The organism is Cupriavidus sp. BIS7 (assembly GCF_000292345.1).
Classification (GTDB): domain Bacteria; phylum Pseudomonadota; class Gammaproteobacteria; order Burkholderiales; family Burkholderiaceae; genus Cupriavidus.
This window is the reverse complement of sequence record NZ_ALOU01000091.1, coordinates 1-89,559: the sequence shown is the minus strand read 5'-3', so window position 1 is coordinate 89,559 and position 89,559 is coordinate 1. Positions and strand designations below refer to the sequence as shown.

Annotated in this window: 63 protein-coding genes and 4 tRNA genes; 41 read left to right on the top strand and 26 right to left on the bottom strand. The window is 64.1% G+C overall.

From position 1 onward, the window contains the following. Positions 1 to 35 precede the first annotated feature (35 nt). The gene (gene purU, locus B552_RS0125345; RefSeq protein WP_019451864.1) at positions 36 to 902 is read right to left on the bottom strand and encodes a formyltetrahydrofolate deformylase; all 867 of its coding nucleotides are present in this window, start codon (positions 900 to 902) and stop codon (positions 36 to 38) included. 47 nt (positions 903 to 949) lie between these two features. Then, the gene (locus tag B552_RS0125340) at positions 950 to 1,792 is read right to left on the bottom strand and encodes an NUDIX hydrolase family protein (protein WP_019451863.1); all 843 of its coding nucleotides are present in this window, start codon (positions 1,790 to 1,792) and stop codon (positions 950 to 952) included. Positions 1,793 to 1,825: 33 nt separating this feature from the next. Between B552_RS0125340 and glpK the strand changes: the two genes are divergently transcribed. From glpK to B552_RS0125325, 3 genes are all read left to right on the top strand, one after another. Next, positions 1,826 to 3,358 (top strand): glycerol kinase GlpK, encoded by a 1,533-nt coding sequence (gene glpK / locus B552_RS0125335; RefSeq protein ID WP_157160345.1) that lies wholly within the window; start codon positions 1,826 to 1,828, stop codon positions 3,356 to 3,358. 17 nt (positions 3,359 to 3,375) lie between these two features. After that, positions 3,376 to 4,980, top strand: a complete 1,605-nt coding sequence (locus tag B552_RS0125330) for a glycerol-3-phosphate dehydrogenase/oxidase (protein WP_019451861.1) — start codon at positions 3,376 to 3,378, stop codon at positions 4,978 to 4,980. A gap of 69 nt (positions 4,981 to 5,049) precedes the next feature. After that, positions 5,050 to 5,442 (top strand): hypothetical protein, encoded by a 393-nt coding sequence (locus tag B552_RS0125325; protein WP_019451860.1) that lies wholly within the window; start codon positions 5,050 to 5,052, stop codon positions 5,440 to 5,442. 105 nt (positions 5,443 to 5,547) lie between these two features. On the opposite strand, the gene B552_RS0125320 is transcribed toward B552_RS0125325, so the two are convergent. The 3 genes from B552_RS0125320 to B552_RS0125310 all read right to left on the bottom strand — a co-directional run bounded on the left by B552_RS0125320 (position 5,548) and on the right by B552_RS0125310 (position 6,602). Beyond that, a complete protein-coding gene (locus tag B552_RS0125320; RefSeq protein ID WP_019451859.1) occupies positions 5,548 to 5,772 on the bottom strand; it encodes a hypothetical protein in 225 nt (74 codons plus the stop codon). A gap of 93 nt (positions 5,773 to 5,865) precedes the next feature. Continuing rightward, the gene (locus B552_RS0125315; protein ID WP_019451858.1) at positions 5,866 to 6,294 is read right to left on the bottom strand and encodes a YXWGXW repeat-containing protein; all 429 of its coding nucleotides are present in this window, start codon (positions 6,292 to 6,294) and stop codon (positions 5,866 to 5,868) included. Positions 6,295 to 6,398: 104 nt separating this feature from the next. Next, positions 6,399 to 6,602: a hypothetical protein gene (locus B552_RS0125310; protein WP_019451857.1), complete on the bottom strand. Its 204-nt coding sequence runs from the start codon at positions 6,600 to 6,602 to the stop codon at positions 6,399 to 6,401. 259 nt (positions 6,603 to 6,861) lie between these two features. Between B552_RS0125310 and B552_RS0125305 the strand changes: the two genes are divergently transcribed. The 4 genes from B552_RS0125305 (at position 6,862) to B552_RS27925 (ending at position 12,085) form a co-directional block, all read left to right on the top strand. Next, on the top strand, positions 6,862 to 7,425 hold the full coding sequence (locus tag B552_RS0125305; RefSeq protein WP_019451856.1) for a YfiR family protein: 564 nt from the start codon (positions 6,862 to 6,864) through the stop codon (positions 7,423 to 7,425). Beyond that, entirely contained in the window at positions 7,422 to 8,705 is a 1,284-nt protein-coding gene (locus tag B552_RS0125300; RefSeq protein ID WP_019451855.1) for a diguanylate cyclase, read from the top strand. Before B552_RS0125305 ends, B552_RS0125300 begins: the two co-directional genes overlap by 4 nt. A 12-nt stretch (positions 8,706 to 8,717) precedes the next feature. Beyond that, positions 8,718 to 9,227: an OmpA family protein gene (locus B552_RS0125295; RefSeq protein ID WP_035880331.1), complete on the top strand. Its 510-nt coding sequence runs from the start codon at positions 8,718 to 8,720 to the stop codon at positions 9,225 to 9,227. Between the two features lie 296 nt (positions 9,228 to 9,523). Next, complete coding sequence (locus tag B552_RS27925; protein ID WP_019451853.1) at positions 9,524 to 12,085, top strand: EAL domain-containing protein; 2,562 nt, start codon at positions 9,524 to 9,526, stop codon at positions 12,083 to 12,085. Positions 12,086 to 12,092: 7 nt separating this feature from the next. Here the strand turns inward: B552_RS27925 and B552_RS0125285 are convergent, their stop codons facing one another. Together B552_RS0125285 and B552_RS0125280 are read right to left on the bottom strand one after the other, a co-directional pair. Then, entirely contained in the window at positions 12,093 to 12,368 is a 276-nt protein-coding gene (locus B552_RS0125285; protein ID WP_019451852.1) for a hypothetical protein, read from the bottom strand. 69 nt (positions 12,369 to 12,437) lie between these two features. Beyond that, a complete protein-coding gene (locus tag B552_RS0125280; RefSeq protein ID WP_019451851.1) occupies positions 12,438 to 13,286 on the bottom strand; it encodes a D-amino acid aminotransferase in 849 nt (282 codons plus the stop codon). A gap of 329 nt (positions 13,287 to 13,615) precedes the next feature. Between B552_RS0125280 and bcsB the strand changes: the two genes are divergently transcribed. From bcsB to B552_RS0125215, 13 genes are all read left to right on the top strand, one after another. Further along, a complete protein-coding gene (bcsB, locus tag B552_RS0125275; RefSeq protein ID WP_237718366.1) occupies positions 13,616 to 15,937 on the top strand; it encodes a cellulose biosynthesis cyclic di-GMP-binding regulatory protein BcsB in 2,322 nt (773 codons plus the stop codon). A gap of 1 nt (position 15,938) precedes the next feature. Then, on the top strand, positions 15,939 to 17,102 hold the full coding sequence (gene bcsZ, locus B552_RS0125270; protein ID WP_019451849.1) for a cellulose synthase complex periplasmic endoglucanase BcsZ: 1,164 nt from the start codon (positions 15,939 to 15,941) through the stop codon (positions 17,100 to 17,102). Then, entirely contained in the window at positions 17,084 to 20,887 is a 3,804-nt protein-coding gene (locus B552_RS0125265; RefSeq protein ID WP_019451848.1) for a cellulose synthase subunit BcsC-related outer membrane protein, read from the top strand. The genes bcsZ and B552_RS0125265 overlap by 19 nt, the downstream gene beginning before the upstream one ends. Positions 20,888 to 20,908: 21 nt before the next feature. Beyond that, a complete protein-coding gene (gene bcsE, locus B552_RS0125260) occupies positions 20,909 to 22,684 on the top strand; it encodes a cellulose biosynthesis protein BcsE (RefSeq protein ID WP_019451847.1) in 1,776 nt (591 codons plus the stop codon). Positions 22,685 to 22,687: 3 nt separating this feature from the next. Next, a complete protein-coding gene (locus B552_RS0125255; RefSeq protein ID WP_019451846.1) occupies positions 22,688 to 22,888 on the top strand; it encodes a hypothetical protein in 201 nt (66 codons plus the stop codon). After that, on the top strand, positions 22,885 to 23,685 hold the full coding sequence (gene bcsQ / locus B552_RS0125250) for a cellulose biosynthesis protein BcsQ (RefSeq protein WP_019451845.1): 801 nt from the start codon (positions 22,885 to 22,887) through the stop codon (positions 23,683 to 23,685). The genes B552_RS0125255 and bcsQ overlap by 4 nt, the downstream gene beginning before the upstream one ends. A 38-nt stretch (positions 23,686 to 23,723) precedes the next feature. Next, positions 23,724 to 26,255 carry a UDP-forming cellulose synthase catalytic subunit gene (bcsA, locus tag B552_RS0125245; RefSeq protein ID WP_237718368.1) on the top strand — a complete coding sequence of 844 codons (2,532 nt, stop codon included), beginning with the start codon at positions 23,724 to 23,726 and terminating at the stop codon, positions 26,253 to 26,255. 26 nt (positions 26,256 to 26,281) lie between these two features. After that, positions 26,282 to 27,844, top strand: coding sequence for a cellulose biosynthesis protein BcsG (gene bcsG, locus B552_RS0125240; protein WP_019451843.1), 1,563 nt, complete (start codon positions 26,282 to 26,284; stop codon positions 27,842 to 27,844). Next, entirely contained in the window at positions 27,841 to 28,044 is a 204-nt protein-coding gene (gene bcsR, locus B552_RS0125235) for a BcsR/BcsP family cellulose biosynthesis protein (RefSeq protein ID WP_019451842.1), read from the top strand. The genes bcsG and bcsR overlap by 4 nt, the downstream gene beginning before the upstream one ends. 197 nt (positions 28,045 to 28,241) lie before the next feature. After that, entirely contained in the window at positions 28,242 to 29,429 is a 1,188-nt protein-coding gene (locus tag B552_RS0125230) for a SpoIIE family protein phosphatase (protein ID WP_019451841.1), read from the top strand. Positions 29,430 to 29,463: 34 nt separating this feature from the next. Then, the gene (locus tag B552_RS0125225) at positions 29,464 to 30,063 is read left to right on the top strand and encodes a SiaB family protein kinase (RefSeq protein ID WP_019451840.1); all 600 of its coding nucleotides are present in this window, start codon (positions 29,464 to 29,466) and stop codon (positions 30,061 to 30,063) included. A 22-nt stretch (positions 30,064 to 30,085) separates the two neighbouring features. Then, on the top strand, positions 30,086 to 30,475 hold the full coding sequence (locus tag B552_RS0125220) for a DUF1987 domain-containing protein (RefSeq protein WP_019451839.1): 390 nt from the start codon (positions 30,086 to 30,088) through the stop codon (positions 30,473 to 30,475). Positions 30,476 to 30,510: 35 nt separating this feature from the next. Beyond that, positions 30,511 to 31,227 (top strand): GGDEF domain-containing protein, encoded by a 717-nt coding sequence (locus tag B552_RS0125215; RefSeq protein ID WP_026036037.1) that lies wholly within the window; start codon positions 30,511 to 30,513, stop codon positions 31,225 to 31,227. Positions 31,228 to 31,455: 228 nt separating this feature from the next. On the opposite strand, the gene B552_RS27920 is transcribed toward B552_RS0125215, so the two are convergent. The 8 genes from B552_RS27920 to acs all read right to left on the bottom strand — a co-directional run bounded on the left by B552_RS27920 (position 31,456) and on the right by acs (position 46,193). Continuing rightward, positions 31,456 to 32,193, bottom strand: coding sequence for a dienelactone hydrolase family protein (locus B552_RS27920; RefSeq protein ID WP_083860358.1), 738 nt, complete (start codon positions 32,191 to 32,193; stop codon positions 31,456 to 31,458). A gap of 171 nt (positions 32,194 to 32,364) precedes the next feature. Continuing rightward, positions 32,365 to 32,508, bottom strand: a complete 144-nt coding sequence (locus B552_RS29000; protein WP_157160343.1) for a hypothetical protein — start codon at positions 32,506 to 32,508, stop codon at positions 32,365 to 32,367. A gap of 214 nt (positions 32,509 to 32,722) precedes the next feature. Then, positions 32,723 to 33,985 (bottom strand): GGDEF domain-containing protein, encoded by a 1,263-nt coding sequence (locus B552_RS28150; RefSeq protein ID WP_157160342.1) that lies wholly within the window; start codon positions 33,983 to 33,985, stop codon positions 32,723 to 32,725. A gap of 349 nt (positions 33,986 to 34,334) precedes the next feature. Next, entirely contained in the window at positions 34,335 to 35,030 is a 696-nt protein-coding gene (gene avs3b / locus B552_RS27910; protein ID WP_157160341.1) for an AVAST type 3 anti-phage proein Avs3b, read from the bottom strand. Next, entirely contained in the window at positions 34,993 to 41,256 is a 6,264-nt protein-coding gene (avs3a, locus tag B552_RS0125190; protein ID WP_026036035.1) for an AVAST type 3 anti-phage nuclease/ATPase Avs3a, read from the bottom strand. Before avs3a ends, avs3b begins: the two co-directional genes overlap by 38 nt. Before the next feature lie 613 nt (positions 41,257 to 41,869). Next, a tRNA-Ser gene (locus tag B552_RS0125185) sits at positions 41,870 to 41,960 on the bottom strand. 113 nt (positions 41,961 to 42,073) lie between these two features. After that, positions 42,074 to 44,125 carry a VC_2705 family sodium/solute symporter gene (locus B552_RS0125180; RefSeq protein WP_026036034.1) on the bottom strand — a complete coding sequence of 684 codons (2,052 nt, stop codon included), beginning with the start codon at positions 44,123 to 44,125 and terminating at the stop codon, positions 42,074 to 42,076. A gap of 85 nt (positions 44,126 to 44,210) precedes the next feature. Continuing rightward, positions 44,211 to 46,193, bottom strand: a complete 1,983-nt coding sequence (gene acs, locus B552_RS0125175; RefSeq protein ID WP_019451831.1) for an acetate--CoA ligase — start codon at positions 46,191 to 46,193, stop codon at positions 44,211 to 44,213. Between the two features lie 264 nt (positions 46,194 to 46,457). Here acs and B552_RS0125170 point away from each other — a divergent pair, with 264 nt between their 5' ends. From B552_RS0125170 to murI, 3 genes are all read left to right on the top strand, one after another. Beyond that, positions 46,458 to 47,378 carry a DMT family transporter gene (locus B552_RS0125170; protein ID WP_019451830.1) on the top strand — a complete coding sequence of 307 codons (921 nt, stop codon included), beginning with the start codon at positions 46,458 to 46,460 and terminating at the stop codon, positions 47,376 to 47,378. Between the two features lie 187 nt (positions 47,379 to 47,565). Then, a complete protein-coding gene (locus B552_RS0125165) occupies positions 47,566 to 49,089 on the top strand; it encodes a fumarate hydratase (RefSeq protein WP_019451829.1) in 1,524 nt (507 codons plus the stop codon). A gap of 163 nt (positions 49,090 to 49,252) precedes the next feature. Continuing rightward, positions 49,253 to 50,065: a glutamate racemase gene (gene murI, locus B552_RS0125160; RefSeq protein ID WP_019451828.1), complete on the top strand. Its 813-nt coding sequence runs from the start codon at positions 49,253 to 49,255 to the stop codon at positions 50,063 to 50,065. Here murI and B552_RS0125155 read toward each other — a convergent pair. Further along, a complete protein-coding gene (locus B552_RS0125155) occupies positions 50,055 to 52,370 on the bottom strand; it encodes an ATP-binding protein (protein WP_019451827.1) in 2,316 nt (771 codons plus the stop codon). The two genes, murI and B552_RS0125155, sit on opposite strands and share 11 nt — an antisense overlap. Before the next feature lie 466 nt (positions 52,371 to 52,836). Between B552_RS0125155 and B552_RS0125150 the strand changes: the two genes are divergently transcribed. The 4 genes from B552_RS0125150 (at position 52,837) to B552_RS0125135 (ending at position 55,243) form a co-directional block, all read left to right on the top strand. Next, on the top strand, positions 52,837 to 53,502 hold the full coding sequence (locus B552_RS0125150) for an energy transducer TonB (protein WP_019451826.1): 666 nt from the start codon (positions 52,837 to 52,839) through the stop codon (positions 53,500 to 53,502). 47 nt (positions 53,503 to 53,549) lie between these two features. Then, positions 53,550 to 54,281, top strand: a complete 732-nt coding sequence (locus B552_RS0125145; protein ID WP_019451825.1) for a MotA/TolQ/ExbB proton channel family protein — start codon at positions 53,550 to 53,552, stop codon at positions 54,279 to 54,281. Positions 54,282 to 54,313: 32 nt separating this feature from the next. Continuing rightward, the gene (locus tag B552_RS0125140) at positions 54,314 to 54,727 is read left to right on the top strand and encodes a biopolymer transporter ExbD (RefSeq protein WP_019451824.1); all 414 of its coding nucleotides are present in this window, start codon (positions 54,314 to 54,316) and stop codon (positions 54,725 to 54,727) included. A 189-nt stretch (positions 54,728 to 54,916) separates the two neighbouring features. Then, positions 54,917 to 55,243: a hemin uptake protein HemP gene (locus tag B552_RS0125135; RefSeq protein ID WP_019451823.1), complete on the top strand. Its 327-nt coding sequence runs from the start codon at positions 54,917 to 54,919 to the stop codon at positions 55,241 to 55,243. 211 nt (positions 55,244 to 55,454) lie between these two features. On the opposite strand, the gene B552_RS0125130 is transcribed toward B552_RS0125135, so the two are convergent. Together B552_RS0125130 and B552_RS0125125 are read right to left on the bottom strand one after the other, a co-directional pair. Next, the gene (locus tag B552_RS0125130) at positions 55,455 to 55,862 is read right to left on the bottom strand and encodes a heme-binding protein (RefSeq protein WP_019451822.1); all 408 of its coding nucleotides are present in this window, start codon (positions 55,860 to 55,862) and stop codon (positions 55,455 to 55,457) included. 275 nt (positions 55,863 to 56,137) lie between these two features. After that, positions 56,138 to 56,464, bottom strand: coding sequence for a hypothetical protein (locus tag B552_RS0125125; protein ID WP_026036033.1), 327 nt, complete (start codon positions 56,462 to 56,464; stop codon positions 56,138 to 56,140). Positions 56,465 to 57,579: 1,115 nt separating this feature from the next. On the opposite strand from B552_RS0125125, the gene B552_RS0125120 reads away from it, so the two are divergent. The 11 genes from B552_RS0125120 (at position 57,580) to B552_RS0125070 (ending at position 78,958) form a co-directional block, all read left to right on the top strand. Further along, positions 57,580 to 60,891, top strand: coding sequence for an alpha-1,4-glucan--maltose-1-phosphate maltosyltransferase (locus B552_RS0125120; protein WP_035880328.1), 3,312 nt, complete (start codon positions 57,580 to 57,582; stop codon positions 60,889 to 60,891). After that, complete coding sequence (gene treS, locus B552_RS0125115) at positions 60,888 to 64,274, top strand: maltose alpha-D-glucosyltransferase (RefSeq protein WP_019451819.1); 3,387 nt, start codon at positions 60,888 to 60,890, stop codon at positions 64,272 to 64,274. The genes B552_RS0125120 and treS overlap by 4 nt, the downstream gene beginning before the upstream one ends. A gap of 1 nt (position 64,275) precedes the next feature. Continuing rightward, complete coding sequence (gene glgB, locus B552_RS0125110) at positions 64,276 to 66,531, top strand: 1,4-alpha-glucan branching protein GlgB (RefSeq protein WP_019451818.1); 2,256 nt, start codon at positions 64,276 to 64,278, stop codon at positions 66,529 to 66,531. Positions 66,532 to 66,552: 21 nt separating this feature from the next. Beyond that, positions 66,553 to 68,700 carry a glycogen debranching protein GlgX gene (glgX, locus tag B552_RS0125105; RefSeq protein ID WP_019451817.1) on the top strand — a complete coding sequence of 716 codons (2,148 nt, stop codon included), beginning with the start codon at positions 66,553 to 66,555 and terminating at the stop codon, positions 68,698 to 68,700. Then, complete coding sequence (gene malQ, locus B552_RS0125100; RefSeq protein WP_019451816.1) at positions 68,697 to 70,874, top strand: 4-alpha-glucanotransferase; 2,178 nt, start codon at positions 68,697 to 68,699, stop codon at positions 70,872 to 70,874. The genes glgX and malQ overlap by 4 nt, the downstream gene beginning before the upstream one ends. A gap of 1 nt (position 70,875) precedes the next feature. After that, positions 70,876 to 73,464 carry a glycogen/starch/alpha-glucan phosphorylase gene (locus tag B552_RS0125095; protein ID WP_019451815.1) on the top strand — a complete coding sequence of 863 codons (2,589 nt, stop codon included), beginning with the start codon at positions 70,876 to 70,878 and terminating at the stop codon, positions 73,462 to 73,464. A gap of 111 nt (positions 73,465 to 73,575) precedes the next feature. Further along, complete coding sequence (gene treZ / locus B552_RS27905; protein ID WP_237718361.1) at positions 73,576 to 75,405, top strand: malto-oligosyltrehalose trehalohydrolase; 1,830 nt, start codon at positions 73,576 to 73,578, stop codon at positions 75,403 to 75,405. A gap of 12 nt (positions 75,406 to 75,417) precedes the next feature. After that, positions 75,418 to 77,979: a malto-oligosyltrehalose synthase gene (gene treY, locus B552_RS0125085; RefSeq protein ID WP_019451813.1), complete on the top strand. Its 2,562-nt coding sequence runs from the start codon at positions 75,418 to 75,420 to the stop codon at positions 77,977 to 77,979. Positions 77,980 to 78,117: 138 nt separating this feature from the next. Further along, on the top strand, positions 78,118 to 78,366 hold the full coding sequence (locus B552_RS0125080; protein ID WP_019451812.1) for a hypothetical protein: 249 nt from the start codon (positions 78,118 to 78,120) through the stop codon (positions 78,364 to 78,366). A 134-nt stretch (positions 78,367 to 78,500) separates the two neighbouring features. Continuing rightward, positions 78,501 to 78,719: a hypothetical protein gene (locus B552_RS0125075; protein ID WP_019451811.1), complete on the top strand. Its 219-nt coding sequence runs from the start codon at positions 78,501 to 78,503 to the stop codon at positions 78,717 to 78,719. 32 nt (positions 78,720 to 78,751) lie between these two features. Beyond that, on the top strand, positions 78,752 to 78,958 hold the full coding sequence (locus B552_RS0125070) for a DUF2188 domain-containing protein (RefSeq protein ID WP_019451810.1): 207 nt from the start codon (positions 78,752 to 78,754) through the stop codon (positions 78,956 to 78,958). Positions 78,959 to 79,128: 170 nt separating this feature from the next. Here B552_RS0125070 and B552_RS0125065 read toward each other — a convergent pair whose 3' ends face one another. Next, positions 79,129 to 80,151, bottom strand: a complete 1,023-nt coding sequence (locus tag B552_RS0125065; RefSeq protein WP_019451809.1) for a YeiH family protein — start codon at positions 80,149 to 80,151, stop codon at positions 79,129 to 79,131. A 168-nt stretch (positions 80,152 to 80,319) separates the two neighbouring features. Here B552_RS0125065 and B552_RS0125060 point away from each other — a divergent pair, with 168 nt between their 5' ends. Beyond that, the gene (locus B552_RS0125060; protein WP_019451808.1) at positions 80,320 to 81,237 is read left to right on the top strand and encodes a LysR family transcriptional regulator; all 918 of its coding nucleotides are present in this window, start codon (positions 80,320 to 80,322) and stop codon (positions 81,235 to 81,237) included. Between the two features lie 6 nt (positions 81,238 to 81,243). Here B552_RS0125060 and ybaL read toward each other — a convergent pair whose 3' ends face one another. The 6 genes from ybaL to uvrC all read right to left on the bottom strand — a co-directional run bounded on the left by ybaL (position 81,244) and on the right by uvrC (position 86,292). Beyond that, complete coding sequence (ybaL, locus tag B552_RS27900; RefSeq protein WP_019451807.1) at positions 81,244 to 82,473, bottom strand: YbaL family putative K(+) efflux transporter; 1,230 nt, start codon at positions 82,471 to 82,473, stop codon at positions 81,244 to 81,246. Between the two features lie 438 nt (positions 82,474 to 82,911). Continuing rightward, positions 82,912 to 82,985 (bottom strand) — tRNA-Cys (locus tag B552_RS0125050). A gap of 112 nt (positions 82,986 to 83,097) precedes the next feature. Continuing rightward, a tRNA-Gly gene (locus B552_RS0125045) sits at positions 83,098 to 83,173 on the bottom strand. Between the two features lie 89 nt (positions 83,174 to 83,262). Continuing rightward, a tRNA-Gly gene (locus B552_RS0125040) sits at positions 83,263 to 83,338 on the bottom strand. Between the two features lie 180 nt (positions 83,339 to 83,518). Beyond that, a complete protein-coding gene (gene pgsA / locus B552_RS0125035) occupies positions 83,519 to 84,118 on the bottom strand; it encodes a CDP-diacylglycerol--glycerol-3-phosphate 3-phosphatidyltransferase (RefSeq protein WP_019451806.1) in 600 nt (199 codons plus the stop codon). A gap of 161 nt (positions 84,119 to 84,279) precedes the next feature. Then, the gene (gene uvrC, locus B552_RS0125030; RefSeq protein ID WP_019451805.1) at positions 84,280 to 86,292 is read right to left on the bottom strand and encodes an excinuclease ABC subunit UvrC; all 2,013 of its coding nucleotides are present in this window, start codon (positions 86,290 to 86,292) and stop codon (positions 84,280 to 84,282) included. Positions 86,293 to 86,404: 112 nt separating this feature from the next. Here uvrC and earP point away from each other — a divergent pair, with 112 nt between their 5' ends. Both earP and efp read left to right on the top strand, forming a co-directional pair. After that, on the top strand, positions 86,405 to 87,556 hold the full coding sequence (gene earP / locus B552_RS0125025; protein ID WP_019451804.1) for an elongation factor P maturation arginine rhamnosyltransferase EarP: 1,152 nt from the start codon (positions 86,405 to 86,407) through the stop codon (positions 87,554 to 87,556). Positions 87,557 to 87,685: 129 nt separating this feature from the next. Next, positions 87,686 to 88,246: an elongation factor P gene (efp, locus tag B552_RS0125020; RefSeq protein ID WP_019451803.1), complete on the top strand. Its 561-nt coding sequence runs from the start codon at positions 87,686 to 87,688 to the stop codon at positions 88,244 to 88,246. A 50-nt stretch (positions 88,247 to 88,296) separates the two neighbouring features. Here efp and B552_RS0125015 read toward each other — a convergent pair. Further along, positions 88,297 to 89,559: IS4 family transposase (locus tag B552_RS0125015; RefSeq protein WP_019451802.1), on the bottom strand; the 1,263-nt coding region annotated here is incomplete at its 5' end.

The following is an 89,559-nucleotide window of genomic DNA, read 5'->3' as shown; positions in this document are numbered from 1 at the left end:
GGGAGAGGGGAGAAAACCATTGCGGTTTTCAGTGCTTACTTGAAGACCACCGTCTTGTGGCCGTTCAGCAGAATCCGGTGTTCCGCATGCCACTTGACGGCGCGAGCCAGCGCCATGCATTCGACGTCGCGGCCGACGGCGGTCAGTTGCTCCGGGTCCATGCTGTGGTCCACGCGCTCGATCTCCTGCTCGATGATCGGGCCTTCGTCGAGGTCGGCGGTCACGTAGTGGGCCGTCGCGCCGATCAGCTTCACGCCGCGATCATGGGCCTGGTAGTACGGCTTCGCACCCTTGAAGCTCGGCAGGAACGAGTGGTGGATGTTGATCGCGCGGCCTTCAAGCTTCCGGCACAGGTCGTCGGACAGCACCTGCATGTAGCGAGCCAGCACGACGAGGTCGATGTTCTGGTCGCGCACCACTTCGAAAACACGCGCTTCCTGCGCGGCCTTCTGCTCGGCCGTGGCGGCCATCAGCGGCAGGTGGAAGAACGGCACATCGTACGACGCGGCGAGCTGGTAGAAGTCGCGATGGTTCGACACGATTGCCGCGATCTCCACCGGCAGGCCGCCCACCTTGGCACGGAACAGCAGATCGTTCAGGCAGTGGCCGATCTTGGACACCATGATCATCACGCGCGGCTTCACGGTGGCGTCGAACACATCCCACTGCATGCCGAACTGATCGCCCACCGGCGCAAACGCGGCACGCAGTTCGGCCAGGCCCAGACCATTCGGGGCGGCGCTGAAGTGCACGCGCATGAAGAAGCGGCCGGTGAACGCGTCACCGTACTGGTCGGAATCGACGATATTGCAGCCGTTCTGGAACAGCAGGCCGGAAACGGCATGCACGATGCCCGGCTGGTCCGGGCAGGAAAGCGTGAGGATAAATCCGGTGGAACTCATCGTAAGCAAATCGGGATTGAGCGAGCCGGGACCGTGATGCGCGGATTTCAGGGCTGGACACTGGCCCAGCCGCGCCGGCGGAGGGCATCCAGCGTCACCAGCGTGGCATCCACGGTCATGGCGCAATCCGCCATGATAGCAAGCAATGCCTCCGGGCCGATATGTCGATGCTCAGCCACTTCACCGTCGCGGTTATGCGGGACGAAGTCGGGCGGCAGCATCAGGTCATACACGTACACACGCTCCCACTGCACGCCTTCGGGAATTTCACGTAGCACATCGATCACTCCGTGGGCCTCGGCCTGGCTGGCCAGTTCAGGCGGAATGCCCGATTCCTCATCGCATTCGCGTACCAGCGTTTCCAGCGGATCACTGCCGGCAGGCATGCCGCCGGCGACAAGGTTGTCCCACATACCGGGGTCGACTGCCTTGTGCGGGCTGCGCCGCGAGATCCACAACGCCTGCTGGCCTGCCACGATGCCGTTCATGTGCGAGGCAAACGTCAGCAGCCCCAGGAAGCGCGCCGCCGCACGTTCGATCACCGCAAATGGCTCGGCCTCCAGGGCCGGGGTGACCGCGAACAGCTCGTTGCGCCAGCCACGCACGTGTCCGGCATCGGCCAGTTGCCGCGCCAGCGCAGCCAGCGCCACGTTGCGCGCCGCGGCAGACGCGCAACCGGGCAGCAGCGTGATGCCGCCCTGCCCATCCAACGGGCCCAGCACGTCGTCGAAGCCGGCAAGGATGGCCGCGTGCCTGCGTGGCAGCCAGCCTACCTGCATGCCGTCGACCAGCAGCCGCACATGCGCGGCGGGATCGAACGGGCTGCGCGCGGCAACGCCGGCAGTGACTACGCTAACAGTATCGGCAGGAAGGGAATTTGTTTCGGCCATGACTATTCAAATCAACAAATCCGGATGGATCGCATGACATCCACGACGTCTCACCACCCGCAGTACGTGCTGGCCCTGGACCAGGGCACCAGCAGTTCGCGCGCCATCCTGTTCGATCATGCCGGCAATGTCGTGCGGATCGCCCAGCGCGAGTTCCGGCAATATTATCCGCATCCCGGCCACGTCGAGCACGATCCCTACGAGATCTGGCAGTCCCAACTGGCCGTTGCCCACGAAGTACTCGGCGATGCAGGCGTGAGCGGCACGCAGCTTGCCGCGATCGGCATCACAAACCAGCGTGAAACCACGGTGCTGTGGGATCGCAAGACCGGCGAACCCGTGGGCCGCGCGCTGGTCTGGCAGGACCGCCGCACCGCGCCGATGTGCGAAGCGCTGCAGGCCGCGGGCCACAGCGCCCTGTTCCAGCGCAAGACCGGGCTGATCATCGACGCCTATTTCTCCGGCACCAAGCTGCGCTGGATGCTGGACAACTACGAAGGCGCGCGCGAACGCGCCGAACGCGGCGAACTGGCCTTCGGCACCGTCGATAGCTGGCTGATCTGGCAACTGACCGACGGCGCACGGCACGTCACCGATGTGTCCAACGCTTCGCGCACGATGCTGTTCAATATCCACGATTTCCGCTGGGACGACGAACTGCTGGGCCTGCTCGATATTCCGCGCAGCCTTCTGCCGGAGGTGGCGCCGTCCAGTGGCGAGGTCGCGCGTACCTCGCCACGGCTGTTCGGCGTGGAGATCCCGATTGCGGGCATCGCCGGCGACCAGCAGGCCGCAACCTTCGGGCAAGCCTGCCTGCAGCCGGGCATGGCCAAGAATACCTATGGCACCGGCTGCTTCATCCTGATGAACACAGGCGACAAACCCGTGACGTCGCAAAACCGGCTGATTACGACAATCGGCTGGCAGATCGGCCACAGCACCCAGTACTGCCTGGAAGGCGGCGTGTTCATGGGCGGCGCAACGATCCAGTGGCTGCGAGACGGCCTCAAGCTGATCCACAGCGCCCCCGAAGTGGAACCGCTCGCGCGACAATGCAACGACACCGGCGGCGTGGTGCTGGTGCCAGCGTTCGCCGGGCTCGGCGCCCCGCACTGGGACCCGTTCGCGCGCGGCACGCTGGTTGGCATCACACGCGGTACCGGCGGCCCCCACATTGCGCGGGCGGCGCTCGAATCAATCGCACTGCAGAGCGTGGACGTGCTAGACGCCATGCAAAAGGACGCCGGCATCTCGCTGGCGGAACTCCGCGTCGATGGCGGGGCCTCGCGCAGCGATCTGCTGATGCAGATGCAGGCCGATCTGCTCGGCACCGCCGTGGTACGTCCACGCGTGACCGAAACCACCGCGCTTGGCGCGGCGTACCTGGCCGGGCTGGCCACCGGTTACTGGACTGATCCCGAGGAGATCACGCACCAGTGGCAGGTGGAACAGCGCTTCGAGCCGAAGCTCTCCGCCGACGAACGCAATCACCGAATCGCACGCTGGCACCGCGCCGTCGATCGTGCACGCGACTGGGCGCGCGAAGACGACGGCACTGCGCACTGAACCGGATTCAGACCCCTATGCAAACCTCAGTAACACCAGTCGACCCGCCCTCCCGCGCTGCCCTGCTTCAGACGCTGTCGCGCGAGTCCCGCTGGGACGTGATCGTCATCGGCGGTGGCGCCACCGGCCTGGGCACCGCCGTTGACGCCGCTTCGCGCGGCTATCGCACGCTGCTGCTCGAAGCGGCCGACTTCGCCAAGGGCACGTCGAGCAAGGCCACCAAGCTCGTGCACGGCGGCGTCCGCTATCTCGCGCAGGGCAACATCAGCCTCGTGCGCGAGGCGCTGCACGAACGCGGCCTGCTGGCCCGAAATGCGCCGCACGTGGTCTGGCCACTTGGCTTCGTCGTGCCGGCCTACCAGATGTTCGACCAGCCGTTCTACGGCATCGGCCTCAAGGTCTATGACATGCTGGCGGGCGGCCTGAACCTGTCCGGCAGCCGCTGGCTCAGCCACCGCGAAACGCTGGAGGCTGCCCCTACCCTGGCCGAACACGTGGGCGGCCGCCCGCTGCGCGGCGGCAACCTGTATTTCGACGGCCAGTTCGATGATGCGCGCCTGGCCATGGCGCTGATGCGCACGCTGTTCGATGTGGGCGGCACCGCGATCAACTACATGCGCGTGACCGGCCTTGCGCAGTCCAACGGCGTCATCACTGGCGTGACTGCGCAGGATGTATTTGGCGAAGGCACCTTCCACCTGCGCGCGGATTGCGTGATCAACGCCACAGGTGTATGGGTGGATGCCGTGCGGCAGATGGAAGACGGCCAGGCGCGCAGGATGGTGGCCCCGAGCCAGGGCGTTCACCTGACGATTCCGCGCAGCTTCCTGCCCGGCGATCGCGCGATCCTGATCCCGAAGACCGACGATGGCCGGGTGCTGTTCCTGGTGCCCTGGAACGGGCATACGATCGTCGGCACCACGGACACCCCGCGCCAGGACCTGCCGCTGGAGCCGCGCGCCGCGAACGACGATGTCGATTTCATCCTGGAAACGGCCGCGCGCTACCTGGCGCGCGATCCGTCGCGCGCCGACGTCACCAGCGTCTGGGCCGGCCTGCGGCCGCTGGTAAAGGCCACCGGGGAGGCGTCCACCGCCTCGCTGTCACGCGAGCACACGATCCTGGTGTCGAAGGCAGGCCTGATCACGGTTACCGGCGGCAAATGGACCACGTATCGAAAGATGGCCGAGGACGTGATCGAAACCGCGATCGAGCGGCAGTTGCTGCGCGCCGCGCCGTGCCAGACCGCCGATTTGCCACTGCACGGCGCGGCCGGCATACCCGCAGGCATGCCGCCGGCCAATGCCGGATCGCCTGACCGCTATTACGGCTCGGACCTGCCGCTGGTGCAGACGCTGCCCGGGGCCGACAACCTGATCGTCCCGGCCTCCGGACTGACCGAGGCGCACGTGCGCTTCGCCGCGCGCTATGAACTGGCACGGCGCGTGGAGGACGTACTGGCCCGCCGCAACCGTGCGCTGTTCCTGGACGCCCGGGCCGCGCTGGACGGCGCCCCACGCGTGGCGGCCATCCTGGCCGAGGAACTCGCCCTCGATTCCGCGTGGCAGGCCCGCGAACTTGAGGACTTCGGCACACTGGCCAGCGGCTATATGCTCCAGTGATTGGCAATACGTGCGGCCATGGTGTAGGACTTGGTGGATAATGCGGGCTATTGCATCAGGGAGAACACCATGGACGAGCTTGACGAGCTTGACGATCTGTCCGATCTGCCGATGCCCCGGTTCATCTGGGGCTTCGCCGTTGTCGCCAGCAAGGGCGGCGACGTCACGCACGACGAATTCGAGTATCTGACCCACACGCGCAGCCCGCGCTTCACGTGCCGCGTGGTCGAACTCGAAGACATGCCAGCCGACAGCGAGGAATCGGGTATCGACGGCCGCGTCGTCCACTATGACGAGCCAGACCGCCTGTTCTACATCACCGATGCAGGGATGGCGCTGGTGAACTTCCAGCTTTTCGACAAGCTTCCCGACAAGGCCAAGCTCAAGAAGGTCTGCGATGAAGCCATCGCCAACTGGATGCTGCGCCGCGAGTTCCTCGACGACGAGGAAGACGGAGAGTAAGCCGGAACGACAAACAGGCACCCCAAGGGGTGCCTGTTTGCATTTGTGCTCCAGCCTGTTCCGGCCTGCTCCGGGCTGTTCCGGGCTGTTCCGGGCTATTCCAGCCTACTCAGGCGTGACGGAGATCAGCCCAGAGGCCACGCGTTCGATCTCGCAGTAAATCGGCATCGCCTCCATCGGGCCGGTGCAGCCCACGCCCGATGCCTGGCTGGCGCTCGCGCCCGGCGGCAGGAATACAAACGCCATGCCCGGTTGGTATCCGGGATGGCGGCGCAGGCTGTCGTTGAGGATGTCGAGATACTGCGCACGCGAGAAAACCTGCTTGGCCATGTCTGAGTCTCCGGGAAATTTCCGAGCCCGGGAATCCTAGCATGGCCTCACGCGTGCCTGTCACCGTGCCGCGCGATGCTGCCGGTCAAAGCTTCAGCATTCGCCCTTCTTGGCGTGTCCCGGCGGGCAGTGATACTCGCCATGGCCATGTCCATGGTCATGATCGCCGTCGTAATCCCCACGGTCGGGCCCACGGCCCCAGCGCTCGGGCTGCAGCACCCAGCCATTGCTGGCGCGGACCCAGCGCGGTGCCTCATAGACGTAGCCAGGGCGCTCGGCGACCCAGTGACCGCCCTTCCATGCATGCTTGTGATAGTGGTCGTCCCAGTCCCAGTAGCCGGGCGCCCAGACATAGCCGGGGCGCGGCGCGGGCACGGCTTCATAGACGGGAGCCGGGGGCGGCGTGCCGATACCGATATTGATGCTGACCTGTGCCTGAGCCATGGCGGCCGGCGCCAGGACGGCGGCCGAGCCCAGCAGGATCGCGCCGGCAATGGCGCGCGCTGCGAATTGACGTTTCATTGGAGACCCTCTCTTTTAGTTCACTGCAATGAGTGGAAGTCTATCGACCCCACCCGCGATGTGATGTAAGAAAGGGTATCGGAAAATTACCGGGCGCCCCAGTGTCAGTGGTCGGCAGCCATCGCCTTGAGTTCGGCATCGCCGGCTACGCGCGCGGCGTCGGAGGTGGTGAATGTATCGTCAGACACAATGGTGCGCCGGATCTGCTGCGCACTGAAGTCCACCAGTGAAATCACCCAGACATAGCGTCCGGACTGTGGCGCGGTCTGCACGAAGGCCTTCAGTTGCGGTCTGGATTCGGTTGCCATGGCGCTCCTCCGGTCGAACAAAGGTGTCCGGGAACTCTAGCACATCAGTTTGACAGCCGGCGCCCCCGTCACCCGCGTCCTCGTGCCGATTTACGGCCTTTGGCCCGATGCGGACGCAACGCCGACTGGCTACAGTTTTAGCAAAGGATGCCGAAACTCCATCGACAGCGATTCCCGCCGGACAATTCCGCCACCCACCCAATTGCCGAGTACCGCGTACCCCCTCCTTCCGCGACTGTGCCGCGCGCTGGCGCTGCCGATGGCCGTATTGCTGGCAGTGGCCGGCGGGCTGCCGCTGGCACTGGCCGCACCGACCCCTGCTGCTTCGGGCGCAGCCGCCGCATCAGCCGCATCCGCGCCGGGCGCCCAGGTTTCCCGCCCCGAAGCCGTGGCCCGCGTGGTCATGAGCCTGCTGAGCTATGCCCGCTGGCCGGCCGAGCGCGAGACGCTGCGCCTGTGCGTGGACACCAGCGCGCACTATGCGGGCAAGCTGATGGAGGGCGGCCCGCTGTCCACCGGCAGGCTGGTCGAAGCACGGCCCGTCGACGCGCTGGCCGACGCGCTCGCGCCCGAATGCGATGCGCTCTATATCGGTGCAATGACCGATGCGCTCCGCAAGAAGCTGACGACCGAACTGGTGGGGAAGCCGGTGCTGGTCATCACCGAGCAGGATTTCGAGTGTGAGGTAGGCAGCATGTTCTGCCTGAACATCCGCGAGAACCAGGTGTCCTTCCGCATCAATCTTGACGCCATTGCCCGCAGCGGCATTCACGTCCACCCGGGTGTTCTCCAACTCGGCCGCCGCAGGACGCCCGCATTATGAACCTGCCCGGCCGCCGCCTTCATCCTCCAACTCCCGCCGCGCCGCGCCGCCCGACGCTGTTCCGCGCGCTGCAGCGCATCCACCTGAGCGTGGCGCTGATCGCCGTGTTCACGGTCGGCATCTCGCTGACCGCGCTGGGACTGACCGCGCTGCGTGCCTATGCCGACCACAACCTGCGGCTGGTGGCACGCTCGATCGCCTATACGGTGGAAGCCCCGGTGGTGTTCCGCGACGAAGCCGCCGCAGCCGATGCGCTGGCGGTGATCGCCGCAACGGAGGACGTGACACGGGTCGCCGTGTTCGACCGCGACCACCAGCCCCTGACCACGTGGCAGCACCCTGGCCAAACCCGGTTCCCAACGCTGCGCCGGCTGGCCGGTGAACTGTTGACCTCCGGCCCGGTGGAGCAGCCGATCTATCACGAAGCCCAGCAGGTAGGCAGCGTGCGTGTGACCGGCGACCCCATCGCCCTGCTGCATTTCCTGCTGCAGGGCACGCTTGGCCTGGCCGCCTGCCTGCTTCTGACCGCCGTGGGCGCGCACTACATGTCCAGCCGGATGCTCAAGGACATCATCGATCCGCTGCGCAACCTGATGCGCGTGGCACATGCCGTGCGTTCCGAACGCGCGTTTGGACAGCGCATGCCGCCAGCCCGGATCAATGAACTGAACGCGCTGTCGGAGGACTTCAACGTGCTGCTCGACGAACTGGAGGCGTGGCAGAAGCAGCTTCAGCACGAGAACCGTTCGCTGGCGCACCGCGCGAGCCATGACGGCCTGACAGGCTTGCTCAACCGCGCCGCCTTCACTGAAACGCTGGAACTTGCCTTGCGTACGGCGGCGGCGCGCAACCAGTATGCAGCCGTCCTCTATCTCGACAGCGACGACTTCAAGGGGATCAACGACCGATACGGCCATGCCGCGGGCGATTCCGTGCTCGTCTGCATCGCCCAGCGCCTGCGCGACTGCCTGCGCGAAGGCGACAGCGTGGCGCGCCTTGGCGGCGACGAGTTCGCCGTGCTGGTCAGCGCGCTGCGCCAGCCCGAAGACGCGATCCGCATTGCCGAGCACATCCTCGATGCGATGGCCGAGCCGGTCCGCCTGCCCGATGGCACCGACATCCTCGCGCCGCTCAGCATCGGGCTGGCCGTGTATCCGCTGCACGCCCGCAACGGGACGGCATTGCTTCACGCGGCCGACGCGGCCATGTATGGCGCCAAGCGCCATTCCGGTGCCACCTGGCGCAGCGCGGAGTCCGCGCCGCCGGAGCCGCACGTGTGAGAGGCCGTCATGATGGCGCGCTTTTGCACCGCCCGCCGCTCTTTCCTGCTGACTACGCTGGCCGGCATGACCGCGCTGTCACTGGCATTGGCCGGATGCGCAAGTCCCGCCCACAAGCTGACGCCGGCCCAGATCGCCGTGCTCAAGGACCAGGGCTTCACGCTGACGGAGAGCGGCTGGGAGCTTGTGGTGCCGGACAAGGTGCTGTTCGGCTTCGACGAGGACATGGTCTCCGCGGAGCAGCAACTCGCGCTGACGCGCATGGCCCGCACGCTGCGGTCGGCCGGCATCGACGCCCTGCGCGTGGACGGCCACACTGACGCCGTCGGCACACTGGAATACAACCAGCAGCTATCGTTGCGCCGTGCCCAGGCCGTGGCCCGCGTGCTGCTGGCCTGCGGATTCGACCGCAACCACCTCGACGTGCGCGGTTTTGGCAAGACCCGCCCGGTTGCCGACAACCGCACTGCCGCGGGACGCGCGGAGAACCGCCGGGTCTCCATCATCGTCACCGTCGACTAGACACCGCACCGCGCCCGGCCGCCTTGGGGAATACACCAATGCCGCCGTCACGCGCCATGCGTCGGCCGCCGGGGAGCGGCCTTGCCGCCCCTTTCGTTCGCCGGGGCCCCTAAAGTGGGGTTGACGCAGTTGCCGCCGATACAGGAAAGACGGGCAAACCCTGCCCGCCACGGCAGCGGAACGGCCGTACACTCGCGGGGTGCGCCGATCGAGCGGGTCGATCGCATCGATGGGGAGAATCCGGGCGACAGCCCGGACGCGCACGAAGCACCCACAAAAACGAGAAATCAGACAGCATGCGTACCCAGGCGCTGGAACAGGCGATCGATGCCGTAGTCGCCGTCAATGCGCAAAACCAGGTCACCCTGTTCAACGCCGCAGCGGAGGCGTTGTGGGGTCTGCAGCGAGCCAGCGTGCTGGGCCAATGTGCCTCGCTGCTGGCGCTTGGCGACCTGCGCGCGGACGCCGGAGGCGACGAGCGCAGCGTGGCAATCGCACGCGCCGATGGCACCGTGCGGCAGGCCAGGCTGCATACGACCGCGTTCGTGCGGGACAGCCTGGTGGCCAGGGATGGCCCCGGGCAGCAGTTTGCCGCCTTTCTCCATGACGACAGCGATGACGGGGGCTCCACGCTGAGCCCCGCTGGCCTGCGCATGCTCTCGCTGTGCCTTGACCATGCCGAGAACCCGGTCATGATCACCGACGCCCACGGCGTCATCTGCCATCTCAATGGCGGGTTCACGCGTCTGCTCGGCTACGCGCGGCACCAGGCCGTGGGGCGCCGCTGGCAGGACCTGCTGATGCCGATCAACGTGCGGCCGGAACTGATACCGTCCCTGCTGGCCCCGCTGGCCTCGGGCCGGCCCCTATATAACGAAGCGCTGGTGCCGGACAAGGGCGGCCAGCCGCGCTGGCTTTCCGTCGCCGTGAGCCCGATCATGGCGCCTGCGGGCATGGGCGAGCTGGTCAACACGGTCTGGGTACTGACCGACATCACCGCGACCAAGGTGCGCGAATCGATCCAGCACCGCACGCTCGACGCGCTGGCGCGAGACCTGCCAACCGCGAAGATCATGGCTGACCTGTGCCGCCGCGTGGAGCGGATGGCGCCGGGCACGATGGCCGCCGTGATGCGCGTGGTGGATGGCCGCCTGCGCCTCGTGGCGATGCCATCGGCCACGCCCGACCTGCTCGCATCGTTCGACACCTTGCAGATCGGCCTGCAGTCGGGCTCCTGCGGCGCCGCGGCCTTCCTGGGCCACCCGGTGGCGATTGGCGATATCGCCAGAGATGCGCGCAGCGAGCATCTCCGCGACCACGCGCTTGCCGCAGGCGTTGCCGCAAGCTGGTCCACGCCGGTGCGCGCCGCCGACGGGCGCGTGCTCGGCACGTTTGCGCTTTGCTTCACCGATGCACGCCTGCCCGACGCGTTCCACGAGAACCTGGTAGGCGTTGCGGCGGACCTCTGCGCGCTGGCGCTGGCACGGGACCAGGCGCAGGAACGCATCCACCGCCTGGCGTACTACGACGCGCTGACCGGCCTGCCAAACCGCCAGTTGCTGCTGTCACTTGCCGACGACGCGGTGGCCCGCGCCAACGCGGATGGCAGCTCGCTGGCAATGCTGTTTATCAATCTCAACGATTTCAAGCGTGTGAACGACGCGCAGGGGCACGGCGCCGGCGACCGCTTCCTGATCGAAGTGGCGTCGCGGTTGCACCATGCCTCGGCCGATCTCGCACAGCACGCCACCGTAGGCAGGCTGTCGGGCGATGAATTCGCGGTGCTGCTGCCCGGCCATGGCCGGGACGATGCAACGGCCGCGGCCCAGCAACTGCTGCTCGCGCTCGGTTCTCCGGTAGCCATCGGGCGCGGCCTGAGCCTTTCGCCGTCGGCCAGCATCGGCATCAGCATACTGACCGAGCACGCGCGCGACCGCGAAACGTTGCTGCACCATGCCGACCTGGCCGCCTATCAGGCCAAGAAGCGCGGCAGGGCCGAGCACGGCAACCAGGTGTGCGTCTACGACACCGCGCTGGCGCGCCGTCTGGGCGACCGGCGCACGCTGGAATGTGAGTTGCGCGAAGCGATCTGCGGCAACCAGTTGCATATGTCCTACCAGCCGCAGATCCATCTGCCCACGGGCAGCCTGTGGTCGGTGGAGGCCCTGGCGCGCTGGCGGCATCCGCGCCGCGGCGACATTGCACCTACCGTGTTCGTGCCGATGGCAGAGGAATCGGGGCTGGTCGTGGCGCTCGGCTACTGGGCCGTGCGCGAAGCCTGTGCGCAGCAGGCGCGCTGGCGGCAGATCGGCGCCAACGTGCCGGCCGTGTCGGTGAACCTGTCGCCGCTGTCGATACGCGACCCCGGCTTGGCGGACGTCGTTGCCCGAGCCCTGAGCACGCACGGGCTGTCGGCTGCGGAGTTGACCATCGAGATCACGGAAAGCGTATTCCTGGAACAGACACCCGAAGCCGAAGCCGAAGCGACGATTGCGGCATTGCGCGAACTTGGTGTGCGCCTGTCGATCGACGATTTTGGAACGGGATTTTCGAGCCTGAGCCGGCTCATGCGGCTACCGGTCGACGAGATCAAGCTGGACCGGAGCTTTCTGGTGGATCTGGAGACCAGCGAAGCCACGCGCACCCTGGTGGAAGCGGTGATCCGCATCGGCCGCGCGCGCAACCTTAACGTGGTTGCCGAGGGCGTGACCAGCGCCTTCCAGCGCCAGTTCCTGCTGGACCAGGGATGTCACGTTGGCCAGGGTTTCCTGTTTGCCCAGCCGCTGCCGGCCAGTTCGCTGGAGGGATGGCAGCCCCAGCCGTCGGGGCTGGGGCTGGGGCTGGGGCTGGTTCACTGATCGGGGCTCAGTCGCCGAACGGGTTCGGCGTCCTGCTTGCGGGGTCGTCGACGAGATCGAACTCGTCACGTACCTCGTCGACCACCATGCGGATCGATTGCTCGTATCCGCGCGCATTGCCGAACCGCTCCATATCCCAGTTGCGGCCCCAGGTATCGCGATGGTGCGGTTCGGGGTCGGGCACCTGGATATGCGCGCCATCATCGGCGATCTCATCAATCTGATGAATGCGCCGGCTCACCTCTTCCTTGATGACATGCCGGCTGCGCTCGCGCTTGGCCATGAGCAGCCTCCTTTCGGTGGTTCGTCCGCGCCATCCTAGCACGCAGCCCCCGCAAGGGCACCAAGCATGTCACAGCGCAGCCTTTGCTGCCTGATACGCCGCATAAAGCCGCTGGAACACCGCCCCGGGCCGGCCCGTGCCGATGGTCTTGCCGTCGATCGTCACCACCGGCAGGAACTCCTTGCTGGCCGACGAGATGATGACTTCGTCCGCCGCGAACACTTCGTTGCGGGTAATCGGGCGCGCCTGGAACGAGATGTCCATGGCCGAGCACAGTTCCTCGACCAGCCCGTAGCGGATGCCTTCCAGGATCAGGTTGTCCTTCGGCGGCGCGTAGATGCGTCCCTGCTTCACCACCCAGACATTGGACGACGAGGCCTCGGTGAGGAAGCCGTCACGGAACTGGATCGCCTCGGTCACGCCAGCCTCGGCGGCCACCTGGGCGGCAAGTACGTTGCCGAGCAGCGAGGTCGACTTGATCTGGCAGTTGAGCCAGCGGCGGTCATCCATCGTCACGCAGGCCACGCCCTGCTCCACCGATGCGGCCGGCGGCAGCGCCATCGGGTTGGTCATGATCAGTACCGTGGGCGTGACGTCCTTCGGGAACGCGTGTGCCCGCTTGGCCACACCGCGCGTGACCTGCATGTAGACCATCTGGTCGCCAAGGCCGTTGGCCTTGACCACGCGATCGATCAACGCAAGCCATTCGGCTTCCGTATAGGGGTTGGGGATGCCGATCGAGGCCAGGCTGCGCTGCAGGCGCGCCAGATGCTGCGCGCCTCGGAAAGGCTTGCCGTTGTAAAGCGGAATCACCTCGTAGATGCCGTCACCAAAGATAAAGCCACGATCGAGCACCGGAACGCGGGCTTCGGACAGGGGGAGCAGTTCCCCGTTCAGGAAAACGACAGTTTCAGACATGGCAAATATCTCAAATCGAGTGGGACGTGTGAACTGAATTCTTTCACATGGCCTGCCCTGCCTTTATGCAAATTCGGCATGCCGCCAGGATGGAAAACCAGTTGAAAAGTGACCCCGAAACTACGCTGCGCATAAAACTATTTCGGCGCGGATCAGGGTCTGTATTGAATCTTTCTTAAAACGCTGTCTGCTGGCGCACACACTGCGCGGCAAGTGAAATGTGGCGTGATATATTCGCCACGCAGTAGGTTAGCGCGCGGCATCGGCATCGCATCCGCGATGGCTTGACTGCGCCACTTGCACAGGGCGCTCCCGATATGGCGATTCTCATGTCAGGCCTTCGATGCGGCGGCATTCGAAGGGTCTTTCCGCTGACGGCCTTACTGGTCTCTTCCATCATGGCCGGCCCGGCAGCCGCGCAATCCACTGCGACCACCCCGGCAGCAGTGCCGGCACAGGGCGCTGCAACGCCTCCCGCCCCCACGGCTCCTGCAATCCCGGCAGTCACGGCAGTCCCGACCCGCACGCAGGTTCTCACGCTTGCCCAGATGGGCGCCAACTACGCGATCCCGCTGCGCGGCGTTGACCCCGATCACACGCTGAACGTTGGCATCCGGCTTGACGAGGTAGTGACGGCGGCCCGGCTCAAGCTGGTATTCACGTATTCGCCATCGCTCGTCTACCCGCTCTCGCACCTGAAGATCCGGCTCAATGACGAGGTCGTGGCCACGATCCCGCTGGACCAGGAACACGCAGGGCAGCAGATCACGCGCGTGGTGGACCTGGACCCGCGCTTCTTCACGGACTTCAACCGCATCAACGTGCAGATGATCGCGCACTACACGCTCGATCATTGCGAAGACCCGGATCACTCAAGCCTGTGGGCGGACATCAGCCCCACCACCACGCTGACGCTGAGCAAGGCCGCCGTGACGCTGCCGGACAACCTGTCGCTGCTGCCCGCCCCATTCTTCGACAGGCGCGACAACAGCCGCGTCACCGTGCCTTTCGTGCTGCCCGCCAATGCCGACCCTGCCGTGCTGCGCGCGGCAGGTGTCGTGGCATCGTGGCTTGGCGCGCTGGCCAGCTATCGCGAAATCCGCTTCCCGGTGTCGCGCACGGCGCCCGGCGATGCCAACGCGATCATGCTGGCGATGCCGGGCGCGATGCCTGAAGGAATTCGCATCGACAAGATCGATGGCGCCTCGGTGCGCGTCATGCCCAACCCCGCCAACCCCGCGCGCAAGCTGCTGGTGCTGGCAGGGCGCAATCCGCAGGAACTGCAACTGGCGGCCGATGCGCTCGTGCTCGGCAAGGCCGCCATGGCCGGCGCCAGTACCGGCGTGCAGTCGGTGGACCTTGGCAAGCCGCGCCGGCCCTATGACGCGCCCGCCTGGGCGCCGGTGGATCGGCCAGTCCTGTTCAAGGAACTCGTGAGCGATCCGCAGCAGCTCCAGGTCTCTGGCGGCAACCCCGATGCCATCCGCGTCAACCTGCGCGTGCCGGCCGACCTGTTCGGCTGGAATGGCCGCTCGGTGCCGCTCAGCGTCAAGTACCGCTACACCGCGCCCTCGACGTACAACGATTCGGCGCTCAGCGTCGACATCAACGACCAGCTCGTGCGCTCGTACCGGCTCAAGCCGCTGACGACGCAAGGCGACGAGAACCTCGTCAGCGTGCCGCTGCTGTCCGGCGGCAGCGCCGCGGTCAGCAACGAGATCATGATTCCGGCGTTCCGCGTCGGCAGCAACAACCAGATGCAGTTCCGCTTCAATATCGATTCCCAGAAGACCGGCCTCTGCGCGTCCACGTCGGGCAACCCGGCGCGCGCGGCGATCGATCCGGACTCCTCGATCGACTTCAGCGGCTTCTCGCACTACGCGGCACTGCCCAACCTCGCGTTCTTCGCCAATAGCGGCTATCCGTTCACGCGGCTGGCCGACCTGGCCGAAACCGCCGTGGTGATACCCGATTCGCCGTCCACGCTTGACGAGGAAACGATGCTGACTGTGCTCGGCCACATGGGCAAGTGGACCGGGCTGCCGTCGCTGCGCGTGGCCGTGGCACCCGCCAAGGCCATCGACACCGTCAAGGACCGCGACCTCGTCATCATCGGCACCGGCAGCGCAGCCAATGTGCTGACCGGCTGGGGCAAGTCGCTGCCGCTGCTGATCGAACGCGGCAAGACGGAGATCGCGCTGCGCGACCAGCGCTCGCACGCATGGTCGAACTGGCTCAGCGGGTTCGATGAAACGGATGTCTCGCCGGCCGGCCGCGCAATCCTGACCGCCGACGGCCCGCTTGCCGCGCTGATTGGCTTCGAATCCCCGTACAGGGAACGGCGCAGCGTCGTTGCCATCACGGCCACATCCGACGATCGCGTACGCGATGTGCTCGACGTGCTGGAAAACCCCGGCAAGGTCGCGCAGATCCGCGGCGACATCACCGTGATCCACCAGCGCGACCTGGAAGGGCTGCGTCTCGGTGACCGGTATTACGTCGGCACACTGCCCTGGTACGGCCGCCTGTGGATGCGCATGTCCGGGCATCCCGCCATCCTGGCGATCGCCGGCATCCTGGCCGGGCTGATCGTGGCGCTGACGCTGTTCTGGGCGCTGGGCCGGCTTGCGGCACGCCGCAACGGGAGCTGACATGCGGCGGGCAAGCGCCTGGCTGCTGCGCGCCGTGGCCGTCTGCACGCTCGCGGGTACCGCGTTGAGCTGTGCCGCGGCCACCTGCTCGTGGCCCGACTGGGATGCGTTCCACCGCACGACCATCAGCGGCGATGGCCGCGTGATCGACGACAGCACGGACCAGCAGGTAACCGTCTCCGAGGGTCAGGCATACGCGCTGTTCTTCGCGCTGGTGGCCAATGACCGCGCCGCCTTTGACAAGCTGCTGGCCTGGACCGAGAACAACCTTGCGCAGGGCGACCTGACCGCCCACCTGCCCGCATGGATCTGGGGCAAGCGCACCGACGGCGAGCACGCTGGCACGTGGGGCGTCATCGATGCCAATCCGGCCTCGGACGCCGACCTGTGGATCGCCTATGCGCTGCTCGAAGCCGGCCGCCTCTGGAAGGAGCGCCGCTACACCGCACTCGGCACGCTCGTGGCACGGCGTGCGCTGCGCGAGGAATCGGCGGTGCTGCCGGGGCTTGGCCGCACGCTGCTGCCGGGGCCGGTCGGCTTCCATCAGTCGCCCGATGTCTGGCGGCTCAATCCAAGCTACGTGCCCTTGCAGGTGATGCGACGGCTGGCGGCGATGCCTGGCGAGGACAGCGCGTGGAAAACGCTGGTCGACACCTCGGCGCGGTTGATCCTGGATACCGCGCCGCACGGCTTCTCGCCCGACTGGGTCGAGTATCACAAGGGACGCGGATTCCGGCCCGATGCGCAAACGAAGGCCGGCGGCTCGTACAACGCGATCCGCGTCTATCTGTGGGCCGGCATGATGGCCCCGCGCGATCCGCTGCGTACCACCGTTCTGCAGGCGTTCCGCCCGATGGCCAGCTACGTGCAGCAGCACGGCTATCCGCCCGAGCGCGTGGATACGCAGTCGGGCACCTTCGGCCCCAATTCCGGCAATGGCGGCTTTTCCGCCGCCGTGGCGCCCTACCTTGCCGCCATGGGGCAGGCCGATGCCGCGCGCGCTCAGGCACAGCGCACGCGCACACTGGCCGCGCAGCAGCCGCCGGGCTACTACAGTCAGGTGCTGACGCTGTTCGGACTTGGCTATCTCGACGGACACTTCCGCTTCGAAGCGGACGGCACGCTGGTGCCGGCCTGGGAATCCACATGTCCCGCCACGCGCTAGCCCCCACGCTGGCGTTGTTGCTGGCCACTTCCGCCATGCCTGCCTATGCAGCCGACCCCGCAGCGGCACCCAGCGTTTCACCGCCCGCCACGTCGGCGCAGATGGCACAGCTTCTGGCTGCCGCGAAGATGTGGGAGGCAAAGAACCGCGCCGACATGGCGCGCGGCGTCCTCGAAAAAGCGCTGCTGATCGATCCGAACCAGCCAGAAGCCCTGAAGCTGATGGGCCTGATCGAGATCCGCTCGAACCGCCCGACCGAAGCGGAAAAGCTGCTGCGCAAGCTGCGCCAGGTGGCACCAGGCAGCCCCGCCACACTCGAACTCGACGACGCGTATCGCATCGCCACGCGCGACAAGCGTGAAATGGCCAACGTCCGCCTGTTATCCCGTTCGGGCAAGGACGAGGAAGCCGTGAAGCGGTTGCAGGCACTTTTCCCGCGCGGCGCGCCAGACGGCGCACTGGCGCGCGACTACTACCGGATTCTCTCCGGCACCCCCGACGGCCGCACACGCGCCATCAGCGAACTGCGCCGCCGCACGCGCGAAAATCCCGACGACATGTCGCTGCAGCTTGCACTGGGCGACCTGCTGACCGATCGCGCGGCAACCCGCCAGGAAGGCATCGGCATTCTCTACGGCATCACGCAGCGCCCCGATGGCGACCGCAAGACCGCGCTCGACATCTGGCGCCGTACGCTCTACCGCGTGACGGACGACCCGGCCTACTACGTCTGGTTCGAACGCTATCTGAAGGAAGTGCCCGATGACGATGCCGCGCGCAAGACGCTGGCAGATCTTGGCAAGAAGGTCGACGCACAGAAGCGCCTGCTGGCCGATCCGGCCTATCAGGCCCGTCAGCGTGGACTGGCCCAGCTTGAGCGCGGCCAGATCAAGGAAGCCGATATCGCGCTGCAACAGGCTTACCAGAAGCGCCGCGATGACGCCGAAGTGGTGGGTGGGCTCGGGCTGGTCCGCCTGCGCGAGGCGCGGTACGACGAAGCGCGCGAGTTGTTTGCGCGTGCCCAGCAGATCGACCCCAGCAACAAATGGCGCAGCCTGTTGGCAACCGCCACGTTCTGGGGCCTGGTCGCCAAGGCGCGGGATGCCAACAAGCAAGGCAAGCCGGCCGAGGCCGAGGCGCTTGCACGTCAAGCCCTGGCGCAGCAACCCGGCAACGAGAATGCACAATCGATCCTTGCCGACGCGCTGATTGCACAGAACAAGGACGCAGAAGCCGAAAAGCTGCTGCGCCAGATGCTGGCCCGCCCCAAGCCCGACATGGCCGCATTGCGCTCGCTGGTGGAACTGCTGCAGAAGCAGCATCGCGACGCCGAGATCGGCCCGCTGATTGCCAGCATGGAACCGCGCATGCATGGCTCCGAAAGCGAAATGCGCGCGATGCGTGCCGATCTGCTGTCGGTGCAGGCCGAGCGGTTGCTTGCGCAGCAAAAGCGCAGCCCCGCCATCGCCAACCTGGAAGCGTCGATCCGCCTGCAGCCTGACGCTGCCTGGACGCGCTTCACGCTGGCGCGCGTGTATCGCGACCTGCGCCTGCCCGCGCTGGGCCGCAGCGTCATGGACGACGGCCTCAAGGCCGCGCCAACCAGCGAGATGCGCTATGCAACCGCGCTCTACCTGAACAGCGTGGACGATATCGACGCTGCCAGCACGGTGCTGGCCGCAGTGCCGGACGCCGAGCGCACGGAGGGCATGCGGAACCTCTCGCACAACCTGGCTGCACAGCGCATGCTGCGCGATGCACGAGTGCTGGTTGCCCAGGGGCGCGACGACGAAGCGCGCGCGCTGCTGCGCCGTGCGGCGGAGGAAGCGCGCAACGACCCCCACATGCTGGCCTCGATCGGGCGCGAGTGGATCGCCCTTGGCGACACGGAAACCGGGCTGCATCTGGTCAGCGACTGGCTGGCCGCACACCCCGAAGACCCGCATATCGACATCCGCCTGCGCTACGGCGAGTTGCTGGCCGCCGCCGACCGCGACGATGCGCTGCGCGCGTGGATTGCAGAATCCACCGCCCTGCCCGGCATCACGGCCGAGCAGCGCGCCGATCTCGCAGATCAATCGCTGCGCCTGGCGATCCGCGAGACCGACCGGCAGATTGCCGCGGGTGACCTCAAGCGCGCACAGCAGGTCCTGTATGCCGTGCCCGCCGAGCAGCACAGTGATCGACGCTGGCTGCTGGAACTGGCGGACCTGCGCGAAGCCGATGGCGACTACAACGGCGCGGCCGATGCCGCACGCCAGGTACTGGCCGCCAACCCGCACGACGCCGGCGCGCAACTGACGCTGGCGCGGCAGTATGAGCGCAGGGGCCAGACCGGCGAGGCGCTCGATATCGTGCGCACGGTGCTGGCGGAGACGCCCGAGGACGACATCGATACGCGCCTTTCCGTAGCACGGCGCTTTACCGCGATGCGCCGCGAGGACGAAGCGAGCGCGGTCGTCGATGCGCTCGATGCACGCTTCCCCGATCGCGCAGATATCACCGTGCAGCGCGGCCGGATCGCCCAGTCACGCGGCGACTTCAACGACGCCGCCGCGCTGTACCACACCGCGCTTGGGCTGGAACAGCGCGAAGGCGCGCAGCCGGGGCCCGAAGGCACGCCGGCCCAGCGCGCGATCGCGGAGCTTGAATCGCGGCGCCAGGGCGAGGTGGCCACCGCGGTGCTGCAATCGAACAAGTCTGGCGACGACGGCATCTCCAAGCTCAACGCCACGGAAATTCCGCTCTACGTGCGCATCCCCAACGGCTACACGGGCCACGCGTTCTTCCACGCCGATACGGTGCTGCTGGATGCGGGTACGCTGCAAGGCAGCCGGGCCGTCGGAGACCTGCCGTTCGGCAAGATTCCCGCGCTCGGCAATGCCGGGCTGGGGGCCATCGGCCAGAACGACAAGGGCGTGGCGCTGGCCGCCGGCTATGAATACGACGGCGCCTACAACAGCTGGCGCGCGGACATCGGCACCACGCCGCTGGGCTTCACCGAGCAGAACGTGGTCGGGGGCTTCCGGTATCGTGCCGATCTCGGCGTATCGTCGATCAGCGCGGATATTTCCCGGCGCGCCGTGACGAGTTCGCTGATTTCGTACGCGGGCGCGGTCGACCCGGTCACCGGCGCGCACTGGGGCGGTGTCGTGCGCAACGGCGTCCACCTGCGCTATGGGCGCGATGTGGGCCGGGCCAGCGTGTTTGCCGACGTGGGCGCCGGCCTCTACACTGGTGACAACGTAAAGACCAACCACGAATTCACCGTGCGCACCGGGTTCGACGTGCCGGTCTACACACAACGCGACCAGCGGGTATCCAGCGGCCTGGTGCTCAACTACTGGCACTACTCCGACAACCAGCGCTTCTACACGTTTGGTCATGGCGGCTATTACAGCCCGCAGCAATACTTGTCGTTCGGCATCCCGCTGGACTGGACCGGCCGTCGTGGAAAGTGGTCGTGGCGTTTCCTGGGCTCGGCCGGCTGGTCTTTCACCCACGAGGACGACGCGCCGTTCTTCCCGACCGACAACGCGTTGCAACTGAAGAGCGGCAACGCCACCTACGCCGGTGGTTCGGGTGGCGGTTTCTCCTACACGCTGGGCGCGACCGTGGAGTACACATTCGCGCCGCACTGGGTGGCCGGCGCGGGCTTCTCGATCGACCGGTCGCACGATTACGCGCCGAACCGCGCGATGGCCTGGATCCGGTACCTGTTCGACAAGCGACAGGAACCGGTGCCGTTCCCACCCGCGCCGGTGCGGCCCTATTCGACATACTGAGCCTGCCTATCGGGTCCTGCAATGAACGACGTCGACCACAATCTCGCTCCCCCGCCCCGCGCGCCCATGCTGGCGCGGCTGCAGGCGCGCACGCTGCTCGCCATCGAGGGGCTGGCGCCCGCGCTGGCCACGCTGGCAACGGGCCGCGCGCATGTGGTCTATGCGCGGCCGTCGCCGGCGCGCGACGCCTTCTTCTGGCAGACCGCCGCCGCCGCACTGCGCGGCCCCGCCAGCGTGCTGTCGACGCAGAATGCCGAGGACATTGCAAAGGCGCTGCGCGAACACGGGCTCGACATCGACGTCAATCGCGCATTGCATGCCCGCGCCAACCTGTGCGCGCTGCGTGCACAGCCGGAACGCGCCGGCATCGACGCACTGATGGAGGCGCTGCAGGCACTCGTCGACCAATGCGGCGCTCGTGGCACGATGTTCCTGATCGAAGGCGCCGAAGCGTTCTTCAGCTGGCAGGATGCCGCGGCGCTGGCGCAGGAAGGCCTGCGGCTGAACGACTGGTGCGCGCACGAACGCTGCGGCGTGCTGCTGGTGATCGCCCCGCCGTCAATGGAGGCCGGTCATCTGCCGCCTGACCTGCAGGCGTTCCACGGGCGATTTGCCGGTGCGGCGCAACTGTCCCAGCAACAGGGGCAGTACACATGGGAAGTGGCCTTCTGGCGCGACAAGCAGGCCGTTGTGGCCGGGGAGGTCGTACGGCTGCGCTTTGCACCGCACGAGCACCGGCTGATGGTCGCCGCCGACACCTACGGCGACACGATCGAGGACGCGGGCATGCTGGCGCCCGATGAAGACCGCGTGATCGCCAGCCGTGACGCCGTGCTGCGCGAGCGCTATGTCCCCGACAACTGGCGCGTCGTCGACAGCAATGAAGCGGCCGTCGCCACGGCCAGCAAGTCCGTTGCCGCCACCGTGATCCTGCACTACCCCGGCAGCCGCGAACTGGAACTGCTGGCCAGCCAGGTGCACCGGCTGCGGCGTACGGCGGGACGCGCACTCAAGATCGTGATCCGCGAGGACCGCGAAGCGATGCGCCAGCACTACGAACTGCTGATGCTGAACCTTGGTGCGAACGCAGTCGTCGCGCAGCGTACGCCGTTCGCCCGCGTGCAGTCGATGATCGACGGCCTGCAGGGCCAGGTGTTCTCGCGGCCGATCCTGGCCGACTATCAGAGCGCGCTCTCTTCCGTGCTGACCACTTCAGTCAGCGGCTACGTATCAGCCGGCACGTTTATCTCGCTGGTGCGCGAGGCCGTGGAACGCAGCCGGATGATCCGCCTGCCGCACGTGCTGCTGCAACTGCCACTGCTGCCCGAGCTTGCCCATATCGACGCGCTGCGCGCTTGCCGGATGAGCCGCGCGGGCGACCTCTGCACGGCGGGCAGCGACAGCATCTACGCGTTCTTCTTTGCGTGCCGCATGGACGACGTCGATGCGGTATGTGCGCGCGTGTTCCAGCGGCCGATGGGCGAACTGTTCCAGGGAGACCTGCGCAGCGGCGACAGCGAGTCGATCGCCGCGACGCTGGCCGGGTTCGAAGCCGACATCGCGATGTATCCGCCGCCAGACTACAGCCAGTGGCTGGCGCAGACGCAACCGGCACAACCGGCGCAACCGGCGCAACAAGAGCAACCCGAGCCCGCAAGCGCGGCGCAATCCGCTGCAGCCGCAACTCCCGATCCGGCGCCGACGCTGCCGCTGATTGCGCCGCGCCGCGCATCGGCAAACCCGGGCCCGCGTGCACTGCCGCAGCATCATCCGGTACCGCTCAAGACACAGGACTGACCCATGCCCATCTTTCTTGGCTACTTTGTCTGGGGACTGATCCTGGCTGCACCGCTGGCGTGGCTGACATGGCGCTTCGACCTGCTGCGCTGGCTGCCGCGCTGGACTGCGCCGCGACCACGCCGCTCCGTGCGGCTGCCGCCTCAGCTCGATGCGCTGGTAATTCGCGGCAAACGCCGCATGGGCGACGGAGGCCGCCCATGAAGACCGTGGCCATCGTCTCGACCTCGGGCGGCGCGGGCCGCACCACGCTGACGGCGGAGCTGGCATCGCTGCTGGCCGCCCGCAAGCACCCGGCACTTGCGCTGGAATGCGATCCGCGCAACGTGCTCGGGTTTCACTTCGGCATGCGCGAGATTCCGGACGACGGCCTTGGCGCGTATCTCGATGCCGCCACCGCCGCTGCATGGGCGCGTGCCGGGCAACGCAGCGACGACGACGTGCTGTTCGTGCCATGGGGCAGCCGCGCCGGACCGGCACCGGCCAATGCAGCCGCCATTGCAGCCGCCATTGCAGTCGCCAATGCGGCCGCCATTGCGTCACCGGATTGGCTGCGGCGTCTGCTGGCGCAAGTGGACATGCCCGCGCACGGCGTGGCGCTGATCGACAGCACGCCGTGGCCATCGCCGTATGCGAACCAGGCCATCTCGGCTGCGGATCTCGTACTTGTGCTCGCCCCCGCACAACCGGAAACCTGCCTCACGATGCAACGGCTTGTCGACGCGCTGGCCGCCCACGGCAAAACCGTGCGCTATGTGGCCACGCGGCTGCAGCCGGCCCGGCAGCTTCATGTCGATATCGTGGCGCTGCTGCAGGCCATGCTCGGCGAGGCGATGCTGCCCTATCACATACACGAGGACAGCAGCGTCGGGGAGGCGCTGGCGCGCAGCGAGAGCTTTTGCCGCAGCACGCCGCACTCGCAGGCGGCCCACGACATGAACGGCCTGGCATCGTGGCTGTCGGCATGGATCGACGGCGCGGCGCAGGAGCCCCGGTCATGAGCACGCACGCCATCTCCCTGCTCGAACGAATCACGCGCATGCGCGATCGCGTGGCGCGAGAGATTGGCGTGGTGCGCACGGCCGATCCCGCCAACTGGCTGCTGCGCGTGTTCTTTCATCCGCCGCGCCCCGGCAAGCGGGATATCCCCGCGGAGTGGTCAGGCGTGATCTACAAGCGCGCCGTGGCGCGGCTTGGCGTAGGCCGCCGCCAGTCCGCCGGCACGTGGCTGTGGCGCCTGTTCGTCCGGCCGCCGAAGCCGCGTGTTCGCCTGGCTGCGGACCCGCGCAAGCAACGCACGATAACGCAGGCCGAGCGCGGCGGCTGGCTGCGCAGGACGCTGGACCGCGTGCTCGAACCTGTCTGGCATGCCGGGGAACGCCTGCGCCATAAACTGCTATCGACCGTGCCGCGCCCGGACTGGAACCGCGTGGCCGGCACGCTGGAATCGCTTGCCGCACGGATAGGACGCATTCCGTTTGTTCTGCCGATCTCGATGGTGATCGCCGCCATTGCCACCGTGGCCATCGGCACCACGCCGCTATCGCTTACGAGCCAGTTGCTGATGTTCGCGGTGGTCTGGGCATTGCTGGCCGTGGTGCGCCGCATCCCCGGCCGGCTGGCCACGATCACGATGGTCGCGGTCTCCATGCTGATGGCCGTGCGTTACATCTGGTGGCGTTCCACCCAGACACTGGAATTCGCCAGCACCACCGAGGCCGTGGTCGGCTACGTGCTCTATGCCGCCGAATGGTACACATGGCTCGTGCTGGCGCTCAGCTACGTGCAGACGGCATGGCCGCTGAACCGCAAGCCGAAATCGCTGCCGGCGGACCCCACGCAGTGGCCTACCATCGATGTCTTCATCCCGACATACAACGAGCCGCTGAACGTGATCCAGCCCACCGTGTTCGCGGCACGCAGCATGGACTGGCCTGCCGACAAGCTGCGCGTCTTTATCCTCGATGATGGCCGGCGGCCGGCGATCCGCGAGTTTGCCGAAACGGTGGGCGTGGGCTATCTCACGCGCGACAACAACCGTCATGCCAAGGCCGGCAACATCAACCAGGCACTGCCGAGGACTTCGGGCGACTACATCGCGATCTTCGACTGCGACCATATCCCCACGCGCTCGTTCCTGCAGATGACGATGGGCGAGTTCCTGGCCGACCCGAAGTGCGCGCTGGTGCAGACCCCCCACCACTTCTTTTCGCCGGACCCGTTCGAACGCAACTTCGACACGTTTCGCCGCGTGCCGAACGAAGGCAGCCTGTTCTACGGCCTGATCCAGGATGGCAACGATTTCTGGAACGCCACGTTCTTCTGCGGCTCCTGCGCGGTCATCAAACGGGCGCCGCTGCTGGAGATCGGCGGCATCGCCGTGGAAACCGTCACAGAGGACGCACACACCGCGCTGAAGCTGCACCGCCTTGGATACAACAGCGCCTACCTGCGCACCGTGCAGGCGGCCGGACTGGCCACCGAGAGCCTGTCCGGGCATATCGGCCAGCGTATTCGCTGGGCGCGCGGCATGGCGCAGATCTTCCGCCTGGACAATCCGATGCTGGGCCGCGGCCTGTCGCTGTTCCAGCGGCTTTGCTACAGCAATGCGATGCTGCACTTCTTCTACGGCATTCCTCGGCTGATCTTCCTTACCATGCCGATCTCATACCTGTACTTCGGGCTGCACGTGATCAATACGGAGGCGCTGATGATCATGGCCTACGTGTTGCCGTACCTGCTGATCGCCAACATCACCAACTCGCGGCTGCAGGGCCGCTACCGGCATTCGTTCTGGGCCGAGGTCTATGAGTCGGTGCTGGCGTGGTACATCGTGCTGCCAACCACCGTGGCCTTCATCAACCCCCGCGCGGGCAAGTTCAACGTGACCGCCAAGGGCGGCCAGATCGCCGACGACTACCTGGACTGGACCATCTCCAAGCCCTACCTGGTGCTGCTGGCGCTCAACGTGATCGGCCTTGGCATTGGTGTGGTACGCCTGTTGTTCGCGGAAACCCAGGAGCCCGCCACGGTGCTGATGAACATGGGGTGGGCGCTGTTCAACCTGATCATGCTCGGCGCGGCGGTGGGCGTGGCGCGCGAAGCACGGCAGGTGCGCGTATCGCATCGCATCCCGATGCGGGTGCCGGCCACGCTGCTGTTGCCCGATGGCCGCACGCTGGCCTGCAAGACCGAAAACTACTCGATGGGCGGCCTGGGCGTGGTGCTGCCGATCGACGTGCCGCTGGAAGAAGGCGAACACCTGGGGGTATGCCTGTCGCGCGGCACGCGGACCTACCACTTCCCGGCGGTGGTCACGCGCAACGTCAACCGGCACCTTGGCGTGCGCATGGACGACCTGACCATGGAACGAGAGACGCAACTGATCCAGTGCACGTTCGGCCGCGCCGATGCATGGATCGACTGGCTCGACGACGAGCGCGCCGACGCGCCGCTGCGCAGCCTCAAGGAAGTCATCGAGATGGGCTACCAGGGCCTGCTGCGGCTCTACGACGCCTTCATGGACGCAGTCGAACTGGTCATTGCGCGGCGCCGGTCGCGCATGCCCTGATCGCCCCGAACCGTTAGCGAGACCCCATGGGACTCTGGAACCTCTACTTCCTCGCCAAGCTCTACCTGTTCCATACCGGGCAGATGCATCCGATATGGATCCTGAACCTGGTCTTCGCGCTGCTGCTGGTGGTGCCGATGGAGTCGCGCATCCTGACCGTGCTGCGGCAGGTGCTGGCCATTTGCATCGGCGCGGCACTGGCCTGGCGCGAATCGGTGCTGCCGCCGTTCGAACGCGTGATCTCGCAGTTCTCGAACATCCAGGCCTTTACGCCAGCTTACCTGGTGGAGCTGTTCCAGCGGGTCGTATCGGTGCAGATGGTAGTGGCCGTGATCGTGACGATACTGGCCTACCTGATGATCAACCGCTGGGTCCGCACTACCACGCTCGTACTGATTGCGCTGATCGCGGCACCGTTCTGGTTTGGCCTGGGTATCAGCATACCGGGCGCCAACGCCAGGCAGGCGGGCAACCAGGCTGCCGATTCGACGCGTGCCGACATCAACGCAACCAATGACTACGATGCGATCCTCGCTGCGTTCCGCAAGCAGGAGGCGCAACGATCAGCCAACGCAGAGCCGCTGACCGCCACGCCCGATGCCCAGTTCGACATCATCGTGCTGCATATCTGCTCGTTGTCGTGGGACGACCTCGACGCGGCCAAGAGCCTCAACCACCCGCTGCTGTCGCGCTTCGACTTCCTGCTCAAGAATTTCAGCTCGGCCGCCAGCTACAGCGGCCCGGCGGCCATCCGGCTGCTGCGCGCGTCTTGCGGCCAGCAGCCGCACAAGGACCTGTACGACCCCGCGCCGGCCGAATGCCACATGTTCGCCGACCTGGCGCAGGCCGGCTTCACGCCGCACATCCTGATGAACCACGACGGCCGCTTCGACAACTTCCGCACCTACGTGGAAAACGAGATCGGCATTCCGGGCATCAAGATGGAATCCACCAGCGGCGTGCCGGTGGCCATGCGCGCGTTTGACGATTCCCCCGTGCTGGGCGACTTCGATACGTTCGACCACTGGTACAAGCAGCGCCTGGCACAGGACAAGAGTCCCGTGGCGCTCTACTACAACACCGTCACGCTGCACGACGGCAACCGCCTGCCCGGCAAGCGGCTGACCAGCATCGAGTCATACCCGCTGCGGCTGAAGGCGCTGCTAGACGACGTGGACCGGATCATCGACACGATCGACAAGTCCGGCCGCAAGGCCGTATTGATCTTCGTGCCCGAGCACGGCGCGGCGCTGCGCGGCGACAAGAACCAGATTTCGGGTCTGCGCGAAATTCCCACGCCCAAGATCATCCACATCCCGGTGGGCGTGAAGCTGGTGGGGCTGCCCACCACGGCAACGCCTGAGCCGGTGATCATCGACGCACCGATGAGCTTCCTGGGGCTTTCGCAACTGCTGTTCAACCTCGTTGCGGACAGCCCGTTCCGCCAGGGTGCGCCGGCGCTGTCCCACTACGCCGAGGACCTGCCGCAAACCCAGATGGTCGGTGAGAACGAAGACACCCTGACGATGAAGCGCACCAACGGTTATGTGATCCACACGCCGGACGGCGAATGGGTGGAGCAGCAATGAGCAAACCCATCGGCTCCCGCAAGGCCGCCACCGCATACAGCGACATCGATGCGCTGGCACAACATGTCGATGGATTTGACGCCCGGCATTACTTCGACCAGCAGGGCGAGGTGGAAACCAGAGCCGCCGCGCAGCGCTGGCCGCTGCTGGCACGGATGATGGGACTGAGCACGGACGTGGATACTGCAAAACAGGCCTGAAACCCTGCGCCCGCCACCCCTCGCGAGTGGGGCTCAAACCTTTGCCTCTCAAGTCAGAGCGTCACGGATTCGACATAAAGCTTGCCTAGACTCGGGCCACTTTCCACCCACGTGTCCCATCCGTCATGCCCGGCGTACTGGTTGATCCTTCCGCTGCCCGCCCGCGCTTCCGGCAGCCATGTGCCGAGGATCTGGCAATGCCGACGCCATCGGTCACCACTGACCAGACGAACCAGGACGTGCTGGAAGTCTTCGCCTCGCACCGCGACCTGGCCTGCCTGCCCGTCACCGAGCATGGCCGGCCGATCGGCCTGATCAACCGGTCGATCTTCCTGTCGCAGATGAGCAAGCCCTACCATCGCGAGCTCTACAACCGCAAGAGCTGCATCGCGTTCATGGACAAGGAACCGCTGATCGTGGACGCGGCCATGAGCATCGACGCCCTGACCTTCCGCACCGTGGAGTACGGCGAAAAGGCGCTGGCGGACGGTTTCATCATCGCGCGCGACGGCCAGTTCATCGGACTTGGCCAGGGTCTGCAACTGATGCGCGTGGTGGCCGACATGCAGGCCGAGCGCAATCGCCAGATCATGCACAGCATCGACTACGCCAGCACGATCCAGCGCGCGATGCTGCGTACCTCGCGCGAAACGCTGGCCGCCACACTGCCTGATGCCGCACTTGTCTGGGAACCGCGCGACGTGGTGGGCGGCGACTTCTACCACTTCGCCGCGTTCGAGGACGGCTGGTTTGCCGCGCTGGCCGATTGCACGGGCCACGGCGTGCCGGGCGCATTCATGACGCTGATTGCGTCGTCGCTGCTGACGCAGGGCATCGAGCAGCTTGGCCCGCGCGATCCGGGCGCGCTGCTGATGGCCGTGAACCGCGGCATCAAGCAGATGCTCGGCCAGAACGACCGCGAGCCGCACCGATCGCCCAATGCCTCGGAATCGGACGACGGCATGGACGCCGCGTTCTTCTGGTTCGACAACGCCACGCGCCAACTGACCTTTGCGGGCGCGAAGTCGTCGCTGTTCGTGCTGCAGCCCGGCCAGGGCGGCGACGAAACAGACGGCACCATGATCAATGGCGCGCGCATGGGCGTCGGCTACGTCGACACCGACATGGCGTACACGTGGCAGAACATCGTCGTGCCGACACAGACCGGCACGCTCGTGTTCGTCACCACTGACGGCCTGGTCGACCAGATCGGCGGCCCGAAGGAAATCGCGTTCGGCAAGCGCCGCATGTGCGAAGCCATCCGCGCCAGCCGCAATGCATCGGCGGCACAGGTCAGCCAGTCCGTGCAGGATGCGCACCGCACCTGGCAGGGCTCGCAGCGCCGTCGTGATGACCTGACCTTCTTCTGTTTCCGCGCACCGTGACGTCACGGTACGCCATCGCCCCACTCACCAGCACATGACCGCCGCACTATCCGCACTATCCGCACTATCCGCAGTATCGATTGACAAGGAATATGAGCCGTTCTTCGCGATGGCTCGGGAACGCAACGTGATCTTCTACTACGTCGGCTATTTTTCGCAGAACATCATCGCCGCCATGTCCGACGCGGTGCGCCTGCAGCTTACTGTCAGCGGCGTGGACGGCGCCACGCGCCGCAGGCTGTTCTCGTCGTTCGTGGAGATGGCGCAGAACATCGTGCACTACTCGTCGGATTCGCTGACATCGTCATCGCAGGCCGAGGGGCACCTGCGGCATGGCTCGGTATGCATCAGCATGATCGACGAGCACTACCGCCTGATGTGCTCGAACCCGGTGTCCACCGCGCGCGTGGAACAGCTGCGCGGCACGCTGGAACGCGTTCGCACCATGACGCTCGACGAGATCAAGCGCGCCTACAAGGAAACCCTTCGTGCGGAAGTGCCGGAGGGCAGCAAGGGAGCCGGGCTTGGCTTCCTGACGATGGCGCGCGATGCCAGTGCGCCCCTGGAGTACAACTTTCAGCCGATCGACTCCGATCCAGTCTCGACGATGTTCCAGCTCGTCGCCACCATCTGAGTCACGTCGGAAAGAACCAGCCATGGAAAACCTGTTCATCGCCGCCACGCCAAGCTCGCCAGAATTGAGCTTCGATTTCGAGCGGCACCTACTTTCGCTCAAGGGCGAGTCCTACCCCGAGAATGCCGCCGTGTTCTACGGCGAGGCCATCGCCCGCCTGCGCCAGTACCTGACCGCCAGCCAGAACGCGGCCGTCACGGTCAACGTGGCGCTGACGTACTTCAACAGTTCCAGCACCAAGATGCTGTTCACCATGTTCGATGCCCTCAACGAGGCAGCCGAACGCGGCAATCACATTCGCCTGCACTGGTTCCACGACGAAGACGACGACACGATCCTGGAGTTCGGACAGGACCTGCACGCCGACTTTCCCGCCATCGATTTTGTTGACGAAGTGACCATCAGCAGTTGAATCCGCCTCTCGCCACCGTTGCCACCGTTGCCGCCGTGCCCGAACCCGACCTGTTCGAATCGGAGAACAGCGTACTGGCCCACGCCCGGTCCGTGTTCTGCGATGTCGACGCAGGGGAGGACGCCTATCGCCATACGCTCGGCCAGCTCATCAGCTACTACGAACGGCTGATGCGCGAGACGCGCCGGCTGATACGGCGCAGCGACCGCGAGGAGCTGGAGATGAACCGGCTCAATCACCGGCTGCAGGAACTGGCCCAGGAACTGGAATACCGCGCCACGCACGACACACTGTCAGGCGCGCTGAACCGCGGCGCGGTCATCGATCTCGCCACGGCCGCGCTGGCACGTGGCAACCTGGCCTTGATCGTTCTGGACATCGACTATTTCAAGCGCCTGAACGACGATTTTGGTCATCCCGCAGGCGACGCGGTGATCTGCGGCGTCACGGCCTGCCTGAAGGATGCGGTCCATGCGGAAGGCGCGATCGGCCGCGTGGGCGGCGAGGAATTTGCCGCGCTGCTGCCCGGCTTCACGATCGACGAGGCCGTGGACCTCGCCGAAAAAATGCGCCAGGCCATCTCGCAATACCGCTTCCCTGCCCCCGTCAACCGGCAAGTCACAGCCAGCTTCGGCGTGAGCTGGTCCCCACAGGGACGCGCATTCGAACACGCGTATGGACGCGCCGACGAGGCACTCTACGACGCCAAACGCAGCGGTCGGAATATCGTGCGGCGGGCCTTTCTGGCCTGACCCGAATACCGGCCCGGTTCACGTGCCGCCTCCTGTTTGAATTGAGCGAACTCCCTCTTCCGTAGGGAAGACAACCGACAATACATTTGAAGACAATAGCCCTGTCGTGACTGACCCCACGATTCTTGATCCCGGCCCGCCTGCCCTTTGCAGCGGGCTATTTTTTTGGACGACGTGCGAAGAAGGGCTACATGCCGGGATGGTAGGAGGGCTGGATGGGGCTCCTGGCTACTGCCCCTTCAGATGGTGCTCAAAGAAGGCCTGCGTCCGCATGATGGCATCCTCGGCGGCCGCGGGGTCCCGCCCGACCATGTGCCCGGCAAAGGCATGAACCGGGCGTTCGGCGTCAAAGCCATGCGCCGCACCGTGGTACACGATCATCTCGACCGTATGGTTGTCCTTTGTTACGGCATTTCGCCAGCGATCACATTGCTTGACCGGCGTCCAATCATCGGCGTCTCCGATCAGAATCAGTGTGTCAGTCAACAGGTTTGACCGAGGTATTTCGCATCCAGGATAGAACGCGACGGCAGCGGCGAACGGACGGTTGACTTTGATGCCTGCATCCTCTGCGAGGACACTCTTGAGTACCGTCCATCCTCCGTGCGAGAAGCCGATGACGCCGATGAGATTCGGTTGAACGTCTGGAAGCGTGCGCAGGTAATCTGCGGCAGCCAACGCGTCCTGCGCGCGTAGTTCGGGTGGAACCTCGCGACCTCGATTGCATACTGACTTGAGGTTGCGCGGGCCGAAGCTGTCTACTTGAAGTGCCACGTAGCCCCAATCGGCAAGCCGGCGGGCCCAGGTCCGGTAGTGCGCACCGATTCCGTCGCAGCCATGCAGCAAGATGACGGCGGGGAACGGGCCAGGGCCCGCGGGACGGTATAGCTCGGCAGGCGCAAGACTTCCCGGGGGTCCAACCGTTGTGCTGTTAAACGCGAGCGGGCCGGATGGTGCTGGCACCATCTGCGTGCAGGCGGCACTGAAGGAAATTAGCAGGCACGACAGCATTCGCCGGAAGTTGGGCATGGCCGGGCATGATTGACATGGTGCGACCAATGCTAGCGTAGCCAGCACGGCATCATATATCGGGGAAAACGCATGCCCCTTGGGAGGAAGCGATTCACCAGTGCATGACTAGTAGAAAAATCGGTGCAGCAGATCGGCGCCTAGTTGCCGCACTGTATCAATCATGCTCATGTTCATGGCATTGGACTCGACGTAGATCACGCCGACCAGTCCGGCCAGCACAAGCAGGCCAAATTTCAAATTGTCACTCACAGCGCCCCCTGCATATGGGCCAACTCGTATCCGCAATCGCCAAGGGCGCCGTACAGCGGCTGCACCGTTGAACAATCTGGGTCACTGCTTCCTTTTGACAGTGTGCAAGGCTGGCATCTGTTCGGCATCGCACGCAGCACGGCGAGGCATGAGCGACCAGACGATGAAACAGTAGTGAGGGAGTGCGTGCGTCGGACGATGGGCTACCAGCGCATCAGGTCGGCAGCATGACGCAGTTCCGTCCTGCCTGTTTGGCTTCGTACATTAGCAAGTCAACGCGGCGCAAAATACTCTCCTGGGATTCCCCGGTCAGCACATCCGCAACGCCGAAGCTTGCGGTCAGCGGAATACAGAGGTCCCCATATCGCAGTGGCGATCCTTCCAGTGCCAGACGCGTTCGCTCCGCAAGCTGCTGCGCAGCCGCGATTGTCGTGTTCGGCATCAGAATGATGAATTCTTCCCCGCCATACCGGCCAAATTCATCAGTCTTTCGGATGCATGACCTGACCAGCGCACCAACGTGCATCAGCGCGGCATCGCCTGCGTCGTGACCATATCGGTCGTTAATGTGCTTGAAGTGGTCGATGTCAAACAGGATGCATGACAGGCGAACGTTATGCCGCTCAAAGTTGACGAGGTGACCCCCAAGCTTTTCCGTGATGACGCGTCGGTTCAAGCCGCCCGTCAGGTAATCGTTGGCGGCCAGCCCTCTCAGACGACTTACCAGGGTGCCCGCAACCACGCCGATGGCCGACATGTTGGCGATCAGCAGAAACACCATGAAGCCCCACAGGTACGGGACAAAGTTCAAGCGGAAGTCGCCAACGGGTTCGCCGCCTTGAAGCCAAACTGCAAGAACCTGCGCCAGTCGCACGAAAAACAGCACCCCAACGCACAGGAACGGAATCGCCAACAGTGCTCGACTACGCTGCTTCGCAAGTCCTCTGAGGCATTGCACACCGACGAAGAAGCTAAGGACGCCGGTTGCCGCGTTGAATACCAGTGACCTGACAGGGTAGGAACTGGCATCGGATGGCAGAAAAGCGGTGGATACCACTTCGACCAGCAATGGCAGAAACCAGAGTGGTGGCGAGGGCCGGTCTGTATGGCTGAAGGTAGCGACACCCCGGCAGAATACTGTCAGACCGCCCACCACCAGCCAATCTGCTATCTGAATCGTAATGAAATTCGAGTGGACGGCCCGCTGCGCTGTGAGTGCCACGCCGATACCAGTGGAGATGTTGGCGACGAAGAGCAAGTTCCCCTGCCGGATTTCGTCACGAAATACCCTGCTCAGAATGGCCCACATTACCCCGCAAACGGCGGCAAGGATCAGCATTACCAACCGCAGGATGCTCTCACTCTGATCCACTATTTTTTCTCCCCTCGTACCGAATTCTTCAGTGACCCGGTTATTCGAATAGATAAAGGCCAGCCCACCGTCTTGACGCTGCTGGCACGCTCGCGCTTGGGACAAGGCGCAGGCACCTATTATGCCCGCTGGGTGTGATGTATTGGACAACCCGCGTGGTTGCGATAAATGCCGCGCCACTAAGTCGCGGCATCGTTCGTTTCAGAAGAGGGAGCGCAACTACGGCTGGGCCCAGGGGGGTGGGGGGCTGGCGAACCGCGTGTTCAATCAGGTAGTGGCGCTAAACCGGCGGCGGCCAGTGCCGTCGGTGAGGAAAGCCATTGGCTTGCCTCGCTTGATTTGCAGCGGCTGCGACAGGGCAGTCACTAGATCTTCCGCTATGACCAGAGCGGTATCTTGATCGCTGCTGAGCAGAATCACCGCGAACTCGTCGCCCCCATCGTGCCGCTAAAGGTCAAGTGAGGTGGCAGCCTTTGCCCCCAGTGGGCGGCTCAAGCTGCCCCCTAAGCTCTGCGGCGACAGAGGTTGCCAGTTGTGAAAATGCCTCCAGCTTTTCAATCTTGTCTTGCAGTGCCTTCCGAGCGACCTCCTCGGCGCCGGGACCTTGTGCGCCGCCCGCTACGAACTCGACAATGCGAACTTCTAACATAGCGTCTGTCCCGGCCTCGATGGCAGCATCGAGCCACGGCATGGCCTTGTCCGCAGCTTGCTGGGCTGCGGCACTGAGCAGAAACTGAATCAGGGCACGCGCCGAGTAGTCCAGGTTCACCGCAGTATTGAGGAACCGCTTTTGCTCCGCCTGAGCAGCTTCGAGATCCTCGTCGCTCGGGGGGCGAGGGAAGTAACGAAAGAGGGTCTCGCTGTCCACGTCGAGCGAAGCAAGCGTTCGAAGAAGGGGATCGAGCTCCCTAAACGGCCGCAAGTGTGGTGGCAGACTATTTCGGTGGTCCCACAAGCTGAATATGGCCTCCTTACAGGCGTCCTGTGCAGAAGCTCGAGCCTCGGGCGAGGCACGCTCGGCAGCGTCTATCCGCTCGGCAATGACATGCGCCATCCACCGAGCCAGCAGGTCATCTCCGAGCTTGAGCTCGGCGACAAGCCGCTTTCCGAGGTCAATCACGGCTTTGGAGCGATCGAGCGATTCCATCATCACCTAGCAAGTAGTAACGGACATAAGGCCACGGATACGGCTCGAACTCGTTCTTGTCCGAACTGCTGCGGGGCGGTTTGCGGCGCACGGATACGCTAAGCACTAAACAGTCGTGAGGGTGCGCCTTTAACAGCTCCAGCAAGAAGCCGTGGTCGCAGCTCAGTCGGTTCCCGGGGACGTTTTCCTCCTCTCGTCCTAGGCCAACGACTCGAGTCCACGATTCACTGCGGAGAATAGCTCCAGACGCTGAGGCCCAGAGTCGGCCACCGGCATCCCCGTTTAGACAGAGCCTCTCGACGATAGACGGATCTGGCCTTGGCCCAGGGTAGTCGAGCCTGTCTGCCCACGGATCATACTCATCCAGCGCAGCGGATTCATTCTCGCTCAACAACCATCCAGTAAGCCGGAAAGTGTCTGTCGTAGCGATCTCGTGATCATCTGAGGATGGAACCGACATGTTGTCGAGCCGCTGCCCGGTTTGAAGCGCAGCAAGTAGCGCGCTGGCAACACTTCTTTTGACGAGGGCACTGCGGATGGAGACGGTTTCTTCGTCGTCTCCATGACCACTGCTCCAGTAACCCCAAACGACCTGCAAGCCGTCATCGGTCAGCAACTGTCGGTCTAGGTACTCGGCTGTCACGCTCCAGCACCATGCCTTGTCGCCATACCCCTGAGGCTTGGGCGGTGCTTCGATCAATTGTGGATCACGCCGGTCTGCGAGCCAGCGCCCGTCGTTCCGGGTTAACAGCTGCCTATCGAGCCATTGTTCGAAGTCATTCCTGGAGTCGTCGTCGCTCTTACCAACCGAGCGGGTTTTCAGCAGTCTCGCGGCCACTATCATCATCGCGTGGTATGACTGGTACACGCACAGATCGTCAACGCGCGGCATGGTGCCGTGAGAGTGGTTTGTGTCTTGGCCATGGAAGATTCTTCGCTTGTGGCGGGCATCGTCACCTGCCTTCCCGAAGCTCCGCCCCATTCGCGTGCGCAAGACTTTTCGCGCGTGTTGTTCTACGGAGGCCTCATTGATTCCAAAGGCTCGCCCCAATGGCGCGAACCAATATGGGCCGATGTCTATACCGAAGTAGTACTTTTCGTCGTCAGAGGGCTCGAGTTCGCCTAGCACGTTGTCGTCGGACGACTCTTCGCGCCATCCTGGATACACGTCCAGCGGAAGGCGGCTCGCGTTGACTGCGTCAAGGCTGGCCACGTTTTCTGCCGGTACGGCACCAGATTCATGCAAGACCTTCAAAGTCTCGCTAGCAAATTGGCGAAGTAGGACGTGCTCTTCACAGGCAGATGCCTTTAGGAACGCGGCAAACGGCTTGACGGCATTGGGGTGGTCGAGCGCGCCTCGCGCGAGGCCGATGAGCAACCACTGACGAGCGTGCCACTCATAGAACACCAACCCCTGGTCAGCGAACGGCGCGGCGGAGCCCAAGGACGCACGCGTCGCGAGCGCCGACAGTAAGTTCGTCCATTCGAGTTCTACGCATGTTTTGACGACATGCGCGGCCTCCCAGCGCTCAGCTGCAGTAGGCGATCCAAGGCTGACCCACAGGTAGCCGGCCAACCCTTCTTCGCAAGTTATTGGAGGCATTAGCCCATCATGCCAAGGTCCATCGCCATCCTCGGGCCGCAAGACGTCCTCCAGGAGGTCCAGCCCGAAGTTCAGCACTTCGTCAGCCTCATTGGGTGCAAGGCAAGAGGCTAAGGGATCCAGCAGCAGGAAGACCCCCCCTGCGTCGAGTGTGTCGACCCGTGCAGTAAACCCCCGCAGAATGGCAGCGACGACGTCCTCGTCGGTCACAATACTTTCGGCAAGGAGACGCTTGAAGGGGAAGACAGCTCCCCAGCCCCAACGCCGCGCATATTCTGGGTTGTTTTGACAGGCGGTCAGGGTTGCCTCGCGGAAAGCATTGCGAAGCGAAAGCAACTTGAGACCCGATTCTGGAGCGGCATCGAAGAGATCTCTCAGCTCGAAAATACCAAAGTCGGGCCAAGTTGCGACGGCGAGGACGAACTCCGCCATCTTGCCTAGGCCGCAACGCTGTAAGCCTTGTTTGTAGAACTCTCTCAACTGATACGGTGGATCGAAGGTCCTGAGATCGGCATACGCCCGTCGTAGTGCTTCCGGATTGGCAAGATCGACGTCGCCGAAAAGCTGGTTCCAATCAGGATCTCTTCGTTCACGCGGGGTATTGCGCAAGTCCGGAGCGTCAGACTGTGGAGCCTCTGTGGCACTCGCGGCTCGCGTCGCGACAAGCAGTCTATCGACGTCCGGCAACTCGATGGCATGGTGGCGACCCAGTTCGGCAAGGCCTGCCCAGGTCGTCTCCTCTTGTGGATTGACGCGCAGGTGGCGGTAGCCAGCCAGAAGTATCAGTCTTTGCCGATTGGAATCTGTTTCCGCGTCGATAGCACGCCTGATGTCATCGAGACGATCCCAGCCCGCATCCAGGCCCGCTAACGCGACAGGCGCAACCGCCGGAAGCCGGCCGGATTGAACAAGGCTGTATACGGCCATTCTAAGAAGCCGTCCTGCGGACCCGAACCCCCTGTCCCGCCATCGGCTGAGAACAGCCAGAGCCGAGGGAGTGCAAAGACCGAGAAGCGCATCGACCGTTCCGTGCCAATCGAAGTGTTTGTCACGTGCAACGTACTCATACGTCAACTCTGCGACCCTGGCTAGACGGTACGCAGAGCGTGGGCGCTGACAATCTTTATGAGCACTAGCGTGAGCGAGATGTAGCAGCGCGGACCAACGATCCAGATTCTCGTCGCCAATTCGGCTAGAGATTTCGACCGCTCGATTAAAGTAGGCCGCGGCCTCGAGACTACTAGCGGGCAGCACGGCGCGAGCCAAGCGCTGATAGGCATCGGTCCTTACTTCAGCGTTCTCCCGTGACGCCTCCAGCAACTCGAAGGCGGCCACAGCGAGTTCCAGCGCGAAACCTGAGAGCTCCTTCCTCCGAGCAGCAATCCGGCACATCGACGTCAGGGTGTCAGGCCAGAGAACGTTCTCTTTGCTGCCGATCCAGGCGCGAAGCGTGCCTAGGTACGTCTCGGAAATCGCTGAAGTATCTCGCAATACACGAGTCCACTCAACCGCCGCAACTTGCTCAAGATTGAACAGGTTTTGGTAGTCCTGCGACGCAGCGCTGTTTGTCACCTTCAACGCTTCTTCAATGGCTTTGTCCAAATCGGGGGGCGTTCGTCCACACGCGATCTCGGCGCTCAGCGCGAACCAAGGCAGGATGCCACCCGTAGCCCGCTTAAATGCAACAGTGCCGGTGCTCCAGCCGTGCGTGCTTCCAGCCTCCAGCTCCTTGCGAACTTCGGGCGGCGCGATTGCGAGTTCGGAGAGCAGCTCGCCCCGCAATGCCGCCTCCAGCGTGTATGCTCTTAGCAACGGTGCGCGGTCCGAACCGAACCGATCTGAGAGGTCTGGTGGAGGCTTATCTGGCAGATGGCGTTGCAGAATCTCTGCCCAGGTGTCTTCACGCGGAAGAATTCGTAGTGACGTCGAAACAGCAGCTGTTACTGCATCTAGCGCGTCCCAGCGGTCGTCGTCCCACTGCATGGAGTCCGGTAGGCGGATTCGCTTGTCGGCCAAGGCGCGCATGAGACGCGCCAACGGCACAGGCGGAATGCAATGGCCAACGCGGAAAGCCTCTGCTACTAGTCCAAGCAAAAAGCAGATGTCGTTGGCGCCGTGCTGTGCCAACAAATCGAGTTGCTCGAACTGGCCAAGGTCCATGAGACGCCGAGCGAGCCGCTTGCTCGTCCTGAAGACTACGCGACGCGGCCTCCAGCCCATCAGGAATTTTGCGGCTTCCTTGGGCCCCAGTACACGCAGATGAACCATCGCGAGCTCGGCTAGATCGTCGTCGTCGAGGCGCTCATCCTCTCGCTCCTTTTCGGAGCGCCGTAACCAGGCACGCAGCCAATCCATCGCCATACGCAGCCGACTGCGGGCTTCAGACAAAAACTCGCTGCGTCCCGAAAGCAGACCGGCATCGTACGCATGGTGCGATCCCATCCAACTCGTGCAGAATGTGCGTCTCGACACCAGTTCGTCGATCCGATCAGGAGCAAGAAGGGTTGCGGCGATATCGGTGTTGTATTGAATTAGCTTCGTTTGACGAGCCTCTCCGGCCGCCTCGCCAGCAGCCTTCAATGCCAGCTTTGCAGCAGCGACGTATCGACGTTGCTGCAGACACGCTTTGAGCGCAAAGGTCAGCCGTTGGAGTTCTACGTCTCGCCGCTCCAGCGGATTCGTCGTTGGCAAGTCTTCTTCTGATAGCGCTAGCTCGACCAGTTCATCCATGAGGCCGGCTGAAAGAAGCAACTGGGGCAAGGTCGATGCGACATAGGAGCTGCGATTTGCCAGTGGTCTCAATCGCGCTACGAACGAAGCCAAGTTGCCGGCGTCCGGTCTGAACCTCTCGCGAAACCATGTCTCGGCCGGTTCATCGAGGAAGTGAAGGCTGCCTCCTTTGACAAGGAGTGGCCGCCCGAGGTCGAACGCAAAGCTACGAACAGCGCTTTCGGGTGTGTTAGATATCTGAGCCAGGACGGAAATCGGTACCAAGGGCCGAAGCACCGCCAGTCCTTGGCAGATGAGATCGATTTGCGCAGCTTCGGCGTTGCCAACCTGATCCTTGAGCTTATCGACAGCTCGCTGCAACAGTTCGCCGATGGCGCTTTCGACGGTCGATGGCGTGGGTCCAAGCTCCCTAAGCATGTCTTCGATAGGCAGCTTGCGGCTGAGGGCCAATGCTTGGACACGCGGATTCGAACTGCTGAGGAACGCGAACTCGGCGGCATTCGAGGCAGTCGCCTGGGGGTAGACACGCCGCAGGTGGCCCGTCGTTTCTGGCAGACTGAAGGAACGGACCTCGATCTGATGGGCATCAGGAGGGGCGCCAAGGCGGTCACGACGGTGCGTCCTGCATGTGAAGGCTAACCTGACCCCGTCAGGGAGCGGCATCCGGATCAGATCCCGGACGAATGCAATCTCACCTTGCTCTTCGGCTGCCATGTCGGCATTGTCCGCTGCATCGATGATCAGGCATAGGCTTGCCAGGGGAGTTGCGGCACGCAGCAGTCCGATGGATTGTCTGAGCCTGCCAACAAATGCGCGCATGAAGTGTTTGGCGTCTGCATTTGCGGAGGGAATCAGCGGGTGGCACAAACCCTGTGCAGCAAGCTCATTGGCGATCTGTACGAGCGCGTCACGATGCCGGTGCCTGAAGTTCAGCGCGTTCCGATAGAGGCCATCCCCAAAACAGTCGTAGAGCACGGAGACGGAACCACTCGGCATGGATGCTGCCAAGCGCGAAGCGAGGACCGACTTGCCTACTCCGCCGTCGGCATGAAGGATAAGCGGATGCGTTGCACCAAGGAGCACCTCGCGAATTTCAGTTTCCTGGTCCCGTGGCAGAGCGTCAGCGGGCACATCGATAAGGCAAGGCGCTGGGAGGAGATCTGTCTCGGTAACCTTCAGTACTCGCAGCACGTCGTGCTGCCGAATAGCAGGATCAGTTGCGAACTCCGACGTCGCCTTGCGTGCAACCAGTTCCTTTAGTTGCACGGGGGAGTCAAAGTCTGCTTCAGCCAAGTAGATGCTAATGTCCTGGGCAAGCAGGTTTCGCTGAGCCCAAAGGTCTGGTTCGCCGCCGTCTGCGGAGAATATTTTGAAGAAGTCCACCGCCTGGGCGGCGGTCAGCCCGGTGTAGTCAACCAGTGCATCCGCGATGGAAGGATGGCGTGGCGTGCGAGCACCTCCCAAATCTTCGAGGGCCTCTTGAACCTTCTGCTCGATCGGGCGGTTGGTGGTGAACCTGAACCGGATTTTTTCCTTGAGCGTCGAGACCGGGAACTGCTGGAGAAAGCTAGAGAAGCGCTCGGCGAATCCTCGCAGGGTCTTCTTGAGGCCACTTGCCGTCCACGGCTTATGGGCGTGCCGGGTCGAGTGCTTGAGTTGAATGTAGTGGATGCAGCGAGCATCTTCGAACGCTTCACTGCCGTAATAGAGGCCAACATCGATCAGTTCGTCACCATCCTCCACTGAGGCCGCGCCTTCCGACGCTGATGCCCCTTCGATTGAGACGGCGACAAGGTCGCCGGAACCCGGCAAAAGTGCTAAGCAGTGGCGTGCCGCCCAGTGGTAGTGGAACTGATCCCCGTCTCGGCTCGGCCGCACCAACTCATGGTCCGCCATGTTCTTGTCCACTCCTCCCTAGTGTCTTGTGGCAAGTTTAACGGAACGCGAGCCCCCCACTGGAGAACCGGGTAAACGGCGAAAAACTGGCAGCTCTTGGCCATGCGTGCCAGTTGTCAACCTTGCAGCGCAATCAATTGCGCCACGCCGCCTGAAACATCACAGCACTGTCCCGGCCGTGACGCCGATTGCGACCCGCCGTTGGGATGGAGAAATCAGTATTCCGAGAGTGGGCGCTATGCTTCGGCGAAACAGCAACGACACGCGCCACAGGGTAGTTGGTGCCATCAATTGCGCCAGTTCGCCAGAATCAACGCCCAGAAAGGCTTCCTTGGCCCAACCATACCAATGGCGCCTGACGGGCAATTGCCGCTGGCCTCTTCGATAGATCGATGTGGGTAGCAGTGTGGGTAGGAATACCCAAAGAGACTAGAAGCCTTGTAGAACAAGGCCCTGTGGGAATTTTTGGCGGAGAGAGGGGGATTCGCCTACACACGCGCAGGCCGCTGATTCGCTTGCAAGCGATTCCCTTCGAATCCCCCGCGCAAGCCAAACCCATTGGCTTGCTTCTCTCAGGAAACGACAACGCCCGCTTGCGCGGGCGCTTGAGTGCTGGCGGAGAGAGGGGGATTCGAACCCCCGATAGGCTATTAACCTATACACGCTTTCCAGGCGTGCGACTTAAACCACTCATCCATCTCTCCGGGAAGTCCGCGATTATAGCAGAGCCGTTCACGGTGTCCAGCGCCATGCGCGTCACAGTGCGTCACAGTGCGTCACAAAGCGGTATCGCCGGTGTGCAACCGGGCCTGGCGCCCTACCCCTTCCTCAGATAGTTCACCAGCCGGTCGATCACTGGCGCGTTCCTGGGGGTCACCAGGCTGACCAGGATTGCCGCGGCGAATCCGGCTGGAACGCCGAAGGCGCCGGAGGCGATAGGATCGACGCCGAACCAGCGGTTGCCGAAGATGCCGGTCATTTTGGTGAAGAACGGGTAGTTGACGAAGATGTAGTAGACAGCCACGGTCAGGCCGGTTGCCATGCCGGCCACGGCACCGGCTGCCGTGGTACGTCGCCAGAAGATGGCCAGCACCAGTACCGGGAAGAAGCTCGATGCCGCCAGCGAGAACGCCGCGCCCACCAGGAACAGGATGTTGCCGGGACGCAGCGACGTCACGTACGACGCGAACAGCGCCACGCCGAGCAGCACGATCTTGGCGGTGGTCACGCGGCGCTGGTGGCTCGCCTTGCGGTCCACCATGTGGTAGTAGACGTCGTGCGAAAGCGCATTGGCGATTGTCAGCAGCAGCCCGTCGGCCGTGGACAGGGCGGCCGCCAGCGCGCCGGCGGCAACCAGCCCCGAGATCACATAGGGCAGTCCGGCGATTTCAGGCGCGGCCAGCACGATCATGTCGGGCTGGATCAGCATCTCGGCCCACTGCACGATGCCGTCGCCATTCATGTCGCGGATGGAGAATACCGGCGGGTCCACCTTGCGCCATTGCACCACCCACTGCGGCAACTCGGCGTAGGGCGTACCAACCAGGTGCTGCAGGAACTCGACCTTGACCAGCGCCGCCAGCGTTGGCGCGGACACATACAGCAGCGCGATGCAGAACACCGCCCAGGCCACCGAGTTACGTGACTCCCGGACCGATGGCGTCGTATAGAGCCGTGTCAGGATGTGCGGCAGGCTGGCTGTGCCCAGCATCAGGCAGAACACCAGCAGCACGAAATTGAGCCGGCGCGTCTTGCGTTCCTGTTCGGATGCGGCGGGGTACGGCTCGGCCGAAGGCGTCGAGAGCTGGCTGCGCGCCAGCGCATCCTCGCGCATCTGGTTCCACTGCTGCTGCGCGTCTGCGGCATCCACGGGGAAGGCCTGCCGTTCGCGCTCCACACTCTTGATCTCTCGCAGCGGCGCGTTACGCGCGCGCAGTTCCTGCAACCTGGCGTCGAGCGCATTGCGCTCCTCGATAAACGAAGCGGGCAACCGGCTGATGCGATCCTGCAGCGCAATGGCCTGCTGCTGGAATATTTCGCGCACCTGCACTTCCGCCGGATCACGCTCGATCGCCCGTTCCGTCTGGTCGATCTGCCTGAGCAGGTTGCCGTAGCTGATCTGCGGAAGCACCTCGTGGTGATGTTTCCACGCAATCAGCGACACCGTCAGCAGGAATGCGACGATGAGCATGATGTACTGCGCCACCTGCGTCCACGTCACGGCGCGCATGCCGCCGAGGAACGAACAGACCAGGATGCCGGCCAGTCCGAAGAACACGCCAACCGCAAACTCCACGCCGATAAAGCGCGTGACGATCAGCCCTACCCCCTGAATCTGCGCAACCAGATAGACGAACGAACACAGCGATGCCGCCAGCACGGCAATGGCGCGCACGGGCAGGTTGCCGCCAGGCTTGCCATTGCCGTAGCGCGCCGCCAGGAAATCGGGAATCGTATACCCGCCGTACTTGCGCAGGTACGGCGCCAGCAGGAAGGCCACCAGGCAGTAGCCGCCGGTCCAGCCCATCACGTAGGCCAGCCCTTCGTAGCCCGACACAAAGATGATGCCGGCCAGTCCGATGAACGATGCCGCACTCATCCAGTCGGCCGCGATCGCCATGCCGTTGAACATCGCCGGCACCTTGCGCCCCGCGACGTAGTACTCGTTGAGGTCCGAAGTACGGCAGATCAGCCCGATGCAGGCGTAGATCGCGATCGTGACAAAGAGAAAGACGTAGCCGAGCCAGAGCGCATCCGCGTTGGAATGCTCGAGCAGGCCCATCATGCCGACGAATGCGAACAGCCCTAGTGTGAACAGGCCGTAGTACAGCAGCAATCGGCGGCGAAAGCTCGACTGGGCGTCAGGCATCAATGGAAAAGAAAATCGTGCCCGCTCAGCACGGAACCGAGACGGGCACGATGTGGATCACGCATACGTGACTTGGGCGATCTGCTTACTGCGCCTGCTTGAGCTGATCGAGAATGGCCGGGTTTTCCAGCGTCGAGGTGTCCTGCGTAATTTCCTCGCCCTTGGCCAGCGAACGCAGCAGACGGCGCATGATCTTGCCCGAACGCGTCTTGGGCAGGTTGTCGCCGAAGCGGATGTCCTTCGGCTTGGCAATCGGGCCGATCTCCTTGCCCACCCAGTTGCGCAGTTCGGCAGCAAGCTTCACCGCTTCTTCGCCGGTCGGGCGCGCACGCTTGAGCACCACGAACGCGCAGATCGCCTCGCCGGTGGTGTCGTCCGGGCGGCCCACCACGGCGGCCTCGGCCACGATCGGGTTCGAGACCAGCGCCGATTCGATTTCCATCGTGCCCATGCGGTGGCCCGAGACGTTCAGCACGTCGTCGATGCGGCCCATGATGGTGAAGTAGCCGGTGTCCTTGTCGCGGATCGAGCCATCACCGGCCAGATACAGCCTGCCTCCGAGTTCCTCGGGGTAGTAGCTCTTCTTGAAGCGCTCCGGGTCGCCCCAGATCGTGCGGATCATCGACGGCCACGGACGCTTGACGACCAGGATGCCGCCATTACCATTCGGCACATCCTGGCCAGTCTCATCGACGATGGCGGCCATGATGCCCGGCAGCGGCAGCGTGCACGACCCAGGCACCAGCGGCGTGGCACCCGGCAGCGGCGTGATCATGTGGCCGCCGGTTTCGGTCTGCCAGAACGTGTCGACGATCGGGCAACGCTCGCCGCCGATGTTCTTGTAGTACCACATCCATGCTTCGGGGTTGATCGGCTCGCCCACCGTGCCCAGCAGGCGCAGGCTGGACAGGTCGTACTGCTTCGGGTGGATCTTCTCGTCGGCTTCGGCGGCCTTGATCAGCGAGCGGATTGCCGTTGGCGCGGTGTAGAAGATCGAGACCTTGTGGCGCTGGATCATGTCCCAGAAACGGCCAGCGTTCGGGAATGTCGGCACGCCTTCGAACACGATCTGCGTGGTACCGGCCGCCAGCGGGCCGTACGCAATATAGGTATGGCCGGTAACCCAGCCGATATCGGCCGTGCACCAGAACATGTCGTCGGGCTTGATATCGAAGGTCCAGCGCATCGTCATCAGTGCCCACAGCAGATAGCCGCCAGTGCTGTGCTGCACGCCCTTGGGCTTGCCGGTGGAGCCAGACGTATAGAGTACGAACAGCGGGTGCTCGGCACCAACGGGCTCGGCTGCGCAGATATCGGGCTGGCCGGCGGCGACGTCCTCCATCGAGCGGTCGCGGCCTTCGGTCCAGGCGACATTGCCGCCCGTGCGACGGTAGACAATCACATTCTTGACCGCCTCGCAGCCGCCCAGCGCCAGTGCCTCGTCGGCGATGGCCTTCAGCGGCAGTGCCTTGCCACCGCGCATCTGCTCGTCGGCGGTAATCAGCGCCACGGCGCCCACGTCCACCAGCCGTTCCTGCAGCGACTTGGCGGAGAAGCCGCCAAACACCACCGAATGGGTGGCGCCGATACGCGCGCAAGCCTGCATTGCCACCACGCCTTCGATCGACATCGGCATGTAGATCACCACGCGGTCGCCGCGCTTGATGCCCATGGCCTTCATGCCGTTGGCGAAGCGGCTGACCTTTACCAGCAGTTCCTTGTAGCTGATGCGCGTCACGGTGCCGTCGTCGGCTTCAAAGACGATGGCTGTCTTGTCGCCGTTGCCCTTCTCGATATTGAGATCAAGGCAGTTGTAGGAAGCGTTGAGCTGGCCGTCCTCGAACCACTTGTAGAACGGCGCGTCGCTCTCGTCCAGCACCTTGGTGAACGGCTTGTGCCAGTGCAGCAGTTCGCGTGCGTGGCGTGCCCAGAAGCCTTCGTAATCCTTGGCAGCCTCGTCGCACAGCGTCTGGTAGGCCTCCATGCTGGGGATCGCGGCGGTCTTGGCGAACGACGCAGGGGGATTGAAAACGCGATGCTCCTGCATCACCGACTCGATGGCGGACATGGGTGTCTCCTGTTTGACTTTGACTGCTTTCGGTGCAAGGTACGCCCGGCGCCTTACTTAAACCTGACGGTCCACGCGCGCATCCCCAATTCGGGATGCTGCATCGCAACAGATCGGACAGGCCTGACTCGGGAGACGTGGGGGCGCAAGTGCAGTGGGCTCTACTAAGTTAGCACAGCTATAATGCGCCGGACCCTATACCCGAACGCGGCGCACGCCCTTTCTCGCGGCGTATCACGTCGTGACCTTCCCGCCCGACGCCCCTTGCCCATCCACGCCCTTTTCCTGATCGCCGCCATGGCCCTCGTCGGCAGCAACGTCGGCCTGGGCAAGTCCATCATCGCCGAGGTGCCGGTGCTGCTGTTTGCACTGCTGCGCTTCCTGATCGCCATCGTCTGCCTTTCGCCGTGGTACCGGCCCGCGCGCATGCGCCAGGTGTCGCGCGCCGAATGGCTGAACCTGTTTCTGATGGCGTTTTTCGGCACGTTCATGTTCACGCTGCTGATGCTTGGCGGCGTGCGGCTGACCAGCGCGATGGCGGCGGGCGTCATCACCAGCACGATCCCGGCCACGGTGGCCATCCTGTCATGGCTGTGGCTGCGCGAACGGTTGTCGCGGCGGACCGTGATGTCGGTGCTGCTGGCCGTGTCAGGCATCGCGGTGCTCAATATCGCGCGCGGCGGTGGCGGCCACGGCGACAGCGCGGGCGGTAGCGGCGCGCTGATCGGCAACCTGATGATCCTTGGCGCAGTGGTGTGTGAATCGATCTACGTCATCCTGTCGCGCCGGCTTTCCCAGACGCTGGCCGCGATCGAGATCTGCGCCTATACGCACCTGATCGGCGGCGCGTTGATGCTGCCGCTGGGCCTGGTGCCGTTGTTGACCTTCGATTTCGGCAGCGTGGGCACCACCACGTGGGCCATGCTGCTCTGGTACGCGCTGTCTGCCAGCGTGTTCTCGTTCTGGCTCTGGATGAAGGGCATCCGCCATGTGCCGGCCCAACTGGCGGGCGTGTTCACATCGGTATTGCCGGTGGCCGCTGCGGTCTACGGCATCGTCGTGCTCGGGGAACAGCCTGGCTGGGCCCATGGCGTGGCGCTGGCCTGCGTGCTGGCCGGCATCGCGCTGGCAAGCTGGCCCGGCCCGATCGCGCGCCGCGCGCTGGGAAGCGACCCGTCCCGGTAACGTCCGGTCAGGGACCAGCCAGCGATCGGCACAAGCGGCGCACCGGCCCCCTCTCCGCGCCGGGGTGATGCAATCGCCCCACTTTGTCGACCAAGAGGCATGTCGACGGCTGTATGCATTGCGGCAGCCATCGCCATCACGGTGTATGATTCCGGGCTGTGTTTCACCGCTGCCCATCCCCCACAAAATGACAGTCATCAAGCAAGAAGACCTCATCCAGAGCGTCGCCGATTCCCTGCAGTACATCAGCTACTACCACCCGATGGACTACATCACCAGCCTGGGCCGCGCCTATGAGCTGGAACAGAGTCCGGCCGCCAAGGATGCGATTGCGCAGATCCTGACCAACAGCCGCATGTGCGCCGAAGGCAAGCGCCCGCTGTGCCAGGACACCGGCATCGTCACGGTCTTCCTGAAGGTGGGCATGAACGTGCGCTGGGATGGCGCCACGATGAGCCTGGAAGACATGGTCAACGAAGGCGTGCGCCGCGCGTACAACGACGTGGACAACAAGCTGCGCGCCAGCGTGCTGGCTGATCCGGCCGGAAAGCGTACCAACACGAAGGACAACACGCCGGCGGTGATCAACATGTCGATCGTCCCGGGCGATACGGTGGACGTTATCGTCGCGGCCAAGGGCGGCGGTTCCGAAGCCAAGTCGAAGTTCGTGATGCTCAACCCGTCGGACTCGATCGTTGACTGGGTGCTCAAGACCGTGCCGACCATGGGCGCAGGCTGGTGCCCGCCCGGCATGCTGGGCATCGGCATTGGCGGCACGGCAGAAAAGGCCATGCTGCTGGCCAAGGAAGCCCTGATGGAGCCGATCGACATTCAAGACCTGATCGCCCGCGGCCCGAGCAACCGCGCCGAAGAACTGCGCATCGAGCTGTACGAGAAGGTCAACGCACTGGGCATCGGCGCGCAAGGCCTGGGCGGCCTGGCCACCGTGCTCGACGTGAAGGTTCTTGACTACCCGACCCATGCGGCCAACCTGCCGGTGGCGATGATCCCGAACTGCGCGGCCACCCGCCACGCACACTTCACGCTGGACGGCAGCGGCGTTGCCAAGCTGGAAGCGCCGGACCTGTCGCAATGGCCGAACGTGGAATGGGCACCGAACACCGAGACTTCGAAGCGCGTGGACCTGAACACGCTGACGCCGGAAGAAGTGGCCTCGTGGAAGCCGGGCCAGACGCTGCTGCTGAATGGCAAGATGCTGACCGGCCGCGACGCCGCGCACAAGCGCATCGCCGACATGCTGGCCAAGGGCGAGAAGCTGCCGATCGACTTCACGAACCGCGTGATCTACTACGTGGGCCCCGTGGACCCGGTACGTGACGAAGTGGTTGGCCCGGCTGGCCCCACCACCGCCACCCGCATGGACAAGTTCACCGACACGATGCTGTCGCAGACCGGCCTGATCGCGATGATCGGCAAGGCTGAGCGCGGCCCCGTGGCGATCGAATCGATCCAGAAGCACAAGTCGGCCTACCTGATGGCCGTGGGCGGCGCGGCCTACCTGGTGTCGAAGGCGATTCGCGGTGCGAAGGTCCTGGCCTTCGAAGACCTCGGCATGGAAGCCATCTACGAGTTCGACGTCAAGGACATGCCCGTGACGGTGGCCGTGGACAGCTCGGGTACGTCGGTGCACAAGACCGGCCCCGCCGAGTGGCAAGCACGGATCGGCAAGATTCCGGTCGCGGCTGCCTGATTCGTCGCTGCTGTTCTGCTCCCCTCTCCCGCTCCGCGGGAGAGGGGTTGGGGGAGAGGGTATCGAGGTTCAAATTGCGACTATCGCATCTTGAACTACCGGCCCTCTCCCCCGCCCCTCTCCCACAAGTGGGAGAGGGGAGAAACCCCTCCCTGCTCCGCGCGTGAACCCCTCCCCCATCGGCATCTTCGACTCGGGCCTTGGCGGCCTGTCCGTGCTGCGCGAAGTGCGCGCGCTGCTGCCGCATGAGTCGCTAATCTACTTCGCGGATTCGCGCTACGCGCCGTATGGCGAAAAGCCCGAACGGTTCGTGGAGGCCCGCACGCTGCAGGTTTGCGAGTGGCTGGTCACGCAGGGGTGCAAGGCACTCGTCATCGCCTGCAATACGGCCACGATGCACGCGGTGCAAACGCTGCGCGAACGGCTGGGCGTGCCGATCATCGGCGTGGAACCGGGCCTCAAGCCCGCAGCTGCGGCCAGCCGCAGCAAGGTGGTGGGCGTGCTGGCCACGGCGAATACGCTGAAGAGTGCAAAGTTCAACAGGCTGCTGACCTCGCTCGGCAATGAGAGCCGTTTTCTCTGCGAGGCAGGCATCGGGCTCGTGCCGCTGATCGAACAGGGCGACGTTTCAAGCGAGGCCGTTCGCCAGAAGCTGAACAACTTTCTCACGCCGATGCTTGAAGCCGGCGCAGACACGCTCGTGCTCGGCTGCACGCACTATCCATTTCTGTCCGAAACGATTGAAGACCTGGTTGGCAACCAGCTGGCGCTAATCGACACTGGCGTTGCCATCGCACGCCAGCTCGCGCGCAAGCTGGCCGAGTTCGGTCTGGCTTCAAGCCCCGATGCGCAGCCGACCATGCGCTACCTGTCGACCAAGGACGCCGCGCATCTGCGCGAGATGGCCGCTGCGCTGCTGCACGTTGAAGCCAACGCGGAAACCATCGCCATCGAGCCTGCCCCGCCTACTGAATAAAGCCCAGCGGCTTGTGGTGCCGCACCTCGGGCTTCACCGCGTGCTCCTGGCGAAGCTGCGCCAGGAATTCGTCGGGCGTCAGCGCTTCGCCAAGCACCACGGACTGCCGCTTGACCGTCGCGAAGTCGCCCGGCGTCAGGCAATCCATCGCATCGAGTTCGCGGTGAATCGCGTCGGTGATTCGGCTCTCGTCGCCGTCCAGCGCCTCGTCAACGAACATCGACATGCGCTGCGCGGGCTTGAGCGCCAGGAAGCGGATCTTGAACGAGAAGCGGCGCAAAGCAGCCTCGTCGATCCGGTCGAACAGGTTGGTCGTGCAGATGAAGATGCCGTTGAAACGCTCCATGCCCTGCAGCATCTCGTTGACTTCGGAAACCTCGTAGTTGCGCACGGCCTGCTGGCGGCTCTGCATGAAGCTGTCGGCCTCGTCGAGCAGCAGCACCGCACCATCCTCCTCGGCACGTGCGAACATCGCCGCAATCTGCTGCTCGGTTTCGCCCACATACTTGCTCATCAGGTCCGATGCACGGCGGATCATCAGCGGCAGGTCCAGTTCGGCCGCGATATGCTCGGCCAGCGCCGTCTTGCCCGTACCGGGCGGCCCATAGAAGCACAGCGTACCGCGCTGCCGCGCCCCAAGTGCCTGCACGATCTTGTCGACCGCGTAGCGCGTTTCAAGGTTGAGGTTGTCCAGCCGGTAATGCGTGACCACGGGGCGCGCTTCGGCCTCGGGCCGCAACCCCATCGCACGATCCGCGTGTTCGAGCTGGCGCAGGATCAGCGCCTCCACGGGCTCCTCGACGTCGGGCCGCGCCAGTTCCACGAATCGCGCGGCAGACTGCACCTGCGCCGGCGTCAGCGACTTGCGCGCGGCTAGCGTCGCAACGAAAGCGTCGCTGACCGCCAGCCCGCCAAGGTGCTTGCGGATGATGTTCTCGCGCACGAGCGGCGGCGGGATCTTCAGTTCGAGATGGAACTGGAAGCGCCGCAGATAGGCCGGATCGATCTGCCGGATCGAGTTCGAGATCCAGATCACGGGCACCGGGTTCTGCTCAAGCGTCTGGTTGACCCACGCCTTGCCATTGACCGAGCCGCGCGTGTCCTCCTGGCCGAACAGGCTCATCAGCTCGCGCGCGCTGCCCGGGAACACGTCCTCCACTTCGTCAAACAACAGCGCCGTGCGCGGGCGCCCACGAAGAAATGCCTGGGACACCTGCAGCGAACGGTAGCGATCCTTGCCAGACAGGCTGTTCCCATCGCGATCGAAGCAATCGACCTCATAAAGCTCGCAGCCAGCTTCGCGCGCCACCAGCCGCGCGAACTCTGTCTTGCCGGTGCCAGGCGGACCATAGATCAGCACGTTCACACCGGCGGCATTCTGGCGCGTGGCGTTGGCCAGCATCGCAGTCAGGTAGCGCGCGTCGGTCTCCACATGCGGATAGTCGCTGGTGCCCAGCGTCGGCGGGGCCGCGGGCCGCGTAAAGACCGCCATCATCTCCGCTTCGCTCGCATAGTTGCCAAGCAGCACGTGCAGCAGCCGGTCGGAAAGCCGCATCAGATCGCCCAGGTCCGTGACGCTGTTCTCCGGTAGCGGCTGCTCGATCAGATTCAACGTTTCCAGCCGGGAGCCGGGGCGCAGCGACACGGCGATATCGCCCGCACCCGCTCCAGTCAGGCCAGCCAGGATCTGGAATGCTTCCTGGCTGTGGGCCACCTTGCAGTCCACCATCACCGCGCGCAGATCACGCTTGTACTTGGCCAGTGCGGCGTACAGCAGCAGCTTCCTCTCGTGCTCGGGCAGGTTGAGCACGTGGCTGAGCATGTCGATATTGCGCACCAGCAGCACGCGCTCGCCATCGAGCCTGGCTGCGATGGCCGCGGACGAAGCGGCAAACACCGCGAACATGTCCTTTGCGTGGTACTTGACGTACTCGTCGAGGTAATAGAACAGCGCGCTTTCGTCGAAGGCGCTGTTCCACTGGCCGTGTCGCTCAAGGAATTCTTCGGGAGACAGCCGCCCGGCGCCCTTCCACGCGGGCATGTCGGCACAGCGGGCCGACAGGAAACGCTGCACGCGCAGCACCACCCCATAGGGCCAAACCATTTCCTGCGCGCTGACGGTCAGCACATCATTGATATTGCTGCGCAGATTGAAGCGGGGGCCGAGCGCGCAGACCACGCGCAGTGCGAACTGGGCGCACATCCAGTCCAGTGCCGACGTACCCTGTGTTCCGGCCGACGCGCGCAGCAGCGTGGTGCGGTCGTCCAGCATGCGGTCGTCATCAGCAAAACGGGTAAAGTCCATCGCCGGTTCCCCTCGCACAGTGTGCACGGTGGCATGGGGCGTCCTGACCGCGGGGAACGCACTGCGCCTGTGCCGTGTCTGCCGCTAATGGTTGTAGATGTTAATCCTAGCGCGGTTTTGCGGGTATGGAACATGGAGGAGCCGCGCGGACGCGGGCTTGCCCACGTAACGCACAGGCAACTTCGGGCCAGTCATTGATGCGGCCCGCATCCAGGAACCGAAAGAAACGCATTCACGCATTGCACAAATTGCAACAAATAAGAATCATTATCGTTTATACTATCCCGCTGATACGCTGCCCCAAGAGTGGCGCTCCCCGCTGGCAACCCGTTTCGTCGAGGTCTGTTTTTCTGGAGCGTTATCATCATGGAATTGCTATTGAGCCTGCTGGTCGGATGTGGCATCTCGCTGATCCTGTTCTACCGCAAGTGATTGCGCCCACGGGCGTACACCTGTCGTTCTACTCATGTTCGATCAACGATTCTTCAAGATCACCATCGCAGTCCTGCTGTTTCACGCAGGACTGCTTTATTTGATCCAGAGCGGCCTGGCTCGAAAGATGACCGAGGCCGTCATCGCCCCCGAGATCATCGCTCGCATCATTCCGATGGAGCCGCCGCAGCAGCCGCCGGCTCCGGAGCCGCCCAAGCCCCAACCGCAGACGCCGCCGAAGCAGGTCAAGGTGGTAACGCCGCGCCCAGCGCCGCCCCAACCGCAGCCGACGCCGACTCCCGTGGCATCGCTGCCGCCTTCGCCGACCGCGATTGAAGCGCCGCCGGCACCGCCCGCGCCGCCTGCCCCGGCACCGGAACCCGCAGCAGCGCCGGCCGCGCCGGCAAACTCTGCGCCGCGTGCCGTGGGTATGGATGAAATTGAATGCTCGAAGCCGCAACCCATCTATCCTCGCCAGTCTCAGCGTATGGGCGAAACGGGTACGACGCTCGTCCGCCTGACGATCGACGAGAACGGCAAGATTGTGAAAACCTCGGTGGCAAAGTCCAGTGGATCGACGCGCCTTGACGATGCCGCAATTAACGCGGTACAGGCCATGCGTTGCAAACCCTACATGCTCAATGGGCGTGCAGTATCCGTATCACCATCGCAACCGATTAACTGGCAGTTGACCAACTAGCCTTCCGAACCTCTCTGTATCACCTAAACACCTTCTCAGGAACCACCATGCAGGACCTCGGACTCTCCCACCTCTGGTCGCAAGGCGATTTCGTCATGCGCGCGACCGCCATCATTCTGCTGATCATGTCGCTGCTGTCGTGGATCGTGATTCTCACCAAGGCGTGGGATCTGATTCGCCTCAAGAAGATGGCACACGGTGCGGAAAAGCGTTTCTGGCACTCCGACGATTTCGACCACGCGCTGGACACGCTTGGCGCCAACGACGCCAACCCGTTCCGCATGCTGGCCATCACCGGCCGCGAGGCTGCGCAGCACCATCGCGCAAGCCAGCCGCAGCTGCATGACGCACTCGACATCTCCGACTGGCTGACCCGCTCGCTCAAGAGCGCGATCGACGAAGCCGTGGCGCGCATGCAGTCCGGCCTGGCCGTGCTGGCATCGGTTGGTTCGACTGCTCCGTTCGTCGGCCTGTTTGGCACCGTCTGGGGCATCTATCACGCGCTGATCGGCATTGGCGCCTCGGGCGTGCCGACGATCGACAAGGTGGCCGGCCCCGTGGGTGAAGCGCTGATCATGACGGCCTTCGGCCTGGCCGTGGCCATCCCTGCCGTGCTTGGCTACAACGCGCTGAGCCGTGGCAACAAGGGCGTCATCAGCAAGCTCAACCGCTTTGCGCACGACCTGCACGCCTACTTCGTGACGGGCGCCCGTGTGCGCCCGACCACTTCAGGCAGCCGTGCCGACGACGCATCGGTGCGCCTGGCCGTCAAGAACTAAGCGTCGATCGCTGACGCAGGAAGGAAAGCATCATGGCATTCGGCACGCTCGACGGAGACGATGACGAGGTAATGAGCGAGATCAACATGACGCCGCTGGTCGACGTCATGCTGGTGCTCCTGATCATCTTCATCATCACGATTCCCGTCATCAATCACGCGGTGAAGATCGACCTGCCGCGCGCAACCAACCAGCCCAACGACGTCAAGCCGCAGAGCGTCAATGTCTCGATTGATGCGCAGGGCAAGGTGTTCTGGAACCAGCAGGAAGTCGACGACGCCACGCTCGATCAGCGCATTGCGGAATCCGCCCAGCAGCAGCCGCAGCCCGAGCTGCATCTGCGTGCGGATCGCGACGTACGCTATGAACGCGTGGCACAGGTCATGGCTGCCGCGCAGCATGGCGGCCTTGGCAAGATCGGGTTCATTACCGAACCGAAGCACTGATCCGGCAACGCCGCATATCAGCAGAGGGCACCCCAAGGGGTGCCCTTTTTCATTTTCACAGGCTTGCGCGGGGGCTCAAGCCCATCCGCAGATGTAACGGTTTTCGAACTCGCTTGTAATGATAACAATTCTCATTTATGCTCTTGTCCATCGTCACTGAAACCCCGAACACTTCGTACGGAGAAGACCATGAGCACACTGAGCCTGCCGATGTCGCAACCGCGTGAAGTCACGCGCCGCCGCCTGTCCCTGCGACGCGTGGAGGTTGCGCCGCAGGCCCGGCGCGAGGTCTCGCCGGCCTCGTCGGCCATTGAAACCGTCAAATCGGCAGTTGCCGCCCTGCCCGCCCGCCTGGAAGCCCTGATGCGCCAGGATGCGCCGGCAGATGTCAGCACCGCCCAGGCCGTACCGCTGGAAGCGATCATGCGTGGCGCCACCACGCTTCCGATCCTGCACAACGGTAACGTCTATACGCTGCGGGTAACGCGCTACGGGAAACTGATCCTGACCAAGTGATCGACCGGAATGCCGGGCTTCGTCACTGTGTCAGACAGCTAAGGACTTTTGTGGGGACCGCCCCCTTGCGGGGCGTTGGGCAGTAGCCAGTCGATCGGTCCAGCGGTACAGCAAGCACTCCAAACCCCTTGCCGTGCCGGCCGCGCCAGCCATGCCACCTTTTTATTCCGCCCCGCGGGCATCGCGCCTGCGGGGCTTTTGCATTGGCCGATCAGAGGCCCAGCGAAGCAATGCCGGCGCGCGCAATCTGCGCGTCTTCGGTCGACTTCACGCCCGACACACCGATAGCGCCAACAACCTGGCTGTTCACGACGATAGGCACGCCGCCTTCGAGCATCCCGTGCAGCACGGGTGCGGTCATGAACGAGTAGCGGCCATTGTTGATCATGTCTTCGTAGATCTTGGATTCGCGACGGCCCAGAGCTGCGGTACGAGCCTTCTCCGTGGCGATATAGGCCGAAATCGGCGCCACGCCGTCCAGGCGCTGCATGCCGAGCGGATGACCACCGTCGTCAACGACCACAATCGTGACGGCCCAGTTGTTGGCCGTGGCTTCGGCCTCGGCGGCGGCCATCACCTTCTTCACATCATCGGCCGTCATTACGGTTTTTTGCTGCATACCTCTCTCCATCGGTTCATATCGGGGACGAGGCCGCAGTATATCGCTCCGAAAGGCCGTCGGAGTGCAAGGTACGAATCAGGGAAAGGTGAAGGTCCTTAACACGGCTGCTGCTTGACGCGCGCCTTTTACAAAAGGCTGCCACTGCATTTTCCAGAATCTTCCGACAAGGCTCGGAAAAGCGAACGACAGAAACGAACGACAGAAACGAACGACAGAAACGGAAAAAGCCCCATTGCGGGGCTTTTTTCCGTTAATGGCCATCAACTGACCGGTTAATCGCGCCAGTGGCCGTGTCCGTGGCCGTGACCACGCCAGCCCGGGCCGTAGTAGTAGCGCGGGCCGCCGCGATAATAACCGTAGCCGCCGTAGTAGACCGGTGCCGGGCGCACGTAAACCGGAGGCGCGCCATAGTAGACCGGCGCAGGCGCCACCACCACGGGCGGCGGAGAGTAATAGACCGGCGCAGGCGGATAGTACGCCGGAGCGCCAATCACCACGCCCGGCACGCCGATCGCCACGCCAACGCTCACGTGCGCCATTGCAGCGCCCGACACCAGCGCGGCGGCTACACCGAATGCTGCGAACAACCAACGTTTCATGATCGTGCCCCTCTTGGAGTTATTAGGTCTCGATAACCGTATTGTAGGGGGTCACGATTTTTCAGGTGAAACGGCAGGGGCTACATTGTTACTACCGGTAACAGACGAAGCACTTTTTCGGCTGCCGTGGAATGGCTTGCATCCTGCACGCTAAGCCACCACAATACCGGGCTTGCCGTGCGGCCGTGGACAATTTGGTTGATGCAGGGGACTTGAGAACTGCGCTGCCAATTCAATACAGCCACCTCCAGACGTAACGTCAAAAGAAAGAGGTGGCCAGGTTCCAACGCATTGCGCCACGCCCGAGTGGTGAAATCGGTAGACACAAGGGACTTAAACAATTTGAGCCTTCGGGGGGAAACGCCCGGAGTGAAGCCCGTCAAATTCGGCGAAAGCCCTGGATGCCCCGGCATCCGAGCCAACGCCGAGCCAAGCCCAGGCCCATGGCCGGGAAGGTGTAGAGAGCAGACGGCGGGCACCTACGGCCGCAAGGCTATGGTGAAGGCGTGCTCCAGCCCACGAACGGCGCGCAAGCGCGGGCGGCGAAAGCCGAAGTGGGAAGAAAATCCCTCGCCGAAAGGCGTGCCGGTTCGATTCCGGCCTCGGGCACCATTTCGGAAGCCACCCCTGTCTGTGCAGGGGCGGCTTCCTGTCAATCCGCAATCCGACACCTTCCGACACCTGTCCTTCCGACACTTGTCGCGCCACCCCGCGCGCGGCCGGCGTAGCACTCCACATCGTCCGCATCTGCCGTCCGTATCTGCCGTCCGTATCTGCCGTCCGTATCTGCCGTCCATATCTGCCGTCCATATCTGCCGTCCATATCTGCCGTCGGCCACGGCGACGCATGCACGTGCGTCGACATGGCCCCGGTATCCACATTGAGCAGTTCAGCGCACGAGGTCTTGCGAGAATCGGACATCGCCCGACATCCGCCAAGATCGATCGCAACTAGAACACAAGAATGACTGACTCAATCTGGCCTTTGCTGCCCCGCGGTTGAAGCATTCCCGGCCGTTGCATCGGTGTCGGCACAGCCTGCTCAAGACGTCATGGAAGCGAACTCGCTCGCGCGCAGTGTCGTTCCTGGGTACGCAACGCCAGGGACTTCCAACGTGCGAATCTGCCAACTGAACCTGACCGACTCGCGGGCGGTCGATGACGAAACACTGGCGCGAACCGCGTCACTCGGATTCGACCACGTATTGCTCAGCGGCTGGTCAGTGCCCCAAGTGCGAGCCGGCTGTCTGGCGGCCGCGGTGAAAGCGTGCCGAGACCGCGGGTTGGCACCATTGCTCGAACTCGCACTCGATCGTTTTCCGAACGACTCGGCCGGCATGCATGACGGGTGGATCGATCATGCACGCCCGGCGGGCGCCCCTCATGCGACTGACAGCCATCTGCGCGGCGTGCGCTTGCGTTGGTTTGACGACGCCATTGCCGAACAACTGGTGGCGTGGTGGAGCGCCCAGCTTGACGAAGCAGTAGCAACCGGCGTGGCCGGATTCTGCTGCCGCGCGCCCGCGCGCGTGGCCGGACGGCATTGGACCGAACTGATCGATACCGTGCGCCGCGACGGAGACATCGTCTTCCTTGCCTGGACACCGGGCACGACGCCGGAGCAGCTTGACGATCTGGCAAGCGCCCCGTTCGACGGCGCGTTCTCATCATTGCCCTGGTGGGACTATCGCAGCGTGTGGCTGGCAGAGGAATTTGCCCGCCTGCGCCGTTTTGGACGCGTCCTGACGGCGCCCGCGCTGGCGCCCGACGGTGCCGACGTACTCGTTGCTCGCCGCGCGCTATGGACGGCAGCCGCGCTTGGCGATGGCTGGCTGGTGCCCGCCGGGTACGAGACCGGCGCGGCATTGAATGATTCAACGCCGATGCTGGCGAATGGCGCAGATCCCACCGCCATCATTGACGCCCCCTATGACCTGACCCATGAGGTCACGCAAGCCAACACATGGCTTGCGGCACGCGACCCGGAGCCCGCTATCGCGGTCCGGCAAGTCAGCGGCCCCGACGCGCCATTGACCGTGCTTGCACGCGTACCCGGACGCACGGCCAATGGAGCAGATGGGACCAATGGGACCAATGGTGGCGATGAAGTCAACGGCACCACCGATGCGCCGGCATTGGCGATAGTCCTGAACCCTTGTCCAGTTCATCCGGCTTCGCTCGGCGCCGACCGCGTGCTGGGCGCGCTGCCCGAGCCATCGGGCTTGCTCAAGGCAGCGAACGGCGGGCCAGGCGGATTGCTTGATACCGCTAACTGCCTTGATCCGTGCAGCACGATCACGCTGCCCCCGGCCGATATCCGCCTGTACGAAGCGATACCGAAGGGCGTCACCCCAATCACGATCGCCACGGCACGGTCCAGCGCGACGGATCGTGACCTGGCCGCCGCCTTGCAGGCATCGCGCATCGCCATCGAGAACCTCTCGCCATCCGCAGACAACGGGCGCTTTGCAGTGCGACGCACCGTTGGCGAGCGTGTGGAGGTAGGCGCCGATATCTGGATGGATGGGCATGACAAGCTTGCGGCAGCCGTACTGTGGCGCGCGCCCGGCGAGCAGGGCTGGCACGCGTCGCCGATGGAGCACGTTGTCAATGATCGCTGGCGTGGCAGCTTTCCCATGATGGCACTTGGCCGCCACGAATTTACGGTGGAAGCATGGCGCGACGGTTTTGCGAGCTGGCTCGACGAAGTCGGCAAGAAGAGAAAGGCCGGCGTCGATATCACGCTCGAAATCGAGGAAGGTGCGCGGCTGGTCGCCAGCGCGCTGAATGCCCCCGAAGCGAGTGCGATTCCCGGGTCGAACGCGATCGTCGCCGACCTTCATGCAGCCGCGGGCAACGATGGCTTGCGGCTGGAAATCCTGCTGTCGCCGCGCACGGAAGCAGCGATGCGCGCTTCGATGGATACGCCATCGGGCAGGCCATTCGCAAGCCGCCACCCAGTCATCATGCCCGTGGAGGCCGACCGCCTGGCTGGCCGCTTCGCAAGCTGGTACGAACTGTTCCCGCGATCGGAGAGTGGCGATGTCAACCGGCACGGCACGTTCGACGACGTGATCCGGCGCCTGCCGGCGATCCGTGCGATGGGCTTCGACGTGCTGTACTTCCCGCCGATCCACCCGATTGGCCAGACCCATCGCAAGGGCAAGAACAACAACCTCAAGGCCGCGCCCGGTGACGTTGGAAGCCCCTATGCCATTGGAAGCGCCGAAGGCGGATACGATGCGATCCACCCGCAGTTGGGCACGTTCGATGACTTCCAGCGCCTGCGCCGCGCGGCGGCCGACCTGGGCATCGAGATCGCGCTCGACTTCGCCATCCAGTGCTCACCTGACCATCCGTGGCTGCGCGAGCATCCAGAATGGTTCTCGCACCGGCCAGACGGCACATTGCGCTACGCGGAGAATCCGCCCAAGAAGTACGAAGACATCGTCAACGTCGACTTCTACGTTGCGCCGCCGGCTCGCGAGCAGCTATGGACTGCCTTGCGCGATGTGGTGCTGTTCTGGGTCGAACACGGCGTGCGTATCTTCCGGGTCGACAACCCGCACACCAAGCCGCTGCCGTTCTGGGAATGGATGATTGCAGACGTACGCGCCAGGTATCCCGACACGCTGTTCCTGGCCGAAGCGTTCACGCGCCCCAAGATGATGGCGCGGCTGGCCAAGCTCGGGTTCTCGCAGTCCTACACCTACTTTACGTGGCGCAACACCAAGGCTGAACTGACCGAGTACATCACCGAACTCACACAGACTCCGCTGCGCGAGTTCTACCGGCCACACTTCTTCGTCAACACGCCCGATATCAACCCGTACTTCCTTCACAAGGGAGGACGCCCCGCATTCCTGATCCGCGCGGCGTTGGCCACGCTGCTGTCTGGGCTCTGGGGCATGTACAGCGGCTTCGAAGTCTGCGAGAGCGCACCGCTGGTCCTCAATGGGGTGGAACGGGAGGAGTACCTCGACGCCGAAAAATATGAGTTGCGCGTGCGCGACTGGACCCAGCCCGGCAATATCGTCGCCGAGATCTCGCGACTGAACCAGGTTCGCGCGAGTCATCCCGCGTTGCAGAGCCACTTGGGCGTGCGCTTCTACCACGCCAGCGACGGCGCGGTGCTCTACTTTGCACGCTTCGTCCCCGGCAGCAGTGCCACCGGCGCCGTGTTCGGCGACGACGTGCTGCTGGCCGCGATCAGCCTCGACCCGTACCAGGCGCACGACGCGGACATTGAACTGCCGCTATGGGAGTGGGGCCTGCCGGACCACGCCTCGCTCGACGCCCAGGACCAGATGTCGGGTCATCGATTCACATGGCATGGCAAGCGCCAGCACATCCGCCTGGACCCCGGGAAGCTTCCGTTCTCGCTCTGGCACGTCAGGCCGATACAGACACCGGGAGAGACGGCATGAAGCGACTATCCGATCGCGCCAGCGCCGCGCTGCTCAACGCCGACCCGCTCTGGTACAAGGATGCGGTCATCTATCAACTGCACATCAAGTCGTTCTTCGATGCGAACGGAGACGGCGTGGGCGACTTCGCCGGCCTGCTGGCCAAGCTCGACTACCTCGTCAATCTCGGCGTGGATACGATCTGGCTGCTGCCGTTCTATCCGTCGCCGCGCCGCGACGACGGTTACGACATCGCCGACTATCGCAACGTGCACCCGGACTACGGCACGCTGTCCGAGGCGCGCCGCTTCGTTGCCGCAGCCCATGCGCGTGGCCTGCGCGTCATCACCGAACTGGTCATCAATCACACCTCGGACCAGCACCCGTGGTTCCAGCGCGCCCGCAAGGCCAAGGCAGGCTCGGCCGCGCGCAACTACTACGTATGGTCGGACGACGATCAGACTTACGCGGGTACGCGTGTCATCTTCTGCGATACCGAAAAGTCGAACTGGAGCTGGGACGCCGAAGCCGGGGCCTACTTCTGGCACCGCTTCTATTCCCACCAGCCGGACCTCAACTTCGACAATCCGCACGTGCTCAACGAGGTGCTGTCGGTCATGCGCTTCTGGCTTGACATCGGCGTGGACGGGCTGCGGCTCGATGCCGTGCCGTACCTCGTCGAGCGCGAAGGCACGTCGAACGAGAACCTGCCCGAAACGCACGAGCTGATCCGCAAGATACGGCGGCACCTCGATGAACGGTATGCCGGCCGCATGCTGCTGGCCGAAGCCAACATGTGGCCCGAGGATGCACAGCAGTACTTTGGCGGCGCCAGCGGCGGCGGCACCGCAGACGTCACGGGCGCGGCCAGCCCCGACGGCATCCGAGGCGACGAATGCCATATGGCATTCCACTTTCCGCTGATGCCGCGCATGTACATGGCGATTGCACGCGAGGATCGTTTCCCGATCACCGACATCCTGCGGCAAACGCCTGAAGTGCCGCCCACTTGCCAGTGGGCGATCTTCCTGCGCAACCATGACGAACTGACGCTGGAGATGGTTACTGGCAGCGAGCGTGACTACCTCTGGGAGGTCTACGCGTCCGACCGCCGCGCGCGTATCAATCTCGGCATCCGCCGCCGCCTGGCGCCACTGATGGAGCGTGACCGCCGCCGCATCGAACTGATGAACAGCCTGCTGTTCTCGATGCCCGGCACGCCCGTGATCTACTACGGCGACGAGATCGGCATGGGCGACAACATCCATCTGGGCGACCGCGATGGCGTGCGTACGCCGATGCAATGGTCGCCAGACCGGAATGGCGGCTTCTCGCATGCCGATCCGGAACGGCTGGTATTGCCACCGCTGCAGGGCCCGCTTTATGGCTATGAAGCGGTCAACGTCGAGGCCCAGACGCGCGACCCGCATTCGCTGCTGAACTGGATGCGCCGCATGCTCGCGCTACGGCGCCAGCACCGCGCATTCGGGCGCGGCACGCTGCGCTTCCTGTTCCCCGGAAATCGCAAGATCCTGGCCTATCTGCGCGAATACGACGACGAACATATCCTCTGCGTGGCCAACCTGTCCCGCGCACCACAGGCCGTGGAGCTGGATCTGTCGCAATTCGAAGGCCGTGTACCGGTGGAGATGCTCGGTGCCACGACCTTCCCCGCAATCGGCCAACTGACCTATCTGCTGACGCTGCCGCCCTACGGCTTCTACTGGTTCGTGCTGAGCGAAAATGCGCAGCCGCCAGCGTGGCATGTCGAGGCCCCCGAACAACTGGTGGAACAGGTAACGCTGGTGCTGCAGAACAACGGCCAGCCCGGGCTGACCGAATCCGCGCGGCGCACGCTTACCACCGAGGTGCTGCCCAACTACCTGGCCCGGCGCCGCTGGTTCGCGTCGAAGGGCAAGCGCATCGACCACGTGACCGTGGCATACGGCTGGCCGATCGTACAAGGCGACGGCGAGGATATCTGGCACTGTGAAGTGGAGGTCGCCATGCCCGGCCACACCGAGTGCTACCAGCTCCCCATGGCACTGCTGTGGGACCGCGAAAGCACCGATGGCATGTCGCAACTCGTCAATGGCCTGTCAATGGCACGCATACGGCGTGGCAGCCGCGTTGGCATCATCACCGATGGCTTCGTCATCGAATCCTATGCACGCGCGCTTGTCCGGGCGCTGCGCGAGAGCACCGAGGCCAGCACGTCGCGCGGCGTCATCCGCTTTCTTCCCGAGCCCGGCATCGCAACCACCGCGCTGGATGACGAACCCGTGCAATGGATGTCCGCCGAGCAATCGAACAGCTCGCTCGTGTATGGCAACACGGCAGTGCTCAAGCTGGTGCGCCGTGTGGCCGGCGGCGTCCATCCGGAAGCTGAGATGACACGCTACCTGACCAGCCACGAGTACGCCCACGCGGCACCGCTGCTAGGCGAAATCGTACGCACCGGCACCGATGGCACACCGCACACGCTGATGCTGCTGCAAGGCTACATCCCCAACCAGGGCGATGGCTGGGACTGGACGCTGGATTACCTGGGCCGCACCATCGACGATGCGCTGCCGTCCGCCGAAGGCGAAAGCGAGTTCGCCGAAGCCATGGGCGGCTACGCGACGATGATCGGCACGCTGGGCAGGCGGCTGGCCGAACTGCACGCGGTGCTGACCGCGCCCACCGACGACCCGGCGTTCGCATCGGATTCCGCCACCAGCAAGCAGGCTCGCGACTGGGCCGACGAGGCGCTGAACCTGCTCAATGAAGCGCTCGATCTGCTCGATGAACGCCGCGCCAGTGCCACCGGCAACTTTGCAGACGATATCGAAGCGCTGCTCGCGTCGCGGGACAAACTGCCCGAGCTTGTCGCTGGTCTGGCCACGGCAGCACCGGGTAGCCTGCAGTCGCGCATTCACGGCGACTTCCACCTGGGACAGGTACTGATCGCACAGAACGACGCGTACATCGTTGACTTCGAAGGCGAGCCGCGTCAGCCGCTGGCGTTCCGTCGCCGCAAGACCTCGCCGCTGCGCGACGTAGCGGGGCTGCTGCGCTCCCTTGACTACGCCGCCGCGACCGTCGGCACCGATCGCCAGGAACGCACGCATGCCGCGCTGCCACCGGAACTGGCCGAACGTCGCGCGGCCCTGCTCGACCAGTTCCGCGATACGGCCAGCGAAGCGTTCCTGGAGGGCTACCAGCAAACCATGGCCACGCTGGAGCGTCCATGGGTCACCCCGGAACAGCTGCGCCCGCTGCTCGACCTGTTCCTGCTCGAGCGTGCCGCCTACGAAGTCGGCTATGAAGCCGCCAACCGCGTCGCATGGATCGACCTGCCGACCAGCGGCCTTGCCCGCCTGATTCGCAAACTGCTGGGAGATGCCGATGCCCAGGTCTGATATGCCCACCCTCGACGTGCCGGCACCAACGCTGCCGGCCCCGGTCATCGACGCAATCGTGGCGGGCCGGCTGGCCGATCCGTTCAGCGTACTTGGCCCGCACCGGGACGAACACAGCGTGGTGGTGTGCGCCATGTTGCCCGGGGCGGCGTCGGTGCACCTGACCGACGCCAACGGCGCGACCGTTGCGGAAATGACGCCGCTGCATGGCGAAGGCGTGTTCGCGGGCCGGCTCCCCGACGAGTTGCCTTTGCAGCCCGCCCAGCACGATTACCGCCTGCGTATCCACTGGGCCGACGGCAGCGAACAGACCAGCGCCGACCCGTACGCATTCGGCCTGTTGCTTGGCGACTTCGACCTGCACCTGTTCAACGAAGGCCGCCATCTCGAACTCGGTCATTGCCTGGGCGCCCAGTGCCTGATCGTGGACGGCGAACCCGGCGTGCGCTTTGCCGTGTGGGCGCCGAATGCCCAGCGCGTCTCGGTGATTGCCGACTTCAACGGCTGGAACCCGGTGCGGCACCCGATGCGGCTGCGCCACGGCTCCGGCGTGTGGGAAATCTTCATTCCGAACGCGATGGGGGCCAGCGCCGGCAGCCGCTACAAGTACGACCTGATCGGGCCGCACGGCGAAGCGCTTCCCGACAAGGCCGACCCGCTCGCGCAGGCCGCAGAGATGCCGCCTGCAACGGCCTCGGTCGTGGCCTGTTCAGGTCACGGCGCCCCGCCGTTCCGCTGGAACGATGCCGAATGGCAGGCGCAGCGCACACGGACCGATGTCTACGCGGCGCCAATGTCAGTCTACGAACTCCATGCACTGTCATGGCAACGCGCTGCCAACGACACCGCGCGCGGCTGGGAGATCCTGGCGGAACAGCTGGTCCCGTATGTCCGCGATCTTGGCTTCACCCATATCGAACTGCTACCGATCACCGAGCATCCGTTCGGCGGCTCATGGGGCTATCAACCGCTGTCGTTGTTTGCGCCAACGGCACGGCTGGGCTCTCCCGCACAGTTCGCCGCCTTCGTCGATCGCTGCCATCAGGCAGGGATCGGCGTGATCCTCGACTGGGTGCCCGCACACTTCCCGACCGACCCGCATGGCCTGGCGCAGTTCGATGGCACGGCGCTTTACGAGCACCAGGACCCGCGCGAAGGCTATCACCAGGACTGGAACACGCTGATCTACAACCTTGGCCGCAATGAAGTGCGCGGCTTCCTGCTGGCCGGCGCGGTGCATTGGCTCGAACATTTCCATATCGATGCGCTGCGTGTGGACGCCGTGGCGTCGATGCTGTACCGCGACTACAGCCGCGAGCCCGGGCAATGGGTGCCCAACCGCTTTGGCGGCCGGGAGAACCTTGAAGCGGTAGCCTTCCTGCGCGAGCTGAACACGGTCGTGCGCCAACGCTGCCCGGGCACGCTGATGATTGCCGAGGAATCGACAGCATGGCCCGGCATCACCGCCAGCGTGGAATCGGGCGGACTTGGCTTCAGCTTCAAGTGGAACATGGGCTGGATGCACGACACGCTGCGCTACCTGTCGCACGAACCAATCCACCGCGCGTGGCACCACAGCGACATGACATTCGGCATGGTCTACGCGTGGTCAGAGGCCTTTGTATTGCCGCTGTCGCATGACGAGGTCGTTCATGGCAAGGGTTCGATGATCGGCAAGACGCCCGGAGACGACTGGCAGCGCTTTGCCAACCTGCGCGCCTATTACGGCTTCATGTGGACCCATCCGGGCAAGAAGCTGCTGTTCATGGGCGGCGAATTTGGGCAATGGCGCGAATGGAACCACGATGCGGAACTCGACTGGGACCTGCTGGACCAGCCAGCGCACCGCGGCGTGCATTCGCTCGTACGGGATCTGAACCGGCTCTATCGCGACCTTCCCGCGTTGCACGCGATGGACCACCAGCCCGATGGCTTCCAGTGGGTGGTGGGAGACGATCATCAGAACAGCGTGTTCGCGTACCTGCGCCGCGCCGCGCCGCCCAGCCGCGAGGTTGTATTGGTTGTCGTCAACATGACTCCTGTGCCGCGCCATGGCTACAGGCTCGGCGTACCGCTGCCCGGCGCGTGGGAGGAATGCCTGAACACCGACGCCGCAAGCTATGGCGGAAGCAACCTGGGCAACTACGGACAGGTGGAGGCCGATGCGACACCGTCGCACGGCCAGCCGGCGTCGTTGGCATTGACGCTGCCGCCGCTGGCCACGCTGGTGTTGCGCCCCCGGCAGCACCACGCCTGACCGGCATAGGGAGGGTATTGCATGGCGATCGCCACGATTGACCGTCTCCTGCCCGGCAAGCCCTATCCACTGGGTGCGCACTGGGATGGTCTTGGCATCAACTTCGCACTTTTCTCCGCCCATGCAACACGCATCGACCTGTGCCTGTTCTCGTCGAACGGTCACAAGGAGGTGCAGCGCTGGCCGCTGCCCGAGTGCACCGACGAGGTCTGGCACGGTTACCTGCCGCACGCGCAGCCCGGCACGCTGTACGGCTACCGGGCCTTCGGCCCCTACGAGCCCGTGCGTGGTCACCGGTTCAATCCGCACAAGCTGCTGCTCGATCCATACGCGCGCCTGCTGAGCGGCCCCGTGCGCTGGTCGGACGCGCTGTTTGGATACCGGCTGAACAGTCCGCGCGCCGACCTCACGCCGGACCGCCGCGACAGCGCGCCAGGCATGCCCAAGGCCGTGGTCGTCGACAACAGTTTCCAGTGGGACGATGACAGGCCGCCGGCCGTGCCATGGCCAATGACATCGATCTACGAGATGCATGTGCGTGGCGTCTCCATGCTGCGGGAGAACTTGTTGCCGCACATGCGCGGGACGTTCTTTGCACTGGCCGATCCGCGTTTCATCGACCATCTGCACCGGCTCAGTGTGACGGCGATCGAACTGTTGCCCGTCCATGCATTCCTGCAGGATCGCTTCCTTGTCGAGCGCGGCCTGCGGAACTACTGGGGCTACAACACGATGGCATACTTCGCGCCCGAGCCGCAGTACCTGGCCAGCCGGCAGTTGAACGAAGTGAAGGTGGCGGTCCGCCGGCTCCATGCCGCGGGTATCGAGGTGATTCTCGACGTGGTCTACAACCACACGTGCGAAGGCAGTGAGCTTGGGCCAACCGTGTCGTGGCGTGGCCTGGACAATGCCAGCTACTATCGCCTGATACCGGGCGACGAGCGTCACTACGTCAACGTGACCGGCTGCGGCAATACGCTCAACCTTTCCCATCCACGCGTGCTGCAGATGGTGATGGATTCGCTGCGCTACTGGGCCGAGTGCTATCACGTCGACGGCTTCCGTTTCGACCTTGGCACTACGCTCGGGCGCGAGAGCCACGGCTTCGACCCCGGCTCCGGCTTCTTCGACGCCATCCTGCAGGACCCGGTGCTGTCACGCGTCAAGCTGATCTCCGAACCATGGGACCTCGGCCCGGGCGGCTATCAGGTCGGCAACCAGCCTGCGGGCTTCGCCGAATGGAACGACAAGTTTCGCGACAACGCGCGGCGCTTCTGGCGCGGCGATGCAGGCCAGCGCGGCGAACTGGCCGCGCGGCTGACCGGATCGGCCGACCTGTTCGACCACCACCATCGCAAGCCATGGGCCAGCGTGAACTTCATCACGGCGCACGATGGCTTCACGCTTGCCGATCTTGTCAGCTACCGGCAAAAGCGCAACGAGGCCAACCAGGAAGACCATCGCGACGGCGCGGACGACAACGCCAGCGCGAACTGGAGCCCGGACGGCAGCATCGACGGCCCGACCGATGACGACGCGATACTTGAGACGCGTGGCCGCGTGGCGCGTGCGTTGATGGCGACGTTGCTGCTGGCGCAGGGCACACCGATGATCACCGCCGGCGACGAATGGGGCCGCAGTCAACGCGGCAATAACAATGCCTACTGCCAGGACAACGAGATTTCCTGGCTCGACTGGACCGAGGCCGCCGATCCGGCCAATGCGCCGATGCAACAGCTTGTGAGCCGCCTGATGGCGCTGCGCAAGCAATTGCCGGTACTGACGGAGAGCCGGTTCGTACATGGCCGCTCGCGCCCCGCGCCCGGGCTGGAGGATATTGCCTGGTTTGGCCCCGATGGCAACGAACTGACCAGCGAGCAATGGGGCGACCCCGAGGGCCGCACGCTTGCGCTGCGGCGTGCGGCGCACAGTGCCGATGACGAGGTCGAGGTAGTGCTGTTGTGCCTGAACGCCAGCGGCGATGACGTGGCGTTTCACCCGCCCGAGCCAGGCGAGGACTGGCGGCTGTTGTTCGACAGCGCGGCGCCTGACCTTGACGATGAGCCGCTGCCAGACGATGCGGACGGCAACCCCGTATGCAATGTCGCCGCGCATGCGGTGGTATTGCTGATCGCCGCCGTGCCCAGGGACGAGGAGCCAACGCCATGAGTTCCCACCACCGGCTTGATGACTCGTTTGAAGACCCCCTTGTGCGGCTGGCCCATCGCGCAGGCCTGCAGACGCGATGGCGCGATGCGTGGAAGCGGCCTCAAACGCTGTCCACGGATGCCCTCCGTACGGTGCTGAACGCGCTGGACCTGCCCTGCCGCACGGCCGGGGAATGCCAGGCATCGCTCTCCAGGCTGGTTGCCGAGGATGCCACGCAGCCGCTGCCGCCACTGATCACCGCCGACCAGGGATCGCCCGTTGCAGTGCCCTGGACGCACACGCTTTCCCAGCGGCCCTACCAGCTGGAATGCGAGGACGGCACCATCGTGGAAGGCATCGCTCAGCGCACCGGCGAAGGCACGATGGAGATCGCGCCAATCGACCAATGGGGCTACCACCGCCTGCTGCTCGGCGATATCGAGACCACCATAGCTGTCGCACCGCGACGCTGTTTCGGCATCGCCGATGCGCTGGCCGACTCGCCACGACCGGTGCCCACGCGCAGGCCCTGGGGCCTGGCCGTGCAGCTCTATAGCCTGAGACGCAGTGCAGCTACCGGCATGGGCGACCTTACCGCATTGGCACACTGCGCCGAGGCCGCGGCGCAGGCCGGCGCCGATGCCATTGCGATCAACCCACTGCATGCCGGCTTTGCGGGGCTGGCAGAACGCTATAGCCCCTACGCCCCATCGAGTCGCCTCTTCTTCAACGCGCTCTATGCAGACCCGGCGTGCGTCTTCGGGCAGCACGCGGTCGAACAGGCTGTCGCGGCACTGCGGCTCGGCAATGCGCTGTCGACTGCCGAAGCGAGTCCGGTCATCGACTGGCCGACACTGGCGCCGATGCGCTACGCGGTGCTGCGCTGGCTCTGGGAACATCGCGATGCACTGCTTACGCTGCAGCAACGGCAGGCATTCGCGGCATTCGGTGCGCGCGGCGGCAAGGCGCTGTTCGCACACGCGTGCTTCGAGGCGATCCAGGCGGAACCGCTTGCCACCGGATTGCGCGCCGAGGCCGCCGACTGGCGCAACTGGCCCCTGACGCTGCGCACGCCGGACGATCCCGCCGTCGCTGCCTTTGCCACCAGCCACGCCGATGCCGTTGGCTATCACGAATTCCTCCAGTGGCTGACTGCCGAGGGGCTCGCCGTGGCCCAGCGCCGCGCCCGCGCGGCCGGCATGGCGATCGGCGTCATCGCCGATCTCGCCGTTGGCACCGATCCCGCAGGCAGCCATGCGTGGATGCGCCAGCAGGAAATCCTCGGCGGCTTTCATGCCGGCGCCCCACCCGATCTCTACAATCCGCGCGGCCAGGACTGGGGCGTGGCGGTGTTCTCGCCTCGCGGCCTGCGCCGGTCCGGCTATGCCGCGTTCATTGAAATGCTGCGTGCAAACCTGGCGCACGCCGGCGGCCTGCGCATCGACCATGTGCTGGGCCTGGCGCGCATGTGGATCGTGCCAGCCGGGGCCCCTGCCACTGCGGGCGCATACCTGACGTATCCGATGGACGACCTGCTGCGGCTTGTCGCAATCGAATCGTGGCGGCACCGCGCGATCATCATCGGCGAGAACCTCGGCACCGTTCCCGAGGCATTCAATGCCGCACTTTCGGCACGCGGTGTGTACGGAATCGATGTATTGTGGTTTGAACGCGAGCCGGACGCATGTGACACGAGCGACACCCCCAACATGGCACCCGCAGCCGCGGCACCGTTCCTGCCTCCGGACCAATGGCCCCGGGACGCCGTAGCCACAACCAGCACGCATGATTTGCCGACGATTGCCGGCTGGTGGCGTGGCACGGACATCGCATGGCGTGCGCGGCTGCGTCTGTTGGGCACGAACGAAACGGAAGCGGGTCTGATTGCAGAACGTGCTACCGAACGCTCGTCGCTCTGGCAAGCCATGTGTAGACTCGGCGTGGCGGACGGCGAGGAGCCGCCTGTGGATCGGGCTCCGGTCGAGGCCATCCTGCGATGGCTGTCGCGCGCGAGCACACCGTTGCGCCTTGTACCTGCCGAGGACCTGCTTGCGCTGCGCGAGCAACCGAATATTCCGGGCACGGTCACTGGCCATCCGAACTGGCAGCGGCGGCTCGATGCGGACGTGCCAGCCATGTTCCGGCGAGACGACGTGCTGGCGCGTGTGACGGCGCTGTGCAGCGAGGAGGATTGACATGCCCCACCCATTCCACTCTGCCACGGCGCTCGCCGAACACACCGACGACACGCGTACCGCGATGTCGAGCGCAACGATCCGCCGCGCATTCCTTGACCACGTGTTCTATACGCAAGGAAAGCTGCCCGGGCACGCCAGCGAGAATGACCTCTACCAGGCGCTGGCCCATACCGTACGTGACCGGCTTGTGCAGCGCTGGATCAGTACGGCCGAGACCTACCAGGCGCAACCGTCACGTACGGTGGCGTACCTTTCGGCCGAGTTCCTGATGGGCCCGCATCTTGGCAACAACCTCGTCAACCTGGGCATCTTCGACGAAGTCCGTGCGGCCATGGCCACGCTGGAGTTGGACCTGGATGAAATCCTTGCCCAGGAAGAGGAGCCGGGCCTTGGCAATGGCGGCCTGGGGCGGCTGGCGGCCTGCTTCATGGATTCGCTTTCCACACTCGAGATACCGGCCATCGGCTATGGCATCCGCTACGAGTACGGCATCTTTCAACAGCACATCATCGACGGCATGCAGGTGGAGACCACCGATACGTGGCTTCGCCGTGGCAACCCGTGGGAGATCCAGCGCGCCGATTGTGCGGTGCAGGTTCGCCTTGGCGGACGGACCGAGCACTTCACCGATGACAATGGCCGTTACCGCGTACGCTGGATACCGGCAAAGACCGTGGTTGGCGTGCCGTTCGATTCGCCGATCCTTGGCTACCGCGTCAATACAGTCAACACATTGCGGCTGTGGCGCGCGGAAGCCACGGAAGCGTTCGACTTCGGCACGTTCAACCGCGGTGACTACCTTGGCGCAGTCAGCAAGAAGATCACCTCAGAGAACCTGACCAAGGTGCTCTATCCAAACGACGAGACACAGCAGGGCAAGGAGCTCCGGCTCGAGCAGCAGTACTTCTTCGTCGCCTGCTCGTTGCAGGACATGCTGCGGTTGCTGGAGGCCCATGGCATTCCCGTGAACCGCTTCCACGAGAAGTTCGCCGTGCAGCTTAACGACACGCACCCGGCGATTGGCATTGCGGAACTGATGCGGCTGCTGATGGACGAGCATGACCTGCATTGGAACGAAGCATGGGACATCACGCGCCGCACGTTTGCCTACACCAATCACACGCTGCTGCCCGAAGCGCTGGAACAATGGCCGATCGAACTGTTCGGGCGAATCCTGCCACGGCATCTGGAGATCATCTATGAGATCAACAGCCGCTTCCTGGATGAGGTCCGTGTATGGTTCTACGGCGACGATTCGCGACTGGCGCGGCTATCGCTGATCAACGAGCATGGCGAGCGCTGTGTGCGCATGGCCAGTCTTGCGTGTGTTGGCAGCCATACGATCAACGGCGTGGCGGAACTGCATTCACAGCTGATCCGAGAGGATCTGCTGCGCGACTTCCATGCCATGTGGCCGGCCAAGTTCACCAGCATCACCAATGGCGTGACACCCCGGCGCTGGCTGGCGCTGTCGAACCCACGCCTGACGCGACTTGTCACCGAAGCCATTGGCGACGGCTGGATCAAGGATCTGGACCGGCTTCGGGCGCTCGAACCGTATGCCGACGATCCGGGCTTCCTCGCGCAGTGGCAAGCCGTGCGGCGCGAGAACAAACGCGATCTGGCGCGGCTGATACACGACTGCACGGGCGTGGTGGTGGACCCGGCGTCGATGGTCGATGCGATGGTCAAGCGCATCCACGAGTACAAACGCCAACACCTTGCCGCGCTCCATATCATCGCGCTCTATCACCACATCAAGTCGGACCCTCACGCCGACGTGCAGCCCCGAACATTCCTGTTTGCGGGCAAGGCCGCGCCCGGCTATCACCATGCGAAGCTGATGATCCGCTTCATTACGTCGGTGGCCGAAGTGTTGCATCGCGACCCGCAGGTCCGCGACCGGCTCAAGATCGTGTTCCTGCCCAACTTCAACGTCACCTACGGGCAGAAGATCTATCCGGCGGCCGATCTCTCCGAGCAGATCTCATTGGCAGGCAAGGAGGCATCCGGCACGGGAAACATGAAGTTCGCGATGAATGGCGCCATTACGATCGGCACGATGGATGGCGCCAACATCGAACTGCGCGATGCCATCGGCGCGGACAACTTCTTCTCGTTCGGACTCAATGCTGCTGACGTCCAGGGGCTCCTGTCGGCTGGCTACCATCCGGCCGACTTCTATCACGGCAGCCCGGAACTGCGCGCCGTGGTGGACCTGATCCAGCACGGCTTCTTCTCTAAAGGCGATACGGCACTGTTTGCGCCGCTGTTCCATGGTCTGCTGGAACATGACCCGTATCTGCTGATGGCCGACTTTGCCTCGTACTTTCAATGCCAGCAGCAGGTGTCGGCAGCGTTTGCCGATACCGTGCGCTGGCAACGCATGTCGATCCTGTCCTGCAGCCGATCCGGGCGCTTTTCATCGGATCGCGCGATTCGTGAGTACTGCGAACGCGTGTGGCACGTGGAACGGGTTCCGGTGTCTCTGTTGCATCGGTCAAGCGGCCACGTCCAGAGCACGAGAGTTGCGGATCAGCCGCTGCACGCTCAGGCGAATGCGGCAAGTGATTCGAACCGGAGGTAGCGCGCCATGACATCCACAGTTTCCCCCACGCCGTTGGACGACAACGCGCAAACATCGAACTGGCAAACTTTGGGCATCGATCCTGGTCAAGCGAATTGCAAGGACGCCGGCATGCCGTTTCGCTTCGGCCCGGTCCGCCTGGCTGACGGTCGCGTGCGCTTCAGGCTGTGGGCACCGGATATGACCGGACAGGGAATCCGCCTGGAGGTTGCCGCGATGCCCCCGGTGCGAATGATCGAGGCGGAACCCGGGTGGTTCGAAGCCGTGACGGCTTGCTGCGATGACGCGCGTTACTGGTTCCGCCTTGACGATGGTGCGATCGTGCCCGACCCCGCGTCGCGCATGCAGACCGAGGATGTGCACGGTGCCAGCGTGCTGTGTCTGCCACGCGAGGACGGCACCGGAAGCTTTGCATGGAAACACCGCGAATGGCGCGGCCGACCCTGGCATGAAGCGATGATCTACGAGATGCACGTCGGCCTGTACGGCGGCTATGCCGGCGCCACGGCCGAGTTGCATCGGCTTGCCGCACTGGGCTTCACGGCCATCGAACTGATGCCGCTGGCGGAATTCCCGGGCAGGCGAAACTGGGGCTATGACGGCGTGCTGCCTTTCGCACCCGAGTGCAGCTACGGCTCACCTGACGCCCTGCGCACATTGATTGATACCGCGCATGGGCTGGGCCTGATGGTGCTGCTCGATGTGGTCTACAACCACTTCGGCCCTGACGGGAACTACCTGCACCGATATGCGAGCGCGTTCTTCCGGACGGACCAGCAAACCCCATGGGGGCCGGCAATCGACTTCCGCCACCCCGAAGTCCGTTGCTTCTTCAGCGAGAACGCCCGGTACTGGCTCGATTCCTTCCGCTTCGATGGCCTGCGGCTCGATGCGGTACACGCCATCGTGGATGCCGGCTGGCTGGCCGATCTGGCAAGCGATCTGCGGTCGTGCCTGCCGGATCGCCACGTGCATCTGGTGCTGGAGAACGATCACAACGACGTGGCACTGCTTCAGGCCGGCTATGACGCGCAGTGGAACGACGATGCGCATCACGCGCTGCATGTGCTGCTGACTGGCGAACACCACGGCTACTACAGCGATTTCACTGCTCACGTGCCAGGTACCGTGCCCGACACAGGCAATCCCGCATTGCATCATCTGGCGCGCGTGCTCAGCGAGGGCTTTGCATGGCAGGGGGAAATATCCGCTTATCGCAGCAGCAGCAGCAGAAGCACGGTCCACAGGGGGCAGCCAAGCGCAGAATTGCCGCCGACCTCGTTCGTGATGTTTCTGCAGAACCACGACCAGACCGGCAATCGAGCGTTCGGCGAGCGGCTTGCGACGCTGGCGGAGCCCGATGCGCTGCGCGCTGCCGTGGCGATGCAGCTGCTGTGCCCACAGATTCCGCTGGTGTTCATGGGCGAAGAGTTTGGTGCGCACACGCCGTTCCTCTTTTTCACCGATCATCCGCCCGAACTGGCGCAGGCAACGCGCGAAGGACGGGGGCGCGAAATCGCTGCATCGTTGGCTTCGTACGGCGGCATGAACGCGGCCCCAATGCCAGACCCCAATGCACCTGAGACCTTCGAAGCTTCGCGCGCTGTCTGCGACGAATCCAACGGCAACTGCCGCGCATGGCTCCACTATTACGGCGAACTGCTGTCGATCCGCCGGCACGAACTGGTGCCCCGCCTGCCCAACACCAAGGCCACGGGCGTGACGATACTCGGCGAGAAGGCGTTGGTTGCACGCTGGCGCCTTGGCGATGGCAGCCTGCTGTCGATCTGGCTGAACCTTGGTGAGGAACCGGTAATTGCCGATCGCGCCGACTGCGACGGAGGGCGGTCGCTCCATGCCAGCCAGCCCGGTGCGATGGCTTCGCTGGCCGCAGGCACGCTGCCCGCGCATTGCTGCGTGACCTGCCTGCTTGACGCTTGAAACGCGCGAGCCATGCCACAACCCGCTCCCCCGGAGATCCCACGCGCAACCGCGCGGCTGCAGCTTCATGCTGACTTCACGTTCGCGGACGCCGCGGCGCTGATCCCCTATTACAGCGCGCTTGGCATGAGCCACCTGTATCTGTCTCCGATCACCACCGCGCGGCCGGGCTCGGCCCACGGCTATGACGTGACCGACTACACGCAGATCAGCCCCGCGCTCGGCGGCGAAGCCACATTCCGCTTGTTCGCTACGCAAGCCCGCGCAGCGCGGCTTGGCATCGTGATCGACATCGTCCCCAATCACATGGCCGCCGATGCCACGCATAACGCATGGTGGCGCGACGTACTGGCGCGCGGCATTGAAAGCCCCTTCGCACATGTGTTCGACATCGACTGGTGCGCCCCCGATCCCGCAGTGCAAGGCAAGGTGTTGCTGCCGATTCTTGCCGATACGTACTGGCACACACTGCAAAGCAGTGCCATCGCCGTTGCACGGGACAACGCTGGTACTGTCACGCTGCGCTATGGCGATCATGACCTGCCATTGGCAGACCCCGTACCGGACGATGCCCTTCTGGCAACCACCCCGGAAGCGCTGCACGCGCTGCTTGAGCGCCAGCACTATCGTCTGGCCTGGTGGCGTACCGGCGCGGCCACGCTGAACTGGCGCCGCTTCTTCGAAATTGCCGATCTGGTCGGCGTGTGCGAGGAGCGTGCTGACGTATTCGATGCCGTACACGCGCTGCCATTCCGCTTGTACCAGGAAGGCTGGATCGACGGCCTGCGGATCGATCACGTCGACGGACTGGCGGACCCGGCGACCTACTGCCGACGATTGCGTGAGCGCCTGCAAAGCCTGCGTCCGGGTCGTCCATGGATCGTTGTCGAGAAGATCCTTGGCGAGGAGGAGTCACTCCCGCCCGATTGGCAAGTCGACGGCACCACCGGGTACGACTTCATGAACGACGTTTCCGCCGTGCTGCATGATTCGCACGGCAAGGATCGGCTCGATGCGCTGTGGACGTGGATCAGTGGCGACGCCCGCACCTACGATGAACACGTGCATGCTGCCAGGCGCCGCGTTCTGGCCCGCCATCTGGTTGCCGAATTCGATTGGCTCTGCACGCGGCTGCTGGCGCTGGCGCGGGCGGCGATTCCCACGCGCGACGTGACGCACCACGCGATTCGCCGTGCGTTGACGGAGTTCCTGACCGCATTTCCCGTCTATCGCTGCTATCGATCGGCAGCGGCCAGGCACGACGCACCATTCGACGATGCTGCGATTTCCAGTGCAACACGCGCCGCGCGCGGGCACCTGTCGCCCGACGAATCCAACGCGCTCGATCTCATCCTCGGTTGCTTGCGTTACGACCCACGGCCCGGGATTGAGCTTGATGCGATACGCGCGCGCCTTCAGCAATTGATGACCGCGCTCGCGGCAAAATCGACCGAGGACACCGCGTTCTATCGCTATGGTCGGCTGCTATCGCGCAATGAGGTCGGCAGTTGTCCGGGCACGCTTGCCATGTCGCCGGAGCGCTTTCACGCGCGCATGCGAGCGCGGCAGCAAGCGTATCCCCATGCAATGCTGGCCGTCGCCACTCATGATCACAAGCGCGGTGAAGATGCGCGAATGCGGCTGGCGGTGCTTGGCGAACTGGCTGACGAATGGGCCGAGGCCGTCGAAGACTGGGAGTCCCGCCTGGCGGCACTGGCCGCTTCGCCAGCCAGACCCGACGGCGCCGACCGCTTGATGCTCTACCAGACCGTGCTGGGGGCATGGCCAGCCGATCCTCACACCATGGAGGCCGAGGACGCACGGCATGACTTCATTGGCCGCATTCGCGAGTGGCAACGAAAGGCAATTCGCGAAGCGAAGCGCCACGGCAACTGGACGCAGCCTGATGCTGCATATGAAGCCGCCGCCGATGCGTTCCTCGATGCACTCGCTACCGGTGGTGCCGACAGCGTACTCGATAGCATCGGGCGGTTTGCCGGCAGAATCGGCAGTGCCGCCGCACTGAACAGCCTGTCGCAGACATTGATCGAGTTGACTGCACCGGGAGTGCCGGATCGCTATCAGGGCAATGAAACCTGGGACTTCAGTCTGGTCGATCCCGACAATCGTCGGCCACCCGATTTCGTCCGGCTGCAATCACGGATTGAAGACCACGCCGGCTGGCAGCACTGGCTCGCGCACTGGCGCGATGGGTGCATCAAGCAGCAGATCATCCGCTGCGTGCTGCAGTGTCGGCGCGAGCAGCCAGCGCTATTCAGCGAGGGCAGCTACATCCCTCTGCAGGCCAGCGGCCCCATGGCGCAGCATGTGCTGGCATTTGCACGGCGCGATGGGCGGTCAGAAGCCGTTGTCGTGGCCACACGTCTGGCCGCCCGCCACGTCGATCGTGAACTGCCGCGCATCGCGCCCCAGCTATGGCTCGATACCGCGTTGCCGGCCGACGGCGACTGGACGGACGTGTTGACCGGGCATGACGTGCACGCTTATGCCGGATGGCTGCGCCTGAGGGACATCCTGACCGTGCTGCCCGTTGCACTTCTCATCCGGACATGATGACGGCAACCGCCACCGCTGCCATGGAGAAACCCCTGAGCCACCCGTTGTAGGACGCCGCCCGATACCTGACTGCTTTCCGTTCGACTATCTGTGGTTACAGGGGTACCAGCAAGGGGTACCAGCATGGAGGTAATCATGCGACTGTCACCGGAGATCACACGCAGATTGGGCGAGCACCTCGAAGACCTGCACGAAACGAATCAGGTCATCGAGCGATTGGAGAAGCGCATAGACGCGCAGGAAAGGCGCATCGAGCAGCTGAAAATCGACGGCGTTGACATTGAGCCCGCCGAGAACCTGCGAGATGGCATGCGCGATAGCCTCCAGGAACTCATCAAGCACCGCGCGCTCATCATGCTCGCCATCGTTCAACGCGAGCCATGAACAGGCTGGCAGTCCTGATGACTCACATGGAAGCTGGAGGGTATGAGCCGACTCACAGAATCGGAAATCGTCCTACTTCGGAGTCCGCCGATTTCGCATAAAACAAAGACGTGCCCCACGGAAAAGGAATGTGAATGTCAACGTCTATCATCAAGGTCCTGTTCTCCAACGACGAGCGGTGGTCCGTCGAATCCAACGGCGAACGAACTGCATATGCGTGCCGCAGCGCCGCAATCTCCGCAGGCGTTCATCGTGCAATCGAAGAGGATGCCCTCCTGATGATCTACGAGCGCGACTCCGATCCAGACGCTCCGATCGATTCTCGGGACGTGGAGTTGGTCAACCAGGCATAGGACCAGGACCAGTACAGCATTGGAGAGTCACTATGTCCGGCGACATCCATGTTCTTCCTCACGAAAACGAATGGGCAATTGCCATCGAAGGAACGGGAACCCGCACACGGTACCAGTCTCGGGAGGCAGCCATCGCCGTAGCCACCCAGTTGGCGAAGCAGACAAGGGCGGAGTTGCTGATCTACGGGTGTGACGGCCAGGTCCATGAACGCAATTCGTTTGACCGCAGCGCCCTATAGCCGCCCTATAGCCGCCCTATAGCCGCCCTATAGCAACAGGGGATAAGGGAAGCCACAGCAGAATGCGATGACTCCTTTCGCAAATTCCCCCTTTCACCGCGACCACAAGGCCGCGGTCTTTTTTTGTCCGTCCAGGGGGCGCCGCCAGCGCCTGGATTACCCAATCCCCATCAGGCCAACTGCGAGCAGAGCGCCGCACCAACAACCATCAGGAAGACAAACAGGACGCCCGCCAGGGCCAGGGGCTTGCGGCCAGCGCGCAGCAGATCCCCGATGCGCGTATGCAGGCCGATGGCAAGCATCGCACAGGCCAGCATCCAGTTGTCCAGCGCGATCAGACTGGGCTTCCACTCCGCGGGTACCAGTGCGGCCGAATTGAGGGCCATGATGGCCACGAACCCGAGCGCGAACCACGGCACCGAGCGCAGCAGGCCGCGCAGGTTGCGCGAACCGCCGGAAGCCTGCGACCAGCTAGTGCGCGGCCACAGCGCCATGATCAGCAGCAGCGGGCCCAGCGCCAGCACGCGCACCATCTTCGCCACCACGGCCGCATCTGCGGTGGCATCGCTGACCATCTTGCCGGACGCAATGACCTGGGCCACTTCATGCAAGGTGGCACCCGTGAAAATACCGAACACCCGCTCGCTCACAGCAACATGCCAATGTTGCGTGGCCAGCTCGAAGAGCCACGGATACAGCAGCATGCCGACCGTGCCGAACAGCACCACGGTTGCCACCGCCACGGCCGTCTGGCGGTCGTCGGTACGTACGACCGACGACACGGCAATCGCAGCGGCCGCACCGCAGACCGCGCTGCCGGCGCTTACCAGGATTGCTTCGCGGCGGCTGAGGCCGAAGAACGAGGTACCAACCCAAGTGCCAAACAGCAGCGTGGCGACCAGCATCGTCAGCGGTACCACCACGCCGCCGATACCGAGTGCCGCAATCGCACCGAAAGTCAGGCGGAGGCCATACAGCGCCACGCCCAGGCGCAGCAGATGGTGCCGCGCGAACTGCATGCCGGGAGCAAGCGGCTGGAGCCAGTGTTTGGGCATCGTGTTCGCAGCAACCATCCCGGCGCCCATTGCCAGCGTCAGGGCAGACAGGCCGTACCGCGAGATGGCCGGGTGATCCGCGAGCACCATGGAAAGCCAGGCTATCGCACCGAGTGGCAGCAACGTCACAAGCCGCATGCGCCAGAGCGTCAGCGCCGACTGGGGAACGGTGGAAATCGCAGGAGTAACGGGGGACGAGGACATGGCGGCAACGGAGGCTCATCGGGTACGTTGCAGGGTAGACATCCCCGTCTAACCTGTAAAACGGGTAATATCGCTAGTCATTACCGAGTGTCTCGATAGATCATGGACCAACGCCCGTTACGCCTGACCCTGCGGCAGTTGCAGGTATTTGTAGCCGTCGCCCAGCACGGCAGCACGATAGCCGCGGCAGACGCGCTGGCCATGTCGCAATCGGCGGTCAGCGCATCGCTGGCGGAACTGGAGCGCGCCTTGAACGGCCCGCTATTCGACCGTGTGGCCCGCCGCCTGGCGATCAACGAGGCGGGGAGACAGTTCTTCCCCCGCGCGCTGTCGTTGCTCGATCAGGCCCAGGAACTGGAGCGCTTTGCGTCCGAAGGCGGCGTGCAACTGCGCATCGCGGCCAGCAATACGATTGGCAGCTACATCCTGCCCGCCCTGCTGGCGGGATTCCGCAATGCCCAGACCGGCCCGTGTGCGCTCGACATGCGCATCGGCAATACGCAGGACGTGCTGCAGGCGCTACTGAAATTCGAAGCCGACATCGGCTTGATCGAAGGCACCAGCCATGAGCGCGATCTGCGCAGCGTGCATTGGTGCGACGACGAGATGGTGGTAGTGGTTGGCCCCTCGCATCCGCTTGCGCTGGCCGGGGAGCAGTCCGAGCAATATCACGACATGCTGCGTGACGCCGACTGGATTGTGCGTGAGCCCGGTTCCGGCACGCGCGAAGTCATCGAGGCCCGCCTCGTGCCGGAACTCGGCGCATTGCGTTTTGCGCTGGAGCTTGGCAATGCCGAAGCCATCAAGCGGGCGGTCATGAGCGGCTTTGGCGTCAGTTGCCTGTCACTGCATGTGGTGCGCGACGAGATCGAGCGCGGCCTGCTCGTGGCGCTGAAAAGCGGGCTGCCACGCGTGATTCGTCCGCTCCAGCTGGTTGTCCATCAGGACAAGTTCCCCACCCAGGGCCTGCTTGCGTTCACGGAGTACCTGCGCGGGGCAGCGCCCGGCGTTGGTGCCTGACTGCGGTCAGGCCGGCTGCGGATCTCGCCGTTCGTCTTCGCGCGCGGTGTAGCGATCGAGCAGATGGAACAGCACCGGGTTGAGCAGGATCGACAGCAGCGCCCCCGCCAGGATCAGCGCCTGGCCACGCTCTGGCAGGATCTTCAGATAGACACCCAGGCTGGCCAGAATGAACGAGAACTCGCCGATCTGCGCCAGGCTCACGGCAATCGTCAGGCCGGTGCGGTTGTTGTGGCCGAACGCGCGCACGATACCCAGTGCGGCCAACGACTTGCCCACGACGATGATCAGCAGCGTCGCCAGCACGCCCCACGGGTCGTTGACGAGAACCATCGGGTCGAACAGCATTCCCACCGAGACGAAGAACAGCACGGCAAAGGCGTCGCGCAGCGGCAGCGATTCTTCTGCCGCGCGATGGCTGAACTCGGACTCGGCCAGCACCATGCCCGCGAAGAAGGCCCCCAGCGCAAACGACACACCGAACAGCGAATAGGCGCCAAAGGCCACGCCCAGCGCGGTGGCCAGCACCCCCAGGCGGAACAGTTCGCGGCTGCCTGTCCAGACGATGCGCTCGAGCATCCACGGAATAAAGCGGCGGCCAATCACCAGCATCACCACCACAAATGCGGCCACCTTGCCGAGCGTCGAGAGGATTTCGATCAACACTGCCATCGTACCCGGCGATGCCGCGCCCGGGTCGTCAGCACCGCCCAGCAGCCCTGCCATCGCCGGCAGCAGCACCAGTGTCAGCACCATTGCCAGGTCTTCGACGATCAGCCAGCCCACGGCAATGCGCCCCTGGGGCGATTCGACCAAATCGCGCTCCTGCAGCGCACGCAGCAGCACCACGGTACTGGCCACAGAGAGCGCCAGTCCGTACACGAGCCCTTGCCCCCAAGACCAGTCAAACCCCCACGCCACCAGCATGCCAAGCGCCGTGGCAATGCCAATCTGCACGATGGCGCCAGGAATGGCGATCTTCTTCACGGCCATCAGGTCCTTGACCGAGAAATGCAGGCCAACCCCGAACATCAGCAGGATCACCCCAAGTTCCGCCAACTCCGGCGCCAGAGCCTGATCGGCCGTGTAGCCCGGCGTGTGCGGCCCCACCACGATGCCCGCGCACAGATAGCCAATCAGCGGCGGAAGCCGGAACTTGTTGGCGATCGCACCCAGAATGAACGCCAGCACGATACCGCCGACGATTGTGCTGATGAGCGGGGTGGCGTGATGCATGCGTCTGGGGTTCCTTTCCGGTTGTCTCGATGTTTTGGGGACCACCCGCCCCTCGCGCGATCCCGCTGCGGGACATCGCACGACGAGATCACGCCCTTCGCGGGCGGGATCAATTGACGAGTGGTAAGGGAAGAGCAGCCGCGAACCGAGGGCGCGAGATGCAGCGCAGACATGCGGCACAGACATGCAGCGCAACGCTCCACGGCAGGGGCAGGGAGAAAGCAAAGCATCGGAATACGACTACGCGAGGTGGCTTGCCACGCCAGGCGCCGTCCCGGATGCGTACGGCATGGCGTAATGTAACACGCACGCCACGCAGGCCAACGTGAGAAAAATCGCAAAATGCTTGGCGATATTCCGAGAAACTGGGAAGCGGGGATGCGGGGATGCGGCGATGGAAAACAAAACGGCGCCACATGGGCGCCGTTTGCTTGCAACTGGAGGCGGAGGTCGGAATCGAACCGGCGTACACGGCTTTGCAGGCCGCTGCATAACCACTCTGCCACCCCGCCAGGTGACGATGCTGGATTGTATCCGGATTCGCTGCGGCCGTCGTACCGATGGCACTGCAACGCGGAGGCAATCCCGAGAAAGAAAAAGGGAAGCGCTGCTTCCCTTTGGGATTGGAGCGGGAGACGAGTCTCGAACTCGCGACCTCAACCTTGGCAAGGTTGCGCTCTACCAACTGAGCTACTCCCGCGTACTACTACAACTTTTACTGCTTTGGCAGCACTGCTGCCGATCCGATGACTTGCACCTACTTCGTCATATCACCGGATGCATTTAACCTGGAGCGGGAGACGAGTCTCGAACTCGCGACCTCAACCTTGGCAAGGTTGCGCTCTACCAACTGAGCTACTCCCGCAGGGCCCTGCATCTTACCGAAAAGCAGACTATCGCGCAACTTCTTTTAAACACGCAGCTTTATGCCGGCATTTCGCGCTAAGTACCGCTTATCTTGCTGCTTTCGTTTGCGTCGTCAGCAGCGAGAACGAGATTATTGCAAAGGACGATCCGGCTCGTCAACAACTTTTTGCATCAATCTTCATTTTTGTGCGCGCGCCTCGCCAACGACCTCGCTTCGCTCACGGATCTGCGGCCAGGCAAGCTTCATGTAATAGAACATCGACCACAGCGTAAGCACGGCCGCCAAATAGATCATCCAGCCGCCAAGCAACGACGCATCGACGCCGAACACCGCGTCATTGAACAGCAGCAACGGGATGGCGATCATCTGCACGGTGGTCTTGAGCTTGCCAAGGAAGTTCACGGCCACGCTCTTCGATGCGCCGATCTGGGCCATCCATTCGCGTAACGCGGAAATCGTGATCTCGCGCCCGATGATGATCAGCGCGATCAGGTCCGCCACGCGGCCCAGGGCCAGCAGCGACAGCAGCGCCGCCGTCACCATGAGCTTGTCCGCCACCGGATCGAGGAACGCGCCGAAGGACGATGTCTGGTTCCAGCGCCGCGCAAGGAATCCATCCAGCCAGTCGGTCGCCGCGGCAATGATGAAGAACGATGCCGCGGTAACGTTCTTGGTGTGCATCGGCAACCAGGCCTCGGGCAGGTAAAAGACCCCGACAACTAGCGGGATCATGGCCACGCGAAGCCAGGTCAGCAGGATGGGGATGTTCAGAGGCATGGGCGGAGCAAGGTCTGTGCGTTCCCGGGGAGACAGGACCGGTTGGCGATGTCGGATGCCGCGATTGTCGCCGATTTCGGCCCGACCTCGTGAATTCGGGCCGAAAGCCGCCCAGATAGTGCTGCAGTGACGCCTGGTGCCTAATGCCGGTGGTGCCGGCACTAGTGCAACTGGCGGTAGATTTCCTCGGCCAACGTCCGGGAGATGCCTTCGACACTGGCAAGTTCATCGATGCTGGCCGCCATCACGCCGCGCAGCCCACCAAAACGCGTCAGCAGCTTCTGCCGCCGGCGGGCTCCAACGCCCTCGATCTCCTCGAGCCGCGAAGTGGTCCGAGCCTTGGCCCGGCGTGCACGCATGCCCGTGATCGCAAAGCGGTGCGCCTCATCGCGGATCTGCGCCACCAGCATCAGCGCCGCACTGCCCTGCCCCAGTTCCAGCGAAGGCCGCCCATCGGCGAACACCAGCGTCTCCAGCCCGACCTTGCGTCCCTCGCCCTTGGCTACGCCAACCAGCAGGCCGATATCGAGACCCAGTTCCTCGAACACCTGCCGCGCCACTTCCACCTGACCCTTGCCGCCATCGATCAATACGATGCGCGGCATGCGGGGCACGCCGTCGCCGCTGTCGCCATTCGGATCGCCGCCGTCTTCCTGAAGCTGCTCCACAAGCTTCTGGTACCGCCGCGTCAGCACCTGGCGCATTGCCGCGTAGTCGTCGCCGGGCGTGATATCGGCGATGTTGTAGCGGCGATATTCGCTGTTCTGCATCTCGTGATGATGGAACACCACGCACGATGCCTGCGTTGCCTCACCCGCCGTATGGCTGATGTCGAAACACTCGACACGCAGCAGCGCCAGATCCTCCATGTCGAGGCTGATCGTCTCGGCCAGCGCGCGCGTACGCGCTTCCTGGCTGCCTTGCTCGGCCAGCCGGCGCGCCAGCGCCAGGTCAGCGCCTTGCGCGGCCATTTCCAGCCAGACCTTGCGCTGCCCCTGCGGCTGACGCACCAGCGCGATCTTGCGGCCAGCCTGCATCGACAGGGCCTCCACCACCGCGCCATCAGCCGGCAAGTGGCTGACCACGACGATCGGCGGCGGCGCCTGATCCAGGTAGTGCTGCACCATGAAAGCGGAAAGCACGCGCGTGGCAATGCGTTCGACCGGAAGCGGGCCTGCCTCAGCGGCAGCGCCAGACTCCTCCGCCTCATCGGTTTCCTCGACGATCATCGCCGCCTCATCCACGTGGGCAGGGAAGTACGCCTTGTCGCCCAGATGCCGCCCGCCACGCACCATCGCCAGGTTCACGCAGGCGCGGCCACCCTGCACCGCCACGGCGAGGATGTCGATATCGCGCGTCTGACCGACCTCTTCCACAGCCTGACGCTTGAGCACGGTGGACAGCGCGGAGATCTGGTCACGCACCGCTGCGGCCTGCTCGAACTCAAGCTGCACCGCATGGGTCTCCATCTTGGACTGCAGGCCCTCCAGGACCTCGGTCTCGCGGCCTTGCAGGAAGCGCGCCGCGTTGTTCACATCGCGCGTGTAATCGGCCTCGCTGATCGCCCCTACGCACGGCGCCGTGCAGCGGTGGATCTGATGCAGCAGGCACGGACGCGTTCGATTGTTGAAGACCGTGTCCTCGCAGGTCCGCAACTGGAACACCTTCTGCAGTATCTGCATGCTCTCGCGCACCGCGTGAGCGCTAGGGAACGGGCCGAAGTACTGGTGCTTGCGATCGGTCGCGCCGCGGTAGTACGCCATGCGCGGGAACTTGTGCCCGGTCAGCTTCAGGAATGGATAGGACTTGTCGTCGCGAAACAGGATGTTGTAACGCGGCGCCAGCGCCTTGATGAGATTGTTCTCTAGCAGCAGCGCTTCCGCTTCGGTCCGCACAACCGTGGTCTCGATCCGCACGATCTTGCCCACCATCATTGCGATACGCGGCGACAACTGCGTCTTGTTGAAGTAGCTCGATACCCGCTTCTTCAGGTCGCGCGCCTTGCCGACGTAGAGTACGTTGCCATCGACATCGAAATAGCGATAGACACCCGGCAAACCCGGCATGCGCGCAAGGATCGGGCGCGGGTCGAACGCCGGGGCGTCGGCCGGCTCCGGAGCGCCGGAATCTGGCGACGGTGACTCAATCGGTGGAACGGGTTCCTGCTCGGGCATCGGTCGATGAAAAGTGTCACGCACTGCGCCAACAGGGGGCGCTGGCTCTAGAATCGCAAGTTTAGAGCAATTCGCCCGCCGCACTCTTCACACGCGGCGGGCCGTCACCGTCATGCCAATCCGCTCCTGGGACATCTTCTGCACCGTCATCGACAACTTTGGCGACATCGGCGTCTGCTGGCGCCTGGCGCGCCAGTTGGCGCAGGAGCATGGCCATGCAGTCAGGCTCTGGGTCGACGACCTTGCAAGCTTTGCACGGCTGGCGCCCGAGATCGACCCGTCGGCCACCCACCAGCGCCTGGCCGGCGTGGACGTGCGCATCTGGAATCCGCAACCTGACGCCCCGTTCGATCCCGTCACCCCGCACGACGTCGTGATCGAAGCTTTTGCATGCCACTTGCCCGAGCCCTGCCTTGCACGCATGGCCGCGGCGGAACGCAAGCCCGTGTGGATCAATCTCGAATATCTGAGCGCCGAAGCATGGGTCAGCGAGCATCACGCCATGACCTCACCGCACCCGCGCCTGCCGCTGACAAAGTACTTCTTCTTCCCCGGCTTTGCGCACGGCACGGGCGGACTGCTGCGCGAATCGATGATTGGCGCGTCGCGCGCCGCATTCCTCGGCAGCCCTGCGGCACAGGCCACACTCTGGCACCGGCTGGGCGTGCAGCCTGTTGCCGGGGCGCTGCGGGCAAGCCTGTTCGCCTACACCAACCCGGCGCTACCTGCCCTGCTTGAACAGTGGCGCAACAGTGCAACGCCAATTCAGTGCCTTGTGCCGCAGGGGCTGGCAGCAACGCAGGCTGGCGAGTGGCTCGGCGCCACGCTGCACCCCGGCACATCGCACCAGCGCGGCAGCCTGACCGTGCAATGCATCCCGTTCGTACGGCAGGAGCACTATGACGAACTGCTGTGGGCCTGCGACATCAATTTCGTGCGCGGCGAAGACTCCTGCGTGCGCGCCCACTGGGCGGCAAAGCCGATGGTCTGGCACATCTATCCGCAGGACGACCACGCGCACCGCGTCAAGCTCGATGCGTGGCTCGAGCGTTTCGCGCACTCGGGCGTGACGCCGCAGGCATCCGACGCACTGACGGCATTCACGCGCGCATGGAACGCCTATGGTCACGCACCTGACTGGGCGGCGCTGCACGCACAACTCCCGGCGCTGACGTCGGACATGGACCGCTGGCAGCGGCAGTTGCAGCACTTGGGCGATCTGGCCGCGAATCTCGTGGCATTCTGCGAAAATCGGGTAAAATAACGGGTTGATTTTGATGGCGAGCCAAGTTCAAAGGCCCAAGAACAGCAAACGCCGGCTGCGCGCCTTCGCCATACCGAATTCCGGGCAACTCAACGATCCCGGACCATTTTTTTCAGGAAAACAGTTCAGATGAAAATCGCACAGGAACTCCGCGTCGGCAACGTGTTCATGATCGGTTCCGACCCGATGGTGGTTCAGAAGGCCGAGTACAACAAGTCGGGCCGTAACGCCGCCGTCGTCAAGATGAAGTACAAGAACCTGCTGACGGACGCCCCGGGCGAGTCCGTCTTCAAGGCTGACGACAAGTTTGAAGTGGTGGTGCTCGAGCGCCGCGAATGCACGTTCTCGTACTTCGCTGACCCGATGTACGTGTTCATGGACACCGAGTTCAACCAGTACGAAGTCGAGAAGGACAGCATGGGTGATTCGCTGAACTACCTCGAAGACGGCATGAACGTGGAAGTCGTGTTCTACAACGACAAGGCCATCTCGGTGGAAATGCCGACCACGCTGGTCCGTGAAATCATCTACACCGAACCGGCCGTCAAGGGCGACACCTCGTCGGGCAAGGTGCTCAAGGGCGCCAAGATCAACACCGGCTTCGAACTGCAAGTGCCGCTGTTCTGCAACATCGGTGACAAGATCGAAATCGACACGCGTACCGGCGAATACCGCAGCCGCGCCAACTAAGATTCACGGCGTCACGCAAACAAAAAAGGCAGCTTCGGCTGTAATGCCGTTCAGTTAAGGTCCTTTCTCAGGTACCGAACGGTGTAGCGAGAAGGCCGAGACTTAACGACCCGTGCGCATAAGCGCGCGGGTCGTTTTTCATTTGGGAGCGCTTTCAGGCGCTCGCGCAAGCGCTCTAGTAGAGCAGGCAGTTTGCCGTGTGATCGAGTCGCGGCAGCCCACATCAGTTCGTATTGGATGGTGTGGAAGGCCCGTATAAAGCTGATGTCGGTCGGAGCGATTTTGGCTTCGAGCGCCGCCTTGGCCATCTCCAGCCGAATCAGGTTGTAGGCAATCAGCGCGCCCCAGATTTCCTGGTAGACCCCATCTACCGTCTGGCTGCGCAATGTCAGCTCCATCCCAAGCATGGATTGCTTGAGCTCTCGGTAGCTTGTCTCGATCTGCCAGCGACGGGTGTAGCACGCGGCGATATCAGCTGGTTTGAAGCGGCGGCGGTCCCGCAGGGACGTCAGCAAAACCCGTTCGCGGCCGCGCGCGTCGATCGTGCGGATGGCGCGCGCCTCCCAGAACTCAGGCAATTCTGGACACTTCTTTCGCGCTTGGGGTGACACGCGCATGCGCACCGTGGCATCGTCGGGCTTGCCCTCGACAACCTCCCAGCGCGTGTTCGCCTTGGCTGGGATCACGAAGTGCCGATTGTGACCGCCGGAAGTGAGTCCGCACAGGATCTCGGCGGCCAGAAAGCCCTTGTCGAATACCGTAACCGAATCGTCCGGGATGCGTGGTACGAGTTGCTTGGCATACAGCATCTCGTTGGTGTCATAGCGGCCGAATTCGATGTCGCGGATCAGATGCGTTGGAATGGCCGTCAGCGTGACGGCACGCACTTGCGGGTAGCTCGCCAGCTTGCCGCTCGGATAGACCTGAGCGCCGAAGTGTTCACGGTTGGCCGGGCTGTCGGCGGTACGCAGGATCGTCCCGTCCATCGCCAGCAGACTCAGTCCTTTGAACGCATAGCTGGGCGCATCCTGCCGGCTCCAGGCGTCAGCCGACTCGTGAAACAGCCATGCCAGAGGCGCGTATCCGGTCCGTTGCCGCGCTTGCGCTACGGCGCTCTTGCTGACAAACGGGGCGGCGGCCGAAGGCAGCGCCAGATCGAGATCATCGACAATCTCGCTGATTGACTGATGCCGGTACAGGGCCAGCGCGATCACCAGCCAGACCACCTGCTCCGCGGGCAAGCGCCGGCGCCGAAGGCTCGCCGTACCGGTGGCACGCACCGCCTGCTCTACCCACTCGTAGGGCAAATGCTG

Bases quoted from the DNA above. Each gene is read 5' to 3' on its own strand.
- bcsZ (WP_019451849.1), top strand. From the start codon at position 15,939: ATGCGGCGGGCAAGCGCCTGGCTGCTGCGCGCCGTGGCCGTCTGCACG.
- B552_RS0125130 (WP_019451822.1), bottom strand. From the start codon at position 55,862: ATGCAGCAAAAAACCGTAATGACGGCCGATGATGTGAAGAAGGTGATG.
- avs3a (WP_026036035.1), bottom strand. From the start codon at position 41,256: ATGGCGGACCATGAGTTGGTGCGGCCGAGCCGAGACGGGGATCAGTTC.
- B552_RS0125125 (WP_026036033.1), bottom strand. From the start codon at position 56,464: ATGAAACGTTGGTTGTTCGCAGCATTCGGTGTAGCCGCCGCGCTGGTG.
- B552_RS0125230 (WP_019451841.1), top strand. From the start codon at position 28,242: ATGCCGACGCCATCGGTCACCACTGACCAGACGAACCAGGACGTGCTG.
- B552_RS0125300 (WP_019451855.1), top strand. From the start codon at position 7,422: ATGAACCTGCCCGGCCGCCGCCTTCATCCTCCAACTCCCGCCGCGCCG.
- treY (WP_019451813.1), top strand. From the start codon at position 75,418: ATGCCACAACCCGCTCCCCCGGAGATCCCACGCGCAACCGCGCGGCTG.
- B552_RS0125060 (WP_019451808.1), top strand. From the start codon at position 80,320: ATGGACCAACGCCCGTTACGCCTGACCCTGCGGCAGTTGCAGGTATTT.
- B552_RS0125330 (WP_019451861.1), top strand. From the start codon at position 3,376: ATGCAAACCTCAGTAACACCAGTCGACCCGCCCTCCCGCGCTGCCCTG.
- pgsA (WP_019451806.1), bottom strand. From the start codon at position 84,118: ATGCCTCTGAACATCCCCATCCTGCTGACCTGGCTTCGCGTGGCCATG.
- B552_RS0125315 (WP_019451858.1), bottom strand. From the start codon at position 6,294: ATGAAACGTCAATTCGCAGCGCGCGCCATTGCCGGCGCGATCCTGCTG.
- bcsA (WP_237718368.1), top strand. From the start codon at position 23,724: ATGCGCGATCGCGTGGCGCGAGAGATTGGCGTGGTGCGCACGGCCGAT.
- earP (WP_019451804.1), top strand. From the start codon at position 86,405: ATGCCAATCCGCTCCTGGGACATCTTCTGCACCGTCATCGACAACTTT.
- uvrC (WP_019451805.1), bottom strand. From the start codon at position 86,292: ATGCCCGAGCAGGAACCCGTTCCACCGATTGAGTCACCGTCGCCAGAT.
- ybaL (WP_019451807.1), bottom strand. From the start codon at position 82,473: ATGCATCACGCCACCCCGCTCATCAGCACAATCGTCGGCGGTATCGTG.
- B552_RS0125180 (WP_026036034.1), bottom strand. From the start codon at position 44,125: ATGCCTGACGCCCAGTCGAGCTTTCGCCGCCGATTGCTGCTGTACTAC.
- bcsE (WP_019451847.1), top strand. From the start codon at position 20,909: ATGAACGACGTCGACCACAATCTCGCTCCCCCGCCCCGCGCGCCCATG.
- B552_RS0125065 (WP_019451809.1), bottom strand. From the start codon at position 80,151: ATGCGGCTTGTGACGTTGCTGCCACTCGGTGCGATAGCCTGGCTTTCC.
- bcsB (WP_237718366.1), top strand. From the start codon at position 13,616: ATGTCAGGCCTTCGATGCGGCGGCATTCGAAGGGTCTTTCCGCTGACG.
- treZ (WP_237718361.1), top strand. From the start codon at position 73,576: ATGCCGTTTCGCTTCGGCCCGGTCCGCCTGGCTGACGGTCGCGTGCGC.
- B552_RS0125340 (WP_019451863.1), bottom strand. From the start codon at position 1,792: ATGGCCGAAACAAATTCCCTTCCTGCCGATACTGTTAGCGTAGTCACT.
- B552_RS0125310 (WP_019451857.1), bottom strand. From the start codon at position 6,602: ATGGCAACCGAATCCAGACCGCAACTGAAGGCCTTCGTGCAGACCGCG.
- B552_RS0125285 (WP_019451852.1), bottom strand. From the start codon at position 12,368: ATGGCCAAGCGCGAGCGCAGCCGGCATGTCATCAAGGAAGAGGTGAGC.
- B552_RS0125145 (WP_019451825.1), top strand. From the start codon at position 53,550: ATGCAGGACCTCGGACTCTCCCACCTCTGGTCGCAAGGCGATTTCGTC.
- B552_RS0125070 (WP_019451810.1), top strand. From the start codon at position 78,752: ATGTCCGGCGACATCCATGTTCTTCCTCACGAAAACGAATGGGCAATT.
- purU (WP_019451864.1), bottom strand. From the start codon at position 902: ATGAGTTCCACCGGATTTATCCTCACGCTTTCCTGCCCGGACCAGCCG.
- treS (WP_019451819.1), top strand. From the start codon at position 60,888: ATGAAGCGACTATCCGATCGCGCCAGCGCCGCGCTGCTCAACGCCGAC.
- B552_RS0125265 (WP_019451848.1), top strand. From the start codon at position 17,084: ATGTCCCGCCACGCGCTAGCCCCCACGCTGGCGTTGTTGCTGGCCACT.
- bcsR (WP_019451842.1), top strand. From the start codon at position 27,841: ATGAGCAAACCCATCGGCTCCCGCAAGGCCGCCACCGCATACAGCGAC.
- B552_RS27925 (WP_019451853.1), top strand. From the start codon at position 9,524: ATGCGTACCCAGGCGCTGGAACAGGCGATCGATGCCGTAGTCGCCGTC.
- B552_RS0125080 (WP_019451812.1), top strand. From the start codon at position 78,118: ATGCGACTGTCACCGGAGATCACACGCAGATTGGGCGAGCACCTCGAA.
- B552_RS0125165 (WP_019451829.1), top strand. From the start codon at position 47,566: ATGACAGTCATCAAGCAAGAAGACCTCATCCAGAGCGTCGCCGATTCC.
- glpK (WP_157160345.1), top strand. From the start codon at position 1,826: ATGACATCCACGACGTCTCACCACCCGCAGTACGTGCTGGCCCTGGAC.
- bcsQ (WP_019451845.1), top strand. From the start codon at position 22,885: ATGAAGACCGTGGCCATCGTCTCGACCTCGGGCGGCGCGGGCCGCACC.
- B552_RS0125225 (WP_019451840.1), top strand. From the start codon at position 29,464: ATGACCGCCGCACTATCCGCACTATCCGCACTATCCGCAGTATCGATT.
- B552_RS0125155 (WP_019451827.1), bottom strand. From the start codon at position 52,370: ATGGACTTTACCCGTTTTGCTGATGACGACCGCATGCTGGACGACCGC.
- B552_RS0125095 (WP_019451815.1), top strand. From the start codon at position 70,876: ATGCCCCACCCATTCCACTCTGCCACGGCGCTCGCCGAACACACCGAC.
- glgB (WP_019451818.1), top strand. From the start codon at position 64,276: ATGCCCACCCTCGACGTGCCGGCACCAACGCTGCCGGCCCCGGTCATC.
- B552_RS0125140 (WP_019451824.1), top strand. From the start codon at position 54,314: ATGGCATTCGGCACGCTCGACGGAGACGATGACGAGGTAATGAGCGAG.
- B552_RS0125325 (WP_019451860.1), top strand. From the start codon at position 5,050: ATGGACGAGCTTGACGAGCTTGACGATCTGTCCGATCTGCCGATGCCC.
- B552_RS0125150 (WP_019451826.1), top strand. From the start codon at position 52,837: ATGTTCGATCAACGATTCTTCAAGATCACCATCGCAGTCCTGCTGTTT.
- B552_RS0125320 (WP_019451859.1), bottom strand. From the start codon at position 5,772: ATGGCCAAGCAGGTTTTCTCGCGTGCGCAGTATCTCGACATCCTCAAC.
- B552_RS0125135 (WP_019451823.1), top strand. From the start codon at position 54,917: ATGAGCACACTGAGCCTGCCGATGTCGCAACCGCGTGAAGTCACGCGC.
- avs3b (WP_157160341.1), bottom strand. From the start codon at position 35,030: ATGATGGAATCGCTCGATCGCTCCAAAGCCGTGATTGACCTCGGAAAG.
- B552_RS0125255 (WP_019451846.1), top strand. From the start codon at position 22,688: ATGCCCATCTTTCTTGGCTACTTTGTCTGGGGACTGATCCTGGCTGCA.
- B552_RS27920 (WP_083860358.1), bottom strand. From the start codon at position 32,193: ATGGTGCCAGCACCATCCGGCCCGCTCGCGTTTAACAGCACAACGGTT.
- B552_RS0125280 (WP_019451851.1), bottom strand. From the start codon at position 13,286: ATGTCTGAAACTGTCGTTTTCCTGAACGGGGAACTGCTCCCCCTGTCC.
- B552_RS0125305 (WP_019451856.1), top strand. From the start codon at position 6,862: ATGGCCGTATTGCTGGCAGTGGCCGGCGGGCTGCCGCTGGCACTGGCC.
- B552_RS0125220 (WP_019451839.1), top strand. From the start codon at position 30,086: ATGGAAAACCTGTTCATCGCCGCCACGCCAAGCTCGCCAGAATTGAGC.
- glgX (WP_019451817.1), top strand. From the start codon at position 66,553: ATGGCGATCGCCACGATTGACCGTCTCCTGCCCGGCAAGCCCTATCCA.
- B552_RS0125075 (WP_019451811.1), top strand. From the start codon at position 78,501: ATGTCAACGTCTATCATCAAGGTCCTGTTCTCCAACGACGAGCGGTGG.
- acs (WP_019451831.1), bottom strand. From the start codon at position 46,193: ATGTCCGCCATCGAGTCGGTGATGCAGGAGCATCGCGTTTTCAATCCC.
- malQ (WP_019451816.1), top strand. From the start codon at position 68,697: ATGAGTTCCCACCACCGGCTTGATGACTCGTTTGAAGACCCCCTTGTG.
- efp (WP_019451803.1), top strand. From the start codon at position 87,686: ATGAAAATCGCACAGGAACTCCGCGTCGGCAACGTGTTCATGATCGGT.
- B552_RS0125295 (WP_035880331.1), top strand. From the start codon at position 8,718: ATGGCGCGCTTTTGCACCGCCCGCCGCTCTTTCCTGCTGACTACGCTG.
- bcsG (WP_019451843.1), top strand. From the start codon at position 26,282: ATGGGACTCTGGAACCTCTACTTCCTCGCCAAGCTCTACCTGTTCCAT.